Here is an 83283-nt window from a genome sequence, read left to right as displayed (position 1 = left end):
TTGCCACACTTGGCGAAGTCCTCTCGGCGGTCGACGGCTGCTTCCGGCACTGGAAGAGACCAAACGAGGTACTTCGAAGACTATGCTGCATTATTTAAGACGCTGTGTTTAGTATTGAGGAAGCGAGGGTCCATAACGCTGCATTCAAGATGATAAGAGACGTTCGACTCCGTGCTGCTTCAGAGGACGACAGGCAAGCCATCGCACAGGTACTGGCGGCTTGCGGCCTGACGCTTGCCGGTGCAAGCGACGTGAGTCGGTTCTACCATGTGGCAGAGCTTGGCGGACAGATGGTCGGCTGTGCCTATGGGGAACAGTACGGCAGTACGTTCGCCATCCATACGGTTGCCGTGCTGTCGGAATTTCGCGGACGTCGGTTGGCCACCTATATCGTCAGCGCTCTGCTGATGAGAGCACGCGCCAGCGGCTGCGTGAGCGCCACGGTGCTGACGAACGAGCATCCCGGCTTCTTTGCTCGACACGGCTTCACGTTGACTCCGGTTGACAGCCTTGTACGAGAGACGCAGTTGTCGTTGAGCTTTCTGCTTAGTTTCGGCGCCCGTACCCACTACATGGCGCGCCAGCTGAACTGATCTGGTTGATCGAGGGTGCTTTTCGACTGACGTAGTGAACTAGCGACGGACCAGCGCCACGACATAACTGCAGGGCCGGTTCCCCGGATTGAAGAAGGTACATGGCGCCGGCGGACCAAGCTGCAGGCAGTCGCCCGCCTCCAGTTCGTGCGTCATCTCGCCCTCTTCAAACACCAGCGATCCGCTTCGCACCCAGATCTGCTGGTGCATGAACGTGAATGCGGATGACGGGTACGAGACGCGCGCGTTCGGCGGCAGCGTGACGTCCACAAGCTCGAGCATGCTGCCGCTGCGCGGCGACACTGCGCGCCGGGTATAGCCGGTCTCGGGGTCCGTCCAGACCGGCTGGTCCGCCGAGCGGCTCAGGCGCTCGCCGGCCTGCTCGGCCAGCGCTAGCAGCATCGACAGCGGCAGGCCGAATGCCCCGGACAGTTTCCCCAGGACAGTCGCCGTGGGACTCGCCTCGCCTCGCTCGATCTTGCTGATCATTGCCTTCGAAACGCCGGAGCGTTCCGCCAGTTCCGACAGCGACCATTCGCGCGATTCGCGCTCGATGCGCACGCGCGTGGAAATCGCGAAGGTGGGGTCTGGTGGCGGTTGGTTCACACGCATAAGGAAATGGCGGCCGACAGCCGGCACGCACAAGGTTCGTCTTTGATATCCACTATAGTAGACGATAGGCTATCATATGAGAAACAGCTTCGGAGAGGCGCAATGAAGATTCGCGACGCGGGCCCTGACGACATGCCGGCGGTCACTGTCATCTACAACGATGCCGTCGCCAACACGACGGCGATATGGAACGAGACACCTGTCGATGCGGCGAATCGCATGGAATGGCTCGCCGCGCGCCAGAAGTCAGGCTATCCCGTGCTGGTTGCCGTCGACGACGATGCCGGCGTGGTGGGCTACGCCTCCTTCGGTGACTGGCGCGCCTTCGACGGCTACCGGCACACTGTGGAGCATTCCGTGTATGTCCGCTCGGACCAGCGGCGAAAGGGCATTGCCGAAGCGCTTATGACCGCGCTGATCGAGCGCGCGCGCGGCCTGGGAAAGCACGTCATGGTGGCCGCCATCGAGGCGCAGAACGCCAGCTCCATCCGCTTGCACGAGAAGCTTGGCTTCAGGCAGGTGGGCTTGATGCCGGAGGTCGGAACGAAATTTGGCAAATGGCTCGATCTGGCATTCATGCAGATCGTGCTAGACCAACGGTCGGAGCCGGACCGGGCCAACGCCGTGTGAAGGCGTACCGAGGCGTGGCAGCACCACGAAAGATGCCGCGCGAGCGGCTCCTCGATGGCCCGGCAGCGCTTGGCTATACCAATCCGCTTTGCATGGCATTCAGCCTGGCAATTGCTTCCTTCAATTCCGCCTTCAGCTGGCTGACCAGTTCCGCAGCAGGGAGCAGCCGGGCCAGCGGTGCTGCCTGGCCCGCCCACTGCGCGGCATAGTCGCTGTTGCCCTTCGCCTTGGCCGCGGCGTGCAGGGCCTTGCCGGCGTCATACGTGATCGGATAGTCGGGGATGGCGGGAGCGTCGGGGGCCACGCCGAGTTCCGTAAGGCGGTTCGTGAAGCCGCGTGCCGCACGGCCGGAGATCGCGCGCGTCAGCGTAGTCGGCCGCGTTGGCTGTGCTGAGAGTGCAGCGCGGTAAGCGGCATCGGCCGAGGATTCCTCGCAGCCGACAAAGGCCGTGCCCAGTTGCGCGGCTTGTGCCCCGAGCGCGAGCACCGCGGCAATGCCGGCGCCGTCCATGATGCCGCCGGCGGCGATCACGGGCAGGCGGGTATGCCGGACCAGGACACGCACCAGCGCAAGTGTGCCGAGGCCTTCATCGTAGCCGGCCGGATCGAAGATGCCGCGGTGGCCGCCGGCCTCGATCCCCTGCGCGATGATCGCGTCGATGCCCGCGGCTTCGATCTGGCGGGCCTCCTGCAACGACGTGGCGCTGGCCAGCAGCACGATACCCGCCGCGTGCAATGCGTCGATCCTCTCCTGCGCGGGCGGCCCGAAATGGAAGCTGACCACCGCGGGCTTTTCCTCCAGCAGCATGTGGAACATGGCATCGTCGGCCACAAAGCTCTTGTAGATCTCGCGCAGGCTTGCCGGGGGCGTGGCGCCATACTCGGCGAACCGCGGCGCGAGATAGTCGAGCCAGGCCTTCTCGCGCGCGGCATCGGCAACCGCTGGGGTATGGCAGAAGACGTTGACGTTGAACGGCTTGCTGGTCAGCGCGCGCGTCTCGCGAATCGCCTTGCGTGCGCCTTCCGCATCCATGGCGGCAACACCGAGCGAGCCGAGTCCGCCCGCCTCCGACACGGCAGCGGCCATGGCCGGGGTGCTGACGCCGGCCATCGGCGCCTGGATGATCGGCGTGGCGATATTGAGCAGCGAGAGCAGGCTGCGGCCATTGCCGGAGGAACGTGTCGTGGTGTCCATGACGGTGATTCCCTGTTGAGGTCGGGTGATGGATTCAGGGCCGGCGGGCGCCGGGCGGTGCAGGCAGTGCGGCCGGATTGCGTCCCGCGATCCGGCGGTGGTGTCGCTCAGGCATGGCGTAGCTCCCGCAGGAACGCTTCGTATGCCGATGTCGTGAAGCCGGCGCGCTTCACCAGGAAGGTGTGCGCGGAGCGTACCGGTACGGTCTGGAATTCGGCGGCATTCGGGTACATGGCCAGCAGCGAGCGCGGCACTATCGCCACGGCCGATCCTGCGCTGACATAGGCCAGGATCGCGTGATACGACGGCATCTCCAGCACCGACAGCCTGCGGCGGATGTCTTCGCCGCCTTGCTCGAGCCAGTCTTCGGCGCAGCGGCGATAGGTGCAGCCCTTTGAGAACGCGGCAAGATGCCGCAGCGTCACGTCCTGCGGGCCGCGTGCCTTCGGGTGGGTGCCGGGCAGGACCAGGACCAGCTGTTCGGTCCGCAGGAAGGCACCTTCCAGCCCCTCGCCAAGCTCGGCCATGTCCAGATGGCTCGGTGCACCGGTGCCAGGGTGGGCGACTACCGCGCAGTCCAGGCGATGGCCCAGCACGGCATCCACCAGGTAGCCCGTGGTACCCGTGGCCACGTTCAGTTCCACGTCCGGCCAGGCGGCATGGAAGCTGCCAAGCGGCTTTGGCAGCAACGTCGCGGCGGAACTCTCCATGGAACCGACGCGCAGCCTGCCGCTCGGCGCGCTGAGGCGCATGGATTGGCGTGCCTCTTCCGCCAGGGCCAGCATCTGCTCCGCGTAGCCAAGCAGCCGGTGCCCTTCGGGCGTCAGGGTCATCTTCTTGCTGTCGCGCTGGAACAGGGCGACACCAAGGCTCTCCTCCAGCTGCTTGACGCGGGTGGTGACGTTGGACTGCACGCGCTCAAGCGCCCTGGCCGCCCGGGTGATGCTTTGTTCGCGCGCGACGGCCCGAAAGATTTCCAGTTCTGCGAGTTCCACGCGGCCTCACGACACGTTTGCCGTATCGTTCTCAAAATAAGAATGAAAGTTTAGATAGTATTGTAAATTGAGAACTTGATGTCAAGGGCGGAGCAGGGGCGGCGGCATCCGGCTCTCGTTGGGTTTCTTGTACGCGTCTGTATCACGCCAACGGCGCGATACAAGCCCTGACAAAAGCTCTTCTCGCGCGGGGCTGAATTTATGCATTCGCGCCACAGTCATTTCATTTGTCCTATCACTGTCCCGTTGAGCTACCCCGGCTTAGCTCGCAGAATGGCGCGGATTAAAAAAAACGGACGGAAGCCTGTAATGCCGTTCAGTTAAGGTCTCAAGCGCCACTGTCATTCCCGCGCAGGCGGGAATCCAGCGTCTTCTGAAGTCACTGGGTTCCCGCCTGCGCGGGAACGACAGTGGTTAACTGAACGGCATTAGACGGAAGCCTGGGATTTTCCTGATTCGAATTACCGGAAATGACAAGGCCGGAGTTGCCGTGATGCAGGCGAGCGCAGAATGCCTGCGGCGTCGCGGCAAGCTGTTCGCGGTACCTTCAACGAGACCGTCAAGCTGCCGGCCGGCATGACCCTGACAGTCGTTGCCTACTGATCGTGCGATCGGGCATCGGTCGGCACATGCCGCCTGGTGCCCTCGCAGCACTGCTTACCTTATGTTCAGACGACTTACCGCCGCCGCCATCGTTGCCGCAATGGCCACGTCCGCCTGCTCTGCGCCGTCCGTCGGCGCCCGGATCACGCTGGAAGGCAAGATCCGGGTCAAGGGCAATGCCATGTTTCCCGTGATCGTGCTGCAGCAGGACGACGGGGTAGCCTGGGAGCTGTCAGGCATGACCACTACCGCGGCGCGCGAGCAGTTCAACCGTGTGGCAACGGTACATGGCATTGTCGTCCGCGCGCGCGCCAAGGACACGTGGATGCCGGGCCTGCGCGTGGAGTCAGTGGAATCGCGGCCGGCGCCCTGAGCTTCTTTTTTTGGTTCTCTCGCCGGAAACAAACGAAGAACCCCGGCGCCCTATTCATCGAACGGCCGCTTGCCGAGCACACCGGCCACATGGTCGACAAAGCATGTGATGCGCGACGCCAGCGCCGTGTTGCGGTAGTAGACAGCGTTGATCGGCTGCCGCACATCGAGCGTCTGCCTGCCGAACAGCGGCACGAGCCTGCTGCTGTGGCGGTCCTCCCGCGTCATGAAATCCGACAGGCAGACGATGCCGAGGCCAGCCAGCGCCAGGCTTCTGAGTGTTTCGCCGCTCGATGACGCAATGGCCGGCTTGATGTGCACCGTGCTGCCGTCGTCGTTGCGCAGCGGCCAGTCGTTCAGCGTGTCGGGCTGGCTGAAGCCCAGCAGCACATGCTGCGCGAGCTGGGCCGGCTTGGCAGGGGTGCCATGGCGCTTCAGGTATTCGGGGCTGGCCAGCACGCGCACGCGGCTGGTGCCGATCGGCCGCGCGTGCAGCGTCGAATCCTTGAGCGAGCCGATGCGGAACGCCACATCGGTCCGCTTTTCGATCAGGTCAATGATGCCCTCGGTCGAGTGCAGTTCCAGTTCCACCTCCGGGTAGCGCGCGCGGAAGCCTTCCACCAGCGGCACGAGCACATGGAGCATGAACGGCGTCGCCGCATCGACGCGCAAGCGCCCCACCGGGCGCATACGCCGTGCCGCCATCTGCTCTTCCGCTTCATCGACCATGGCGAGAATGGCGCGCGCATGGGCCAGGAATGCCGCCCCTTCCTCCGTCAGCTCCAGGCGCCGCGTGGTCCGGCGCAGCAGCGTGGTCTGCAGCTTCTCTTCCAGCCGGCTCAGCGTGCGGCTGGTGGCCGACACGGTCAGGTCGAGCTGTTCGGCGGCCGCCGTGATCGAGCCCGTGTCCACGACAGCCGCAAAGGCGAGCAGTTCGTCGATGGTCGTCTTCATTGTTGATTTCAAATCAAATGAATTTGACTTATACACGGCTTAATTTGCAAATGTAAAGCCGGCAAACTGCGTTCATTCCCAGTTTTCTCTTGTCCTCTGTACCAGGAGTTACCCAATGAGCATTCCTTCGTTTGGTGTCGGTACGTTCCGCCTGACCGGCCAGGCCGCTGTCGATTCCGTGCGCAATGCGCTGGAGGTGGGCTACCGCGCCATCGATACCGCGCAGATCTACGGCAACGAGGCCGACATCGGCCAGGCCATCGCGGAAAGCGGTGTAGAGCGCGATGACCTTTTCCTCACCACCAAGATCTGGACCGAGAACTACGCCGCCGACAAGCTGGTGCCGAGCCTGCGCGAGAGCCTGGACAAGCCGCACACCGACCATGTCGACCTGACGCTGATCCACTGGCCGATCGACGAAGCGCGAGAACCTGGCCAGCAACCTGCTGGCGCGCGACCTGAAGCTCGACGCCGATGACATGGCGAAGATTGCTGCGCTCGAACGCAATGGCCGCGAGGTCAGCCCCGAGGGCCTGGCCCCGGTGTGGGACTGAGGGAGGCTTGTCCGCGCATCACACCGGGGCCCATGCATTCGACATTTCGTGTCGCCACGAAGCTTCTTCGCGAGGGACGGTGCAAAGATTCGCCGTATGGCCTTGGCCATCAAAGTCCTTCCAAGAAATCAAAGTCCCGTTCTATTGAGGTTTCCATAATTCACGACAACGCCAAATATTCGTCGTCCCCGCGCATACCCAAAGGGCACGTGGAGGAAGGGTTGATGAGGGGGCGCTTCATGGGTCGTCCCGCGCCACGCCATCCCAACTGATTACGCCGGACCGGTTTTCTCGCGCATCGGCCTCGCGGACGCAAGCGGCAAGCCTTCGATGGTCACCTGCAGGCCGTCCTGCCAGCCCGGAACCGGTGAGCGCAGCGTAAGGACCGAACCTGCGCCGCGGACAATCGCTTCGACGATCGCCAGGCCAAGCCCGCTGCCTTTGGCTGTGGTCGCGCCACGCTCGAACGGCTTCGTCAGGCGCTCGAGTTCATCGTCCGGCAGCACCGGTCCGTGATTCCTCACACTGAGCGTACCGGTGACTGACAGCACAATTCCCACCGGTTTCCCGGGCGCACCGTGCTTGAACGCATTTTCGACCAGATTGCGCACGACTATGGCGAATGCGTCCGGATCGATCCACGACGGCACGGGCTGGTCGGGGAGGTCGAGCTGGATCGGCTTCGCAGAGGCAACGCGCCGAAAATCCTCGACAATAAGCTCCAGTACCGGGCGCAGATCCTGCGGCGCATCTCCGAGCACGCGTCCATTTTCGGCCTTTGCGAGTTGCATGAGCCTTTCGCTGACCCGCGACAGGGTGTGCAGGGCCCTCTCGACATTCTGCACGCGTTCCCGCATGGCGGCGGAAGGCATTTCGGCCATGAGGCGCTGCGTCTGCGCGAGCGCCGCGGCAATCGGTGTGCGCAACTCGTGCGCGCTATTGGCAGTGAAGCTGCGCTCCGCGGCCAGCGCGCGGTCCAGGCGAGCCATCAGGTCATTGACCGCGTCGGCGATCGGAGCGACCTCCGTCGGCAGTTCCTTCTTTTCGAGCGGTGTCAGGTCGTTCTGCCCACGTGCAGCGATGCTGCCGCAGAAGCGCCGGATTGGCCGTAGCCCGGTGCGGACAATCAGCCAGATGCCACACAGGCCCACCGGCAGAAACAGGATGAGGATCCTGGCGACTGCGAGCGCGGCTTCAATCACCGCATGCCGGCGCGTGGCGAGCGGCTCCGCGATCATCAGGGAGATGGTGCCCTGCAAGCCCGGCTCGGCGTAAATCCGGTGCGACGCCGTAGATGTAAAGCCCGCTTTCAGGTCGGGCGGGAAGATGGCCATATCGGCGTCGTGCGACCGCAGCAGCAGGCTGCCCCTGTCATCGCGAACCGCGTAGGTCAGCAATTCGTCGTGCGGGCGAACGGCTGCGATACGGCGGCTGCCATCGTCATCGCCATCCGCATCGCGCCCGACGATATCCATGATGGCGAGCGGCAACAGGCGCTGTGCCGTTTCCTGCAACGCACTATCCGACATCCGATCGACTTCGTGGCGCAGCACGTAAAATGAAGCGGCCGCGGCCGCGAGCGACAGCACAGCGAGCCCTGCAACCAGCGCTGCCGCGAGTCGACCTTGCAGGCTGCGCAGCATGGTCAGTCCTGCTTCAGCCGATAGCCGAGCCCACGCAAGGTCTCGATGACATCGGCACCCAGCTTCTTGCGCAGCCGGCTCATATGTACCTCGATGGTGTTGCTGCCAATTTCCTCGTTGAAGGAATAAAGGCGATCCTCCAGCCGGCTCCTTGATACGATCATCCCCGGATGCTGGATCAGCGCTTCGAGAAGTGCCCATTCACTGGCCGTCAGGTCGATGCGTGCGGCACCGCGCATCACGCTGCGCCCCGCCGTATCGATACGCAGTTCGCCGAGCTTGACCAGGGGATTCGGATTGCCCGAATACCGGCGCGACACCGCGCTCACCCGTGCGGAAAGCTCTGACAGGTCGAATGGCTTGACGAGATAATCATCCGCGCCGGCGTTCAGGCCGGCGATGCGGTTCGAAACCTGATCGAGCGCTGTCAGGATGATGACGGGCACGGTCGAACCACCCGCGCGAAGCTCTCGCAGGAAGTCGAGCCCCCGACCGTCGGGGAGCAGCAGATCGAGCAGGATCAGGTCGTAGTTAGCGGCCGCAAGGTGCCGGCGCGCCTCGGAGAGGCTGGCCACGAAGTCAGTCGGATGTCCGTCTTTCTCGATCTGGTCGCGAACGGCCTCCCCGAGCCAGGGCTCATCCTCGATGAGAAGAACTCTCATTAAGATCTTCCTGATAGGTGTCTCGCGTGACTTTGCCACGCGAACCTGTCGCGAACATGAAGAAAATTTTTTGTGTCCGCAAGCTTGGCTTCAGGTTTCCGGTGCATTGTGGAGTCCAGGGATGCGAACGGGAGATGTTAGTCATGAAACACCTGGGAATAGCCAGAAGCCTGGTGCTCACGATGTTTGCACTTGTCAGTGCTGTCGGCATCCAGCATCCCGCACAGGCGCACGACAGCGACGATTGCGAGGCGCCGGTGAACGCCTGGAAGCCGCGTGACGCTGTCCGGGCGATGGCGCAGCAAAAGGGCTGGCAGATCGACAGGCTCAGGATCGACGACGGTTGCTATGAGGTCAAGGGGCATGATGCCGATGGCCGGCGTTTCAAGGCAAAACTTGATCCAGTCACCCTTGGAATCGTCCGCATGAAGCGTGAAGACGACGACCACGGCGGAGCACGCGGACGCCTGCCGGACGCGAATGCTGGCAAGCCACCGGCTGACGCACCCCCCGAAGGCTTGCTGAAGCCAGGCACGAAGCCCCAGGTCCAGATCCGCTGACCCCTTATTGCCGACGCACCGCGTACCTCATCGGCGTTGGTCCTGCTGAAGCAGCGGCAGGCCAATGCGATGGGTGCGATGCCCCCCTTTTGCCCAAATCAGGAGAATCCAGATGAAACATGCATTCCCGATCGCCGTGCTTGCCGGCGCGCTTGCCGCGCCTTCGCTGGCATCCGCGCGTCAGGTCTCGTTCGAAACGCAACTGTCGAACTACGGGGGAGATGGCGCTTACGTTGCCATGTATGTCACCGATCGCGCCGGACGGTACCAGGGCACGCTGTGGGTGGCAGGGCGCAAAGCCAAGTACTACCGGCACCTGCGCGACTGGTATCGCGCCACGGGCGGCACCGCAAAGGTAGACGGCATTACCGGCGCCAGCGTCGGCGCAGGCAAGACGCTGCGTGCGACGCTGGATCTGTCCGACGCGCTGATCGACGCCGGATATGAGGTCCACATCGACACGGCGGTCGAGGACATGAAGGAATACCCGTCCGAGGTCGTCGTGCCGCTGACTACTTCGGGCGCGAACAAGACGGTCAAGGGGAGCGGCTATGTGAAGTCGTTCCGCTATTCACTGTAACCAGGGGCAGGCCAGGAGGTGCCCGATGTTACGCAAGCTCCATTCCATCCCCGGTCTCGTCGCCGCATTGCTGATGACGATCGTCGCCCTGACAGGCGCGGTGCTATCGGTGAATCCGGCACTTGAGCGCGCAAGTGCCGTCCGTCCAGGCCAGGATCCGCTGAGCGTTGCGACGCTCGCCAGCCGCGTGAGCACCTCGGTGCCCGACGTCGAAACACTCATACGCCGGCCGTCAGGGGCGATCATCGCGTACTACCAGGCCAACGGCGAACAGCGTGCATCGATCATTGATCCCGCTACCGGCAAGGCCGTCGGCGACTATCGCCCCTCGCCAGTCGAGCGGTGGCTGAAGAACCTGCACCGCAAGCTCTTTCTCGGTGATGCTGGCCGGATCGCAACCGGTGCGACGGCGGCCTTCATGCTGTTCGCCGCGTTGACCGGGCTTGTATTGCTCGCACGCCGGATGGGCGGCTGGAAGCATATCCTGGCCCCGGTCCGGGGTGACGGGTTGCAGCGGCTGCACAACGAAACTGCACGCGCCGCGCTTGCCGGCCTCACGCTATCGGCGATGACCGGGGTCTTCATGTCGTTGACGACGTTCGGCGTGATTCCCGAAGGCGGCGCGCAGGAGCCCGCCCTCAGCGTTCCGGCAATCACCACACCGCCGATGCCGTTGCGGCAGATGCCCGCACTGGCAATAGATGTCTCCAGCCTGCGCCAGCTGACGTTTGCCAACGCGGCCGACCCAACCAGCCTCATCGAGGTGAATACGACGGATGGCATCGGTTATGTCGATCCATCGTCAGGCGGATGGCTTGCCTTTCAGCCGGCCGACGCCTGGCAACGTGCGCATGGGGTTGTCCGCATGCTGCACACGGGCGAAGGGCTATGGTGGCTCGGGCTGATCCTCGGCGCATCGTCGGCGTCGGTGCCGTTGCTGGCCGCAACCGGCCTGCTGCTGTGGCTGCGTCGTCGACGGGCCATGCCGAAGCTCGCTGGCAACGTGCCGGCACGCGACGCGGATACCGTGTTGCTGGTGGGCACCGAGGGCAATAGCACGTGGGGCTTTGCTTCGGCGCTGCATGCAGCGCTGACCCGGGCTGGCCTTCGCGTGCATGTAGCGCCGATGAACGATTTTGCAGCCGGCTACCGCAGCCTGCGGTATCTGCTGGTCCTGACTGCGACCTATGGTGACGGCGATGCACCGGAGAGCGCTGTGCGATTCCTGCCGAAGCTCGAGCGCCTGACGATCCCCGGCGGGGTAGCGTTCGGGGTCTTGGGCTTCGGCGACCGCCAGTTTCCTCATTTTTGCGGCTATGCGCGAACGGTTCACGACGCACTGACCGCCAGGGGGCTGGAAGCACTGACCGATCCGGGCACGGTTGACCGGCAGTCTGAACCCGAATTCCGGCAGTGGTGCACGGGGCTCGCCGAAAGGCTCGGCGTGTCGCTCGATATCCGCTACACGCCATTGCTGCCGCCCACGATACCGCTCAAGCTCGTCTCACGTGACGACTATGGTGCGGATCCGGAGGACATGACTTCGGTGTTGCGCTTCATGCCTGCCGAGGGGGCAAGATCCTGGGCCACCCTGCTACGGCCGCGGCTGCCCCGGTTCGAGACGGGGGATCTGCTCGGCGTCGTGCCACCGGGCGCTACCTCGCCCCGGTACTACTCGCTCGCGAGCGCGACGGCGGACGGCCTGGCCGAGGTCTGCGTGCGGCGTCATCCGAACGGCGTGTGCTCCGGGTATCTCACAGGCCTGCAGCCAGGCGAAACGATTGAGGCATTCATGCGGCCGCATGCGTGCTTTCGGCCAAGTGCCGGAAGCACGCCCGTGATCCTGATCGGGGCGGGTACCGGGATTGGTCCGCTGATCGGTTTCATCCGGCACAACGCGGCCCGCCGTCCGATGCACCTGTATTTCGGTGCGCGCAATGCTGACGATGGTTTCTTGTACCGCGACGAACTCAGGCACCTGGTAGCCGACCGGCGGCTGCAGGCACTCACGACGGCCTTCTCTCGTTCCGGAAGCCGGAGTTATGTACAGGAGCGCCTTGTCGCCGATGCACAGAGCCTGCGCACCCTGGTGACGCACGGCGCGCAAATCATGGTGTGCGGCGGCCGCAGGATGGCGGAGGGTGTCGCGCAGGCGTGGGAACGCATTCTGACGGATACCGGCTTGTCCGTCGCACAACTGAGAGCGCAGGGACGCTATGTCGAAGATGTCTATTGAGGCGTTGCCAGATACGCAACTCAAGCTTTGGCGCGTGAGCGGAGCGACGATGGGAACACGCTACACGGCGGCCTTCCATGCGTCGCCGACGACGGATGAAAAAGAACTGGCGGCGCGGCTTGCCGCAGCGGTTGGCGCGGTTGACGAGCAGATGTCGAACTGGAAGGAAAACTCCGACCTGTCGCGGCTGAATCGTGCCGAGCTGGGCTGCTGGGTGCCGGTGTCCAGGAATCTCGCGGCTTTGCTCGCACGTGCGCTGGAGATTGGCAGCGATACGCACAACGCCTTCAACATCGGCGTCGGCGACCTTGTCGGTATGTGGGGTTTCGGGCCAACGGGCGAGCAGCGTGCACATCGTCCGGGCGCGGTGGACACGTCGCAGGCGAGCCCATGCCCGTCTGCGAGCGAACTGATCGACGTGGACGTGCAACGGTGCCGGGTGCGCAGGCGGGGACCCGTTGCGCTGGATCTGTGCGGCATGGCAAAAGGATTCGGCGTCGACGAGCTTGCGCGCGTGTTGAGCGAGCACGGGATCGGCTCATGGCTTGTCGGCATCGACGGCGAAATGCGCGCGTGCGGAAGCAAGCCGGATGGGTCGCAGTGGGCGATTGCGCTTGAGGCCCCGGATGACGAGCGGCACGCCGCAATGGCCGTGATCGAACTGAGCAACGCCGCCATCGCGACGTCCGGCGACTACCGCCATTGGGCTGACATCGACGGTGCGCGTGTCTCGCACACAATGGATCCCCGAACCGGCGCGCCACTGTGCAGTGCCGTTGCGTCGGTGACAGTCATTGCACCGACATGCGCGGACGCGGACGCCTACGCGACGGCCTTGCTGGTGCTCGGCGCGCAGGCGGGGCGAGATTATGCTCAGCGCCGTCGCCTCGACGCACTCTTCGTCGTACGCGACGGCGATGCGCTGCGCACGATCGGGACCGGCTGCTTTGCCAATGTGCAACAGACCGATTGATGGCAAATGCAACATCCAACTGGGCGGCGGGCAGGGACGCGTTCATATAGACCTCCTGTGAAGTCCGCCTGGATTGGCTGGATTGAAACTTCGCGCCGATGGCGCCGAGCCAGGTTTTCACATCGGACATCAATCACGTACATCTGGACCAATGAGGGGGCTATATCTGGCCGTCGTCCTGGGCCTGTTCAATCGGGAGATTGTCGGCTGGTCGATCTGCAACGATTTCCACGCAGCACACGCTCGGCTTGCCCCAAGCCCATGACCGCGGCTGTAGCCGCACTTCCTGATGACGGTAGTGGCGATGCAGATGCTCTATCGTTCATCTTCAGGCAGAACCGCCTTCTTCCAATGGCCCCATTTCTTGATTTGCATCAAGAGCCAGATTCATCTGAAGCCGAGACTAATAAAACAATCCCCACGTTGCGGCCAACTGGTCGCCCGTGAGGGTGGGGCGTCAACCAAATTTTTCCGTACCTTCTGCTGACCGCTTGTCCTTGATGCACATCTTCATGCCTTCCGAACCGGCAACGACACAAGAACCCCCTCATGGAACCCCGCCAACAGCAGTTTTCCCTCTGGTATGTGCTCCTTGCCGTCTCGGCGATGCTCCTCCTTCAGAGTGTCCTGTTCTCGCCCCATGTCCAGACATTGCCTTACAGCGACTTCAAGGTCCTGCTCAAGGCAGGCAAGCTCAAGGACATTACCGTTGGAGAGGCGGCCATCACAGGTACGGTCAACACTGATGGCATCGAGAATCTGCTTCCCAGGCAACAGGTCGAAGAGATGCAGCGCCAGGGTAAGGGGGACCACCCGTTTTCAACGCTCCGGGTCAATGACCCGAATCTGGTCGAGGAACTCGAAGCTGCCAGGGTCCGGTTCGTTGGCCAGGCCGACAACAAGTGGATTGGCACGCTGTTGTCCTGGATTGTTCCTGCAATGCTTCTTTTTGCGGTCTGGAGTTTTCTCATCAAACGCGTGGGTGGCGCCGCCAGCGGGATGATGGAAATTGGCAAGAGCAAGGCAAAGGTCTACATGCAAAAGGAAACCGGCGTCACTCTTGCCGACGTCGCCGGCATCGACGAGGCGAAGGAAGAGCTGGCCGAAATCGTTAATTTCCTGAAGGACCCTCAGCGCTACCGGCGCCTGGGCGGCAAGATTCCCAAGGGTGTATTGCTTCTTGGGGCGCCGGGCACGGGCAAGACACTGCTGGCAAAGGCTGTAGCGGGCGAGGCCGGCGTCCCGTTCTTCAGCATGAGCGGCTCGGACTTCGTCGAGATGTTTGTCGGCGTGGGTGCGGCACGCGTGCGGGACCTGTTCAACCAGGCCGAGACCAAGGCGCCCTGCATCATCTTCATCGATGAACTCGACGCGCTGGGCAAGACCCGCGCGCTCAGCGCCGTGTCAGGCAACGAGGAGCGCGAACAGACCCTGAACCAGCTCCTGGTTGAGATGGATGGCTTTGACACCAACAAGGGGGTCATCATCATGGCCGCCACCAACCGGCCCGAAATTCTCGACCCTGCCCTGTTGCGGCCAGGTCGTTTTGACCGCCATGTCGTGCTGGACCGGCCCGATCTGAAGGGCCGCGAACAGATCATCAAGGTGCACGTCAGGAATGTTGTCCTCGCTCCCACTGTCGACCTGACAAACCTGGCAGCCCGCACTCCTGGATTTGCTGGTGCGGACCTTGCCAACCTCGTCAATGAGGCCGCTCTGCTTGCGGCGCGCAAAGGCAAGGATGCCGTGGATATGGCGGATTTTGACGAGGCACTGGACCGAATCGTTGGTGGCCTGGAAAAGAAGAATCGCGTGATGAATCCCCAGGAGAAGGAAACCATCGCCTACCACGAGGCGGGGCATGCCATCGTGGCGGAATCGCGGCCGCACGCCGACCGCGTGTCGAAAGTCTCCATCATTCCGCGCGGCGTTGCAGCACTCGGCTATACCCAGCAGACGCCGACGGAGGACCGCTATCTGCTGAAGCAGAGCGAACTGCTTGACCGGCTCGATGTGCTGCTCGGCGGACGCATGGCCGAGCAAATCGTCTTTGGCGATGTCTCCACCGGTGCCCAGAATGACCTGCAGCGGGCAACGGACATGGCCCGCCAGATGATTACGCAGTTCGGCATGAGCGAGCAGCTCGGACTGGTCACTTATGAAGACGTACCGAACCCTCTCTTTAACGGTCCCGGGTTGATGCATCGGGAACGCAAGGAATACAGCGAGAGTACCGCGCAAATCATTGATGCCGAAGTTCGCAAAATTCTGGGCGATGCGGGCCAACGGGTGAAGCAGACACTGCTCGCCAATCGACACAAGCTTGACGTGCTGGCGAAGCTCCTCCTGGAACGGGAGGTCGTCGACCGGCCGGCGCTAGAGCTCCTGCTCTCTGAAAAAGTCACCCCGCTGACACCCGGAAGGCCCCACCCAGCCACTCACGATGCGTCCGATGCGAGGAAAGGGAGCCATGAAAATGAAGGCAAGCAGTAAGATTCCCACACCCGAGGTCAGCGCCATTTCCCGTGACGACTACGAGCAGAATCTCCACCTGCTGCAAATTGAGCTGGTCAAGCTGCAGAAGCACTTCATCTGCTGCAACGACCGGATTCTGGTCATCTTCGAGGGCAGGGATGCCTCGGGCAAGGATGGCACGATCAAACGCATCGTTGAGCACCTCAGCCCACGTGAAACGCGCGTCGTCGCATTGGGCAAGCCGTCCGACCGCGACAGAGGCTCATGGTATTTCCAGCGCTATGCCGCTGAACTCCCGGCTTCCGGCGAGTTTACGCTCTTCAATCGCAGCTGGTACAACCGGGCGGGCGTGGAACACGTGATGGGCTTCTGCACCGACGATGAACATAAGGAGTTCATGGCAAGCGTCCCGGAATTCGAAGGGATGCTCGTTCGTTCCGGGATTAGCCTCATCAAATACTACCTGGACATCACCAAGGAGGAACAGAGACGGCGCATCGAGTCGCGCCGTCGGGACCCGCTTAAGCAGTGGAAGGTCAGTCCCATCGACGAACAGGCGGTATCGCTCTGGAAGAAGTACAGCAAGGCACGAAACGAGATGTTTGCTCGTACCAACGATGTGGTGCCTTGGAATCTCGTGCGTGCCGATGACAAGCGCGTGGCGCGCATCGGCGTCATCAAGGATTTGCTGTCCCGTCTGCACTATGCCGGCAAGGACGCGGAACTCGTCCGCCCCAATCCGGAAATCGTGTTTCCCTATGCAGAGGAGCATCTGCTGAGCGGAGCCATTGCGGAGTGATGTGCGAGGAGGCTGCGCGCACGACCGGGGCATCAGATCCTCGCCTTGCGCAACCGCAATGCATTCGAGACGACGGAAGCGGAGCTGAGGCTCATCGCCAGCGCGGCCATCATGGGGGACAGCAACATCCCGGTAGACGCGTACAGGACCCCCGCAGCCAGGGGAACGCCCAGCGCATTGTAGACAAAGGCAAAGCCGAGGTTCTGCTTCATATTCCGGATCGTGGCCTCGGACAGCTGCCGTGCCCGGGCAATGCCGCGCAGGTCTCCTTTGACAAGGGTCACTTGCGCGCTGTTCATCGCGACGTCCGTGCCGGTTCCCATGGCGATGCCGACATCCGCCTTGGCAAGCGCTGGTGCGTCGTTGATGCCGTCGCCAGCCATCGCGACAACCTTGCCCTCGGCTTGCAGCTTTGACACCAGCGCCAACTTGTCTGCAGGTTTCACTTCGCCGTGAAACTCATCAATGCCAAGCTTCGCCGCCACGGCCCTGGCTGTCGCCACGCCGTCGCCGGTCGCCATCACCACGTGAATGCCCTCGTCCCTGAGCCTTGCGAGGGCTTCAGGCGTGGTGGACTTCACTGGGTCTGACACGGCCAGGATTCCCGCGAGCACGCCGTCCACCGCCAGGTGCATGACGCTGGCGCCCTGAGCGCGCAGCGCGTCAGCGTCCCTGGTCAGCGCATCCGTCGAGACGCCTTCGGTTTGCATCAAGACCGTATTGCCGAGGGCGAGCTTGCGTCCACCGACCACACCGCGCACGCCGACGCCGGTTCCGGACTCGAAGTTCTCCGTCTTCTCAAGCGCCAGGTTGCGCTCGCGTGCAGCCGTGACAATGGCGGCTGCCAGTGGGTGTTCGCTCCCCTGGTCAAGACTTGCCGCCAGCCTCAGCACTTCCTCCTCGCTGAATCCGTTGTTCCCGATGGCGCGTTCGAATGCCGGCCGGCCTTCAGTCAGGGTGCCAGTCTTGTCGACAATCAGCGTATTCACCTTCCGGAGATTCTCAATCGCGGCAGCATCCCGAAACAGAACGCCATTTGAAGCGCCTTTTCCACTCGCGACCATGATTGACATCGGTGTGGCCAGGCCAAGCGCGCAAGGGCACGCGATGATGAGTACGGAAACCGCATTGATCAGCCCATAGACCCAGCTCGGCTCGGGCCCGAAGAATCCCCAGGCAAGAAATGTCAACAGCGCAATGCCAATGACGACAAGCACGAACACGCCGGATACCTTGTCCGCCATGCGCTGCATGGGCGCCCTGGAACGCTGGGCCTGAGCCACCATCTGAACGATTTGCGACAGGACGGTCTGCGAGCCGACCTTCTCGGACGTGATGACAAGGCTGCCCGTGGTGTTCATCGTGGCACCGATGACGTGGTCGCCAACCCGCTTGGTAACCGGTATGGGCTCGCCTGTAATCATCGACTCGTCGAGCGAGCTCGAGCCTTCGGTGACCACGCCGTCGACAGGTACCTTCTCGCCTGGACGGACTCGCAGCATGTCTCCAACGTGCACGTGTGTCAGGGGAACATCCTCCTCCGTCCTATCCGGTCTGATGCGGCGCGCGGTCTTGGGTGCCAGGCCGAGCAACGACCTGATGGCAGCCGAGGTCTGGGACCGGGCCTTGAGTTCGAGAAGCTGCCCCATCAGCGTAAGAGAGATGATGACCGCCGCGGCTTCGAAGTACACACCGACTCGCCCATGTTCGCTGAACGCATCCGGGAACACGCCGGGCGCGACCGTGGCGATGACGCTATAGAGGTAGGCGGCACCGGTGCCAAGCCCGATAAGCGTCCACATATTCGGGCTGCGATTGACGAATGACCGGGCGCAGCGCTCGAAGAATGGCAAGCCCGCCCACAACACCACGGGAGTCGCCAGCGCCAACTCCACCCAACTCTGCGTGGAGGCCTCCATCCAACCCAGCCGGTGACCGAACATGGCCAGAATGAACGCAACAACCGTGAGCGGCAATGTCCACCAGAACCGGCGGCGGAAGTCTGTGAGCTCCGGATTCTCTTCCTCATCCAGTCCCGGCATTACCGGCTCGAGCGCCATGCCGCACTTGGGGCAGTTGCCTGGGTGGTCCTGACGGATTTCCGGATGCATCGGGCATGTGTATATCGTGCCGGCTGGGGCCGATCCGGCCGGCGCTTCCGCAACCGGTTTGACATACTTCCCTGGTTCTTTCAGCGTTCCAGGCTCCGCTGCTGCGACGGCGCCGGAGTGATGCGCGTGCTGGTGACCAGGCCCACCCTCCCCATGAGAGCAACCATCGTGAGGCGCGTCCTTCTGTCCGATGCCTTCATCGGTGTGCGAGACGACTTCTTCATTGCGGGTCATTCTGCATGCTCCTTGAGGATTATTCGTCGCATGGCCAACCTTCATCTACCGCCACACGCAAAGCGTAATCCTTGCCATGATGGGAAGGTCAAGGTCAGTGACTCAGAACTTGCTGAAGCGTAACTCCCTGGCGACGCGCCAGTGCGTACCGACATCGGGGCTCGCGGCAACTTACCCAGGCATGCCTTTTGTATTGGCCGATTCCTGTGGAGCCTGGAGGCCATTCAGGAAGGCCCTGTCTTGCGTGTGCGACCCAAGGCGATGACTGCGCGGTCAGTCTCGCCGGTCTGATTGCCGGCTTTCTCTATTCGTTGTGCCGGCTGTGCGAGATGAATCCGACGCAGAGCTTCAATGAGATTGTTGCTCGCGAACTGCGAGCCGCAGGCGTTGTGGCACAGGACTTGAAAATGGCCTCGACATGACCAAGCAACCGGAGGAAATCGCCCTGATGGCGGAGTCAGGCAAGTTGCTGGTGGATGTGTTTGCTTACCTGGATCGGCTCAGTTTGGCCGGCATGTCCACCATGCAGGTCAACGACCTTGTCGACAGTTTCATCGTGAACGAGCTCAACGCACGCCCAGCCAGCAAAGGGCAGTATGGCTTCGCCTACGCGCTCAACGCTTCTCGCAACAACGTGGTTTGCCACGGCGTTCCATCCGCTGCAGAGGTCCTGCAGAACGGGGATATCGTGAACTTCGATATCACGTTGAAGAAGAATGGCTACATCGCTGATTCGAGCAAGACATACCTCGTTGGTGACGTGTCGCCGCTGGCCAGAAGGCTCGTGCAGGTAACCTATGAAGCCATGTGGAAGGGCATCAAGGCCGTTCGTCCGGGCGCCAGGCTTGGTGATGTCGGGCATGCCATCGAGAGGCACGCTTGCAGAAATGGCTACTCGGTCGTAAGGGAATATTGCGGGCATGGCATCGGTCGGGAAATGCACGAGCCTCCGGAGGTGCTGCACTGGGGGAGGCCGAATACAGGCCTGGTGCTGCGGGAGGGCATGGTGTTCACAATCGAACCGATGAACAACCAGGGGCGGCATGTGGTTCACACCGAAGACGATGGCTGGACGGTCGTCACGCGCGATGGGCAACTGTCCGCGCAGTTCGAGCACACAGTAGCCGTGACCCGTAATGGCGTCCGCGTCCTGACACTTCGCGCTGACGAAAAGATGCCGAACTGACAGCTCTGGCGGGCGCAAGCCGCGCGGTCAAGAGTCAGTCCGGGCCTCTGTACCCCCCGCAGCTACTGCAGGGGCCGCTGTGATGCGGAGTGGCTCTTCGAAGTCCGCCACCGGCCGGGGCTGGTCCCTTCCCAGGTCTGGAAGGCGCGCGTGAAAGAGTTCAGCTATTCAAATCCAAGCACGAAGGCGATCTCGCCGGCGAGCAGTTCGTCGATGGTCGTCTTCATTGTTGATTTCAAATCAAATGAATTTGACTTATACACGGCTTAATTTGCAAATGTAAAGCCGGCAAACTGCGTTCATTCCCAGTTTTCTCTTGTCTCTGTATCAGGAGTTACCCCATGAGCATTCCTTCGTTTGGTGTCGGTACTTTCCGCCTGACCGGTCAGGCCGCTGTTGATTCCGTGCGCAATGCGCTGGAGGTGGGCTACCGCGCCATCGATACCGCGCAGATCTACGGCAACGAGGCCGACGTCGGCCAGGCCATCGCCGAAAGCGGCGTGAAGCGCGATGACCTTTTCCTCACCACCAAGATCTGGACTGCGAACTACGCCGCCGACAAGCTGGTGCCGAGCCTGCGCGAGAGCCTGGACAAGCTGCGCACCGACCATGTCGACCTGACGCTGATCCACTGGCCGGCACCGGGCAACGGCGTGCCGCTGCGCGAGACCATGGAAGCGCTGGCCGCGGCGAAGTCGCTGGGGCTCACGCGCCAGATCGGCATCTCGAACTTCAATGTCGAACTGACCCGGCAGGCTATCGAGGTGGTCGGCAAGGGCGTGATCGCGACCAACCAGATCGAACTGAGCCCGTACCTGCAGAGCCGCAAGCTGACGGCGTTCCTGAAGGAGCAGGGCATCACCGTGACCTCGTACATGACGCTGGCCTACGGCAAGGTGCTGAAGGACCCGGTGCTGGCACAGATCGCGGCGAAGCACGGTGCCACCGTGGCGCAGGTGGCGCTGGCCTGGGCGCTGCAGCTTGGCTACGCGGTGATCCCTTCATCGACGAAGCGCGAGAACCTGGCCAGCAACCTGCTGGCGCGCGACCTGAAGCTCGACGCCGACGACATGGCGCAGATTGCTGCGCTCGAACGCAATGGCCGCGAGGTCAGCCCCGAGGGCCTGGCACCGGTGTGGGACTGAGGGAGGCGAAGATGTCCATCATGTCCGATACGCGCAACCCGCTGTTCCAGCCATACTCGCTCGGCAATCTGCCGCTGCCGAACCGCATCGTCATGCCGCCGATGACACGCTCGCGCGCCAGCCAGCCCGGCGACGTCCCCAATGCGCTGATGGCCGAGTACTACGCACAACGTGCCGGTGCCGGCCTGATCATCAGCGAGGGCACCTGGATTTCTCCGCTCGGCAAGGGCTATGCCTGGACGCCGGGCATCCACACGCCGGCGCAGGTGGATGGCTGGCGCAAGGTGACCAGCGCCGTGCACGCAGCCGGCGGGCGCATCTTCGCGCAGCTCTGGCACGTCGGCCGCCTGAGCCATGTCAGCCTGCTCGACGGGCAGGCGCCGGTGTCGTCATCGGCGGTCCAGGCGCAGGGCGTCAATGTGTTCGTTGCCGAGCGCGGCGGCATGCCCGGCTTCGTTCAGGCGTCCCAGCCGCGCGCGCTGACGGTCGAGGAAATCCACGGCATCGTCGACGAGTTCCGGCAGGCCGCGCGCAACGCGATGGCGGCGGGCTTCGACGGCGTGGAACTGCACGCGGCCAACGGCTACCTGGTCAACCAGTTCATCGATTCCGGGGCGAATGACCGCACCGACGAGTACGGCGGCTCGCTCGAGAACCGCCTGCGCTTCCTGCGCGACGTGGCGCAGGCGCTGATCGAAGGTACGGGCAGCAAGGACCGCGTCGGCATCCGCCTGGCGCCGCTGACCACGCTCAATGGCTGTGTCGATGCCGATCCGGAGACCACCTATACCGCTGCCGCAAAGATGCTTGGCGAGATCGGCGTGGGCTACATCCATATCGCCGAAGCGGACTGGGACGACGCACCGCACATGCCTGTCGAATTCAAGCAGCGGCTGCGCCAGGTCTATCCGGGCACGCTGATCTACGCGGGCAAGTACACCGCGGAACGCGCGCAGGCCGCGCTGAGCGAGGGCTGGGCCGACCTGATCGCGTTCGGGCGCCCGTTCGTGGCCAACCCGGACCTGCCGGAGCGCCTGCGCTCGGGCGCCACGCTCAACCCGCATGACCGCGACACGCTGTTCGGCGGCGGTGCGCGCGGCCTGACCGACTATCCGGTATTGAACGCCAAGGCAGCCTGATCGATGACCAGCCAGATTCTACTCAGCAAGCCGCCGTTTGCCGGCCGCAGCTTCCGCGTCGACTATGACGGACTGTCCGCGCACAACCGCTATGCCGAGGATGGCCAGTCGATCCGCTACGCGATCGTCTCCGGCCCGTATGCGGGCGCCAGCGGCGAATCGCGCTGCGAATGGCGCGAGATCGCCGAAGGCGTCTACGCGATCTCGTGGCAGGAGGCCGACGGCGCGACCGTGGTGCATGTCGACGACTTCATCAATGGCCGGTCCATGGCGTTCTTCACGGCATCCGACCTGACGTTCCACCGGATGCAGGGACCACTGACAGCGCTTGCAGGCGCCGCCGCCTGAATGGCGTTCCACGATCCATCCAATGACAAAGATGCGAATTTCCATACCGACGAAAATCGGCTTCGGTACAGCGCCGCTCGGCAATATGTACCGCGACATCCCCGAACAGGAAGCGATCGACACCGTCGACGCTGCCTGGGAGCAGGGCATCCGCTACTTCGACGCCGCGCCGCTCTACGGCGCGGGCCTTGCGGAGATCCGGCTCGGCAACGCCTTGCAGCACCGCCCGCGCGACGCGTATGTGCTCAGCACCAAGGTGGGCCGGCTGGTGCTCGACGAGACGGAGGACACGGCCAGCCGTGACCTCGGCGAGAAGGGCGGCCTGTTCGAACACGGCCTGCCCAACAAGATCGTCTACGACTACAGCGCCGACGGCACGCTGCGCGCCATCGAAGCCAGCCTGCAGCGCCTGAAGACTGATCGGCTCGACATTGTCTGGATCCATGACCCGGCCAGGGACTTCCACGGCGAGGCCTGGCGCGATGTGTTCCAGACCGCGATGACCGGCGCCGCCTCCGCGCTGACCCGGCTACGCGAGGAGGGCGTGATCAAGGCCTGGGGCCTGGGCGTGAATCGCGTGGAGCCGTGCGAACTGGCCCTGCAGCAGGCCGACCCTGACGGCTTCCTGATCGCGGGCCGCTATACGCTGCTCGACCATGCCGATGGGCTGCGCGCGCTGATGCCCGCCAGCATCGACCGTGGCCTGGGCATCGTGGTCGGCGGGCCGTACAACTCCGGCATCCTGGCCGGTGGCGAGCACTACGAGTACCAGAAGGCGACGCCGGAGATCCTTGCCCGGGTCGATGCCCTGCGCCGGCTGTGCGCGGAGTTCGACGTGGATATCCGCGCCGCCGCGCTGCAGTTCTCGCTCGCGCATCCCGCCGTGGCGGCGGTTATCCCCGGCGCGAGCCGGCCGGAGCGGATCGCCGGCAACCTGGCGCTCGCGAAGGCAGAGATTCCGCTGGCATTCTGGCAGGCGCTGCGCGCGCAGGGGCTGGTCGCCACGGATGCCCCGTTGCCTGGCCTGGCATAGCGGTACCTGGGCCCCGGCCTCACGCCGGGGCCCATGCATTCGACATTTCATCTCGCCACGAAGCTTCTTCGCAAGGGACGGTGCAAAGATTCACCATACGCTGGAGCTGCCCGCAAGACTGTCGACGCGGGTGGCTGATCAGACAACCGCCAAATCTGTCACGCCATGATGCCTGCCGACCCGCTCGAAGCCGTCACCCATCCCGATCCCTATCCCTACTACCGCGGGCTGGCTGCGCATCGTCCGTTTGGCTTTGATGAGCGGCTCGGCATGTGGGTGGCCGCGGGCCCCGCAGAAGTGGCTGCCGTGCTCGCACACCCTGACTGCCGCGTGCGTCCTCCGGCCCAGCCCGTGCCGCCCGCGCTTGCCGGCACTGCGGCGGGCGAGTTGTTCGGGCGCTTGATTCGCATGAACGACGGTGCTGGCCATGCGCCGCTGAAGGCTATCCTGCTGCAACTGATGGCCAGCATCGATACCGGCACCGCCAGGGCGCGCGCGGCCATGCTGGCAGCGGCGCTCGATGCGGTGCCCGGCATGGCGCCTGCCACCGGCGCCGCTGTCAACCGCTGGGTGTCCACGCTGCCCGTCGTTACCGTGGCCGACCTGCTTGGCCTACCCGTGCGCGCGGGTGTCGATGCCATGACTGTCGCGGCGCGCGTGGCTGCCTACGCCGCGGCGCAGTCGCCGCTTGCCACGGCTGAGGATGTCGCGGCCGGCGCCGACGCGGCGCGCTGGCTGAACCAATGGCTGCTTGCGGCAGCCGAGGTGCCGTGCCAGGCAGATGACGCGGGGCTGCTGCCAGCGCTGCGGCAAGCCGCGCAAGCGCAGGACATCGCGCCGGAAGCCGTGGCGGCCAACGCCATCGGCCTGATGGTGCAGGCGTGCGAGGCCACGGCCGGGCTCGCGGGGAATATGCTGCTGCGCATCGGCCGCAGTGGGCCGGCTGTGGACGGTTTGCCTGAACTGGCAGCGCGCGTCGCAAGAGACGACCCGCCGGTGCAGAATACACGCCGCTTCCTGGCCGCCGACGCGCGCCTGTGCGGCGTGCCCGTCAGGGCGGGCGATGCCGTACTCGTGCTGCTTGCGGCCGCGTCGTGCGCAGCGTCCGGCGATGACGATGCACGGCCGTGGACGTTCGGCGCGGGCCGCCATGCGTGCCCTGGCGACGCGCTCGCGCAGGCGCTTGCCGCTGCGACGGTCGAAGCCCTGCTCGCGCGTGGCGCACTGCCGGCTGCGCTGGCGCAGGCGTTCCGCTACCGGCCGTCGCACAATGCACGGATTCCGCATTTCGATTGAAACGTTGGCCGTCCCCGATCCATTCCGCAAAGAGATCTCCGCCATGATCGCAGTCATCTTCGAAGTCGAGCCCGCACCGGGGCGCCAGGACACCTATCTCGAACTCGCCGCGAAGCTGCGGCCGACGCTGGAGGCCATCGACGGCTTTATCTCGGTCGAGCGCTTCCAGAGCCTGACCACGCCCGGCAAGATCCTGTCGCTGTCGTTCTTCCGTGACGAGGCCGCGGTCATGGCTTGGCGCAATACCGAGGAGCACCGCCAGGCCCAGGCGGCCGGGCGCGGCGGCGTGTTCGCGGGCTACCGCCTGCGCGTGGCGCAGGTGCTGCGCGACTACGGACTGGACGAGCGCGACCAGGCGCCGGCCGACAGCCGCGCGGTCCATGACCACGCGGGGCGCTGAGGGAGGACGCACATGTCGATGTCCCTGCCTGTCGCCGAGATGACCTTTGTCGGCTTCACCTTCCTGCTGGCCGGCTTTGTGAAAGGGGTAGTGGGCCTGGGCCTGCCGACCGTGGCGGTGGGGCTGCTGGGGCGTGTTCGTGATTCCTGCCGTGCCTTACCTGCAAGGGCTGGGGCTCGACAAGGAAAGCATGGTCCAGGCGCTGGGCCTGTCGTTCACGGTTTCCACCATCGCGCTGGCGATCAGCCTGGCCATGGGCGGCTCGCTGCTCCACCTGCCCGTGCTTGGTGCGTCGGTGCTGGCGCTGCTGCCGGCGCTCGGCGGCATGTTCATCGGCCAGTGGCTGCGTCACCGCATCAGCGCCGGACGTTTCCGCCGCCTGTTCTTCTGCGGCCTGCTGGTGCTCGGCGCGGAGCTGGCGCTGCGCGGCCTCTGATGCCCTGTGTTGTCGGGCGGTCTTAAGCCTGAAGGGAAAGCCTGACACAATCGATCCCGTCAACGCAATCCGGACGGGAGGCCAGGCATATGGGACGCCGCGGCAGAAGCACGTCACAGCTGTGGAAGGCGCTGGGCAAGACTGCCACGCGCCAGGCCCGGCGCATGGGGCGCGAGATGACCCGGGCGCTCAACAAGACGGTGACGCAACCGATGACCGAGGCCATCGTGCGCAATGCCGTGAAGCAGTCCTCGGCCATGGCCGAGGCCACGCAACGCGCGCTGTCCGGCGTGGCGTCGCCCGTGCCGGCGCCGCAAAGCCGCAGCAGCGGGCGCTGGGAAGCGGGCACCGCCGGACTCGGCCCGCTCGCGCAGCGCAACTACCGGATCTTCATACCGGCGGGCGTGACGGCCAGGCGGCGCGCACCCATGCTGGTGCTGCTGCACGGCTGCGGCCAGGACGCGGCCAGCTTTGCCGCGGTCACGCGCGCGGCAGCGGTGGCGCGTGAAGCGGGCTGCGTGGTCCTGTTGCCGGAGCAGTCGTCTCAGGCCAATGCGCAGCGCTGCTGGAACTGGTTCCGTCCCGGCACCCGCGGCGGCGCCGAGGCCGCGCTGCTGATGGCAATGATCGACCATGTCTGCGAACGCTATCCGGTGCGGGCGGAGCGCGTCAGCGTGATGGGGCTGTCCGCCGGCGGCGCGATGGCGATGATGCTGGGCCTGCGCTATCCGGAACGGTTTGCCGCCGTGGGCTCGCATTCGGGGGCGGTGCCTTACAGTGCCAGCAACGCGGCCCAGGCCGCCGCGGCCATGCGCGGCAAGCGCGTGCCTGACGCCGCGGCGCGCCAGGCAATGCGCCTGTGGCTGGCCGGACGACGCCTGCCGCCGCTATTGCTGCTGCACGGCGACGCGGACGCCGTGGTCATATTCGACAATGCGATGACCGCTGCACGCCTGTGGCTGGACCTGCTGCCCGAACCGTCGGCGCGGCTGGTTGTGCTGCCCGCACGCCGCGTGCAGCGCGGACAGCGGCTGCCGGCCGAGGTGTCCGACTGGGTTGTCGAAGGCGAAACCTGCGTGCGGCTCGTCAGGATCGAGGGCCTCGGACATGCATGGAGTGGCGGTCCGGCCGCGCAGGCGTTCTCGGATCCGCGCGGCCCCGATGCGCTGCGGATCGCGTTGCGGTTTTTTGCGGACAGGTGACAGTGGCTGGCTTGCCAGGCATGTCGCGCGGGCAACAGCCTATTCGAGCTTGCCCGGCTCGATCACCACATCGCTGACGGGACAGGCGACGCAAGGCAGGATCCAGCCGTCATCCTTCTCATCCGGACTGAGCCCCGGCCATTCGATGCGATAGCGGATAGCGCCCGCATGGAGCCGGCTGGCGCAGGCGCGGCAGGTGCCGTTGCGGCAGGAATTGGGCAGCGCCACGCCGTCGAGCAGCGCGGCCTCGAGCAGGCTCAGGCCTGCGGGCGCGGCAAAGGTGGCATCGGCGGGCAGCACGCGCGCGGTGAACTCGGCTTGTTCATCCACCGGGGTGTCGCCGGTTTCAGTCTGTGGCGCCGTCATCGTCGGTCTGCGGAAACTGCGCCCGCCCGTGCGTGGCGTCGCGCAAGGCTGCCTGCGCAGCGTCGCGCTGCGCGGCCGGCAGGCGGATTACCAGCCGCGCCATGGCGCCGTAGGCGGTGCCGGCCAGCGTGCAGCCGTCTGGCGCGGCTTGTTCCAGCCAGCGGCGCACGCGCGGCTCGTCGGCGTAGTCGACTTCCACGGCCAGTTCGCCATAGGCAATGCGTTCGATCCGTTCCGCCGATTTCAGCGCCGCGGCAATCGCATCGGTATAGGCCCGCACCAGCCCGCCGGCGCCCAGCTTGACGCCGCCGTAGTAGCGCACCACGGCAGCCAGTACGCCATCCAAGTCATGGTGGCGCAGCACTTCAAGGATCGGCCGTCCGGCCGTGCCGGACGGTTCGCCGTCATCCGACATGCCGGACTGCCCGCCCGCGAGCAGTGCCCAGCACACGTGCGTGGCGGTGGGATGCTGCGCGCGCAGCGACTGCAGCACGGCCATGGCGGCATCGCGGTCGGGCACGGGGATCGCCAGGGCAAGGAAGCGGCTCTTGCGGATCTCGAGTTCGGCTTCGACCGGGGCGGCGAGGGTATAGGTGGGCAAGTGGAATCTGCCGGGCAGGAAAAACGGAAGTTTACCGCAGCGGTCGGGACCGGGCCGGCCGCAGGGCGGCTTTGTGGTTCATCGTCAACTTCTTGTCACATACCGCCCATAGGATGCGCAGCGACGAGGGCGCGATTGCCGCGCCATGTCTGATTTCCATGACAAGCGGACGGCGTCGCGTTGACCTGCCGCCACCTTCCCCGGGAAAGACCATGTTCGACAAACCTGATGCCTCGCGCCGCAAGGCGCTGAAAATCCTCGCCGGTGCGCCGATGCTGCCGCTGGGCCTGGCCTCCACCAGCCTGCTCGTGGGCTGTGGCGGTGGCGACGACGCCGTTGCCGCGCCGACGGAATCCCCGGCCCCCGAGGCCACGTTCACCACGGCCGAATTCACCGGCATGAGCGCCCCGACGCTGGCCGACCCGGCCGCCATGGCCACCACCACCGTGGGTTCGAGCATGAAGGTCAACTTCAGCGACGGCAGCAGCCGGACCTTCAAGCTGGCCTACCAGCCCTTCTTCGTGACCGGCGACATGGTGCCGGACGGCAAGGGCGGCACCATCCTGGCCGGCGGCTACTACGACATCAACAACCAGCCGATCACGGATACGTCGATACCGGGCAAGGAGCGCCAGTTCTACTCCGACGCCCCGGACGGCACCTCGCTGCTCAAGATCGAGGGCGCCAAGGTCAGCGGTGTGAAGGGCAACACAGTGTTCGCCGTGGTGCAGTTCGAATACAACACGCGTGACCAGTCGGGTGCCGACACCTATGGCCGCCTGCCGTCGCCGATCGCCGTGCTGACGCTGGACCAGGACCCGGCCACCGGCAAGCTCACGCTGGTCAAGTACCACAACGTGGACACCTCGCCGGCCAACGGCCTGTGGATCACGTGCGGCGCCAGCCTGTCGCCGTGGAACACGCACCTGTCGAGCGAGGAGTACGAGCCGGACGCCTTCACGATCGCAACCAACGACCAGTTCAAGGCCTACAGCAAGAACCTCTATGGCAGCGAGACCGCCGCCAATCCTTACCTCTACGGCCATCTGCCCGAAGTGACGGTCAACGCCGACGGCACCGGCACCATCCGCAAGCACTATTGCCTGGGCCGCATCTCGCATGAGCTGGTGCAGGTCATGCCTGACAATCGCACCGTGCTGATGGGCGACGATGCCACCAACAGCGGCCTCTTCATGTTCGTGGCCGACCAGGAGAAGGACCTGTCGGCGGGCACCCTGTATGTGGCCAAGGTAGGCTCGGGCTTTTCGATCGACCCGTCCGCGGCGGGCGCCGACCTGACGTGGGTCAAGCTGGGGCACGCCACCAGCGCCGAGATCGAGGCGCTGGCCAAGTCCACGGCGCCGGGCGATATCATGGATGTGGCAACCACCGATCCGCTCGACATCAGCTACACCAAGATCTTCGTCGGCGGCAAGGCCAACTGGGTTCGCCTCAAGCCTGGCATGGAGAAAGCCGCGGCCTTCCTCGAAACCCACCGTTACGCCTACCTGAAGGGCGGCAGCATGGGCTTCACCAAGATGGAAGGCACCACGGTCAATATCAAGGACAAGGTTGCCTACTCCGCGCTGCAGAACGTTGTCGACTCGATGGTGCTGAACAGCAGCAAGGGCTGGAATGCGCAGAGCGGCATCTCGGTCGATAAGGCGCTCAACGCCGGCGCGGTGATGCAGCACAAGCTCGACGGCGGCCGGAAGGACCTGGACGGCGACGCCATCAACAGCGAATGGGTGCCGGTGCGCACCAAGGCCCTGCTCAACGGCCACGACATCCTGGGCGACGTGCTCGGCAATACGGCCGACCCGGAATGGATCGCCAACCCGGACAACCTGAAGTTCTCGGAGACGCTGCGCACCCTGTTCATCGGCGAAGACAGTGGCCAGCACGTGAACAACTTCCTGTGGGCCTACAACATTGACACGAAGAAGCTGTCGCGCCTGATGTCGGTGCCCGCCGGTGGCGAATCCACGGGCCTGCATGCCGTGGACGAGATCAATGGCTGGACCTACATCATGAGCAACTTCCAGCACGCCGGTGACTGGGGCAGCCTGCACACCAAGGTTCAGGCCACGCTGGATCCGCTGGTGCGAGCCAACTACAAGGACCGTGCCGGTGCGGCGGTCGGCTACCTGACGGCTGACCCGACGAGCGTCAAGCTGGCCAAGGCCTGATTGGTCGGGCAGGAGGCGGAAGCGGGCTGCGGCCCGCTTTTTATTAGTTTTTTGCTGAATTGCGGGGGCTGTGGGGAGGACGGGGTTGGCGTGCCTGGCCATCCTAATGGCATTCGTGGCTGCCAGCCTCTCGTAGCGCCGGCTCGCGACTGTACTCAGAGGCAAGCGAGCGTTGACATCGCCTGACGGTGCAGAGCCGGTGTCGACGCCGCCAAAATCCAACCCGAAAAATTCTTATCGACCGGTTGCCCGTTCCAGCCTGTCACGATGCCCCCTGCGTGTTCGATCACGGGCACCAGTGCCATGACGCGAGCGAGCGTCACGGCTCCGGTTTTTCCTTTCGGATGACCTGTCTTCAGCCATCCTTTCCGTGCAAATCCAGCGGCACCGGATGGGTCAGCGTCTCCGGACGCAGGATGCGGTCCAGCTCATCCTTCGACAGCAAGCCCTTCTGCAGCACGATCTCATAGACGCTGCCGCCTGTGGCGTGCGCTTCCTGCGCGACGGCCGTCGCGTTGGCGTAGCCAATGTAGGGGTTGAGCGCCGTGACGACACCAATGGAATTCTCGACGGTCGCGCGCAGTCGATCGGCATTCGCCGTGATCCCTTTGACACAGCGCTCGGCGAGCGTCAGGCAGCCGTTACGCAGGTGGCTGATGCTCTTGAACAGGCTGTGCGCGATGATCGGCTCGAACGCATTGAGCTGGAGTTGGCCGGCCTCGGCCGCGAAGCTCACGGTGACATCATTGCCAATGACTTCGAAAGCGATCTGGTTCACGACTTCAGGAATGACCGGGTTGACCTTGCCCGGCATGATGCTCGAGCCGGCCTGCATGGGCGGCAGGTTGATCTCTCCCAGCCCCGCGCGCGGACCGCTCGACAGCAGGCGCAGATCATTGCAGGTCTTCGAAAGCTTGACGGCCACGCGCTTCAATACGCCGGATAGCTGCACGAAGGAGCCGCAGTCCTGGGTGGCTTCGATCAGGTTGGGCGCGGTTTCCAGAGGAATGCCGGTAATTGTGCGCAGGTGCTGCAGCACCACGGGCGCGTACGACGGATGCGCGGTAATGCCGGTGCCAATGGCAGTGGCGCCGAGGTTGATCTCGCAGATCAGCATCGCCGCTTCGCGCAGGCGCGCCTCATCCTCGCCAAGCATCACGGCATAGGTGCTGAATTCCTGGCCGAGCGTCATCGGCACGGCGTCCTGCAACTGGGTGCGCCCCATCTTGATGATATGGGCGAATTCGCCGGCCTTCGCCTCGAAGGCCTGGCGCAGCACAACCATGGCGTCCACGAGACCTGCAATCCCGAACCATGTCGCGACCTTCAGCGCGGAAGGGTAGACGTCGTTGGTGCTCTGTCCAATATTGACGTGCTCGTTCGGGTGCAGGTGCCGGTACTCGCCTCGCTGATGCCCCAGCAGTTCGAGCGCGCGGTTGGCGATGACCTCATTGGCGTTCATGTTGGTCGAGGTGCCGGCGCCGCCCTGGATCACGTCGACAACGAACTGGTCGTGCAGCTTTCCGGCAATCAGCTCCTGACACGCGCCGGCGATCGCGTCGCAGCGTGTCTTGTCGAGCAAGCCAAGTTCATGGTTGGCCTGTGCCGCGGCCTGCTTTATCGCCGCCAATGCCTTGATCAACTCCGGGTAGATAGAGATCGGCGTACCAGTGATCGGAAAATTCTCGACGGCGCGCAGTGTATGAACACCGTAATAGGCTTCTTGTGGGATTTCACGATCACCCAATAGGTCATGTTCGGTTCTGAAGGGTCCGGTGGGCACGTCCATGCTCCTCATGTCAACGTCTCTAGTGCCTTGGGTTGGAAGTTCGTTGCAACTCAGGGCACTAGGAATGAGGCTAGTCTATGACCGTTACTCGGTCAGTGTGCGCATCGATGCGTAGATTTCATGGCAGGGGGCAATCATTCCATGGATATGCAAAATTTGCATGGATAGTGAGTGCGCGCAATGGCATTCGCCAGATGTTGCTGCATGAGACGCCGAGCCGGCCGTTCAGGCCGAAGTGCGGTCATCCGTTTTAGGATAAGGCTTCCTACGGGGCCGTATTTCCCGCTGCCGACGCATCCAGGCTGCGCTCCAGCCGTGTCAGGTCGTCGCGCAAGAGTTGAAGTATGGCAGCCGGCCCGGTTCGGTCGAGCTTGCGGCTCGAGGGCAGTTCCACGGAACCCAGTGCCATGTCGGCAATCTGGCGCTTTATCTGCTCCTGGCAATTCCGGCGCTGGTCGCGGCAATCGGCATCCCAGGCCAGCCATGGTCACTGGACCACGTAGCGTCCCGGACGGTGGTTGGTTGCCAATACAAAGTTGAGAACCACGGCACCGAGAATGGAGAGAGCGACGCGCGGCCATGGAACGGTCAGGAGTGCCGCTGCGACGATCGCCGCATCCACGGCCATCTGGATATGGCCGGCACGCCAGTTGCGCCGTTCCTGAAGCACGAGCGCAAGGATGCCGACACCGCCGAGGCTCGCCTTGTGCCGGAACAGAATCAGGAATCCGTTGCCCAATAGTGCGCCTCCCAGTATTGCGGCAAGCGTGGAATCGAGCGTGGCGAAGCTGAGCCAGCGTGGCAGCAAGTCGGTTTCGACGGAGAACAGCAGCACGGCCACGAACGTCCGGAATGTGAACGTCCGTCCCATGTATTTCCACGCAAGCCAGTAGAAGGGCAGGTTGAAGAGGAAGAACGCCAGGCTGAACGGCATGCCGCCGAGGTAATGGGCAAGAAATGCCAGACCAGCCGTACCGCCCGACAGCAAACCTGCCTGCTTGAACATGGATACCGACAGTGCGACAAGCAGTGTGCCTATCAGCAGTGCCTGCAAGTTTTCTATGGGAGTGTGTTGGGCGATTGCAGGCTTCATGGCAGACGGGGGGCGAAGACGGCTTTGAGACCTGCCTATCAGGATAAGTCGGGCGCACGTCGGACTACGACTGGAAAAGTGTAGCGACGCTGGACGAGGCCTCGCATGATCCCGGTCAAGTGTCAGCCGCCAAGCGTAGGGGGCACAAGTACTGACTGCGTCGGCCAGCTGATCGCCCCGAGGCTGTCTCGAGGCAAACCGCCGCTACCTGCTCGCCTCTTCGACCCTTCTCCGCCATCTGTCTCCTGAAAACGAAGTGGCGGATTATGATGAGAAAACGGTCATCGCCAGCAGGTGGGAGAAAGTCAGCACGAGACTTACATCTCCATTCGCGCGCCCGACAGCAACTCGTAGGTGAGGCGAATATGTGCCTCCAGCGCGAGCGCGGCGCGCGCTTCCTGACGCGCCACGGCGGCCTCGAAGATCAATGCATGTTCCTCATGCACATTCCGGGAGGCTGACCGGTTCGTTCCGAGGCGGATGGCGACGTGGCGATAGCGTTCCCCATGGCGGTAAAGGAGCTTCAGCAGATATTGGCTCCAAGGCGAGCGGTGTGCCGCGATCAGCGCTTCGTGAAAGCGCTGGTTGGCATGTTCCCAGCAGGCCGGGTCCGCCGAAGGGCCCCGGGCCTCCGAGGCGCTGAGGTCGTCGAACGCCGCGCGCAACTGCGCTTCCCATTGAGCGTCGCCGTGGCGAATGGACAGGCGAAGCGCTTCGGTTTCCAGCCGCACCCGCGTGTCGGTGAGGTCCCGCAGGTCGTCCAGCGAGATTGCGGTAACCCGGTAGCCCCGCTGGCCTTCGACCGTGACGAGGGCGTCGGACACAAGCAGCGCCAGTGCTTCCCGCAGCGTGCCGGCACCCACTTCATAGCGATCCTTGAGGTGTTCGACGCGCAGGCGCTCTCCGGGGCCGATGCGCCCCTGGACGATGTCCTGCCGCAGTTGAAGATAGGCGCGCTCGCACAGGGTGCGCGGTGCGGAGGGCGTCGGGGGTGGAGGATCGTCTGCCACGCCGGCGCGAGCGCCGCGGCGTTCGGTGAGTGTCATGCTTCGTTGCCTTTGTCTTGTTGGCGCTTGAGGCGATAGGCCAGTTGCGGGCGGGTCAGGCCGAGCTGCCGCGCCGCACCTGACAGGTTGCCGCCAGCACGCTCGACGGCAAGGTCGAGAAGCTGGCTCTCCAGCGATTCCAGGCTGAGCCCGCTATCGAGAATGCGCGCGCAGAGGGCCTGCTCGCTGTCCGGCCGCACCGGCGCCAGCCGGCCTTTTGCGCTGACCGTTGCCTGTATCCCGGGCGGCTGGTGCGGAAAGAGATGTTCCAGTTCGATGGATCCCCCTTGCGGCGCCAGGATGACGCCGCGCTCGATCAGGTTCTCGAGTTCGCGCACGTTGCCGGGCCAGTCATAGTGCACGAGCGCCTGCATCGCGCGTTCGCCGATCCCGGAAAGGCGCTTCTGGTGGAGCGCGGTGAAGCGCGCCAGCAGGTGGTTCGCTAGTGGCTCGATATCGGCCGTCCGCTCGCGCAGTGGCGGAATGCAGATTGGATAGACGTTGAGCCGGTACAGCAGGTCGCGCCGGAACCGCCCCTGCGACACCGCCGCTTCAAGATCGACGTTCGTTGCCGCGACGAGGCGCACGTTGACCTTGCGCGTGGTCTCCGCGCCGAGGCGCTCGATCTCGCCGTCCTGCAGCACGCGCAGCAGCTTGGCCTGCGAGGGCAGGGGCAGGTCGCCCACTTCATCGAGGAAGAGCGTGCCGCCGTCGGCCCGTTCGAAGCGGCCGCTGCGGCTGGCGTGCGCGCCGGTGTAGGCGCCCCGCTCGACGCCAAACAATTCGGCCTCGATCAGGTCGGCCGGCAGTGCGGCGCAATTGACGGCGATGAAGGGACCGGCGGCGCGCGCCGACCCCTGGTGCAAGGCGCGGGCGAAGCGTTCCTTCCCCACGCCCGTCTCTCCGGTCAGCAACACGGTCACCTGCGTGGCGGCGGCGCGGTTAAGCAATGCGTGGGCTTCCTGGAACGCGGGCGAGGCGCCGACGAGCATGCCGGCGGAGATGCAAGGCTCGCGCGCGGATTCGATGGTGGTCACGAGCGCCTGCACCTGCTCGTTGAGCGCGGCGATGGTGTCGAGCAGGGAGTCGTCTTCGAAGTACTGGCGCTGTTCGGCGGCGTCGGGCCACTCGTCGACAGGCTGGCCGACGATCTGGCAATGATCGGCGCCGCAGGCCGCACAGCAGATTTCCTTGAAGACGATGAGGCGGCCCATGAAGGCGCTCGTGTAGCCGCTGGCGTAGCCGAGCAGGACCCAGCAGGCGGGCGTTTCCGCGAGCCCGAAGGCTTGCCGGTGGGCATGGGCTTCCCATGAGTTGTCCCAGCGGAATTCTCCGGAGAAGCGGCCGGTGGCGGCGTCGAAATCGAGTTGGACCGGCGTCACACAGGCAGCGCCTTCGAGCATGTGCAGTTGCGGCCCGACCAGGAAGGCGGCATCGAGCGAGAGGGCGCCGCGCGTCGTGCGTGCAAATTCTGCATCGCGCCGGCCAGAGGCGTATCCCATCCGCGTGAGCAGCCGGCGCGCGTGCACGGGCCCCACAGAATGGATCAGGTCCTGCCGCAGGCCGCTCAGCGCGGCGGTATGCAGGAGCAGCATGCGGTGTTCGCCCAGCCAGATGGCGCCGCTTTGGGGGTCGAAGCGCAGGAGGTGCCGCAGGTCGGCATTCGGAGGGTAACTGAGCTTGGCTTCCACGGCGTGCGGCCCCTGGTGTTAGGTGTGGGTGGAATCTCGATAGTTTGGCGGATCGTGCCGGGCCAGGCAAGGACCGGCCTGCATGTGCCCGGATTCGATCATCTGATGAAGCCGGGATGCCTCCATACGTAGATCATATCGTCAAAGCAGGGGATTGCGTGCGTTGCACCTGGCTGCCTGCCCGTACGGAAAGGCTCTGCCGGCTCGGAAAATCCTCATGGTTTTCCCTATAAATCTCGAGATTTATGGGGGAGGCTCGCCGAACTGGTACGGCTTTTGCAACGTGGCTGTCGCGACCGAGCTGCAACGCCATGCCGGTCGCGGGCATCACTACCGCGAATGCGCAGGCTCGTCTGCTGCCCCGGCGATGCTGCCGCTTCGCTATCCCAAAAAAGACAAGGAGACACTCGTGAGAGGCAACTACGTTCGCGTGGCCGTGGCGCTATGCGCTGCGGCGTGCGTAACACCGGCGGGAGCAACGGATGTGTTCAACCTGGAAGGCTTCGGCCCCGTTTCCCGCGCCATGGGCGGCACGGGTGCGGCCTTCGACATCGGGCCCGCGGCGATGATGGCGAATCCGGCAACACTCGGCCTGATGGCCGAGGGGAATCACCTGCACCTCGGGCTCGACGTGGTGACCACCGACATCAAGGCCACCAACACGGCAACGGGCGAAACGGCCCGGTCCGGCAGCCACGGGAACAACAACGGGCCGTACTTTGCGCCGGAAGCCGCATTCGTTTACCGGCGCGACGACTATGCGCTCGGCGCCGGCATCTTTGCGGAGGGCGGTCTCGGTACGCAATACGGGGGCAGCGGCTTCCTGTCGCGCACGTCCAATGGCGTGCAGACGGGTCTGGACCAGTTCTCCCGGCTGCTGGTGCTGCGCATTCCCTTTGCGGTGGCCTATCGGCCGACGGACAAGCTGACGCTCGGCGCCTCGCTCGATGCAGTCTGGACATCGCTTAACCTTGGCACGCTGCTCGACGTCACGCAGATCGGCACACTCGCCGGCCAGCGCCGCGTGTCCGGGTCACTGGTGCCCACGCTGCTCTCCGTGCCGGGCCTGTCGGGTGGCTACCTGGGCTTCTCGCGCAGCGCGCCCGTCGGTGGCGGGGCCGATGCCTGGGGTATCGGCGGAAAACTGGGGCTGACCTATGACGTCACGCCCGATACCCGGATAGGGCTGGCCTACAACGCGAAGACGCGGGTGGGCGACCTCCGCGGGCAGGCAACGCTCGCCGCCGTCAGCGCGGTGGCGGGCAACATTCCGCTGAGCGGCGAGATCCGGGTGCGGGATTTCCAGATGCCGGCGCAGTTCACGGTAGGCATCAATCATCGGTTCAATGAGCAACTGTCCGTCTCGGCGGACTACCAGCGCGTGTTCTGGTCGAGCGTGATGCGCGACATCAACGTGAGTTTCGTGCGTGCCGGTGCGAACCTGGACCTGTCGCTTCCGCAGAACTACCGCGACACCAACGTGTTCGGCCTTGGCATGGCCTACCGCTTCGATTCGGCCTGGACGGTGCGTGGCGGATTCCACTACGCGCAGGAGGCCATCCCCAACAACACGCTGCTGGCTGTCGTACCGGCCATTCCGACGACCACCCTGACTGGCGGCGCGACCTACGCGTTCGGCAAGGACAACGCGATCGACTTTGCCTTGTCGGTGGTACTGCCCAAGACCGTGGGGAATACCAGTCAGCCGAATACGGCGGTACCGCTCACCGTCCGGCATTCGCAGCTCAACGCTGTCGTGGCATACAGCAAGCGCTTTTAGTGAGGTTTCCAAAATTTACGACAACGCCAAATATTCGTCGTCCCCGCGCAGGCGGGGACCCAGTGACTTTTTGTCCCCCTTCGGGGGACTTCAAAGACGCTAGATTCCCGCCTACGCGGGAATGACGGTGGTCGTTGTGATGTTGTCGTGAATTAGGGAAAGCGCCTGTCAGCCCGCTTCCGGCGTAATGCCGTACTTGCGCAGCCTGTACGCCAGCGTCGGGCGGCTGATGCCCAGCACGCGGGCGGCGCGCGACAGGTTGCCGTTGGCCTCCGCCACGGCGGCGCGCAACATGGCCACCTCGGTTTCCGCCAGGCCGGGGCGGCCAACGGCGGTGGCCGACGGCGATTCGCCTTCGCCAGGTTCGCTGCTCCGCCCGATGCTGCCGCTGCGCTTCAGGATGAATGCGGTGGTGTCGATCTCCTCGCCGCTGGTGAACAGGTGGCACAGGTCCAGCGCGCCGCCGTCCTCGGCGAGGATCACCGCGCGTTCGATCATGTTCTCCAGCTCGCGCACGTTGCCGGGCCAATCGTAGGCGAACATCGCGTCGACGGCACGTTCGCGGAAGCCGGTGATATGTTTGTCGTGCTTGCGCGCCATGCGCTGGAGGAACCAGTTCATCATCAGCGGGATGTCGTCGCGGCGCTCGCGCAGCGGCGGCACCTGGATCGGAAAGACGTTGAGGCGGAAAAACAGGTCCTCGCGGAAGTGTCCGGCCTTGACCGCTTCGCGCAGGTTCACGTTCGTGGCCGCAACCACCCTGACGTCGACCTTGCGGGTACGCGTATCGCCCACGCGCTCGATCTCGCCCTGCTGTAGCGCGCGCAGCAGCTTTCCCTGCGCCGTGAAGCTCAGCGTGCCGACCTCGTCGAGAAAGAGCGTGCCTCCATCGGCCCGCTCGAAGCGTCCGGCGCGGGACGTGGTGGCGCCGGTAAAGCCGCCGCGCTCGACGCCAAACAGTTCCGATTCCATCAGGTGTTCCGGAATGGATGCGCAGTTGACTGCGACGAAAGGCCCGTCGGCGCGCTTGCTCAGGCGATGCAGGTTGTTCGCAAAGACTTCCTTGCCGACGCCGCTTTCGCCCAGGAACAGCACGGTCGCATTGGTGGGAGCCACCTTGTTCACCATGTGGCAGACCGTGTTGAAACCGGCGGAGACGCCGACCACGCCAAAGCTGTTCTCCGGTGCATTCGACAGCCTTGCAGCGATGCGGCTCGTGGCAGGCAGCGGCGCCTCGGCCTGCGGCGCCCACCTGACGAAATCGCCGATCCGCAGGAAGCGCAGGTCGTCCTGGGCGTCTTCCCATTCTTCCACCGGCTTGCCCACCACGCGGCATTTCGCATGCCCCATGCCGCGGCATTCGGTTTCCCGCCACAGGATGGGCCGGCCCATGAAAGCACTCGTATAGCCGCACGCATAGCCGATCAGCATCCAGCACACGGATTCGTTGCCCACGCCGTAGCCGGCGATGTGGGCCTCAGCCTCGGAGCTGTCGGTGAGGTAGAAGTCGCCGAAGTAGTGGCCACGCTCGACGTCGATGTCGAGCGCCACCGGCTCGCAATGCACCATGCCCTCCAGCGACACAAGCTGCGGGCCGGCCAGGAAGTCGTCATAGCTGTTGAACCCGGCACGGACCTTCCGTGCCATGGCCGCATCGTGGGTGCCGGCCTGGTAGCCGATGCGGGTGATCAGCCCGCGCGCCGTTTCCTTGCCGAGGCTCTCGATGAGCTCCTGCCTCAGCGCGCCGAGCGAGCTGATATGCATCAGCATCATGCGCTGGTCGTCGAGCCAGATGCGGCCCTGCTGCGGCGCAAAGCGCAGGCGCTTGGCCAGGTCGTGGATCGCCGGGACCCGGATCTCCTCGGGGCCGGCATGCTTCACGTCCCGCTCGGGCCGGCCTTGGGCCGGTGAGTCGGGCTTGGGTCTTAGCGGATGCCTTTTCGCCATGGTTTCCTCGATCGCGGCCGGGTTCGCTGCCGCCGCACGCGGGTGCGGCCGGGTATTGCGCGGACCGGTTCGACGATTACCGTCGACCGGCCCGCGAAGGCCATACAGGGTTCGATCGAAGAAGCTTATTCCCAGCTTCCACATATGGCGATTGGTGAAAGTACGCGACATGGAAGGCCTGGCACGCTGCGGTTGCAGCTGTGCGGTGTCTGCCCCATCAGCCGGCTATTGAGGTTTCCATACTTCACGACAACGCCAAATATTCGTCGTCCCCGCGCATACCCAAAGGGCACGTGGGCGGGGACCCAGTGACTTTTTGTCCCCCATCGGGGGACTTCAAAGACGCTGGATTCCCGCCCACGTGCCCTTTGGGTATGCGCGGGAATGACGGTGGCTATTTTGATGTGGTCGCGAAATAGGAAAAGCTCATTAGACAAAGCGGTCGAAATGGATCTGGCCGAATGGCACCTGGTGTTTGTGCATCAGGAGTTCCTGCACGGCTTCGATCATGGGCGGTGGGCCGGCAAAGTAGAAGTCGAAGCGATCCAGCGACTGCGCCAGTACCCGCTCGAGTTCCGCGTGCACGAAACCGGTCGGCCCCCTCCAGGCCGGCGTGGCTTCCGGGGCGGACAATACGACTGAGAGCGCGAGGCGTTCGTCTTCCGCCAGTTCTTCCAAGGCCGCGGTCGCACCGAGGTCCGCCTGCGTGCGTGCGCCGTAGAAGAAGTGGATCCGCCCCGGATTCGCCCGGGCCAGCGCGCCGCGCGCGACGGACAGCATGGGGGCGAGTCCGGATCCACCGGCAATGCAGACGATGTCGCGTGCCGTGCCGTCACGAAGGTAGGCGTGGCCATATGGCCCGTCGAGCGTCACGCGCTGCCCAATCCGGACCTGATCGAACAGCGCGTTGCTGCCCGTGCCGCCCGGCACCCGGCGGATCACGAATTTCCAGATGCCATCCCCATTGGGCAGGTTCGCCATGGAATAGGCGCGCGCGCCCGGCGTATGCGGCGGGTAGAGCAGCGCATACTGGCCGGGGCGAAACTCCGCAGTGGCCGGCACCTGGAACGTGAACTCGCTCATGTCATGTGTCAGCGCGCGCCGCGCCAGCAGCTCCGCGGGCCAGCGCTCCGGCCGGATGGCCGGACGATAGGCCTCGTCGCAACGCACGCGTATCGTGCAGTCGCCCAGCGGGCGGGACTGGCAGGCAAGGTGCTTGCCGCGCTTGCGGTCGCGCTCGGACAGCCCGGGCGCCTCGGGCCAGATCGATTCCATGGGCCCGTCCACAACGTCAAAGCGGCATGCTCCGCAGCCGCCCACGCTGCACTCGTGCGGCAGGGCGACGCCCGCACGCAGGGCGCCGCGCAGCAGCGTGTCTTCCTCTGCAGCGACGGAGAACGTTGCTCCGCCTTCGATGGTGATCTGGTATTCCATGGGTTTCCGATAGTGGCAGTCGAGTGGTATGCGTCCGGGGCGGCCCGGCGTTACAGGCCGATGCCGTGCCGGAAGTCGCGCACGGCCGCGCAGGCGCGCGCCTGCGCACCGGGCGCGTCCGGCAGCGCCGCGCAGTAGGCGGCGATTGCCTCGTCGGCGAGCGGCTCCCATTTGGCGATCCAGCCGGCCAGGACTTCGCGGTTGCCGGGTTGTTCCAGGGCCATGCGCACCAGCGCGCCGGCCCAGCGCCGGTGCCGCTGGGCGTCGGCAAGCTGCGCATCGGTCAGCAGGCCGAGCAGGGTGTCGTCGTTGTGCCGTGCGGCCTCGCCAAGACTGCGCAGGACGGTTTCTTCCACCGCCGGCCGTATGACCAGGCTGAGGGCAACGAAGCACTCTGCCCAGTCCCACGCCACCAGGCCAAGCTCGACCAGCTTGCGCCAGCCTTGCCATGCCGTGTCCTGCTCCCAATACCTGCGCTCGTCGATGCCGAAACCGATATCGCCGAAGGTTTGCGACAGCTCCCGCGTGCGGTACGCGGTATGCGTCAGCCAGCGCAGGGAATCGGCGGTCTGATAGGCGGCGCAGTTCGAGATGGTCGAGGCGGGCGCCAGCTGCGTCAGGTAGGCCGAACCCATCTGCAGCGCGTGGAACAGGTAGCGCGCGGGGGTGTACAGCCGTGCCAGCGTGCCGGCCCAGGTCCGATCAAGCATGGTGTCGTGGCCGCGTTCGGAAAACTGGTCCAGCAGCCCGAAGACATAGGTTTCCTGCCCATCCTGCAGCATGTTGTAGGTGCGGTAGACGAGTTCGTCCGGATCGCGGAACGCATTCCAGTCAGGATGGGCCAGCGGCGACGCGTTGCGGTTGCGCTTGAACCACTGCGCCATTGCGAAGTTCGGGTCGAGTTCGAACGGCGCGTCGGGGTTGTCCGTCGTGTAGTGGAGATTCGTCGAGACGATTTCGTACTCGCTGGGCTTGCGCCGCCGCGCGGCCAGGTGGCTCCAGGTCTTGAGGGGCTTGAGGACTTCGGGTTGTGTTGTCATGCGAGTCTCCCTTTACAGCGTCTTTTCGTAGTAGAAGCGGACGTAGTCATCCGTGGTCTCGATGCGGCCGGCGAACGAACTGAGGTTCACTTCGAGCTCGGACATCCGGAACGGCCGGCCCAGGGTCTCCTCCAGCGTGGCGCGGCGCAGGATCAGCTCGCCGTCGGTGTCGATGCGCACGTACGCGAGCTTGTCGTCGACGCGGATTTCCTTGCCGGGGTTGTCTTCCTGTGCGGCTTCGATGACGCCCTCGGTGATGCTGCTCGCGCGCAGCACAGGTCCGACGCGGTTGTTGCGGTATGCCTGGGCGGTGTTGTCGATACTCATGGTGTGTTCCTGCGCTATGTCAGCAATTGGCGAACAAGGGTTCGACGCCTTCGACCGCGACGAAGATATCGTCGCCCTCGACCTTTACCGTGTACTCGGCGAGCCGGCAGCCGCCGGGGTTGATGCCCTTGCCCGTGTTCGCATCGAACGTCCATTGATGGGCGCGGCACATCAGCACGCGTCCGTCGAACTTGCCCTCCGCGAGCGGGATGTCCTGGTGCGGGCAGATGCCCTGGAAGGCGCGCGGTTCTCCCCCTTCGGGGCGAACCAGCACGATCACGTGGCCGTCCACCTCGACCTCGGTCATGTCGCCTTCCCAGAGCTCGTCGAGCGTGCAGACTTTCTGGTAGTTCATGTCGGCCTCACTCACGCATCGCAAAAAATGAATTCGAGCGATTCCATCGGCTTGATGTCAGTCTCGCCCAGCCTGGCCCCGCGCGGATAGAACTGTTCGCTCCCCTGGCGCCGTACCCGGACGACCTTGCCCGGCTGGGGCGCCACGCGCCGGCCCACCGAATGATGCGAGGCGGCCGCGGCCACCTCGTCCATCGTGTTCTCGGTGTCGACGGCAACGAGCTGCAGTACGAAGTCGTACTGGAAATTCGAAATCACAGGAAAAAGTGCCATGTCATCCTCCGTTTGCTTGCCGCGTCAGGCGGCCTTGTTCCGTTCGCGCTGGTTGCGATAAGCCTCGACCCAGGCGTACTGGTGTGCGTCGTCGCCGGTCTCGCCCGGTGCGAGGTTCATGTACCGGAGCGCACCCATCAGGTCCGGCGGCTGGATCTGTCCGGCCAGGAAGCGGTCGACCAGGCTCAGGTGGTCGCGGTAGCGCACCGGGTCCTGCTGGAACACCCAGCGGTCGATCTCGGAATTGAAGTGGTACGTGCGGCGGTTGTATTCGAGCGGATAGTCCTTCACGTTCCAGCCGTTGCCGGGGACCGCGCAGATCGGCAGCTGGCTCATGTTGCAGACGATGGGGAGCGTTTCGGGCAGGGTCAGCTCCGGCCTGCCCGCGAGCAGGTTGTCGATGATGACGTCCCACGCCTTGCCGAACGTGTCGTTCCAGCCCGGATATTTCTCTTCGAGCCAGTCACGGCAATCCGGTGTCATGCCGGCAGCCGGGTTCCACCAGATGGTCGGGCGCCAGAACCAGATGCCCATCTGGTAGGCATGGTGCTGGTAGTCGAACTCGTTGATCATCTGGTCCCAGTACCAGGGCAGGTCCAGCCCGAGGTCGATCAGCGAGCGTTCGAACTGGCCGACGATCCATTCCCTCATGAACTCCTTGAACGACTGCTTGCGGTGGTGCAGCGGCGTCGCATAGTCCATGGACGTGCCGGTCAGCAGCGAGAACAGGCGCCAGGCCCGTGCGATCGCCACATCCACCAGCTTCTGCGCCTGCTCCTTGCGTCCGTTGGCGATCAGGATCTGCAGGGCCGGGCCGCCGATCTGCGCATGCCGCGACTCGTCCGTCTGGATGCTCGAGATCAGGCTGGCGAAGGTGAAGTCGCCCGCCTCGGCGGCGTCGGCCGCAAGGCCGAGGAACTGCATGTTGGTGAAGCCGGTCTCGAAGGCGAACGTGAGCATCACGGCGATGTCGATCGCGCTGCGCGACATGAACAGGTCGTCGAAGGTGCTCCGCGCCGCGATCGCGCCCCATTCGTTGGTGTGGTACGCCTTGTGCGCCCAGTCGAACTGCCGGTCCTTCGCGCAGTAGTCGTGCGGGAAGTACAGCTGCAGTTGGCCATGGCGGTTCTCGTCCAGCATGCCGAACGTCGCCATGTTGCGCATGCCGGGCGCGCGGCCGAAGCGGGCCATGCGCGCTTCCGCGCTCATCGCCGCATATTCGCCGAGCGCGATGGCGCCGTAATGCGCCTTCAGGATCGAGAGCCAGCCCGGGTCCGCATCCTCGAACATGCGGCTGCGTTCCAGTGCGGCTTTCACCGAGTAGGCGCCGGCGTCCTTCTCGCGCTGGATCTTGACGTATTCGGGGTACGAGGTCTTGTACGGCTCGTCGTAGGTCTCCCAGGTTTCCATGGGCACGCCTTGCGTGCCGGCCATGACCTCGGGAAAGAGTTCGGACTCGGCCACGTATCCCGGTGTCCAGTTCGTTGCGCGGGCAATGTCGTACCACGCTGCGCGTTCCAATAGCGCCATGAGGTGTCTCCTTGTTTGGGTCTCTCTTGCTTTGTGGTCCCGGCGGGATGGCCTCCGCACCTGGGCACCATCCCAATCGCAAACGCGATGCCAGCAGGCCTGCCGGCACTCTTATGCTGCGTTGCAAAAATCCACGATCGTCTTGAGCAGCGCGCATGGAGCAGTTTTTTTCGTTGACCTTGTGTGCGCTGCAGAAACCAGGAAGCACCCCTGAATTTGAGTTTTTGATGAGATCTGCGCTGGCTTCCTGCGCCAGAAGAGTTCATCAATTGGATAAAAATCTCGAGAATTAATCCGGATCAAGCAGGAGGACTGCTTCGAGGGGATGTTCGATCATTTGATGAAACCGGCCCTACATGGGTCAATGAAATCATCAAATTTCGGTCTGATTTGCCGGACGGCAGGGTATAGGAGGCGGGATTTTGGGTGCGTGGCTCGTCGCTATACGTCGCTATACCCCTGACTTTTGTCGGGGTTTTCCCTAAAAATATCGAGATTTTAGTGGATTGCGTCCGATGCTGGCACGCCTTCTGCAAAGACTGGTCGTCACCCCGCCACAGCCCTGTGCCGGTGGCGGACCCACCGAACATCACCAGGACATGCCCATGACTTCCCAACCTGCCACGTCCCACGACGCGCTGCCTCACGTCGACCTCACGTGCAAGTTCGTCAGCCGCGTCGAGCGCCGCGGCGACGGGCTGGTGAGCTTCGAATTCGCCATCGGCTGGCCCGAGCTGAGCGTGGACCTGCTGCTGCCGGAACCGGCCTTCGCGGCGTTCTGCGACAGGCACCAGGTGACAAGGCTGGAATCCTGAGGCGGCGCAGACCGCCGCACGCCCGACTTCATATAACACCAGGAGACGACCCGCATGAATATCGATCTACAGGCCCGCGAGATCACGCCGTTGCGGCAGACCTTCGCCCACGTTGCCCGCCTGATCGGCGAGAACAAGGCCGCCACGCGCTATCAGGAAGCGACCTACGGCGCGCAGCCCTCGGCCAATTTCCACTACCGGCCGACGTGGGACCCGGCGCACGAGCTGTTCGACGCCAGCCGCAGCCGCATCCGCCTGGCGGATTGGGAGGTGCTGAAAGACCCGCGCCAGTTCTACTACGCCACCTGGACCATGACCCGCGCCCGCCAGCAGGAGGCGGTGGAAGCCAACTTCCAGTTCGTGGAGTCGCGCGGCCTGGCCGCGTCCATGAGCGACGCACTGCGTGACCAGGCGCTGCAGGTGCTGCTGCCGCTGCGCCACGTGGCCTGGGGCGCCAACATGAACAACGCGTCCATCTGCGCCTACGGCTATGGCACGGCATTCACCGCGCCGGCCATGTTCCATGCGATGGACCAGCTCGGCATTGCGCAGCTGATCACGCGGCTGGCACTTGCGCTGGACGAGCCGGCCGTGCTCGATGCCGGCAAGCGCGCGTGGCTGGACGACCCGCGCTGGCAGGGCCTGCGCCACTATGTGGAAGACACCTTCGTGCTGCAGGACCCGGCCGAGCTGTTCGTGGCGCAGAACTTCGCGCTGGACGGCCTGCTGTACCCGCTCGTCTACGGCCACTACGTGGACGACCACCTCACGCTGCAAGGCGGCACGGCCGTGGCCATGCTGACCAGCTTCGTGCCCGAGTGGCACGACGAAACCGCGCGCTGGATCGACGCCGTCGTCAAGACCATGGCGGCCGCGCCCGAAGCCGAAGCCGCCGGCAACCGCGAGCTGCTTACGCAGTGGTTCAAGCGCTGGGCTGACCGCGCCCAGGCGGCGCTGACGCCGGTCGCCGAACTGGCGCTGGGCGAACACGGCGCCGCGGCGCTCGGTGAAGTGCGTGCGGCGCTCGATGCGCGCGCTGCGAAGCTCGGCCTGGCGCTCTGAGCGCGGCCTGCATCCGATTCTCTGGAGAGGAAACCCCATGTCCCAAGTCTTCATCGCCTTCCAGGCCAACGAGGAATCGCGCCCCGTGGTCGAGGCAATCGTGACCGACAACCCGGAGGCCGTCGTCACCTACCCCACGGGCCTGGTCAAGATCGACGCGCCCGGCCGGCTCACCATCCGCCGTGAAACCATCGAGGAGCAGACCGGCCGGCCCTTCGACCTGCAGCAACTGCACGTCAACCTCGTCACGCTGTCCGGCCACATCGACGAAGACGACGACCAGCTCACCCTGAGCTGGGAGCACTGAGCGCACACAAATACGAGAGGAGACACACCATGGATACCCGCGTTGCCAAGAAGAAGCTTGGACTGAAGGAACGCTACGCCGCCATGACCCGCGGTCTCGGCTGGGAGACCACCTACCAGCCGATGGACAAGGTCTTTCCCTACGACACCTACGAGGGCATCAAGATCCACGACTGGGACAAGTGGCAGGACCCGTTCCGCCTGACCATGGACGCCTACTGGAAGTACCAGGGCGAGAAGGAGAAGAAGCTGTACGCCGTGATCGAGGCCTTTGCGCAGAACAACGGCCAGCTCGGCATCAGCGACGCACGCTACGTCAATGCGCTCAAGCTCTTCCTCCAGGGCGTGACGCCGCTCGAATACTGTGCGCACCGCGGCTTTGCGCACATTGGCCGGCAGTTCACGGGCGAGGGCGCACGCGTGGCGGCGCAGATGCAGTCCATCGACGAACTGCGCCACTACCAGACGGAAACACACGCGATCTCGCACTACAACAAGTACTTCAACGGCCTGCATCGCGCACACCACTGGTTCGACCGCGTCTGGTATCTCTCGGTGCCGAAGTCGTTCTTCGAAGATGCCTGCACCGCCGGCCCGTTCGAGTTCCTGACTGCCGTCAGCTTCTCGTTCGAGTACGTGCTGACCAACCTGCTGTTCGTGCCCTTCATGTCCGGGGCTGCGCACAACGGCGACATGAGCACCGTCACCTTCGGCTTCTCGGCCCAGTCCGACGAGTCGCGCCACATGACGCTGGGCATCGAGTGCATCAAGTTCATGCTCGAGCAGGACCCGGACAACGTGCCGATCGTGCAGCGCTGGATCGACAAGTGGTTCTGGCGCGGCTACCGCCTGCTGACCATCGTCGCGATGATGCAGGACTACATGCTGCCCAAGCGCGTGATGAGCTGGAAGGAAGCGTGGGAGATGTACGCCGAGGGCAACGGCGGCGCGCTGTTCAAGGACCTGGCGCGCTACGGCATTCGCGAGCCGAGCGGCTGGAAGGATGCGTGCGAAGGCAAGGACCACATCAGCCACCAGGCCTGGGCCACGTTCTACAACTACGGTGCCGCCGCGCCGTTCCACACCTGGATTCCCACTGACGACGAGATGCAGTGGCTGTCGCAGAAGTACCCGGAAAGCTTCGACAAGCACTATCGCCCGCGCTTCGAGTTCTGGCGCGAGCGGGCCGAGGAAGGGCGCCGCTTCTACAACAAGACCCTGCCGATGCTGTGCACGACCTGCCAGGTGCCGATGTTCTTCACCGAGCCCGGCGACGCCACCAAGATCTGCTACCGCGAAACCGACTACTTCGGCAACAAGTACCACTTCTGCTCCGACCACTGCCAGCACATCTTCGAGGACGAGCCCGAGAAGTACGTGCAGAGCTGGCTGCCCGTGCACCAGGTCTACCAGGGCCACTGCTTCCCCGAAGGCACCGACCCGACCGTCGAGGGCTTTGACCCGCTGATGGCCGTACTCAAGTACTACGAGATGAACATCGGCCGGGACAACTTCGATTTCGAAGGCTCGGAAGACCAGAAGAACTTTGCCGCCTGGACAGGAGAATCAGCATGAGCGTCGTCGTCAACCCCGCCGCCGGGGTTCCCTACAAGTTCCCGATGAAGGACGTGCGCGAGAACTTCCCGGCGCCGCTGCTCTACATCGGCTGGGAAGACCACCTGATGATCTGTGCGCCGGTGTGCCTGCCGCTGCCACCGGACATGCCGTTCGGTGCGCTCGTCAGCCAGGTGCTGCCCGGCATCTACGGCGAGCATCCCGACTTCGCGCGCATCGACTGGAGCGCGGTGCAGTGGTTCAAGTCCGGCCAGCCGTGGACACCCGACCCGGCCAGGTCCCTGGCCGACAACGGCCTGGGCCACAAGGACGTGATCCGTTTCCGTACGCCGGGCCTCACCGGCATCAAAGGTTCCTGCAGCTAAGCCATGTGTTATCAACTCACCATCGAGCCCCTCGGCGCCACGCTGGACGTGGCCGAGGGCCAGACCCTGCTCGACGCCGCGCTGCGCTCGGGGGTGTACATTCCGCATGCCTGCGGCCACGGCCTGTGCGGCACGTGCAAGGTGCAGGTCACGAGCGGCGAGGTCGACCACGGTGCGGCCAATCCGTTCGCGCTGATGGAGATCGAGCGGGAAGAGGGCAAGACCCTGGCGTGCTGCGCCACCGCGCTGTCCGACGTCTGCATCGAGGCCGACATCGAAGACGAGCCGGACGCGCGCGTCATCCCGGTACGCGACTTCGCGGCCACGGTCACGCGCATCGACACGCTCACGCCCACCATCAAGGGCCTGCGCCTGAAGCTGGACCAGCCGATCGATTTCCAGGCCGGCCAGTACGTCATGGTGGAGATTCCGGGGCTGGGGCAGCAACGCGCGTTCTCGATCGCCAACTCGCCCGGCGAGGTCGCCGATACCGGCGAGATCGAACTGCAGGTGCGCCGCGTGCCAGGCGGCGCGGGAACCGGCGTGCTGCACGAACAACTGCACGTCGGCGACACCCTGCGCGTGAGCGGGCCGTATGGCCGCTTCTTCGTGCGGCAGTCGGCAGCAAAGCCGATGCTGTTCGTGGCGGGCGGATCGGGCCTGTCGAGTCCGCGCTCGATGATCCTCGACCTGCTCGGGCAAGGCTGTACGCTGCCCATCACGCTGGTCAACGGCCAACGCAGCCAGGAAGAGCTGTACGGCCATGACGAGTTCGTCGACCTCGCCGCGCGCCACCCGAACTTCCATTACGTGCCGGTGCTCTCCAACGAGCCCGAGGACAGCGCCTGGGGCGGCGCGCGCGGCTTCGCGCACGAAGCGGCCCGGGCGCTGTTCGAGGGGCAGTTCGCCGGAAACAAGGCCTACCTGTGCGGGCCGCCGCCGATGGTGGAAGCCGTCATCGGCACGCTCATGCAGGGCCGGCTGTTCGAGGACGACATCTACACCGAGAAATTCCTCTCGGCGGCGGATGCCAACACGCAGCGCAGCCCGCTGTTCAAGCGGGTCTGAGCGGGGAGGGCCACGCAATGCCGGACTGTCGACCAAAGGTGGATGTCTGCGTGGAGCAGACCCGGGAGCACTACGTCTGCGCCACCAGCGAGAGCCTGCTGGCGGGCATGTTGCGCCTGGGCCGCAAGGGGGTTCCCGTGGGCTGCGTCAATGGCGGCTGCGGCGTGTGCAAGGTGCGCGTGCTGGAAGGCCGCACCACGCGCCTGGGCCCGCTCAGCCGCGCCCACGTCAGCGCCGAGGAAGAAGCGCAGGGCGTCACGCTGGCGTGCCGCGAAGCGCCGCTTACCGCCGTACGCCTGGCGGTGCTGGGAAAGTTCGAGAAGCCGTTCTTCAAAGGGTTCGCCGCATCTGCGGGGGCGCAGCCTGACAACAAGCCGCAGTGAGATTTTCAACCAGGAGACAAGCATGGGTGTTCTACGAATCGGGCATGCGAGCCTGAAGGTGATGGACATGGCCGCCGCGCTGCGGCATTACGAAAACGTGCTCGGCCTGAAGGTGACGATGCAGGACAAGGCCGGCAACGTCTACCTCAAGTGCTGGGACGAGTGGGACAAGTATTCGCTCATCCTCACCCCGTCGGACCAGGCCGGCCTCAACCACCTCGCCTACAAGGTCGAGCGCGAAGCCGATCTCGACGAACTGCAGGGCAAGATCGAGGCGTGGGGCATCAAGACCACGATGCTCCCCGAAGGCACGCTGCCGGCTACCGGCCGCATGCTGCAGTTCCAGCTGCCGAGCGGCCACGAGATGCGCCTCTACGCCATGAAGGAGCTGGTCGGCACGGAAGTGGGCAGCCGCAACCCGGACCCCTGGCCCGACGGCATCAAGGGCGCGGCCGTGCACTGGCTGGACCATGCGTTGCTGATGTGCGAGCTCAATCCGGAGGCGGGCATCAACACGGTGGCGGACAACACGCGTTTTATGCAGGAAGTGCTCGGCTTCTTCCTGACCGAGCAGGTGGTGGTAGGCCCGGGCGGCGACATCCAGGCGGCAACGTGGCTGGCCCGCAGCACCACGCCGCACGACATCGCCTTTGTCGGCGGCCCGCGCAGCGGCCTGCACCATATCGCCTTCTTCCTGGACTCCTGGCACGACGTGCTCAAGGCCGCCGACGTCATGGCCAAGAACCAGACCAAGATCGATGTGGCCCCCACGCGCCACGGCATCACGCGCGGCGAGACGATCTACTTCTTCGACCCGAGCGGCAACCGCAACGAGACCTTCGCCGGCCTGGGCTACCTCGCGCAGCCCGACCGCCCCGTCACCACGTGGAGCGAAGACAAGCTGTGGACCGGCATCTTCTACCACACTGGTGAAGCGGTGCCGTCGTTCACGGATGTCTACACCTGATCGGCGCTATTGATGTTTCCGGAATTCACGACACCGCTTCTTGCTTGTCGTTCCCGCGAAGGCGGGAACCCAGTGGCTTTGACGACGCTGGATTCCCGCCCACGTGCCCTTTGGGTATGCGCGGGAATGACGGTGGTTGCTTTTGCGCTGTCGGAACTTGGGAACGTTCAATAGGCGCCCTCCGGGCTTGCCGAATCGCTATCTCCATGACCGCCTTACTGCCATGACCACAAGCACTGCCGACACCATCAACCTGAGCGACACCCGCCACCACATCACGCTTGCTGCTGCACAGGCCGCCGTAGCGGCCGCGGTGGCAGCTGCGGAAGAGCAGGGCCTGCGCATCAACGTGGCCGTGGTGGACGGCAGCGGCACGCTCGTGGCCTTCGCGCGCATGGGGGGCGCCTTCCTGCACTCGATCGACATCGCCATCGACAAAGCGTACACGGCGGCCAGCTTCGGCTTCCCCACCGCGCAGTGGGGCGCCTTGCTGGCCGGCGATGAATCGCTGCGCCTGGGTCTTGCCGGCCGCCCGCGGCTGGTGATCTTCGGCGGCGGCCTGCCGGTACATGAGGCGGGCGAACTGATTGGCGGCATCGGCGTGTCCGGCGGCTCGGCCGGGCAGGACGAGGCATGCGCCCGCGCGGGCCTGCATGCCATCGGCCTGCAGTGAAATTTTCTTATCAACCAGGACAAGGACTGTCTGTCTCGGGAATCTGACCGTGAAGCACTTCCGCAATTTCATCAATGGCGAGTTCGTCGCCACCAACAAGACGTTCGAGAACCGCGCCCCGGTGGACAACCGGGTGATCGGGCTGGTGCACGAAGCGGGGCAGGCCGAGGTGGACGCCGCGGTGGCTGCCGCCCGTGCCGCGCTGCATGGCGAGTGGGGCCGCATGACGGTGGCCCGGCGCGTCGAGCTGCTGCACGCCGTGGCCGACGAGATCGTCCGCCGCTTCGACGACTTCCTGGAGGCCGAACTGGCCGACACCGGCAAGCCGCGCAGCCTGGCTTCGCACATCGACATTCCGCGCGGTGCCGCCAACTTCAAGATCTTTGCCGACATCGTCAAGAACGTGCCGACCGAGAGCTTCGAGATGGCCACGCCGGACGGCGGCACGGCAATCAGCTACGGGCTACGCTCACCGCTTGGCGTGGTGGCGGTGGTGTGCCCCTGGAACCTGCCGCTGCTGCTGATGACCTGGAAGGTCGGCCCGGCGCTGGCCTGTGGCAACACCGTCATCGTCAAGCCGTCCGAGGAAACGCCGGCCACCGCCACGCTGCTGGGCGAGGTGATGGCGCACGTGGGGATTCCGAACGGCGTCTACAACGTGCTGCACGGCTTCGGGCCGGGCTCGGCGGGCGAGTACCTGACGCGCCACCCCGGCGTCAGCGGCATCACCTTCACCGGCGAGACACGTACCGGCGAGGCCATCATGGCCGCGGCGGCGAAGGGCGTGCGCCCGGTCAGCTTCGAACTGGGCGGCAAGAACGCGGGCATCGTCTTCGCGGATGCCGATTTCGACAAGGCCGTGGCCGGCATCACGCGCAGTGCGTTCGAGAATTGCGGCCAGGTCTGCCTGGGCACCGAGCGCGTGTACGTGCAGCGGCCGATCTTCGACAGGTTCGTGCAGGCGCTCAAGGAGAAGGCCGAGGCGCTCAGGATCGGCCCGTCCGACGAACCCGGCGTGGGCCTCGGGCCGTTGATCTCCGCCGAGCACAAGGCCAAGGTCCTGTCCTACTACGAACTGGCGCGCAGCGAAGGCGCCACGGTGGTGACCGGCGGCGGCGCGCCCGCCATGCCGACCGAACTCGCCGATGGCCATTGGGTGCAGCCGACGATCTGGACCGGCCTGCCCGAGAGCGCGCGCGTGATCCGTGAAGAGATCTTCGGTCCGTGCTGCCATATCGCGCCCTTCGATACGGAGGAGGAAGCCATTGCGCTGGCCAACGCCACCGACTACGGCCTGGCCACCACGGTGTGGACGCAGGACCTCGGCACGGCTCACCGCATGGCGCGCGCCATCGACGTCGGGCTGTGCTGGGTCAACAGCTGGTTCCTGCGCGACCTGCGCACGGCCTTCGGTGGCTCCAAGGCATCGGGCATCGGCCGCGAAGGCGGCGTGCATTCGCTCGAGTTCTACACGGAACTGCGCAACGTGATGGTGAAGCTATGAGCACGGCCGTGATCGATACCCCCAACACCCCCGAAGCCCATTACGTGCGTACGGGCACGGTGCAAACACATGTCCACGACGTCGGCCGTGGCGCGCCGGTGCTGCTGCTGCACGGCTCCGGCCCCGGCGTGAGCGCGCTGGCGAACTGGCGCCTGGTGATGCCCGCGCTGGCCCGCGAACGCCGCGTGATCGCGCCGGACATGCTGGGCTTCGGCCAGAGCGACCGTCCTGCCGGCCAGGTCTACGGCATGGACGTGTGGGTCCGGCAGGCGCTGGACCTGATCGATGCGCTGGACCTGCCCCAGGTCGATCTGGTCGGCAATTCGTTCGGCGGCGGCCTCGCGCTGGCCCTGGCCATCCGCGCGCCGGAACGCGTGCGCCGGCTGGTGCTGATGGGCGCGGTGGGCGTGCCGTTCGGCATTACGCCGGGACTGGACGCGGTGTGGGGCTACGAGCCGTCGCTGGCGGCCATGCGCGGTCTGCTCGACCTGTTCGCCTGGGACCGCAGCCGCGTCACGGACGAACTGGCGCAACTGCGCTACGAGGCCAGCATCGCGCCGGGGGTGCAGGAATCCTATGCCGCCATGTTTCCCGCCCCGCGCCAGCGCTGGGTGGACGCTATGACGAGCGCCGAAGCCGACATCCGCGCACTGCCGCATGAAACGCTGGTCGTGCACGGCCGCGAGGACCGCGTCATCCCGCTGTCCAATTCGCTGACCCTGGCCGACTGGATTCCCAACAGCCAGCTCCACGTGTTCGGCCATTGCGGCCACTGGACGCAGATCGAGCACGGCGCGCGCTTTGCCCTGCTGGTGAACAACTTCCTGGCCGAAGCCGACGCCGGCGCGGCCTGATTTCAATTTCGACGGATTACCGAACCGCTCATGGACGCTCTCAAGATCCAACAATACGGCGACGCGCTCTACGACTCGCTCGTGACGCGCACGCCCGTGGAACCGCTCACCGACCGGGAGCCCGGCATCACCATCGACGACGCCTACCAGATCCAGCTGCGCATGATCGGCCGCCGCCTTGAGGCCGGCGAAACCGTGATCGGCAAGAAGATCGGCGTGACCAGCCAGGTTGTGATGGACATGCTGGGCGTGAACCAGCCTGACTTCGGCCACCTGCTCTCGGGCATGGTCTTCAACGAGGGCGAACCGGTGGACACCGGCAAGATGATCGCGCCCAAGGCCGAGGCCGAGGTGGCCTTCGTGCTGGCGCGCGACCTGTGCGGCCCTGGCGTGACGGCGGCCGATGTGCTGCGCGCGACGGACTTCGTGATGCCGTGCTTCGAGATCGTCGATTCGCGCATCCGCGACTGGAAGATCAAGATCCAGGACACCGTCGCCGACAACGCCTCGTGCGGCGTCTTCACGCTGGGCGGCACGCGCCGGAGCCCGCGCGATCTCGACCTCGCGCTGGCCGGCATGGTGCTGGAGAAGAACGGCGAGATCGTCAGCACGTCGTGCGGCGCGTCGGTGCAGGGGTCGCCGGTGAATGCGGTGGCGTGGCTGGCCAACACGCTGGGGCGGCTCGGCATTGCGCTCAAGGCGGGCGACGTGATCCTGTCCGGCTCGCAATCGCCGCTGGTGCCCGTCAAGGCGGGCGACAGCCTTTACTGCAGCGTCGGTGGCCTGGGCGGCACCTCGGTGCGCTTCATCTGAACCCGGCATCGAGGAGACCCAACCCATGACACTGGATCGCCAAACCATCGAAGCACTGGCCGCGCATGTCGAGACCGCGCAGCTTGACGTGCGCGACATCACCAAGATCACCGACGAATACCCTGACATGGACTGGGCCGATGCCTATGACATCCAGGACGAAATCCGCCGGCGCAAGGAGGCGCGCGGCCTCAGGACCGTGGGCCTGAAGGCGGGGCTCACCTCGTTTGCCAAGATGAAGCAGATGGGCGTGGAAACGCCGGTGTTCGGCTTCGTCAGCGAAGACATGGCGCGGCCGGACGGCGGCGAGATCCGCATGTCCGAGCTGATCCACCCGAAGGTGGAAGCCGAGATCTGCATCGTCACCAAGGCACCGCTGCGCGGCCCGGGCTGTCATGTGGGCAGCGTGCTGGCAGCGATCGACTTCGTGCTGCCCGCGGTGGAAATCATCGACAGCCGCTACCGCGACTTCAAGTTCGACCTGAAGAGCGTCATTGCCGACAACACCTCGGCGGCACGCTTCGTGGTGGGCGGGCGTGCGCGCGACGCGGAGGAACTCGACCTGCGCACGCTCGGCGTGGTGCTCGAAAAGAACGGGCACGCGGTAGCCATGGCGGCCGGCGCGGCCGTGCTGGGCCACCCGGCGGCAGCCGTGGCGATGATGGCCAACCACCTCGGCGCGCGCGGCCAGGAAATCCCCGCCGGCACCTTCATCATGACCGGCGGCGTGACCGAGGCCATTGCCGTGGCGGCGGGCGACAGCGTGTGCGTGCGCTTCCAGGACCTGGGCAGCGTGTCGATGCGCTTCGTGGAATGAACGCCGCATGCGCCTTACGTATTGAGTGTTGGAGACCACTACCATGACCAAGAAGATCAAGTGCGCCCTCATCGGGCCCGGCAATATCGGCACCGACCTGCTGGCCAAGCTGCAGCGCAGCCCCGTGCTGGAGCCCGTCTGGATGGTCGGCATCGACCCGGAATCCGATGGCCTCAAGCGTGCCCGCGAGATGGGCATCAAGACCACGGCCGACGGCGTGGATGGCCTGCTGCCGCACGTGCTGGCCGATGGCGTGCAGATCGCCTTCGACGCGACCAGCGCCTATGTGCATGCCGAGAACTCGCGCAAGCTCAATGCGCTGGGCGTGCTGATGATCGACCTCACGCCCGCGGCCATCGGCCCGTACTGCGTGCCGCCGGTCAACCTGCGCGAGCATCTCGGGCGTGCAGAAATGAACGTCAACATGGTCACCTGCGGCGGGCAGGCCACGATTCCGATGGTGGCGGCCGTCAGCCGCGTGCAGCCGGTCGCCTACGGCGAGATCGTTGCCACGGTGTCCAGCCGCTCGGTAGGGCCGGGCACGCGCAAGAATATCGACGAGTTCACGCGCACCACCGCGGGTGCCGTGGAACGCGTGGGTGGCGCGAAGAAGGGCAAGGCCATCATCGTCATCAACCCGGCCGAGCCGCCGCTGATCATGCGCGACACCGTGCATTGCCTGACGGAGACCGAGCCGGACCAGGCCGCCATCACGGCGTCGATCCACGCGATGATCCAGGAAGTGCAGAAGTACGTGCCGGGCTACAAGCTCGTCAACGGCCCGGTGTTCGACGGCAACCGCGTGAGCGTCTTCCTGGAGGTGGAGGGGCTGGGCGACTACCTGCCGAAGTACGCCGGAAACCTGGACATCATGACCGCCGCCGCCGCGCGCACCGCCGAGATGTTCGCCGAGGAGATCCTCAAGGGCGAACTCACCCTGCAAGCCATTCCTGCCGCAGTGGCGGCCTGACGAGGAGCACGACATGACCACGCTGCAAGGCAAGACCATTACCGTCCACGACATGACGCTGCGGGACGGCATGCACCCCAAGCGTCACCTGATGACGCTCGATCAGATGACCACCATCGCCCAGGGCCTGGACGCCGCGGGCGTGCCGCTGATCGAAGTCACCCACGGCGACGGCCTGGGCGGTTCATCGGTCAACTACGGCTTTCCCGCGCACACGGACGAGGAATACCTCGGCGCCGTCATTCCGCTGATGAAGCAGGCCAAGGTCTCGGCGCTGCTGCTGCCCGGCATCGGCACCGTCGACCACCTGAAGATGGCGCATGAACTCGGCGTGCATACCATCCGCGTCGCCACGCACTGCACCGAGGCCGATGTGTCCGAACAGCACATCGGCTATGCGCGCAAGCTCGACATGGACACCGTTGGCTTCCTGATGATGGCCCACATGAACAGCCCGGAAGGGCTGGTGCGGCAGGCGAAACTGATGGAGAGCTATGGGGCCAACTGCATCTACATCACGGACTCGGCAGGCTACATGCTGCCGGACGACGTGAAGGCGCGACTGGGCGCGGTGCGCGATGCGCTCCGGCCGGAGACCGAGCTCGGTTTCCATGGCCACCACAACCTGGCCATGGGCATCGCCAACTCGCTGGCCGCGATCGAATGCGGTGCGACGCGTATCGATGCTGCGGCGGCGGGGCTTGGCGCGGGCGCGGGCAACACGCCGATGGAAGTGCTGGTGGCCGTGTGCGACCGCATGGGCATCCGGACCGGCGTGGACGTGTGGAAGATCCAGGACGTGGCCGAGGACCTGGTGGTGCCGATCATGGACTTCCCGATCCGCATCGACCGCGACGCGCTGACGCTCGGCTACGCGGGCGTCTACGGCAGCTTCCTGCTGTTCGCCAAGCGAGCCGAGAAGAAGTACGGCGTGCCTGCGCGCGACCTGCTGGTGGAACTGGGCCGGCGCGGCATGGTCGGCGGCCAGGAAGACATGATCGAAGACACGGCGCTGACCATGGCCCGCGAGCGCGGGCTGATGCAGGCCGCATGAACGCTATCCAATCACCGCAGGCTTGAAGGGGAAATACGATGCCGTTTGCGCAGATTTACATGATCGAAGGCCGTACCGTCGAGCAGAAGCGCGCTGTGATACAGAAAGTCACGGCAGCGCTGGTGGAGGCGACGGGAGCGCCAAAGGAGAACGTCCGCGTCTGGATCCACGATGTGCCAAAGGAGAACTGGGGAATTGCCGGCGAGTCAGCGAAGGATCTTGGGCGCTAGGTGCCGTCGCTGCGTCGATGCATAGGGGGCCGGACTCCGCCGTCGGCTCGCGGTTTGAGGGCCGACGGCAGTCATCAGCGGCTTCCGACCCTTGGCGCCGCTCGGGCCTCCGTGACCGCAACGTCCGTTCTCATAGCCTGGCTGCCATTCAAGCGGTGACGCGTTAGTGGAGAAGCGGCAGAACACTGCTCTCGTGTCGAAGCAGCGGAACTGCCGCAGTGCAGTCTCCCTGGCGATCCTTTCCGGTGCCTCGCGAGACCTGGCCGTGACCATCCTTCTGCTATTTATTTTGCGGATATCAGGTGTTGGAATTTTTGATTTTACGATGGCGAGGGCGCTTCCTACACTACTCCGGACAAAAGAAGCATCCGGAGACAACCATCGTGAATGCCTCACTATCGCCAACTTGCGCGAAGCCCTGGCCGCGGCCAGCCTGGACGATTAATACACTCTCGAAAAAAGCCGCATCCACGTGAGCGGCCCCAGGCGCTAGCGCGGCTGCCACTGCCGCATCGAACTGGGCAGGCACGAGGGTATTCCGCTCAATGAAACACCGTACGGCTTCGAGACGTGGCGCACCGATGCAGCCACGGGCCGGGTCAAGGAAACCTTTGCCTGCGGCACGGCTGCGGTCGTCACCGCCATCGGGCAGGTACGTCACGCTGGCGGGGAGTTCACGATCGGCAATGGCGGGGAAGGCGAAGTCACGCGACGCCGCCGTTCATTGCTGACCGGCATCCGGCGCGGCAAGATCGCCGACCCGTTCGGATGGGTTCATCACGTCGATTGAGACCGGCGTGTTTCACTTCAGCGGCATGCAAGGAATCGGAGGGCCGTGCGCGCCGCGTTGATTCGGTTTGATGTCTGTCCCCGCGATCTGGACGGTCAGGGTAATTCCAACCAATACCGGGGCCGGTGCGCCACCAGCGTGCCGGCAAGCCGTGCCGTCGACCCCGGCAGCACGCTCCCCGAATGCCATCGCGCCCGCATGACTCGCCGCCATCTCCGGCGCGGGTCCGTGCGATCGCGCGGCAGCACATGCAGGAGACACCTATATGAGCTTGTTCCGAACCAAAAACATCGACGCCATGCTGGCGGACAGCCACGTTGGCGGCCTGAAGAAGGTGCTGGGTCCGGTGGACCTGGTGCTGATGGGCATCGGCGCCATCATCGGCACGGGCATCTTCGTGCTGACCGGCACCGGTGCCCTGACCGCCGGCCCGGCGCTGACGGTGTCCTTCGTCATCGCGGCCCTCGCCTGCGGCTTCGCCGCGCTGTGCTATGCCGAGTTCGCCTCCGCCATCCCGGTGTCGGGATCGATCTATACCTATAGCTACGCGACGCTGGGCGAGATCATCGCCTGGATGATCGGCTGGGACCTGTTGCTCGAATACGGCCTGGCTACCTCGGCGGTGTCGGTGGGCTGGTCGGGCTATTTCCAGTCGCTCGTCGCCGGCTTCGGGCTGAAGCTGCCGGTGGCGCTCACGGCGGCGCCGGGCGCGGTGCCCGGCGTCGAGACCATGGTGAACCTGCCGGCCATGCTGATCATGCTGGCGATCACGTGGGTGGTGTCGTACGGCGTGAAGGAATCGACGCGGCTGAACAATGTGATGGTGGCGATCAAAATCAGCGTGGTGTTGCTGTTCATTGCCGTAGGCGTGTGGCACGTGAAGCCGGTGAACTGGCAGCCGTTTGCGCCGTTCGGCATGAGCGGCGTGTTCAATGCGGCGGCCCTGGTGTTCTTTGCGTTCATCGGCTTCGACGCCGTAACCTCGGCTGCGGAGGAAGTCCGCAACCCGAGCCGTGACCTGCCCGTCGGCATCATCGGCTCGCTGGCGGTCTGCACCGTGCTGTACGTGGTGGTGGCCGCGATCATGACAGGCATCGTGCCGTTCACCAGATTCGCCGGCGTGGACCACCCGGTGTCGCTGGCGCTGCAATTCGCCGGGCAGAACTGGGTGGCGGGCTTCGTCGACCTGGGCGCTATTCTCGGCATGACCACGGTGATCCTGGTCATGACCTTTGGCCAGACCCGCGTCATCTTTGCCATGTCGCGCGATGGCCTGCTGCCGGCCAGGCTGTCGTCGGTGCACCCGGTGCACGCCACGCCGTTCTTTGCCACCTGGACCGTCGGCATCGTGTTCGCGTTGATCGCCGCATTCGTGCCGCTCAATGTGCTGGCCGAACTGATCAATATCGGCACGCTCTCCGCCTTCACGCTGATTTCGGTCGCGGTGCTGGTGCTGCGCCGGACCCGTCCCGAACTGAAGCGGGCCTTCCGCTGCCCCGGCGTGCCCGTGGTGCCGCTGCTGTCGGTGGGTTTCTGCCTGTTCCTGATGGCGCACCTTCAGGCGCTGACCTGGATCGCTTTCCTGACCTGGCTCGCGATCGGGCTGTCGGTCTACTTCCTGTACGCGCGCCGCAATGCGGTGCTGCACGGTGGCACCAGGTAGCACGCGGTGCCAACCGTAAGAGCCTGAACCCGGCGCTGGTGCGACACAATCGCCCGCAGCCGAAACGCGATGGGGCTCCGCGCCCCATCAAAGCCGCACCGCACTGCAACCCAGGCGGTGTGCCAAGGAAGGCAGAGCTACAGCTTTGCATTCCCCACGTCATGGAGAAGAAGTTGAACGACCGTACCCACGCGGCAGCCGCCGTGCGCCTGTTCGGCACCGGCGAAGGCCTGTCCCACGAGCGCGTGACGCTCGCCACCGATCCGGAATCCGGCCTGCAGGCCATTATCGCCATCTACAGCACCAGGCTGGGCCCCGCCTTCGGCGGCTGCCGGTACTGGACCTATTCCGCCGAGACTGAGGCGCTGTCCGACGCCCTGCGCCTGTCGCAGGGCATGGCCTACAAGAACGCCCTCGCCGGGCTGCCGTTCGGCGGCGGCAAGGCTGTGATCCTGCGCTCGCCGGCGCAGACCGACCGCCAACAGCTCTTCCGCGCTTTCGGCCGCATGGTCGAGTCGCTGCGGGGCAGCTATATCACGGCTGAAGACGTGGGCACGACGGTGGACGACATGCGCGCAGTCCAGGCCGAGACCCGCTACGTCAGCGGCATGCCTCGCGACGGCGGATTCGGTGGCAACCCCTCGCCGTGGACGGCTTACGGCGTGTTCGTCGGTATTCAGGCGGCGGCGCAGCACCACCTGGACCGCAAGTCGCTCGCCGGCCTGTCGGTGGCAGTCCAGGGTCTGGGATCGGTAGGCTGGGAGCTCTGCCGCCGCCTCAATGAAGCGGGCGCGACCCTGACCGTGGCCGATATCGACGCCGGGCGCACAACGCAGGCGCAACAGCAATTTGGCGCACGCGTCGTATCGCCGGAAGCCATTACGGGCGTGGACGCCGACGTATTCGCGCCTTGTGCGCTCGGTGCCGTCATCACCCCGGCCGTGGCCGAAAACTGCCGTTTCCAGATCATTGCCGGCGGCGCCAACAACCAACTCGCCTCACTGGCCGAGGGTGACATCCTGCATCAGCGCGGCATCTTCTATGCACCCGATTTCCTCATCAATGCTGGAGGCATCGTAAGTTGCGCCCGGGAGTACCTCGGCGGCGTCGACGATTCAGTCCTTCGCGACGAAGTGGCCGGGATCCGCGATCGGGTGCTCAGGCTGGCGCAACGCGTAGCGTCGACGGGCCAGGCGCCGGCACGCGCGGCGGTGAAGTGGGCGCACGAGGTGTTGTCGCTCGGCATCGAGCCGAACTGAGGCTTCGCGAGCCCGTCCCCAACTCCGACCAGGCCGCATGGTCAGTGCATTGCCGCAATGATCTCGGCCTGGCCGTTCTTGGCGCCGCCGACCATAATGCGCGTAACAGCCCGGTCGGCACATCTCTCCAGCGGCGGGCTTAGCTGTAGCCAGCTATTGCTTCGGGGCGTCCTTCCCCATGGAGTCCTTCCCCATGGCGTCCTTGCCCATTGTGTCCTTGCCCATTGCGTCCTTGCTCATGCCCCCCTTCTCAGGCGCTTTCTTGGCGTGGCTCTTGCTCTTATGGTCCTTCGCCATGTCGTCCTTCCCCATCGTGTCTTTCGCCATGCTCCCGCTCTGTCCCATCGCATCCTTTCCCATCTCGTCTTTCTTCATGGTGTCCTGTGCCAGTGCATTGCCGGCCAGCAACATGCCTGCGGAAATCAGCAAAACCAGACGCTTCTTCATGGTGCTCTCCTTGGTGAGATAAGCAGGAAACCGGCGAACTTGCCGGTCAGGTACAGGTGAATACTCAGGAACCGCCGAACCAGTTGTACCCCTGGTCCTCCCAGTAACCGCCCGGATACGTGTTGGTCACGAAGATCGCGACGATGTGCTTCGGGTTCTTGTACCCGAGCTTGGTAGGCATGCGCAGCTTCATCGGGAATCCATACTTTGGTGGCAGGCGTTCGCCGTCATAGGTGAACGTCAGCAGCGTCTGCGGATGCAATGCGGTGGGCATGTCGATGCTGGAGTAGTAGTCGTCGGCGCACCGAAACCCCACATACTTTGCCGTCGTATCCGCGCCGATACGCTGGAGGAAGTCGGAGAAGCGCGTGCCGCCCCACTTGCCGATGGCGCTCCACCCTTCCACGCAGATATGGCGCGTGACCTGGGACGTCTGCGGCAATGCGTACAACTCGTCGAGCGTCCACGGTGTCTTGCGCGAGACCAGGCCGCCGATCTCGAGCCGGAAGCTGTCGGCGTCCACCTCCGGCACTTCATCGATACCATAGTAAGCATTGAACGGGAACGGCCGCGTCAGCATGGACTCAGGATAAGTGGGTGCCAGCCGGCGCGGGTCGAACAACCAGGCTTGCACGCGGTCATTGAAGCGCGAAACCGCCATCAGGAAGGATTCCACTGAAGGCTCGTCGGTGATGCTGCATCCGGTCAGCAGCAGCAATCCGCCGAGCGTGATGGCCCGCTTGCCGAACAGCCGGCGGGACGGCATGCTCAACTCTCTGGTGGCATCGCGCAGGATCAGCTTGCGGTCGAACCGGACGATCTCGTCAGGCGTGCTCACGATAATTCCCCCCAATGCAGCCTAGCGGCCGCGCAACATGATGATGAGTGTGCGTGGTACCAGTACAGCCATCACTACATGGACAACAATGAAGAGTGCGATCGCGCTCATGCTGATGAAGTGCACCCATCGCGCGGCGTCATAGCCCCCCATCAGCATGCGAAGCAGCGGAAACTGCACCGACTTCCAGATGGCAAGGCCAGACAGGACCGTGATCACGATGACGGCGACAACGCCGAGATAGAGCAGCTTCTGGGCCGCGTTGTATTCGGCCAGGTTGGCGTGCGAAAGCCTGCCTCGCAGGGCCGCAGCCACGTCTTGCAACGCGGAAGGAATGGAGACCGGTATGAAGCGCCTCCGGAACCGGCCGGTGACAACATTCATTATCAGGTAAACCACACCGTTGGCCACCAGCAGCCACATGGCAGCAAAGTGCCATTGCAGCGCGCCGGCAAGCCAGCCGCCGAGCGTGATTTCATTGGGAAAACGAAAGGCAAACAGCGGTGAGGCGTTGTAGATGCGCCAGCCGCTGAGCATCATGATGATGACGGCGATCGCATTGAGCCAGTGCGTGATGCGCAGCCAGGCGGGCTGAAGCGTGGCGGACGGGCTTGTGCGAGGCTTTGGCCTGATCGCTGCCAGTTGTTGTGCAGTCTTCACGCTTCCCTCCGATGTGTTGTTCAGTGGCCGCCGCCGCTTACACCACGTTCGTCGTCCCTCGCGGCACAAACTTACACAGCATTATCGAATTCTTTTCGAACCCGGGTTTTGTGTCGCCTGCATGCCGCATGCGGCACACCATCATTCCGAGAAAAGCTGGTGGGTGTGACGCAACCAAAATGTAGTGGCATGCGCCGGGCCAAACCGACGTTCGAATGTCTGCAACGGGGTTCAATGACCGGCCGTAGTAGGCCGGACACGGCCCCTGCGAGCAAGTCGCTGGCTGGCCACTGGGGCAATCGGCAAATTCTGGCTGAATGGCACTCATCGGCTTGGTGATGGCCGGGTTGCCGGCCATCACCGCGAGGGTCATGCCTGTCATGGTCAGCAGGCCGTTCGAGTTGCGCAGCACCTGCAGCGCAAGGTGGATGGGACATCCATCTGGGGTGCGGCGCCAACGAATGGATGCCTCCATGCACGAAAGCGTTCATGGCGCCCAACGACACGTCTTTGAGGTGCGACAGCATTTGATGGGCGGCAAGTCTACTGCGAATCCCAGCGGCCTCGCCCCTGGATCACCCGGCTGAGAGCGATGCGTGCCTCATCAGCGATGGCACGCCGGCCCGCCAGTCGAAAACAAGGTACCTGCAGCTATAAGCTGCTAGAAAGCGCTTTGCCCTTATCTCCCGTGGCACTTCTTGAACTTCTTGCCGCTGCCGCAAGGGCACAGGTCGTTGCGGCCGGGCTGGTCGCCCTTCACCACGGCCTCCACGCGCGGGCCCAGGCTCTTCCAGATCTGGCGCAGGTCGTAGACAGCCCAGATCGCCTCGCCGAAGGTCTCCACGCGCGCCTGGCTGGTGCTGGGCGGGCCGCCCTCGCTGTACATGCAGACTTCGGGCTGGCCGGTGTCGTCCTCGGTCAGGGCGACGATGCCGTCGAGCGCGTCGTCCAGCCACTGGGCGGCCTTCTTGTCGCGCGGGGCGGCCCATTCCTCGGGCCAGTTCTCCACCGCGAACATGAAGCCCAGCGCCCACACCTGGCCAAACGAGGGGATTTCTCTTCCGTCCATCTCGGCGCGCTCTTCCTCGGGCAGGCTCAGAATGGCGCCGCGCATGTCCATGGCCTCGGGGTGGAAGGTGCGTTCGTCCTCCAGCGTCTCCACGGGCTGGTCGAGCTGGTACTCCACCTCGTTCCATCGGCGCTGCCACAGCTCCATGAAGCGGGCCTGCTGGGCCGCTTCATTGAACGCGGGCAGCAACGGCAGCGGGCTGCCCTCGGCCACGTCGAGCGCCGCGCCGTCGCCCAGCAGCATGGGCAGGTAGTCGGCAGCGGGGATGCGGCGGCGCGTGCAGACCAGGGCCGTGAGAAAGCCGTCGCAGAACTCCCATTGCGGGATTTCCTCAGCGCGCTGGCGCAGGTCGTCCAGCAGATCGTCAAGCTCCTGAAGTTCGTCGGGCGTCAGGGCGGTGGCTTCGGTCATGGGGTGGGTTCTCGCGGTGCGGGGTCAGTGATTACCTGGGGATGCGCTGGACGCATCGCCGCGAAGTATAGCGCCGCCCCTTTGCAGACTTGCCGGCGTTGACTTGCAAGACCGTGGCGTTCGGTGCCGCGCCTAGCCAGGTGCATCCCCCTGGCCGCTCGCCGGAGCTGGAGACCTGGATCCGCTTCGGCTACGATTCCGAACTGCATCGTCAGAAGCTACGCGAGCGCGGCATCAAGCCAGTGCTCGCGAAACGCCGAACCGAACACGGTAGCGGTCTCGGAAAGTTTCGCTGGGTGGTCGAACGCACGTGACCTTCGACGTCTTCATGATGATCTCCTTCCAGTTGGGGTGAGATCCAGTTTGCGCGTCGGCCGGCGGTCGCTGTACGACCCGAAGCAGTCCTAAGTGTCAGTGGTGATGCACCGTCCGTTTCCAAAGGTGCAGCGGTCACTCAACGTCCTGGCATTACAGGGAGTTTGTCGGCCGTTGCCTGTTTCTCTGTTAGTCGTAAGAATCTGCAACTCGACGAGTCGTTCATAGTGCACTCATGTCACTCACATTCGTGCATGGCAAAAGCAAGTTGGTGGATGAGTCGATGACGCGCTGCCGAGATCGCGGCGAGCGAGGGCAGTGCGCTGGCCTCGCTCGCAATCTCAAGGGGCCGAACTTTACGCCGCAATCTTCAGCGCTTGCGAGAAGTCGGTGATCAAGTCGTCAATTTCCTCGATGCCTACCGACAGCCGCAGCATACCGTCGGAAATTCCCATTGCCTTGCGGGTTTCCGCGCCGGCTTCAAAGAAGATCGTTGGGGCCACGGGAATGATGGCTCGTCGGCGGAAACTGTGGGTGAAAGAGGATGCGCGGCTATCCGAGTGAATCCTGATTCAGGTACTGATAGAGCTTGCGACAGGTTGCATCAAACGAATTTTGTGCGGACTCGGAGATGGCTGGCCAGATGAGAGGGCCGCCGTCCTCCTCGATGAGCTTGTCCAGGAGGGCTGCCACAGGGAGGGTAAGGAGATCGGGATCTTCATGGCGTCGTCGGATCATTTCGCCGCCGAGCATCCAGATGTGATCGCGGTGCCGAAGCAATGTCTTGGGTGCGTATCCCACGGTTGGAAGATGCTCAAGGAAAGGCGTGAGTATTGCTACGATTTCCTCTCCCGTCGAAATATCTTCGTCATCGACTCGCCACGAAGCCGGCCAGTTATGCAGGTCTGGAATGTACTGGGCGAGCGTTTGCTGTTCGGTGACAATCGCAGCTTTGCCCTTGCCGGTTCTGAGCTTGCTAACCATGTTGCTGACTCGTCTGCTTAACGCCTGTCATCATTTTCCTGGCTTTGTATATGAAGGTGCGCGGCTGTGCGAGGCGACCCAGTCCATCGAGATCGACGTTCGGCCGCGCAAGGGTTCGAAGCCGGTCTGCTCATGCTGCAACCAGCCTGCGCGGGGTTACGACTCACTCACGGAGCGCCGCTTCGAGTTTATTCCCGTCTGGGGTTTTGCAGTATTCCTGCTCTATACCATGCGGCGCGTCGAATGTCGTGACTGTGGCGTGAAGGTAGAAGCCCTGCCGTGGGCCAACGGCAAGCACACGCTTACCCGCGCTTACATGATCTTCCTGGCGCAGTGGGCACGCAAGCTGTCGTGGAAGGAGACGGCGCAAAGCTTCCGCACCAGTTGGGAGAAAGTCTTCAACGCAGTGGAGTGGGTGGTGGACTGGGGCCTGGCTCATCGCGAACTCGGTACGATCCGTGCCTTTGGTGTCGACGAGATCCAGTATGGTCGTGGACACAGGTACCTCACACTGGTCTACCAGATCGAGGCCGGCTGCACGCGCCTGCTATGGGTTGGACAGGAGCGCACGAAAGAAAGCTTCGCAAAGTTCTTCGTCATGATCGGGAAACAGGTATGTGAGAAGGTTGAGTTCGTCTGCTCGGACATGTGGAAGCCCTATCTCGAGATGATTGCGGTGCATTGCCCCAACGCGCTGAACATCCTGGATCGTTTCCACATCGTTGCGAAGATGAATAAGGCTATCGATGAGGTTCGCGCTGAAGAGTCCCGACGCATGATCCGCGATGGATACGAGCCGGTGCTCAAGAAATCCCGCTGGTGCCTACTCAAACGCCCGGAAAATCTGACAGACAAACAGCGACTGCGCATGCGTGACTTGTTGCAGTACAACCTGCGCACCGTACGCGCCTGGCTGCTCAAGGAGGAATTCCAGCAGCTCTGGGATTACATGTCACCGGCTTGGGCCGGAAAATTCCTTGACCAGTGGTGCACTCAGGTGATGCGTTCGCGCATCGAGCCAATGAAGAAGTTCGCCCGCACCGTGCGTGCCCACCGTGAGCTGATCCTCAACTACTTCCGTGCGCGCAAGCAGTTCTCCAGCGGCGTCGTCGAGGGGCTGAACAACAAGGCCAAAGTCACCATGAGAAAATCGTACGGATTCCGAACCTTCAGGGCGACGGAAATCGCGCTATATCATGCACTTGGCAATCTTCCTGAGCCTTCGTCAACCCACACATTTTTCTGACGAACCGGAATGATAAGCGTACGCGTGTCACCGAGACCGGTCGCCTTGATCGGCAGTTCAAGTGCGTTGACTACTTCGATCATGCGCTTCGGATCAATCAGTTCGAACGACAAGAGCCACGATGCGCCCTTAAACAACTCTTGCGCGATCCCGTACTGTGGATGATTCTTCAGGCCGGGGTACAGCACCTTGCCGATGGCTTTGTGTCCTTCCAGAAAATGAGCGAGTGCGAGCGCGTTGTCGCTGCATTGCTTCACACGCAAGGCGAGCGTTTCCGCTCCGAGCGCAATGGAATGTGCCTGCTCGGACGACAATGACGCGCCCATGTCGCGCAGGCCCTTCTTGCGGATCTGCAGCAGCCCCTGTTCCCTCATCGTGGAGCGCCGATACTCGTGAGCGATGTTCGGATACGCGCCCCAGTCGAACAATCCCGTGTCTGTTACCGCTCCGCCAAGCGCGGCGCCATGGCCAGCGATCGTCTTCGTCAGCGAGTTGATCACGAGGCTTGCGCCGACCGCCTTCGGCTTGAACAGGGCGGGCGAGGTAATCGTGTTATCCACGACATACGCGATGCCTCGCTCGCCGCACACCTTTCCGATGGCCCGCAAATCGGGAATCTGTGTGCCCGGATTGGCGATGGTTTCGACGAAAACCATGCGGGTATTCGGCCGGATCGCGTTCTTCACGTCTTCGACGTCACATGCATCGACGGTCGTGACTTCGACGCCGAGCGTGCGCAGCGTCCCGAGCAGGCTGTTGGTGTTGCCGAACACGTAGCGGCTCGATACGAGATGATCGCCGGCGCGCAAGAGCGTGAGAAACGTTGCCGTGATCGCCGCCATGCCGGTACTGAAACAGATCGTGCCGACACCTTCTTCCAGACTCGTGATTTTGCGCTCGAGCGCGGCGGTCGTTGGCGTGCCTTGTCGCGCGTAGTTGAAGCCTCCCTTCTTCGTGCCCTGGAACACGCCGATCAGGTCTTCCACGCGATCGAAGCCATATTGCACCGAGGTGTGGATTGGCTGATGAATGCCACCGTGGTCCGAACCCGTGTTTCTGTCGGCGTGAACGATGCCGGTAGTAAACCCTTGCTTGTCCATTCTTTCTCCGCTTCTCCAGTCGATTACTTCCGACCGATTATCTCCGGTACGGCCCATCTATTCCTGGATAACCGCAAGCCGAAGCCCTTCCGCGTCAGTCACGACGAACCGCTGATAGGACAGGTGAATCAATCCCTCGCGCTCGAGTTGCTTGAGCTCGCGGTTCACATTCGGCCGTGCACTGCCGACCATCTCGGCCAACACCTCCTGCGATAGGGTCAGTGCAATCGCCGTGCCTTCCGCACACGGCTCGCCAAAGATATTCGCTAGCCGCAGCAGCGTCCGCGCGCAGCGCTGCCGGACCGAGGCGAAGGGCGTACCAGACAGGCCGCCGTAGATGTGCCGCGAACGTTTGCACAGGAGTCCGACGATGGCGCGGTTGAAGGTCGGCTCTGCTTCGATTGTGCGTTGCATCAGCGCGCCGCCGATGGCGAGGACGTGTGTGTCGAAATGGGCGCGAGTGTCGTGGATCGCACCTGAACCGTCGAGCACGGAAATCAGATTGACGAGCTCGCCGCGGCCGAGAAAGTCGAGGACGTGGCGCCGCCCGGAGCGAACGGTCAGGCTTACCTCCACGGCGCCGTCAAGAATGAGGTCGATACGGCCGGGATGCTCACCGCGGCGGGAGAGGACGTCGCCCGCGCGGTAGAGGCGGACTGTGCCTTGATCCAGAAGGCGTTGCGCATTCCACCCGGCGGCCCAGTCGCAGTGGGCCAGGACACGCCTGGCAAGCGTGTCGGGGCGGTCGTGGTCTGGCTCGGGCATCGGTATTCGGGGTCGGGCGTTGGAGGTAACGGGTCGGAGGCGAGGAAGATATTGCCGAGAGACCAATCCGGCAGTTTGTCACATTTGCTACAGCTTGACTCTACCTGTTCTCCCTAGAATCGACGCACCCATTCAAGGAGACATCCCGTGCCAGAGGAACAGCAGATCGGTGCGTCCGCCTGTATCGAAGCATTGCAGGCGGCCGGTATTACTCACTTCGTGACCGTACCCGACTACGTCCAGCTCGCGCTGCATACGGCTGTGGAGGACGGCAATTCGCGCATGACTCTCGTGCGCTGCTGCAATGAGGACCAGGCGGTGTGCACGGCTGCGGGCCTCGCCATCGCAGGCAAGCGTCCGGTGGTGGTGGTGCAGAACCAGGGGCTTTACGCCTGCGTGAATTCGCTGCGCGCGGTAACAATGGACGCGCAGATCCCGCTGCTGCTGATGATCGGCCAGTTCGGCCGAGAAACCGCGAACTTTGGCCAGCCCACGCGGCTGTCGCGCCGCCGTGTGGTCAACCTGCTCGAGCCGCTGCTCGACGCGCTTGACGTTCCCTGCTGGCAGATCGATAGCGCGGCCGATGCCGGCGCTATTGCCACCGCCAGTGACGCTGCCGTGGCCCGCCGTGGTGCCGCCGCGCTGACTATCGGCCGCCCCCTCGGCTGGCACTGAAAGGAATCATTCATGCAAATCCGTGAAGCCTGCTCCGCCATCCTCGATGCGCGCGGCGACCGCGTGATCGTTTCGACCATGACGGCCATGTTTACATTCGACGCGCTGCGTTTCCAGAGCCCGCGCATCAGCTCAGTGCCGCTGATGGGCGGTGCGGCCAGCATTGGCCTCGGCCTGTCGCTCGCGCGGCCCGACGTTGGCGTAATTGTGGTCGACGGGGACGCCAGCTTGCTGATGCAGCTCGGCGGCCTCGTCACCGTGGCCGAAAACAAGCCGCATCGCCTTACCCATTTCGTCGTCGCCAACCGTGCGCAATTTCACGGCATGTCGAACTTGCCGATTCCCGGCGGCGACAACGTCGACCTGTGCGCGATGGCGTGCGCGGCAGGCTATCTGAGCGCACACACATTCTCGGACGTGGCGTTGCTGCAGCAGGCACTGCCGGAGCTGCTCGATGCCCCGGGGCCGAACTTCGTCGTGCTCGACATCACGCCCGAGCCGCCGGCGCTCGGTGCCGAACGGCCGCAGAAAGAGGTGCCGGACAGGCAATTCCAGCGCATGGGTGCCGAGGCCACCGCGCTGGCCGCCTGGTATGAGGAACGGGAGGAGACACAGCAATGACCGCAGCAACGCAATCGCAGGGGACAAATTGGGACTACGTGGTGGTGGGCGCCGGTTCGTCGGGCGCCACGCTTGCCACGCGGCTGGCTGAACACGGCGCCAGGGTGCTGCTGCTGGAAGCCGGGCCGGCACGCGACCGCGACTTCTGGGTCCAGGTCCCGGTCGGCTGCGCCAAACTGGCTACTGACGGCCGCTACGCCTGGCAGTTCAACACCACGCCCCAGCCGCAGCTCGGTGGCCGGAAGGTCTACTGGCCGCGCGGGCGCCTGCTCGGGGGGTCGAGCTCGATCAACGGCAACCTGTTCGTGCGCGGCGAGCCGGCCGAGTTCGATCACTGGGCTTCGCTCGGCAATCGCGGTTGGGACTACAAGTCGTTGCTGCCGTACTTCAAGCGGCTCGAAGGTACGGAGCTTGGCGAGGATTCTGTACGCGGCCGCAGCGGTCCGATCAAGGTGACGTCGGTCGGCACGCTGAATCCGTTGCCTGTCACTGACGCGTTTATCAACGCCTGCCAGAGCGTCGGCGTCCCGCTTGCAAAGGACTACAACGGCGACGCCTACGAGGGCGTCAGCTACCTCCAGTTGTCGGTGGACAAGGGGCGCCGGTCGGGAACCGCCGCCGCCTACCTGCGCGGCCGTCCCCAGCGTAGTCTCGAGGTATCGCCGGACTCGCTGGCGACGCGCGTGCTGTTCGACGGCAAGCGCGCGACCGGGGTCGAGTACATACAGGGCGGCGTGACGAAGCGCGCCATGGCTGGCAAGGAAGTCATTCTTAGTGCAGGTCCGATCAAGACGCCGCAGTTGCTGGAATTGTCCGGCGTAGGCAACAGCGCGCATCTGCAATCGCTCGGCATCCCGGTCGTGCACCATCTGCCGGGTGTCGGCGAAAACCTGTGCGACCATCTGCATGTGCGTCTCTACTTCGCTGCGCGCAATACGTCGACACTCAACGAGATCGTCAACAGTCCGATTCGCCGCACGTGGATGGGCGCGAAGTACATGCTCAGCCGTCGCGGCTACATGGCCACTCCCGGGGTGAGTGCGCACGCGCTGGCGCGCACGCCGTCCTCGCCCGACCGGCCGCTGGTGAAGGTCCAGATCGTGCACCAGACGGTGGGCAAGGGCTACATGGGCACCGGCACCACGCCAGGCTTCGGCATCGGCGTGTTCCAGTTGAGGCCCGAATCGCGCGGCAGCCTGCACTTGCGCAGCACCGATCCCACGGCAGCGCCGGCTATCGATGCGGGCTACCTGACCGACAGCCGCGACGTGACCGCGATGATCGAGGCGCTGCGCCTCGCCCGTCAGGTCGCCGCGCAGCCGGGCCTGGCTCACTTCATCGGCAAGGAACTGGCCCCCGGCATCCATGTAAACGACGACGCCGGATTGCTGGCGCACATCAAGCAGGCGGGCCACACATCGTGGCATCCGATCGGCACCTGCAAGATGGGCCACGATCCGATGGCGGTGGTGGACGACACGCTGCGTGTGCACGGCATGCAGAACCTGCGCATTGTCGACTCGTCGATCATGCCGACCATGTGCTCGTCGAACACGAATGCGGCGTCGATCATGATCGGCGAGAAGGCGAGCGACCTGATCCTTGGCCGCACTGCGGCCTGACTTCCGCGTGAATGGTGGCCGGCGCTTCGCGCCGGTGGTCCGGCTCTCCCCTTCCGCAGGCAAGAGGAGCGGGCACCTCAGAATAAGCCGCCGCATACGGCAGGCGGCACTGGAGACAAAATGAAACCCGCATACGAGCCCGCCCGCGCGTGGGGCATGGCGTCAATGCTGTTCGTGTTCATGGCGATCAACGCGGTCGACAAGATCACCGTTGGCCTGCTAGCCGTTCCGATCATGGAGTCCATGCATCTCACGCCGGCCCAGTTCGGCGTGCTGGCCAGCAGCTTCTTCTGGTTGTTCGCGGTATCGGGCATCGTGGGGGGCTTCATTGCCAACCGCGTGCCGACCACCGTCATGCTGTTGTGCATGTGCGCGATGTGGTCAGTGGTGCAGATTCCGATGATGTTCTCCGCGAGCCTCGTCATGTTCATCGCCGCGCGCATGCTGCTCGGCATGGCGGAGGGGCCGGCGTTCCCGGTTGCCGTGCATGCCTGCTACAAATGGTTCCCGGACCACAAGCGCGACCTGCCGGTCTCGCTGCTGTCGCAAGGCGGCGTGGTCGGCCTGCTGTTTGCGGGAATGACCATTCCCCTCGTGAGCGCTTACTGGGGCTGGCGTGCGAACTTCATGGTGGCGGCGATAGCCGGCATCGTCTGGGCGATCCTGTGGCGCCTGTTTTCCAAGGAAGGTCCGCTCGACCGTGCCAGGACGGACGATGGCCGGCGCGCGCAGGACCGCGTGCCGTATCGCAAGCTGATAACCGATCCCACGCTGGTGTGCGGCTTCCTGATGCACTTCGTCGCGTACTGGTCGCTCGCGCTGTCGCTGACATGGCTGCCGCCCTACCTGCAGAGTGCGCTCGGCTATCCGGCAGTGGACGCTGGCCGGCTCTACGCGGCCATGATCGCGCTGGCCGTACCGATCACCATCGGCACATCGTGGCTGGCCCGGCGGCTGCTCGCGCTCGGCATGAGTTCGCGCGCAGCTCGCGGGCGGCTGTCGGGCCTGACGCTGATGCTGGCCGGCACCCTGCTGATCGTGCTGTGGAAAGTCGAACTGGCGCCGGCGTGGCGCATGGTGCTGATCGCCCTCGCGCTCGGCCTGACGCCGGCCGTGTATTCGCTGGTGCCCGCGATGATCGGAGAGGTCGTGCCGGCATCGCAACGCGGTGCCATGCTGGCAATGGACAACTCGCTCGCCTCGCTGGCCGGTATCGTCGCGCCTGTCATTACCGGCTACATGATCCACGGCGCTGGGCATGCGGCTGGGTACGAGGCGGCCTTCGGGCTGTCCGGCGTGCTGCTGATGGGGGGCGGCGCGATCGGTGCATGGCTTGCGAATCCGGCGAAGTCCGCCGCGGCGCTGCGCGCACGTTTGCCTGGTGCCCCGTTCCGGATGGCGCGGATCACGGTGACGGATTGACGAGGTTGGGGGATTGGGCAGCCGGGCCACCGGTTGCTGTCCCCGATATGGCAACAAGAAAAAAAATAGCCACAGGAGGGGGAGATAAGAAAATGAATATTGCAAAGGCACCGAAAAAGCTCGTCGCCGTCGCCGTCATGGCGATGATCCTGTCGGCCTTCCTTGGCGACAGTGGCCAGCAACTTGTTTTGCAAGGGGGATAAATGCCGTACTGGTCGAGGCATTGTCGCTATTAGCATCGCGTGAGCAAGGCCGTTCAGCGCGGAAAATTCCTTGACGGAGTAAAGCGATTCGCCATTCGGGAATGAGCTGGCAATTTACAAAGAGGTGAACACTGCAGGTTATCGCTTCTGAATATAACGTTGTTATTAAGTTGTCGTGATGATCCCTATACTGGCTCAAAATAATTCTCGAAAGGCAATATCGATGATCTCGACTGGACGGTTGATTCGTGCAATTGCCATGGTGCTCGCAGGCCTTGTTTCCGCATCTGCAACTGGCCAGTCAAGCTTCCCGTCGAGGCCGGTCACGTTGGTGGTGCCCTATCCGCCCGGAGGCGCCACAGACAACATTGCACGGCTTGTCTCCAAGAGGTTGGCGGAGAAGCTGGGCCAGCCGGTCATTGTTCAGAACAAGCCGGGCGCTGCCACGAACATTGCGAGCGCGCAAGTGGCAAAGGCTGCGCCAGACGGGCATACGCTGCTACTCGTGACGCTGGCGTTCGCTTCCAATCGGTGGCTCTTCTCGAAGCCGGGTTACAAGGTGGAAGAGTTCGCGCCGGTTGCGCAACTGGTACGCATCCCTGTAGTGCTGTCGGTCGGTGCCGGTTCGGACATGCGGACGTTCGATGACTTCGCGAAGAGGGCTCGCGGAGGCCCCGGGTCAGTGAATGTCGGCAACCCGGGAGCCGGCGCCGCTCCGACCCTCGCCTGCGATCTTCTGCGGGTTAAGCACGACCTGCCGTTCGCGACCATTCCCTACCAGGGCAGCGCGCAGCTTCTGACGGACATATTAGGGGGGCACGTGCCCGTAGCTTGCGATACGGTTTCCGCGCAACTTCCCTTCCTGCGACAAGGCAAGCTGGTTCCCCTGGTCGTCCTTGGATCGACTCGGTCAGCGCTGCTGCCCAATGTTCCAACCGCAGAGGAACTCGGAATCAAGGACGTTGCTGCAGATGGCTGGATGGGTGTTGTAGCGCCTGCAGGCATCGCGGGTTCGACTCTGCAATTGCTGAACAGGTACTTGCGCGAAATTGCCGAAGAGCCGGCCGTCCGCGAGCAGATCACGAGCCTGGGGCTTGAGCCCAAGACGGGCAGCGTAGCGGAGTTCGGTGCATGGATTGCGCAGGAGACTGACCGTTGGATGTCGCTGGTCATGCAACTGGGCCTGACACCGCAATGATTCTTTCAAGACTTCCGTATTTAACGAAGGAGCCGAAATGAGACACATTGATTACTCAGTGAGCGATGGCGTGGCCACGATTCGCTTCAACCGTCCCGAGAAGAAGAATGCGCTGACTCTGGCCATGTTTCTCGACTTCAAAAGTTCGATGGCGCAGGCGAATGCCGATGAGAAGGTGCGGGCGGTGATCGTTACCGGCGCCGGCAACGCCTTTACCGCTGGCAATGACATCACGATCTTTCGCGACCGGACTGGCAGGGAAAACGGTGGCCCCGCCGAACAATTCATGCGATCGATCGCCGAGACAGAGAAGCCATTGATTGCGGCGGTGAATGGCGTGGCGGCCGGAGTAGGGGTCACGATGCTCCTGCACTGCGATCTGGTGTATGTGGCCGATGACGCCTCGTTCCTGTTACCGTTCATTAATCTCGGGATGTGCTCTGAATTCGCATCGAGCATCACGCTTCCGGCGACCATGGGCTTGCAACGCGCCTCCGAGATTCTGTTCCTTGGGGAAAAGTTCAATGCACAACGGGCGATGGAGTTTGGTTTCGTCAACGCCATCCATCCGGCCGGAGACGTCTACGCAGCAGCGCTCGCTGCGGCCCGCCGCATCGCGGGCCAGTCCGTAGAAGGGGTCCGGGCCACTCGTGCCTTTCTGCGCCGCGAAGCCCGCCCCCATCTTGTCAGCCGCCTGCTCGAAGAACGCAATACCATCACTGACCTGATCAATCTGCCCGAAGCGCAGGCGGCGTTCGCAGCGTTCCTTTCCCGATCAGGCCGTAACGGCGGGACGGCAGCAGCATGAAGCGCGAAGACATCGATTCTTCTGCCTCTGCGCGCCCGGCGCTTGAAGGGCTGCGCGTGATCGAGTTCGGGCAGTTCATAGCGGTCCCTGCGGCGGCACAGGCGCTTGCCGATTTGGGCGCGGAGGTCATCAAGATCGAGCCTCCCCAAGGCGATGCGGCGAGACGGGCGGGCTCGGACAGCGACTGTGGGCCCATGTTCGCTGCCTACAACCGAGGCAAGCGCTCGGTCGTGCTTGATCTCGGGAGTGCCGAGGACCGCGAAGCAGCGCGAGCGCTGATCGGTACGGCCGATGTCGTGCTGCAGAACATGAGGCCAGGCACCATGGAGCGCCACGGCCTCGGCCCGGAGGCGATGCGCCAGCTTAATCCCCGATTGGTGTACGGGTCGGTCAGCGGCTTCGGAAGCGAAGGCGCCGCCCGGCACCGTGCCGGGTTCGACATCGCCGCGCAAGCGGAAAGCGGCATGATGAGCCTCAATGGCGAAGCCGACGGAGCGCCGATGCGCGTCGGCTTCGGGGTGGTCGACGTGATGGCTTCGCATGCACTGGTGGCGGCGGTTGCAGCGGCACTGTTGCGGCGTGCCACCAGCGGCGAGGGCGGTGTGGTGGAGGTTTCGCTGCTGGATACGGCGATCGAAAGCATGGCCTATGCATGGGCGGAGTATGCGTTGACCGGCCATGTTCCCGTTCGCACCGGAAACGGGCAGCCGACGATGGCTCCTGCCGCTGATCTGTTGAGTACCGCCGACGGCTTGATAGTCGTATCCGCCTACATGGACGAGCACTTTGCCCGCCTGTGCACGGCGGTCGGCCAGCCAGACCTGGCGGCAGATCCGCGCTTCAACAGCAATGCCCAGAGGGTGGTCAATCGCCGAGCCCTGATCGAGTCGCTGTCCCATGGGTTCAGCGGACTCAGCCGGGCCGAGGCTTGCGAGCGGCTGGCCAAGGCAGGCGTGGTGGCCGGCGCGATCTGTGATTTCGCCGAAGCGCGCGCACTCCAGGGCAGTGGCCAATTCGACCTCTTCGGCACGATTGGCCTGCCGGGAGGCGGAAATATCTCCTTGCCCCGCACGCCGTGGAGAATCGACGGGCGCCGCAGCAGCGGCGGGGCGCTTCCCGCGCTTGGCGCGCACACGCAGGAGGTGCTTCAGGAAATCGGGTTGCCACATGCGGACTAGCAAGCACCGACACACGGCGCACGCAGAGGGGCATGGAGCGGGCGGACGATGACAAACCTACCTCTTGAGAATCGACTGCGGTTCAAACACTTGGCCCTGCTCCGGGCGTTGCACGCCGACGGCTCGCTGCACAAGGCGGCGCCCAGGCTTCACATGAGCCAGCCGGGTGCGAGCAAATTGCTGCGCGAGCTCGAGAGCCTCTTCGGCACCCCACTTTTCATGCGGGGAGCCTCGGGGCTTACGGCGACGCCCGCCTGCCTGTTGCTTCTGGAGCACGCGCAAGCGGTTCTGTTGGAAGTGGATGTGGCGCGCTCGGAGATTGCTGCCTCGGGCAGTGTGAATCCAATTGCGCGAGTCGGGGCCAATTCGAGCGCTGTCCATATCCATCTGGTGCCTCTCATGTCGAAGTTCCATGAAGTGCATCGGTCGGCGCAGATTCGAATCGTCGAAGGGCAAACCGATTCCTTGCTGGAGATGCTGCGGCAGGGGCAGATCGATATGGCTCTTGCCTTGCTCGCTGCGTCCGCATTGCGAGAGGGACAGTTGCGCGGTATCTCGCATCGGATGGTGTCTCCGGGGGACTGGGTATTTGTTGCGAACCGGAGTCATCCCCTGGCGCGAAAGCGCGAGATTTCAGCGCGGGACCTGGAGCCGTGCCGCTGGGCGCTATCTCCGCCAGGATCGCTCACCCGGGCAGCGTTCGAGCAGGCGTTCTACTCGGCAGGGCTCCTTCCGCCCAGGCCGTGCATCGAGGCCGTTCCGTTCGCGACGATGCTTTCGATCGCTCGGTCCTCCGACGTCCTGACGGTTGCGCCACGCGCCGCGGTGGTCGCGCCGGAGAGCGGCGGCGGTCTGGCGATCCTGCAAACAGCCGAGTTGAAAATCAACGTACCTCCCATGGCCGTCTTCTACAAGCAGGCGGCGCTCAAGCGGGCGCATCTCCGCACCATGCTCGACCTGCTTGATGGGACCTCCGCTGCCATGGCTGCTTGATGTGCAAAGTCACGACAGCAAACTCTGGAGATGAACAGATGAATCGAGGCAAGCAGACGTGGCCGCACCGCAGTTTCAAGTTGACGGGATTCGGTGAGCCCTTGCGGGAGCAACACGACCAGATCGGTGCTCCGGCGGGAAAGCAGGTTCTCCTGCGCGTACTGGCCTGCGGCGTGTGCCATAGCGACCTGCATCTTTCTGACGGGTTCTTCGATCTCGGCGGGGGCAAGCGCATGGATCTCGGCAGGGGGATTGCGTTGCCGAGAACGCTCGGGCACGAGATCGCAGGGGAGGTCGTGGCCGTTGGGGAGCAGGTAACGGGACTGGCCATCGGAGATCGGCGCTTGCTGTACCCATGGATCGGCTGCGGCGACTGCGGACTTTGCAGCGCAGGTGCGGAACATCTTTGCCCGCAACCGCGCCACCACGGAACCACGGTCGACGGAGGTTTCAGCAACTTCGTCATGGTGCCGGACGCGCGCTACTTGTTGGCATTCGACCCGCTGCCCGAGAGCTTTGCGGCCACCTTGGCTTGCTCGGGGCTGACCGCCTACAGCGCTCTGTGCAAGGCGGGGGCGAAATCGGCCAGCGACCCGCTGCTCATCATCGGCGCCGGAGGGGTCGGGCTGGCGGCGATCTCGATCGCCTGTGCGTTGTCGGGCGTCGGGCCGGTGGTGGCTGAGATCGACGGGGACAAGAGGGAGGGTGCCTTGGCGGCTGGCGCCAGCGAGGTGGTGGACCCGAGGGATCCGGACGTAAAGCGTCGATTGATGAAGCACACCGGCGGTGGCTTCGCCGCGGCAGTGGACTTCGTCGGCGCAACGGCGACAGTGGCGCTGGGGATGAACCTGCTTCGCAAGGGTGGACGGCTCGTGGTCGTCGGCCTGTACGGCGGCAGCATGGAATTTTCGCTGCCGACGCTGCCGCTGCGCTCGGTCAGCCTGATGGGGTCTTATGTAGGAAGCCTCAAGGAGTTGGAAGAACTGATGGCGCTGGCACGCGACTTGAAACTCAACCCCATGCAGATCGTGCCGAGAACGCTCGGCTCGACGCAGGCAGTTCTTGAGGACCTGCGTGCCGGCCGCATTCGTGGCCGCGCCGTCATCATTCCTTCGGTGACGGACTCGAAGGATGTGTCGTGATGGAAAGCAATACTCAATACCCGAATGTCCTCCTGCGGATCGGTGGCGAATGGCGGCCCGGATCCGACGCTCGGAGGCATAGCGTCATCGATCCGTTCACCGGGTCGGTGATCAAGGATTTCACACTGGCATCCCGTGACGATCTCGAGGCGGCCGTGCAATCGGCCAGCGACGCATTCGCTGCCTGGCGGCAAGCGGCGCCGACGGAGAGATCGAAGCTGCTGCGCCGGACAGCGGATCTGTTGCGCCAGCGGGCGGACGGCATTGCAGACTTGATCACGCGCGAGCAGGGAAAGAGGCTGTCCGAGGCCCGGCTCGAAGTGCTCGGCAGTGCGGAAGTCGTGGAATGGTTTGCGGAGGAGGGCCGCCGCATGTATGGGCGTGTGGTTCCGGGCCGGGGGAAAGAGTCGAGCCAGCTTGTCACCCGCGAGCCTGTGGGGATTGTGGCTGCGTTCACCCCGTGGAACTTCCCGATCAACCAAGCCGTGCGCAAGATCGCGGCAGCGCTGGCGGCCGGCTGTTCCATCATTGTCAAAGGCCCCGAGGAAGCGCCGGCCAGCGTTGCAGCCTTGGTGCAGGTTTTCCTGGACGCGGGTATTCCATCGGGGGTTGTAAATCTCGTCTACGGGGTTCCCGCGGAAGTCTCGAACTTCCTGATCGCGCATCCGCTGATACGGAAGGTCTCGTTCACGGGGTCGACCGCAGTCGGAAAGCATCTGGCGGCACTGGCCGGCCAGCACATGAAGCGTGTCAGCATGGAACTCGGAGGGCATGCTCCCGCGATCGTCTGTGACGATGCCGATCTGGATCTGGCGGTCAAGCTGCTGTGCGTCCAGAAATTCTGGAACGCGGGGCAGGCCTGCATTTCACCGTCGCGCTTCCTGGTGCAAGAAGCGGTCTACGCGAAGTTCGTCGACAAGTTCGTCGCTGCCGCCAAAGCCGTTCGTGTTGGCAGCGGGCTGGACAAGAGCACGCGGATGGGTCCTCTGGCCAATGCCCGGCGGGCGGAAGCGATGACGGGTTTTGTCGCCGATGCGGTGCAGAAGGGAGCACGCGTCGAGTTGGGCGGGAGCCGCTCAGGCCAGCAGGGCTTCATGTTCGAACCGACCGTGCTTTCGAGCGTTTCGCAGCACGCGAGGCTATGGAACGAGGAGCCGTTTGGCCCCGTAGCGGCCATTGCGCCCTTCGATGCCATCGATGACGCGATAGCCGAGGCGAACAGGCTGCCCTACGCACTCGCTGCCTACGGATTCACGCGGTCTGGGGTCATTGCCCGCAGGCTGGCACAGGAAGTGGAAACGGGGATGCTGGCGATCAACAGCATCAGCCTCGGCCTGCCAGAGATGCCCTTCGGCGGGATCAAGGACTCAGGCTATGGCTCCGAGGGCGGCGCGGAGGCCCTGGAGTCCTACCTGAACACCAAGCTTGTCGTTCATGCAAGTGTTTGAACACCGGCCAAAGCCAAAGGCGATCACTGCGCGGGGCGCTTGCATGGTGCCAAGCGACCACTCGGGCAGTTGAATGCTTCGTGCGCCGGCAACCCTTGGCGCGCGACTGGGCTGTGACGGCTTAACGGCCGCCTGGAGAACGTCCGAGGATCAACACTACGTCACATGAGTCGCACCGACATTGAACTTACTACATTCCGCCTGGAGACAGACATGAATTCCTATTCCCTGAATCGACGCCAATTCCTGCAATTGTCCGCCGCGGCGTCTCTTTCCGCATCGACCATTGGCGGCAGGTTGTGGGCGCAGGAGCGCATCGACGACTTTCCTTCCAAGCCGATTCGCATTGTCGTCCCGTATACCCCCGGCGGCGTATCCGACCAGATTGCCCGAGCGTTCGGCGCAGGAATGCAGCAAGCCTGGGGGCAGCCGGTGATCGTCGACAACCGACCAGGTGCGGCGACGAACATCGGTAACTCCGCGGTGGCGAAAGCCAAGGCCGACGGCTATACCCTGCTCTTATCCACTCCGACGTTATCTTCAAACGGCGCGCTGTTTTCCGGCAAGCTCGGCTACGACCCGGTGAAGGACTTTACCGGCGTGTCTTGCCTCGTGCGCAACCCGAACGCGATGCTGGTGCCAGCCGGATCTCCCTTCAAGACCGTGGCGGACGTGATTGCATGGGGGAAAGCGCATCCCGGTGATCTGACCTACGGGCACCCGGGCACAGGGGCGATACCGCACCTCGCAGCGGAGCTGTTTGCCGTGACCGCAGGCCTTCAGATGACGCCCGTGCCCTACAAAGGCACGGCGCCTGTGATGGCCGACTTGCTGGGCGGGCAGTTGCCGCTGGCCTTCGACAACTTCCCCGGCTACCTGCAACACGTGCGAAGCGGAAAAGTGAGGGCACTGGCGATACTGGGGTCGGAGCGACTTTCCGTCGCTCCCCAGATTCCGTCAATGGCCGATGCAGGATTCAAGGACTTCGATGGTACGGGCTGGTCCGGTATCAGTGCGCCGGCGGGCACGCCTCGGCCGATCATCGATAAGTTGTCTGCCGAGTTGCAGCGCATCGCCGAACTGCCGCGCGTGCGAAGTCAGTTCGAAACGACAGGTTTCACCTTGGTGGGCAATTCCCCGGCCGAATTTGATCGCTGGTTGGACAGCGAACTCAAGCGATGGTCAAACCTTATTCTGACGCGGAACATCCGCCTTGAGTAACTTGTGCCGGATCTCGTGCACATAGGAGATCCGCAATATCGCCGCGCACGCGGGTGCGCGCGTGATGTTCTCTCGCAAGGATCGGCAAAGACTCGCTTGCCATGATGCCATCACCGGGATGGTGAAACGTCGTCACCTCTGATACGCCCATCGCTTGGCGTTGGCGGTAGTTCAGAGAGCGGGGCCTGTCCAGGAACAGCAGAAAAAAACTGTTCTCGCAAATGCGGGAAGGCATCGTCACGCCGGTACTCGGCAAGCCTCGGCCGGAAACAGAGGCACCACAAACTGGAGGAGAGAATGAGGGTAAAGATGGGAGTCCCCGCAGTGGTCGCACTTTTGTGCTGTGCTTCAGCGAAGGCGCAGACAAGTGTGACGCTATACGGCGTCGTGGATGCGGGCATCGACTTCGCCAATCATCAGGTCGGCGGGGGCAGTGTCGTGCGCCAGTCATCGGCAAATGTTGCAGGTCCGCGCTGGGGTCTTCGAGGGGTCGAGGATATTGGTGGCGGACTAAAGGCTGTGTTTGTCCTGGAGAGCGGCTTTGACACCGACACAGGAAAATCGGGCCAGGGCGGGCGCCTGTTTGGTCGTATGGCCTATGTGGGCATGCAGGGACAATGGGGCAGCGTGCTGGTCGGTCGCCAACAGAACGAGATGTTCGATCTTATCGGCGCATTCGACCCAATGGCGCTTGCGCCGAAGTGGTCCATCCTGAATCAGGATCTCATTTTTGCATCAAGAGCGGACAACACCGTGAAGTACGTTGGAACATTCGGTGGACTCACGGCATCTGCAATGTACAGCTTCGGCGCAGATAGCAACACCACGAATGGCAGCGAAGTGCCTGGCATCAGCAAACTTGGTCGGGAGTACGGATTTCGCGTGAGCTATAGCAGCGGGTCACTCAGCGTTGGCTCAGCCTATGACGAGATCAACACCGGCACGGTGACTGCGAATCCGGACGCGAAGACGCGACGAGCTGTGCTTACCGGCACGTACGACCTTTCGGTCGTCAGACTGTTTGCGGGCTACCGCTGGGCCAGGGCTTACGATGGAGCTGTACTACCTGGGGCGCTGCCGGGTACCGCAAACCAGGGGTCGAATCTGTGGTGGACTGGAGCAATTTGGCAAGCAGCACCAGCATTGGCACTCAGCGCGGCAGCGTACTACCAGGACTATCGCAATACAGGGGGAGACCCCTGGCTGTTCGTTGTTATGGGCAAGTATGCACTTTCCAAGCGCACGGATGCATACCTGTCCTTCGGGTATGCGATGAACCGGGAAAACTCAAACATGGGCCTTGGCAACGGCGCAACAGGATTT

At 64.2% G+C, this 83283-nt stretch carries 79 protein-coding genes and 7 pseudogenes (1 of these 86 cut by a window edge); 56 read left to right on the top strand and 30 right to left on the bottom strand.

Features of this window, described 5'->3' with window-relative positions; all coding sequences use genetic code 11:
- The first annotated feature begins 251 nt into the window (after positions 1–251).
- The gene (locus LDO29_RS07320; protein WP_224079101.1) at positions 252–593 is read left to right on the top strand and encodes a GNAT family N-acetyltransferase; all 342 of its coding nucleotides are present in this window, start codon (positions 252–254) and stop codon (positions 591–593) included.
- A 39-nt stretch (positions 594–632) separates the two neighbouring features.
- Here LDO29_RS07320 and LDO29_RS07315 read toward each other — a convergent pair whose 3' ends face one another.
- The gene (locus tag LDO29_RS07315) at positions 633–1205 is read right to left on the bottom strand and encodes a helix-turn-helix domain-containing protein (RefSeq protein WP_224079100.1); all 573 of its coding nucleotides are present in this window, start codon (positions 1203–1205) and stop codon (positions 633–635) included.
- A 102-nt stretch (positions 1206–1307) separates the two neighbouring features.
- On the opposite strand from LDO29_RS07315, the gene LDO29_RS07310 reads away from it, so the two are divergent.
- Positions 1308–1835 carry a GNAT family N-acetyltransferase gene (locus tag LDO29_RS07310; RefSeq protein ID WP_224079099.1) on the top strand — a complete coding sequence of 176 codons (528 nt, stop codon included), beginning with the start codon at positions 1308–1310 and terminating at the stop codon, positions 1833–1835.
- Positions 1836–1908: 73 nt separating this feature from the next.
- Here the strand turns inward: LDO29_RS07310 and LDO29_RS07305 are convergent, their stop codons facing one another.
- Positions 1909–3030 carry an NAD(P)H-dependent flavin oxidoreductase gene (locus LDO29_RS07305; protein ID WP_224079098.1) on the bottom strand — a complete coding sequence of 374 codons (1122 nt, stop codon included), beginning with the start codon at positions 3028–3030 and terminating at the stop codon, positions 1909–1911.
- A 107-nt stretch (positions 3031–3137) separates the two neighbouring features.
- The gene (locus LDO29_RS07300; RefSeq protein ID WP_224079097.1) at positions 3138–4025 is read right to left on the bottom strand and encodes a LysR substrate-binding domain-containing protein; all 888 of its coding nucleotides are present in this window, start codon (positions 4023–4025) and stop codon (positions 3138–3140) included.
- A 664-nt stretch (positions 4026–4689) separates the two neighbouring features.
- Between LDO29_RS07300 and LDO29_RS07295 the strand changes: the two genes are divergently transcribed.
- A complete protein-coding gene (locus LDO29_RS07295; protein WP_224079096.1) occupies positions 4690–5001 on the top strand; it encodes a hypothetical protein in 312 nt (103 codons plus the stop codon).
- Between the two features lie 50 nt (positions 5002–5051).
- Here the strand turns inward: LDO29_RS07295 and LDO29_RS07290 are convergent, their stop codons facing one another.
- On the bottom strand, positions 5052–5954 hold the full coding sequence (locus tag LDO29_RS07290) for a LysR family transcriptional regulator (RefSeq protein WP_224079095.1): 903 nt from the start codon (positions 5952–5954) through the stop codon (positions 5052–5054).
- Positions 5955–6069: 115 nt separating this feature from the next.
- On the opposite strand from LDO29_RS07290, the pseudogene LDO29_RS07285 reads away from it, so the two are divergent.
- Positions 6070–6508, top strand: a pseudogene (locus tag LDO29_RS07285) (aldo/keto reductase).
- A gap of 272 nt (positions 6509–6780) precedes the next feature.
- Here LDO29_RS07285 and LDO29_RS07280 read toward each other — a convergent pair.
- Both LDO29_RS07280 and LDO29_RS07275 read right to left on the bottom strand, forming a co-directional pair.
- Positions 6781–8151 carry a sensor histidine kinase gene (locus LDO29_RS07280; protein WP_224079094.1) on the bottom strand — a complete coding sequence of 457 codons (1371 nt, stop codon included), beginning with the start codon at positions 8149–8151 and terminating at the stop codon, positions 6781–6783.
- A gap of 2 nt (positions 8152–8153) precedes the next feature.
- Complete coding sequence (locus LDO29_RS07275; protein ID WP_224079093.1) at positions 8154–8813, bottom strand: response regulator; 660 nt, start codon at positions 8811–8813, stop codon at positions 8154–8156.
- Positions 8814–8947: 134 nt separating this feature from the next.
- Between LDO29_RS07275 and LDO29_RS07270 the strand changes: the two genes are divergently transcribed.
- The 7 genes and pseudogenes from LDO29_RS07270 to ppk2 all read left to right on the top strand — a co-directional run bounded on the left by LDO29_RS07270 (position 8948) and on the right by ppk2 (position 16436).
- Entirely contained in the window at positions 8948–9373 is a 426-nt protein-coding gene (locus tag LDO29_RS07270) for a PepSY domain-containing protein (RefSeq protein WP_396022636.1), read from the top strand.
- Between the two features lie 112 nt (positions 9374–9485).
- Positions 9486–9953 (top strand): DUF2271 domain-containing protein, encoded by a 468-nt coding sequence (locus LDO29_RS07265; RefSeq protein ID WP_224079091.1) that lies wholly within the window; start codon positions 9486–9488, stop codon positions 9951–9953.
- A gap of 25 nt (positions 9954–9978) precedes the next feature.
- Positions 9979–12189, top strand: coding sequence for a PepSY domain-containing protein (locus LDO29_RS07260; protein ID WP_224079090.1), 2211 nt, complete (start codon positions 9979–9981; stop codon positions 12187–12189).
- Complete coding sequence (locus tag LDO29_RS07255) at positions 12170–13162, top strand: FAD:protein FMN transferase (protein WP_224079089.1); 993 nt, start codon at positions 12170–12172, stop codon at positions 13160–13162. The genes LDO29_RS07260 and LDO29_RS07255 overlap by 20 nt, the downstream gene beginning before the upstream one ends.
- 89 nt (positions 13163–13251) lie before the next feature.
- Positions 13252–13379 (top strand): annotated as a pseudogene (locus LDO29_RS28315) (IS3 family transposase); the annotation flags it as partial.
- Between the two features lie 332 nt (positions 13380–13711).
- Positions 13712–15655 carry an ATP-dependent zinc metalloprotease FtsH gene (gene ftsH / locus LDO29_RS07250; RefSeq protein WP_224079088.1) on the top strand — a complete coding sequence of 648 codons (1944 nt, stop codon included), beginning with the start codon at positions 13712–13714 and terminating at the stop codon, positions 15653–15655.
- Positions 15639–16436 (top strand): polyphosphate kinase 2, encoded by a 798-nt coding sequence (gene ppk2 / locus LDO29_RS07245; protein ID WP_224079132.1) that lies wholly within the window; start codon positions 15639–15641, stop codon positions 16434–16436. The genes ftsH and ppk2 overlap by 17 nt, the downstream gene beginning before the upstream one ends.
- A 32-nt stretch (positions 16437–16468) precedes the next feature.
- Here the strand turns inward: ppk2 and LDO29_RS07240 are convergent, their stop codons facing one another.
- Positions 16469–18547, bottom strand: a complete 2079-nt coding sequence (locus LDO29_RS07240; RefSeq protein WP_224079131.1) for a copper-transporting P-type ATPase — start codon at positions 18545–18547, stop codon at positions 16469–16471.
- Positions 18548–19199: 652 nt separating this feature from the next.
- On the opposite strand from LDO29_RS07240, the gene map reads away from it, so the two are divergent.
- The 9 genes and pseudogenes from map to LDO29_RS07195 all read left to right on the top strand — a co-directional run bounded on the left by map (position 19200) and on the right by LDO29_RS07195 (position 26966).
- Positions 19200–19967 (top strand): type I methionyl aminopeptidase, encoded by a 768-nt coding sequence (map, locus tag LDO29_RS07235; protein WP_224079087.1) that lies wholly within the window; start codon positions 19200–19202, stop codon positions 19965–19967.
- A 341-nt stretch (positions 19968–20308) separates the two neighbouring features.
- The gene (gene dkgB / locus LDO29_RS07230; protein WP_224079086.1) at positions 20309–21112 is read left to right on the top strand and encodes a 2,5-didehydrogluconate reductase DkgB; all 804 of its coding nucleotides are present in this window, start codon (positions 20309–20311) and stop codon (positions 21110–21112) included.
- A gap of 20 nt (positions 21113–21132) precedes the next feature.
- Positions 21133–22251, top strand: a complete 1119-nt coding sequence (locus tag LDO29_RS07225; protein ID WP_224079130.1) for an alkene reductase — start codon at positions 21133–21135, stop codon at positions 22249–22251.
- Between the two features lie 3 nt (positions 22252–22254).
- A complete protein-coding gene (locus tag LDO29_RS07220; protein ID WP_224079085.1) occupies positions 22255–22599 on the top strand; it encodes a MoaF-related domain-containing protein in 345 nt (114 codons plus the stop codon).
- A 31-nt stretch (positions 22600–22630) separates the two neighbouring features.
- The gene (locus LDO29_RS07215) at positions 22631–23632 is read left to right on the top strand and encodes an aldo/keto reductase (protein ID WP_224079129.1); all 1002 of its coding nucleotides are present in this window, start codon (positions 22631–22633) and stop codon (positions 23630–23632) included.
- 165 nt (positions 23633–23797) lie between these two features.
- On the top strand, positions 23798–24928 hold the full coding sequence (locus LDO29_RS07210; RefSeq protein WP_224079084.1) for a cytochrome P450 family protein: 1131 nt from the start codon (positions 23798–23800) through the stop codon (positions 24926–24928).
- Positions 24929–24971: 43 nt separating this feature from the next.
- On the top strand, positions 24972–25328 hold the full coding sequence (locus LDO29_RS07205) for an antibiotic biosynthesis monooxygenase family protein (RefSeq protein WP_224079083.1): 357 nt from the start codon (positions 24972–24974) through the stop codon (positions 25326–25328).
- Between the two features lie 130 nt (positions 25329–25458).
- Positions 25459–25764, top strand: a pseudogene (locus tag LDO29_RS07200) (TSUP family transporter); the annotation flags it as partial.
- 89 nt (positions 25765–25853) lie between these two features.
- A complete protein-coding gene (locus LDO29_RS07195) occupies positions 25854–26966 on the top strand; it encodes an extracellular catalytic domain type 1 short-chain-length polyhydroxyalkanoate depolymerase (protein ID WP_224079082.1) in 1113 nt (370 codons plus the stop codon).
- A 39-nt stretch (positions 26967–27005) separates the two neighbouring features.
- Here the strand turns inward: LDO29_RS07195 and LDO29_RS07190 are convergent, their stop codons facing one another.
- Both LDO29_RS07190 and LDO29_RS07185 read right to left on the bottom strand, forming a co-directional pair.
- The gene (locus tag LDO29_RS07190) at positions 27006–27332 is read right to left on the bottom strand and encodes a 2Fe-2S iron-sulfur cluster-binding protein (RefSeq protein ID WP_224079081.1); all 327 of its coding nucleotides are present in this window, start codon (positions 27330–27332) and stop codon (positions 27006–27008) included.
- Positions 27313–27933, bottom strand: a complete 621-nt coding sequence (locus tag LDO29_RS07185; protein WP_224079080.1) for an IMPACT family protein — start codon at positions 27931–27933, stop codon at positions 27313–27315. Before LDO29_RS07185 ends, LDO29_RS07190 begins: the two co-directional genes overlap by 20 nt.
- 212 nt (positions 27934–28145) lie before the next feature.
- Here LDO29_RS07185 and LDO29_RS07180 point away from each other — a divergent pair, with 212 nt between their 5' ends.
- A complete protein-coding gene (locus LDO29_RS07180; RefSeq protein ID WP_224079079.1) occupies positions 28146–30122 on the top strand; it encodes a PhoX family protein in 1977 nt (658 codons plus the stop codon).
- A gap of 355 nt (positions 30123–30477) precedes the next feature.
- On the opposite strand, the gene aspA is transcribed toward LDO29_RS07180, so the two are convergent.
- From aspA to LDO29_RS07155, 5 genes are all read right to left on the bottom strand, one after another.
- The gene (aspA, locus tag LDO29_RS07175; protein ID WP_224079078.1) at positions 30478–31911 is read right to left on the bottom strand and encodes an aspartate ammonia-lyase; all 1434 of its coding nucleotides are present in this window, start codon (positions 31909–31911) and stop codon (positions 30478–30480) included.
- Positions 31912–32176: 265 nt separating this feature from the next.
- The gene (locus tag LDO29_RS07170; protein ID WP_224079077.1) at positions 32177–32320 is read right to left on the bottom strand and encodes a hypothetical protein; all 144 of its coding nucleotides are present in this window, start codon (positions 32318–32320) and stop codon (positions 32177–32179) included.
- Between the two features lie 78 nt (positions 32321–32398).
- A complete protein-coding gene (locus LDO29_RS07165; RefSeq protein ID WP_224079076.1) occupies positions 32399–33004 on the bottom strand; it encodes a YitT family protein in 606 nt (201 codons plus the stop codon).
- A 317-nt stretch (positions 33005–33321) separates the two neighbouring features.
- Entirely contained in the window at positions 33322–34050 is a 729-nt protein-coding gene (locus tag LDO29_RS07160; protein ID WP_224079075.1) for a GntR family transcriptional regulator, read from the bottom strand.
- Positions 34047–35741 (bottom strand): sigma-54-dependent Fis family transcriptional regulator, encoded by a 1695-nt coding sequence (locus LDO29_RS07155; RefSeq protein WP_224079074.1) that lies wholly within the window; start codon positions 35739–35741, stop codon positions 34047–34049. The genes LDO29_RS07160 and LDO29_RS07155 overlap by 4 nt, the downstream gene beginning before the upstream one ends.
- 409 nt (positions 35742–36150) lie before the next feature.
- Here LDO29_RS07155 and LDO29_RS07150 point away from each other — a divergent pair, with 409 nt between their 5' ends.
- Positions 36151–37521, top strand: coding sequence for an OmpP1/FadL family transporter (locus tag LDO29_RS07150; RefSeq protein WP_224079073.1), 1371 nt, complete (start codon positions 36151–36153; stop codon positions 37519–37521).
- A gap of 168 nt (positions 37522–37689) precedes the next feature.
- Here LDO29_RS07150 and LDO29_RS07145 read toward each other — a convergent pair whose 3' ends face one another.
- The 7 genes from LDO29_RS07145 to LDO29_RS07115 all read right to left on the bottom strand — a co-directional run bounded on the left by LDO29_RS07145 (position 37690) and on the right by LDO29_RS07115 (position 44426).
- Positions 37690–39468 carry a sigma-54-dependent Fis family transcriptional regulator gene (locus LDO29_RS07145; protein WP_224079128.1) on the bottom strand — a complete coding sequence of 593 codons (1779 nt, stop codon included), beginning with the start codon at positions 39466–39468 and terminating at the stop codon, positions 37690–37692.
- Between the two features lie 429 nt (positions 39469–39897).
- Positions 39898–40902 (bottom strand): 2Fe-2S iron-sulfur cluster-binding protein, encoded by a 1005-nt coding sequence (locus LDO29_RS07140; protein ID WP_224079072.1) that lies wholly within the window; start codon positions 40900–40902, stop codon positions 39898–39900.
- A 50-nt stretch (positions 40903–40952) separates the two neighbouring features.
- On the bottom strand, positions 40953–41942 hold the full coding sequence (locus LDO29_RS07135) for an aromatic/alkene monooxygenase hydroxylase subunit beta (protein ID WP_224079071.1): 990 nt from the start codon (positions 41940–41942) through the stop codon (positions 40953–40955).
- A 12-nt stretch (positions 41943–41954) separates the two neighbouring features.
- The gene (locus LDO29_RS07130; protein ID WP_224079070.1) at positions 41955–42269 is read right to left on the bottom strand and encodes an MmoB/DmpM family protein; all 315 of its coding nucleotides are present in this window, start codon (positions 42267–42269) and stop codon (positions 41955–41957) included.
- 19 nt (positions 42270–42288) lie between these two features.
- Positions 42289–42624 carry a Rieske 2Fe-2S domain-containing protein gene (locus tag LDO29_RS07125; RefSeq protein ID WP_224079069.1) on the bottom strand — a complete coding sequence of 112 codons (336 nt, stop codon included), beginning with the start codon at positions 42622–42624 and terminating at the stop codon, positions 42289–42291.
- A gap of 11 nt (positions 42625–42635) precedes the next feature.
- Positions 42636–42896, bottom strand: coding sequence for a toluene-4-monooxygenase system B family protein (locus tag LDO29_RS07120; protein ID WP_224079068.1), 261 nt, complete (start codon positions 42894–42896; stop codon positions 42636–42638).
- Positions 42897–42920: 24 nt separating this feature from the next.
- Entirely contained in the window at positions 42921–44426 is a 1506-nt protein-coding gene (locus tag LDO29_RS07115; RefSeq protein ID WP_224079067.1) for a ferritin family protein, read from the bottom strand.
- 605 nt (positions 44427–45031) lie between these two features.
- On the opposite strand from LDO29_RS07115, the gene LDO29_RS07110 reads away from it, so the two are divergent.
- From LDO29_RS07110 to LDO29_RS07015, 20 genes and pseudogenes are all read left to right on the top strand, one after another.
- Positions 45032–45241 (top strand): phenol hydroxylase subunit, encoded by a 210-nt coding sequence (locus LDO29_RS07110; RefSeq protein ID WP_224079066.1) that lies wholly within the window; start codon positions 45032–45034, stop codon positions 45239–45241.
- A 54-nt stretch (positions 45242–45295) separates the two neighbouring features.
- Positions 45296–46303: an aromatic/alkene monooxygenase hydroxylase subunit beta gene (locus LDO29_RS07105; protein ID WP_224079065.1), complete on the top strand. Its 1008-nt coding sequence runs from the start codon at positions 45296–45298 to the stop codon at positions 46301–46303.
- Between the two features lie 37 nt (positions 46304–46340).
- Positions 46341–46610: an MmoB/DmpM family protein gene (locus tag LDO29_RS07100; protein WP_224079064.1), complete on the top strand. Its 270-nt coding sequence runs from the start codon at positions 46341–46343 to the stop codon at positions 46608–46610.
- Positions 46611–46639: 29 nt separating this feature from the next.
- Positions 46640–48184: an aromatic/alkene/methane monooxygenase hydroxylase/oxygenase subunit alpha gene (locus LDO29_RS07095; RefSeq protein ID WP_224079063.1), complete on the top strand. Its 1545-nt coding sequence runs from the start codon at positions 46640–46642 to the stop codon at positions 48182–48184.
- Entirely contained in the window at positions 48181–48549 is a 369-nt protein-coding gene (locus tag LDO29_RS07090; RefSeq protein ID WP_224079062.1) for a phenol hydroxylase subunit P4, read from the top strand. Before LDO29_RS07095 ends, LDO29_RS07090 begins: the two co-directional genes overlap by 4 nt.
- A 3-nt stretch (positions 48550–48552) precedes the next feature.
- Positions 48553–49617 (top strand): NADH:ubiquinone reductase (Na(+)-transporting) subunit F, encoded by a 1065-nt coding sequence (locus LDO29_RS07085; protein WP_224079061.1) that lies wholly within the window; start codon positions 48553–48555, stop codon positions 49615–49617.
- Between the two features lie 17 nt (positions 49618–49634).
- Positions 49635–50000, top strand: a complete 366-nt coding sequence (locus tag LDO29_RS07080) for a 2Fe-2S iron-sulfur cluster-binding protein (RefSeq protein WP_224079060.1) — start codon at positions 49635–49637, stop codon at positions 49998–50000.
- A gap of 22 nt (positions 50001–50022) precedes the next feature.
- Positions 50023–50967, top strand: coding sequence for a catechol 2,3-dioxygenase (locus LDO29_RS07075; protein WP_224079059.1), 945 nt, complete (start codon positions 50023–50025; stop codon positions 50965–50967).
- Between the two features lie 223 nt (positions 50968–51190).
- A complete protein-coding gene (locus LDO29_RS07070; RefSeq protein WP_224079058.1) occupies positions 51191–51640 on the top strand; it encodes a GlcG/HbpS family heme-binding protein in 450 nt (149 codons plus the stop codon).
- A gap of 49 nt (positions 51641–51689) precedes the next feature.
- On the top strand, positions 51690–53144 hold the full coding sequence (locus LDO29_RS07065) for a 2-hydroxymuconic semialdehyde dehydrogenase (protein WP_224079057.1): 1455 nt from the start codon (positions 51690–51692) through the stop codon (positions 53142–53144).
- Positions 53141–53998: an alpha/beta fold hydrolase gene (locus LDO29_RS07060; protein ID WP_224079056.1), complete on the top strand. Its 858-nt coding sequence runs from the start codon at positions 53141–53143 to the stop codon at positions 53996–53998. The genes LDO29_RS07065 and LDO29_RS07060 overlap by 4 nt, the downstream gene beginning before the upstream one ends.
- 30 nt (positions 53999–54028) lie before the next feature.
- Entirely contained in the window at positions 54029–54811 is a 783-nt protein-coding gene (dmpE, locus tag LDO29_RS07055) for a 2-oxopent-4-enoate hydratase (protein ID WP_224079055.1), read from the top strand.
- Between the two features lie 25 nt (positions 54812–54836).
- On the top strand, positions 54837–55628 hold the full coding sequence (gene dmpH / locus LDO29_RS07050) for a 2-oxo-3-hexenedioate decarboxylase (protein ID WP_224079054.1): 792 nt from the start codon (positions 54837–54839) through the stop codon (positions 55626–55628).
- Between the two features lie 43 nt (positions 55629–55671).
- Complete coding sequence (locus LDO29_RS07045; protein ID WP_224079053.1) at positions 55672–56598, top strand: acetaldehyde dehydrogenase (acetylating); 927 nt, start codon at positions 55672–55674, stop codon at positions 56596–56598.
- Between the two features lie 13 nt (positions 56599–56611).
- Positions 56612–57652: a 4-hydroxy-2-oxovalerate aldolase gene (dmpG, locus tag LDO29_RS07040; protein WP_224079052.1), complete on the top strand. Its 1041-nt coding sequence runs from the start codon at positions 56612–56614 to the stop codon at positions 57650–57652.
- 38 nt (positions 57653–57690) lie between these two features.
- The gene (locus LDO29_RS07035; RefSeq protein ID WP_211956642.1) at positions 57691–57882 is read left to right on the top strand and encodes a 2-hydroxymuconate tautomerase; all 192 of its coding nucleotides are present in this window, start codon (positions 57691–57693) and stop codon (positions 57880–57882) included.
- A 265-nt stretch (positions 57883–58147) separates the two neighbouring features.
- Entirely contained in the window at positions 58148–58327 is a 180-nt protein-coding gene (locus tag LDO29_RS07030) for a LysR family transcriptional regulator (RefSeq protein WP_224079051.1), read from the top strand.
- Positions 58328–58393: 66 nt separating this feature from the next.
- Positions 58394–58672: pseudogene (locus LDO29_RS07025) on the top strand (branched chain amino acid aminotransferase); the annotation flags it as partial.
- A gap of 265 nt (positions 58673–58937) precedes the next feature.
- Positions 58938–60335: an amino acid permease gene (locus tag LDO29_RS07020; protein WP_224079050.1), complete on the top strand. Its 1398-nt coding sequence runs from the start codon at positions 58938–58940 to the stop codon at positions 60333–60335.
- Between the two features lie 161 nt (positions 60336–60496).
- The gene (locus tag LDO29_RS07015; RefSeq protein ID WP_224079049.1) at positions 60497–61594 is read left to right on the top strand and encodes a Leu/Phe/Val dehydrogenase; all 1098 of its coding nucleotides are present in this window, start codon (positions 60497–60499) and stop codon (positions 61592–61594) included.
- A gap of 153 nt (positions 61595–61747) precedes the next feature.
- Here the strand turns inward: LDO29_RS07015 and LDO29_RS07010 are convergent, their stop codons facing one another.
- The 5 genes from LDO29_RS07010 to LDO29_RS06990 form a co-directional block, all read right to left on the bottom strand.
- Complete coding sequence (locus tag LDO29_RS07010) at positions 61748–62041, bottom strand: pentapeptide MXKDX repeat protein (RefSeq protein WP_224079048.1); 294 nt, start codon at positions 62039–62041, stop codon at positions 61748–61750.
- A 64-nt stretch (positions 62042–62105) separates the two neighbouring features.
- Positions 62106–62879, bottom strand: a complete 774-nt coding sequence (locus LDO29_RS07005) for a molybdopterin-dependent oxidoreductase (protein WP_224079047.1) — start codon at positions 62877–62879, stop codon at positions 62106–62108.
- Positions 62880–62900: 21 nt separating this feature from the next.
- Complete coding sequence (locus LDO29_RS07000; RefSeq protein WP_224079046.1) at positions 62901–63539, bottom strand: cytochrome b/b6 domain-containing protein; 639 nt, start codon at positions 63537–63539, stop codon at positions 62901–62903.
- 37 nt (positions 63540–63576) lie between these two features.
- Entirely contained in the window at positions 63577–64014 is a 438-nt protein-coding gene (locus LDO29_RS06995) for a DUF6988 family protein (protein ID WP_224079045.1), read from the bottom strand.
- A 204-nt stretch (positions 64015–64218) separates the two neighbouring features.
- The gene (locus LDO29_RS06990) at positions 64219–65019 is read right to left on the bottom strand and encodes a YecA/YgfB family protein (RefSeq protein ID WP_224079044.1); all 801 of its coding nucleotides are present in this window, start codon (positions 65017–65019) and stop codon (positions 64219–64221) included.
- Positions 65020–65207: 188 nt separating this feature from the next.
- Here LDO29_RS06990 and LDO29_RS06985 point away from each other — a divergent pair.
- Positions 65208–65330: pseudogene (locus LDO29_RS06985) on the top strand (IS5/IS1182 family transposase); the annotation flags it as partial.
- Between the two features lie 360 nt (positions 65331–65690).
- On the opposite strand, the pseudogene LDO29_RS06980 reads toward LDO29_RS06985, so the two are convergent.
- Together LDO29_RS06980 and LDO29_RS06975 are read right to left on the bottom strand one after the other, a co-directional pair.
- A pseudogene (locus tag LDO29_RS06980) lies at positions 65691–65855 on the bottom strand (PLP-dependent transferase); the annotation flags it as partial.
- A gap of 31 nt (positions 65856–65886) precedes the next feature.
- Complete coding sequence (locus LDO29_RS06975; RefSeq protein ID WP_224079043.1) at positions 65887–66318, bottom strand: hypothetical protein; 432 nt, start codon at positions 66316–66318, stop codon at positions 65887–65889.
- Here LDO29_RS06975 and LDO29_RS06970 point away from each other — a divergent pair.
- Positions 66317–67564, top strand: a complete 1248-nt coding sequence (locus LDO29_RS06970; protein WP_224079042.1) for an ISL3 family transposase — start codon at positions 66317–66319, stop codon at positions 67562–67564. The genes LDO29_RS06975 and LDO29_RS06970 overlap by 2 nt on opposite strands.
- Before the next feature lie 2 nt (positions 67565–67566).
- Here LDO29_RS06970 and LDO29_RS06965 read toward each other — a convergent pair.
- Positions 67567–68664, bottom strand: a pseudogene (locus LDO29_RS06965) (cystathionine gamma-synthase family protein); the annotation flags it as partial.
- 57 nt (positions 68665–68721) lie between these two features.
- The gene (locus LDO29_RS06960; RefSeq protein WP_224079040.1) at positions 68722–69429 is read right to left on the bottom strand and encodes a Crp/Fnr family transcriptional regulator; all 708 of its coding nucleotides are present in this window, start codon (positions 69427–69429) and stop codon (positions 68722–68724) included.
- A gap of 147 nt (positions 69430–69576) precedes the next feature.
- On the opposite strand from LDO29_RS06960, the gene LDO29_RS06955 reads away from it, so the two are divergent.
- From LDO29_RS06955 to LDO29_RS06900, 12 genes are all read left to right on the top strand, one after another.
- Complete coding sequence (locus tag LDO29_RS06955) at positions 69577–70104, top strand: thiamine pyrophosphate-binding protein (RefSeq protein ID WP_224079039.1); 528 nt, start codon at positions 69577–69579, stop codon at positions 70102–70104.
- A 12-nt stretch (positions 70105–70116) separates the two neighbouring features.
- On the top strand, positions 70117–70725 hold the full coding sequence (locus LDO29_RS06950) for a thiamine pyrophosphate-dependent enzyme (protein WP_224079038.1): 609 nt from the start codon (positions 70117–70119) through the stop codon (positions 70723–70725).
- A complete protein-coding gene (locus tag LDO29_RS06945) occupies positions 70722–72347 on the top strand; it encodes a GMC family oxidoreductase (protein WP_224079037.1) in 1626 nt (541 codons plus the stop codon). The genes LDO29_RS06950 and LDO29_RS06945 overlap by 4 nt, the downstream gene beginning before the upstream one ends.
- A gap of 120 nt (positions 72348–72467) precedes the next feature.
- Complete coding sequence (locus LDO29_RS06940) at positions 72468–73769, top strand: MFS transporter (RefSeq protein ID WP_224079036.1); 1302 nt, start codon at positions 72468–72470, stop codon at positions 73767–73769.
- A gap of 426 nt (positions 73770–74195) precedes the next feature.
- Positions 74196–75170, top strand: a complete 975-nt coding sequence (locus LDO29_RS06935) for a Bug family tripartite tricarboxylate transporter substrate binding protein (RefSeq protein ID WP_224079035.1) — start codon at positions 74196–74198, stop codon at positions 75168–75170.
- A gap of 37 nt (positions 75171–75207) precedes the next feature.
- The gene (locus LDO29_RS06930; RefSeq protein WP_224079034.1) at positions 75208–75978 is read left to right on the top strand and encodes an enoyl-CoA hydratase-related protein; all 771 of its coding nucleotides are present in this window, start codon (positions 75208–75210) and stop codon (positions 75976–75978) included.
- Positions 75975–77156, top strand: coding sequence for a CaiB/BaiF CoA transferase family protein (locus LDO29_RS06925; protein WP_224079033.1), 1182 nt, complete (start codon positions 75975–75977; stop codon positions 77154–77156). Before LDO29_RS06930 ends, LDO29_RS06925 begins: the two co-directional genes overlap by 4 nt.
- Positions 77157–77204: 48 nt before the next feature.
- Complete coding sequence (locus tag LDO29_RS06920) at positions 77205–78149, top strand: LysR substrate-binding domain-containing protein (protein ID WP_224079032.1); 945 nt, start codon at positions 77205–77207, stop codon at positions 78147–78149.
- Between the two features lie 38 nt (positions 78150–78187).
- Complete coding sequence (locus LDO29_RS06915) at positions 78188–79291, top strand: alcohol dehydrogenase (RefSeq protein ID WP_224079031.1); 1104 nt, start codon at positions 78188–78190, stop codon at positions 79289–79291.
- Complete coding sequence (locus LDO29_RS06910) at positions 79291–80739, top strand: NAD-dependent succinate-semialdehyde dehydrogenase (protein WP_224079030.1); 1449 nt, start codon at positions 79291–79293, stop codon at positions 80737–80739. Before LDO29_RS06915 ends, LDO29_RS06910 begins: the two co-directional genes overlap by 1 nt.
- Before the next feature lie 213 nt (positions 80740–80952).
- Complete coding sequence (locus tag LDO29_RS06905) at positions 80953–81960, top strand: Bug family tripartite tricarboxylate transporter substrate binding protein (RefSeq protein ID WP_224079029.1); 1008 nt, start codon at positions 80953–80955, stop codon at positions 81958–81960.
- Between the two features lie 309 nt (positions 81961–82269).
- On the top strand, positions 82270–83283 hold the 5' portion of the coding sequence (locus LDO29_RS06900; RefSeq protein WP_224079028.1) for a porin. Its footprint extends 63 nt past the window's final position; only the first 1014 of its 1077 coding nucleotides appear in the window; its start codon is at positions 82270–82272; the stop codon falls past the right edge of the window.

This window comes from Cupriavidus laharis (genome assembly GCF_914271435.1).
Classification (GTDB): Bacteria; Pseudomonadota; Gammaproteobacteria; order Burkholderiales; family Burkholderiaceae; genus Cupriavidus; species Cupriavidus laharis.
The sequence above is the reverse complement of the archived record's forward strand: the minus strand, read 5'-3'. Positions and strand labels throughout refer to the sequence as shown.

Coding starts and splice junctions, on each gene's coding strand:
- LDO29_RS07315 (WP_224079100.1), bottom strand. CDS start 1,205: ATGCGTGTGAACCAACCGCCACCAGACCCCACCTTCGCGATTTCCACG.
- LDO29_RS07310 (WP_224079099.1), top strand. CDS start 1,308: ATGAAGATTCGCGACGCGGGCCCTGACGACATGCCGGCGGTCACTGTC.
- LDO29_RS07305 (WP_224079098.1), bottom strand. CDS start 3,030: ATGGACACCACGACACGTTCCTCCGGCAATGGCCGCAGCCTGCTCTCG.
- LDO29_RS07295 (WP_224079096.1), top strand. CDS start 4,690: ATGTTCAGACGACTTACCGCCGCCGCCATCGTTGCCGCAATGGCCACG.
- LDO29_RS07290 (WP_224079095.1), bottom strand. CDS start 5,954: ATGAAGACGACCATCGACGAACTGCTCGCCTTTGCGGCTGTCGTGGAC.
- LDO29_RS07280 (WP_224079094.1), bottom strand. CDS start 8,151: ATGCTGCGCAGCCTGCAAGGTCGACTCGCGGCAGCGCTGGTTGCAGGG.
- LDO29_RS07275 (WP_224079093.1), bottom strand. CDS start 8,813: ATGAGAGTTCTTCTCATCGAGGATGAGCCCTGGCTCGGGGAGGCCGTT.
- LDO29_RS07270 (WP_396022636.1), top strand. CDS start 8,948: ATGTTAGTCATGAAACACCTGGGAATAGCCAGAAGCCTGGTGCTCACG.
- LDO29_RS07265 (WP_224079091.1), top strand. CDS start 9,486: ATGAAACATGCATTCCCGATCGCCGTGCTTGCCGGCGCGCTTGCCGCG.
- LDO29_RS07260 (WP_224079090.1), top strand. CDS start 9,979: ATGTTACGCAAGCTCCATTCCATCCCCGGTCTCGTCGCCGCATTGCTG.
- LDO29_RS07255 (WP_224079089.1), top strand. CDS start 12,170: ATGTCGAAGATGTCTATTGAGGCGTTGCCAGATACGCAACTCAAGCTT.
- ftsH (WP_224079088.1), top strand. CDS start 13,712: ATGGAACCCCGCCAACAGCAGTTTTCCCTCTGGTATGTGCTCCTTGCC.
- ppk2 (WP_224079132.1), top strand. CDS start 15,639: ATGAAGGCAAGCAGTAAGATTCCCACACCCGAGGTCAGCGCCATTTCC.
- LDO29_RS07240 (WP_224079131.1), bottom strand. CDS start 18,547: ATGCATCCGGAAATCCGTCAGGACCACCCAGGCAACTGCCCCAAGTGC.
- map (WP_224079087.1), top strand. CDS start 19,200: ATGACCAAGCAACCGGAGGAAATCGCCCTGATGGCGGAGTCAGGCAAG.
- dkgB (WP_224079086.1), top strand. CDS start 20,309: ATGAGCATTCCTTCGTTTGGTGTCGGTACTTTCCGCCTGACCGGTCAG.
- LDO29_RS07225 (WP_224079130.1), top strand. CDS start 21,133: ATGTCCGATACGCGCAACCCGCTGTTCCAGCCATACTCGCTCGGCAAT.
- LDO29_RS07220 (WP_224079085.1), top strand. CDS start 22,255: ATGACCAGCCAGATTCTACTCAGCAAGCCGCCGTTTGCCGGCCGCAGC.
- LDO29_RS07215 (WP_224079129.1), top strand. CDS start 22,631: ATGCGAATTTCCATACCGACGAAAATCGGCTTCGGTACAGCGCCGCTC.
- LDO29_RS07210 (WP_224079084.1), top strand. CDS start 23,798: ATGATGCCTGCCGACCCGCTCGAAGCCGTCACCCATCCCGATCCCTAT.
- LDO29_RS07205 (WP_224079083.1), top strand. CDS start 24,972: ATGATCGCAGTCATCTTCGAAGTCGAGCCCGCACCGGGGCGCCAGGAC.
- LDO29_RS07195 (WP_224079082.1), top strand. CDS start 25,854: ATGGGACGCCGCGGCAGAAGCACGTCACAGCTGTGGAAGGCGCTGGGC.
- LDO29_RS07190 (WP_224079081.1), bottom strand. CDS start 27,332: ATGACGGCGCCACAGACTGAAACCGGCGACACCCCGGTGGATGAACAA.
- LDO29_RS07180 (WP_224079079.1), top strand. CDS start 28,146: ATGTTCGACAAACCTGATGCCTCGCGCCGCAAGGCGCTGAAAATCCTC.
- aspA (WP_224079078.1), bottom strand. CDS start 31,911: ATGGACGTGCCCACCGGACCCTTCAGAACCGAACATGACCTATTGGGT.
- LDO29_RS07170 (WP_224079077.1), bottom strand. CDS start 32,320: ATGGCACTGGGTTCCGTGGAACTGCCCTCGAGCCGCAAGCTCGACCGA.
- LDO29_RS07165 (WP_224079076.1), bottom strand. CDS start 33,004: ATGAAGCCTGCAATCGCCCAACACACTCCCATAGAAAACTTGCAGGCA.
- LDO29_RS07160 (WP_224079075.1), bottom strand. CDS start 34,050: ATGACACTCACCGAACGCCGCGGCGCTCGCGCCGGCGTGGCAGACGAT.
- LDO29_RS07145 (WP_224079128.1), bottom strand. CDS start 39,468: ATGGCGAAAAGGCATCCGCTAAGACCCAAGCCCGACTCACCGGCCCAA.
- LDO29_RS07140 (WP_224079072.1), bottom strand. CDS start 40,902: ATGGAATACCAGATCACCATCGAAGGCGGAGCAACGTTCTCCGTCGCT.
- LDO29_RS07135 (WP_224079071.1), bottom strand. CDS start 41,942: ATGACAACACAACCCGAAGTCCTCAAGCCCCTCAAGACCTGGAGCCAC.
- LDO29_RS07130 (WP_224079070.1), bottom strand. CDS start 42,269: ATGAGTATCGACAACACCGCCCAGGCATACCGCAACAACCGCGTCGGA.
- LDO29_RS07125 (WP_224079069.1), bottom strand. CDS start 42,624: ATGAACTACCAGAAAGTCTGCACGCTCGACGAGCTCTGGGAAGGCGAC.
- LDO29_RS07120 (WP_224079068.1), bottom strand. CDS start 42,896: ATGGCACTTTTTCCTGTGATTTCGAATTTCCAGTACGACTTCGTACTG.
- LDO29_RS07115 (WP_224079067.1), bottom strand. CDS start 44,426: ATGGCGCTATTGGAACGCGCAGCGTGGTACGACATTGCCCGCGCAACG.
- LDO29_RS07110 (WP_224079066.1), top strand. CDS start 45,032: ATGACTTCCCAACCTGCCACGTCCCACGACGCGCTGCCTCACGTCGAC.
- LDO29_RS07105 (WP_224079065.1), top strand. CDS start 45,296: ATGAATATCGATCTACAGGCCCGCGAGATCACGCCGTTGCGGCAGACC.
- LDO29_RS07100 (WP_224079064.1), top strand. CDS start 46,341: ATGTCCCAAGTCTTCATCGCCTTCCAGGCCAACGAGGAATCGCGCCCC.
- LDO29_RS07095 (WP_224079063.1), top strand. CDS start 46,640: ATGGATACCCGCGTTGCCAAGAAGAAGCTTGGACTGAAGGAACGCTAC.
- LDO29_RS07090 (WP_224079062.1), top strand. CDS start 48,181: ATGAGCGTCGTCGTCAACCCCGCCGCCGGGGTTCCCTACAAGTTCCCG.
- LDO29_RS07085 (WP_224079061.1), top strand. CDS start 48,553: ATGTGTTATCAACTCACCATCGAGCCCCTCGGCGCCACGCTGGACGTG.
- LDO29_RS07080 (WP_224079060.1), top strand. CDS start 49,635: ATGCCGGACTGTCGACCAAAGGTGGATGTCTGCGTGGAGCAGACCCGG.
- LDO29_RS07075 (WP_224079059.1), top strand. CDS start 50,023: ATGGGTGTTCTACGAATCGGGCATGCGAGCCTGAAGGTGATGGACATG.
- LDO29_RS07070 (WP_224079058.1), top strand. CDS start 51,191: ATGACCACAAGCACTGCCGACACCATCAACCTGAGCGACACCCGCCAC.
- LDO29_RS07060 (WP_224079056.1), top strand. CDS start 53,141: ATGAGCACGGCCGTGATCGATACCCCCAACACCCCCGAAGCCCATTAC.
- dmpE (WP_224079055.1), top strand. CDS start 54,029: ATGGACGCTCTCAAGATCCAACAATACGGCGACGCGCTCTACGACTCG.
- dmpH (WP_224079054.1), top strand. CDS start 54,837: ATGACACTGGATCGCCAAACCATCGAAGCACTGGCCGCGCATGTCGAG.
- LDO29_RS07045 (WP_224079053.1), top strand. CDS start 55,672: ATGACCAAGAAGATCAAGTGCGCCCTCATCGGGCCCGGCAATATCGGC.
- dmpG (WP_224079052.1), top strand. CDS start 56,612: ATGACCACGCTGCAAGGCAAGACCATTACCGTCCACGACATGACGCTG.
- LDO29_RS07035 (WP_211956642.1), top strand. CDS start 57,691: ATGCCGTTTGCGCAGATTTACATGATCGAAGGCCGTACCGTCGAGCAG.
- LDO29_RS07020 (WP_224079050.1), top strand. CDS start 58,938: ATGAGCTTGTTCCGAACCAAAAACATCGACGCCATGCTGGCGGACAGC.
- LDO29_RS07015 (WP_224079049.1), top strand. CDS start 60,497: ATGGAGAAGAAGTTGAACGACCGTACCCACGCGGCAGCCGCCGTGCGC.
- LDO29_RS07010 (WP_224079048.1), bottom strand. CDS start 62,041: ATGAAGAAGCGTCTGGTTTTGCTGATTTCCGCAGGCATGTTGCTGGCC.
- LDO29_RS06995 (WP_224079045.1), bottom strand. CDS start 64,014: ATGGAGGCATCCATTCGTTGGCGCCGCACCCCAGATGGATGTCCCATC.
- LDO29_RS06990 (WP_224079044.1), bottom strand. CDS start 65,019: ATGACCGAAGCCACCGCCCTGACGCCCGACGAACTTCAGGAGCTTGAC.
- LDO29_RS06970 (WP_224079042.1), top strand. CDS start 66,317: ATGTTGCTGACTCGTCTGCTTAACGCCTGTCATCATTTTCCTGGCTTT.
- LDO29_RS06975 (WP_224079043.1), bottom strand. CDS start 66,318: ATGGTTAGCAAGCTCAGAACCGGCAAGGGCAAAGCTGCGATTGTCACC.
- LDO29_RS06960 (WP_224079040.1), bottom strand. CDS start 69,429: ATGCCCGAGCCAGACCACGACCGCCCCGACACGCTTGCCAGGCGTGTC.
- LDO29_RS06950 (WP_224079038.1), top strand. CDS start 70,117: ATGCAAATCCGTGAAGCCTGCTCCGCCATCCTCGATGCGCGCGGCGAC.
- LDO29_RS06945 (WP_224079037.1), top strand. CDS start 70,722: ATGACCGCAGCAACGCAATCGCAGGGGACAAATTGGGACTACGTGGTG.
- LDO29_RS06940 (WP_224079036.1), top strand. CDS start 72,468: ATGAAACCCGCATACGAGCCCGCCCGCGCGTGGGGCATGGCGTCAATG.
- LDO29_RS06935 (WP_224079035.1), top strand. CDS start 74,196: ATGATCTCGACTGGACGGTTGATTCGTGCAATTGCCATGGTGCTCGCA.
- LDO29_RS06930 (WP_224079034.1), top strand. CDS start 75,208: ATGAGACACATTGATTACTCAGTGAGCGATGGCGTGGCCACGATTCGC.
- LDO29_RS06925 (WP_224079033.1), top strand. CDS start 75,975: ATGAAGCGCGAAGACATCGATTCTTCTGCCTCTGCGCGCCCGGCGCTT.
- LDO29_RS06920 (WP_224079032.1), top strand. CDS start 77,205: ATGACAAACCTACCTCTTGAGAATCGACTGCGGTTCAAACACTTGGCC.
- LDO29_RS06915 (WP_224079031.1), top strand. CDS start 78,188: ATGAATCGAGGCAAGCAGACGTGGCCGCACCGCAGTTTCAAGTTGACG.
- LDO29_RS06910 (WP_224079030.1), top strand. CDS start 79,291: ATGGAAAGCAATACTCAATACCCGAATGTCCTCCTGCGGATCGGTGGC.
- LDO29_RS06905 (WP_224079029.1), top strand. CDS start 80,953: ATGAATTCCTATTCCCTGAATCGACGCCAATTCCTGCAATTGTCCGCC.